The organism is Niallia laureatilytica (assembly GCF_046613985.1).
Taxonomy (GTDB): Bacteria; Bacillota; Bacilli; order Bacillales; family Cytobacillaceae; genus Niallia.
The window spans coordinates 1-115,343 of record NZ_JBKKHP010000006.1 but is presented as its reverse complement, the minus strand read 5'-3'; the positions used below and the strand labels follow the sequence as shown (position 1 = coordinate 115,343).

General features: G+C 37.9%; 113 protein-coding genes, 1 pseudogene and 1 other annotated feature (1 of these 115 running past the window's edge). Of the genes and pseudogenes, 31 read left to right on the top strand and 83 right to left on the bottom strand.

All coding sequences use genetic code 11. The features are described 5' to 3' along the window. The 8 genes from ACLIJJ_RS15910 to hutP form a co-directional block, all read right to left on the bottom strand. A protein-coding gene (locus tag ACLIJJ_RS15910) for a TerC family protein (protein WP_233315491.1) crosses the window boundary here: on the bottom strand, window positions 1-144 show its beginning. 627 nt of this gene lie to the left of the window's left edge; the window shows 144 of its 771 coding nt (coding positions 1-144); its start codon is at window positions 142-144; its stop codon lies off the left edge, out of view. 275 nt (window positions 145-419) lie between these two features. Further along, the gene (locus ACLIJJ_RS15905) at window positions 420-1,586 is read right to left on the bottom strand and encodes an FtsW/RodA/SpoVE family cell cycle protein (RefSeq protein WP_411411269.1); all 1,167 of its coding nucleotides are present in this window, start codon (window positions 1,584-1,586) and stop codon (window positions 420-422) included. A gap of 126 nt (window positions 1,587-1,712) precedes the next feature. Next, window positions 1,713-3,038 carry an amidohydrolase family protein gene (locus ACLIJJ_RS15900; protein ID WP_411411268.1) on the bottom strand — a complete coding sequence of 442 codons (1,326 nt, stop codon included), beginning with the start codon at window positions 3,036-3,038 and terminating at the stop codon, window positions 1,713-1,715. A 13-nt stretch (window positions 3,039-3,051) separates the two neighbouring features. Continuing rightward, window positions 3,052-4,314, bottom strand: a complete 1,263-nt coding sequence (locus ACLIJJ_RS15895; protein WP_411411267.1) for a Zn-dependent hydrolase — start codon at window positions 4,312-4,314, stop codon at window positions 3,052-3,054. Further along, complete coding sequence (gene hutI / locus ACLIJJ_RS15890; RefSeq protein ID WP_411411266.1) at window positions 4,308-5,582, bottom strand: imidazolonepropionase; 1,275 nt, start codon at window positions 5,580-5,582, stop codon at window positions 4,308-4,310. The genes ACLIJJ_RS15895 and hutI overlap by 7 nt, the downstream gene beginning before the upstream one ends. A 14-nt stretch (window positions 5,583-5,596) precedes the next feature. Continuing rightward, complete coding sequence (gene hutU, locus ACLIJJ_RS15885) at window positions 5,597-7,255, bottom strand: urocanate hydratase (protein ID WP_251647896.1); 1,659 nt, start codon at window positions 7,253-7,255, stop codon at window positions 5,597-5,599. A gap of 64 nt (window positions 7,256-7,319) precedes the next feature. After that, on the bottom strand, window positions 7,320-8,831 hold the full coding sequence (gene hutH / locus ACLIJJ_RS15880) for a histidine ammonia-lyase (RefSeq protein ID WP_233315497.1): 1,512 nt from the start codon (window positions 8,829-8,831) through the stop codon (window positions 7,320-7,322). A gap of 207 nt (window positions 8,832-9,038) precedes the next feature. After that, window positions 9,039-9,467, bottom strand: a complete 429-nt coding sequence (hutP, locus tag ACLIJJ_RS15875; protein ID WP_233315659.1) for a histidine utilization transcription antiterminator HutP — start codon at window positions 9,465-9,467, stop codon at window positions 9,039-9,041. 397 nt (window positions 9,468-9,864) lie between these two features. Between hutP and ACLIJJ_RS15870 the strand changes: the two genes are divergently transcribed. The 6 genes from ACLIJJ_RS15870 to ACLIJJ_RS15845 all read left to right on the top strand — a co-directional run bounded on the left by ACLIJJ_RS15870 (window position 9,865) and on the right by ACLIJJ_RS15845 (window position 14,379). Then, window positions 9,865-10,458 (top strand): GNAT family N-acetyltransferase, encoded by a 594-nt coding sequence (locus ACLIJJ_RS15870; RefSeq protein WP_411411265.1) that lies wholly within the window; start codon window positions 9,865-9,867, stop codon window positions 10,456-10,458. Between the two features lie 51 nt (window positions 10,459-10,509). Then, the gene (locus tag ACLIJJ_RS15865; protein WP_233315499.1) at window positions 10,510-11,307 is read left to right on the top strand and encodes a MerR family transcriptional regulator; all 798 of its coding nucleotides are present in this window, start codon (window positions 10,510-10,512) and stop codon (window positions 11,305-11,307) included. Window positions 11,308-11,499: 192 nt separating this feature from the next. Beyond that, a complete protein-coding gene (locus ACLIJJ_RS15860) occupies window positions 11,500-12,309 on the top strand; it encodes a TrmB family transcriptional regulator (protein WP_233315660.1) in 810 nt (269 codons plus the stop codon). Window positions 12,310-12,385: 76 nt separating this feature from the next. Beyond that, window positions 12,386-13,117, top strand: a complete 732-nt coding sequence (locus tag ACLIJJ_RS15855) for an AzlC family ABC transporter permease (RefSeq protein WP_411411264.1) — start codon at window positions 12,386-12,388, stop codon at window positions 13,115-13,117. Further along, the gene (locus tag ACLIJJ_RS15850) at window positions 13,108-13,446 is read left to right on the top strand and encodes an AzlD domain-containing protein (protein ID WP_411411263.1); all 339 of its coding nucleotides are present in this window, start codon (window positions 13,108-13,110) and stop codon (window positions 13,444-13,446) included. Before ACLIJJ_RS15855 ends, ACLIJJ_RS15850 begins: the two co-directional genes overlap by 10 nt. Before the next feature lie 294 nt (window positions 13,447-13,740). Beyond that, window positions 13,741-14,379: a nitroreductase family protein gene (locus ACLIJJ_RS15845; RefSeq protein ID WP_233315502.1), complete on the top strand. Its 639-nt coding sequence runs from the start codon at window positions 13,741-13,743 to the stop codon at window positions 14,377-14,379. 190 nt (window positions 14,380-14,569) lie between these two features. Here ACLIJJ_RS15845 and ACLIJJ_RS15840 read toward each other — a convergent pair whose 3' ends face one another. Further along, complete coding sequence (locus ACLIJJ_RS15840) at window positions 14,570-14,776, bottom strand: hypothetical protein (RefSeq protein WP_411411262.1); 207 nt, start codon at window positions 14,774-14,776, stop codon at window positions 14,570-14,572. 89 nt (window positions 14,777-14,865) lie between these two features. On the opposite strand from ACLIJJ_RS15840, the gene ACLIJJ_RS15835 reads away from it, so the two are divergent. Both ACLIJJ_RS15835 and ACLIJJ_RS15830 read left to right on the top strand, forming a co-directional pair. Continuing rightward, window positions 14,866-17,574 carry a beta-glucosidase gene (locus ACLIJJ_RS15835; RefSeq protein ID WP_233315503.1) on the top strand — a complete coding sequence of 903 codons (2,709 nt, stop codon included), beginning with the start codon at window positions 14,866-14,868 and terminating at the stop codon, window positions 17,572-17,574. Between the two features lie 93 nt (window positions 17,575-17,667). Then, window positions 17,668-19,149: a glycoside hydrolase family 30 protein gene (locus tag ACLIJJ_RS15830; protein WP_411411261.1), complete on the top strand. Its 1,482-nt coding sequence runs from the start codon at window positions 17,668-17,670 to the stop codon at window positions 19,147-19,149. Window positions 19,150-19,292: 143 nt separating this feature from the next. Here the strand turns inward: ACLIJJ_RS15830 and ACLIJJ_RS15825 are convergent, their stop codons facing one another. The 3 genes from ACLIJJ_RS15825 to argS form a co-directional block, all read right to left on the bottom strand. Then, entirely contained in the window at window positions 19,293-19,619 is a 327-nt protein-coding gene (locus ACLIJJ_RS15825) for a hypothetical protein (RefSeq protein ID WP_233315505.1), read from the bottom strand. A 338-nt stretch (window positions 19,620-19,957) separates the two neighbouring features. After that, window positions 19,958-20,257 (bottom strand): hypothetical protein, encoded by a 300-nt coding sequence (locus tag ACLIJJ_RS15820; RefSeq protein WP_411411260.1) that lies wholly within the window; start codon window positions 20,255-20,257, stop codon window positions 19,958-19,960. A gap of 109 nt (window positions 20,258-20,366) precedes the next feature. Continuing rightward, complete coding sequence (gene argS / locus ACLIJJ_RS15815; protein ID WP_411411259.1) at window positions 20,367-22,049, bottom strand: arginine--tRNA ligase; 1,683 nt, start codon at window positions 22,047-22,049, stop codon at window positions 20,367-20,369. Window positions 22,050-22,089: 40 nt separating this feature from the next. Beyond that, window positions 22,090-22,314: a binding site (T-box leader), on the bottom strand. 175 nt (window positions 22,315-22,489) lie between these two features. Between argS and ACLIJJ_RS15810 the strand changes: the two genes are divergently transcribed. Both ACLIJJ_RS15810 and ACLIJJ_RS15805 read left to right on the top strand, forming a co-directional pair. Then, window positions 22,490-22,657 (top strand): hypothetical protein, encoded by a 168-nt coding sequence (locus ACLIJJ_RS15810; protein ID WP_237942420.1) that lies wholly within the window; start codon window positions 22,490-22,492, stop codon window positions 22,655-22,657. Window positions 22,658-22,819: 162 nt separating this feature from the next. Continuing rightward, window positions 22,820-23,926 carry a GGDEF domain-containing protein gene (locus ACLIJJ_RS15805; protein ID WP_233315508.1) on the top strand — a complete coding sequence of 369 codons (1,107 nt, stop codon included), beginning with the start codon at window positions 22,820-22,822 and terminating at the stop codon, window positions 23,924-23,926. A gap of 45 nt (window positions 23,927-23,971) precedes the next feature. On the opposite strand, the gene bglH is transcribed toward ACLIJJ_RS15805, so the two are convergent. Continuing rightward, the gene (gene bglH, locus ACLIJJ_RS15800; RefSeq protein WP_411411258.1) at window positions 23,972-25,381 is read right to left on the bottom strand and encodes an aryl-phospho-beta-d-glucosidase; all 1,410 of its coding nucleotides are present in this window, start codon (window positions 25,379-25,381) and stop codon (window positions 23,972-23,974) included. A 22-nt stretch (window positions 25,382-25,403) separates the two neighbouring features. Next, window positions 25,404-27,329, bottom strand: a complete 1,926-nt coding sequence (locus ACLIJJ_RS15795; protein WP_411411257.1) for a beta-glucoside-specific PTS transporter subunit IIABC — start codon at window positions 27,327-27,329, stop codon at window positions 25,404-25,406. Between the two features lie 189 nt (window positions 27,330-27,518). Here ACLIJJ_RS15795 and ACLIJJ_RS15790 point away from each other — a divergent pair, with 189 nt between their 5' ends. Continuing rightward, window positions 27,519-28,340, top strand: coding sequence for an STAS domain-containing protein (locus tag ACLIJJ_RS15790; RefSeq protein ID WP_233315511.1), 822 nt, complete (start codon window positions 27,519-27,521; stop codon window positions 28,338-28,340). A 146-nt stretch (window positions 28,341-28,486) separates the two neighbouring features. Beyond that, a complete protein-coding gene (locus ACLIJJ_RS15785; RefSeq protein ID WP_233315512.1) occupies window positions 28,487-29,323 on the top strand; it encodes an STAS domain-containing protein in 837 nt (278 codons plus the stop codon). Window positions 29,324-29,362: 39 nt separating this feature from the next. Here ACLIJJ_RS15785 and ACLIJJ_RS15780 read toward each other — a convergent pair whose 3' ends face one another. Together ACLIJJ_RS15780 and ACLIJJ_RS15775 are read right to left on the bottom strand one after the other, a co-directional pair. Beyond that, a complete protein-coding gene (locus tag ACLIJJ_RS15780) occupies window positions 29,363-29,494 on the bottom strand; it encodes a YuzL family protein (protein WP_233315513.1) in 132 nt (43 codons plus the stop codon). A 72-nt stretch (window positions 29,495-29,566) separates the two neighbouring features. Beyond that, complete coding sequence (locus ACLIJJ_RS15775) at window positions 29,567-30,058, bottom strand: HIT family protein (RefSeq protein WP_233315514.1); 492 nt, start codon at window positions 30,056-30,058, stop codon at window positions 29,567-29,569. A gap of 274 nt (window positions 30,059-30,332) precedes the next feature. Here ACLIJJ_RS15775 and ACLIJJ_RS15770 point away from each other — a divergent pair, with 274 nt between their 5' ends. From ACLIJJ_RS15770 to ACLIJJ_RS15760, 3 genes are read left to right on the top strand one after another with little or no spacing between them, the layout of a single operon-like run. After that, window positions 30,333-30,707: a DUF2089 domain-containing protein gene (locus ACLIJJ_RS15770; protein WP_233315515.1), complete on the top strand. Its 375-nt coding sequence runs from the start codon at window positions 30,333-30,335 to the stop codon at window positions 30,705-30,707. Next, window positions 30,708-31,097 carry an SHOCT-like domain-containing protein gene (locus ACLIJJ_RS15765; protein WP_233315516.1) on the top strand — a complete coding sequence of 130 codons (390 nt, stop codon included), beginning with the start codon at window positions 30,708-30,710 and terminating at the stop codon, window positions 31,095-31,097. A 1-nt stretch (window position 31,098) separates the two neighbouring features. Beyond that, complete coding sequence (locus ACLIJJ_RS15760; protein WP_411411256.1) at window positions 31,099-31,371, top strand: hypothetical protein; 273 nt, start codon at window positions 31,099-31,101, stop codon at window positions 31,369-31,371. A gap of 43 nt (window positions 31,372-31,414) precedes the next feature. On the opposite strand, the gene ACLIJJ_RS15755 is transcribed toward ACLIJJ_RS15760, so the two are convergent. Both ACLIJJ_RS15755 and ACLIJJ_RS15750 read right to left on the bottom strand, forming a co-directional pair. After that, window positions 31,415-32,593 carry a glycoside hydrolase family 88 protein gene (locus ACLIJJ_RS15755; RefSeq protein ID WP_411411255.1) on the bottom strand — a complete coding sequence of 393 codons (1,179 nt, stop codon included), beginning with the start codon at window positions 32,591-32,593 and terminating at the stop codon, window positions 31,415-31,417. A 48-nt stretch (window positions 32,594-32,641) separates the two neighbouring features. After that, entirely contained in the window at window positions 32,642-33,793 is a 1,152-nt protein-coding gene (locus ACLIJJ_RS15750; RefSeq protein ID WP_411411254.1) for a DUF2264 domain-containing protein, read from the bottom strand. Window positions 33,794-33,960: 167 nt separating this feature from the next. Between ACLIJJ_RS15750 and ACLIJJ_RS15745 the strand changes: the two genes are divergently transcribed. Next, on the top strand, window positions 33,961-34,833 hold the full coding sequence (locus ACLIJJ_RS15745; RefSeq protein WP_411411253.1) for a helix-turn-helix domain-containing protein: 873 nt from the start codon (window positions 33,961-33,963) through the stop codon (window positions 34,831-34,833). A gap of 25 nt (window positions 34,834-34,858) precedes the next feature. On the opposite strand, the gene ACLIJJ_RS15740 is transcribed toward ACLIJJ_RS15745, so the two are convergent. The 5 genes from ACLIJJ_RS15740 to ACLIJJ_RS15720 all read right to left on the bottom strand — a co-directional run bounded on the left by ACLIJJ_RS15740 (window position 34,859) and on the right by ACLIJJ_RS15720 (window position 37,623). After that, window positions 34,859-35,284, bottom strand: a complete 426-nt coding sequence (locus tag ACLIJJ_RS15740; RefSeq protein ID WP_237942405.1) for a stage III sporulation protein AH — start codon at window positions 35,282-35,284, stop codon at window positions 34,859-34,861. Between the two features lie 51 nt (window positions 35,285-35,335). Further along, on the bottom strand, window positions 35,336-35,836 hold the full coding sequence (locus tag ACLIJJ_RS15735) for an NUDIX hydrolase (RefSeq protein WP_237942403.1): 501 nt from the start codon (window positions 35,834-35,836) through the stop codon (window positions 35,336-35,338). A 55-nt stretch (window positions 35,837-35,891) separates the two neighbouring features. Beyond that, a complete protein-coding gene (locus ACLIJJ_RS15730; RefSeq protein WP_282581454.1) occupies window positions 35,892-36,026 on the bottom strand; it encodes a hypothetical protein in 135 nt (44 codons plus the stop codon). 59 nt (window positions 36,027-36,085) lie between these two features. Beyond that, window positions 36,086-36,679, bottom strand: a complete 594-nt coding sequence (locus ACLIJJ_RS15725) for a hypothetical protein (protein ID WP_237942402.1) — start codon at window positions 36,677-36,679, stop codon at window positions 36,086-36,088. A 107-nt stretch (window positions 36,680-36,786) separates the two neighbouring features. Continuing rightward, entirely contained in the window at window positions 36,787-37,623 is an 837-nt protein-coding gene (locus ACLIJJ_RS15720; RefSeq protein WP_233315662.1) for an AraC family transcriptional regulator, read from the bottom strand. A 157-nt stretch (window positions 37,624-37,780) separates the two neighbouring features. Here ACLIJJ_RS15720 and ACLIJJ_RS15715 point away from each other — a divergent pair, with 157 nt between their 5' ends. Further along, the gene (locus ACLIJJ_RS15715; RefSeq protein WP_237942400.1) at window positions 37,781-39,499 is read left to right on the top strand and encodes a glycoside hydrolase family 2 protein; all 1,719 of its coding nucleotides are present in this window, start codon (window positions 37,781-37,783) and stop codon (window positions 39,497-39,499) included. 75 nt (window positions 39,500-39,574) lie between these two features. Here the strand turns inward: ACLIJJ_RS15715 and ACLIJJ_RS15710 are convergent, their stop codons facing one another. Next, complete coding sequence (locus ACLIJJ_RS15710) at window positions 39,575-40,033, bottom strand: DUF2691 family protein (RefSeq protein WP_237944089.1); 459 nt, start codon at window positions 40,031-40,033, stop codon at window positions 39,575-39,577. Window positions 40,034-40,069: 36 nt separating this feature from the next. Further along, entirely contained in the window at window positions 40,070-40,483 is a 414-nt protein-coding gene (locus ACLIJJ_RS15705; RefSeq protein ID WP_233315525.1) for an Lrp/AsnC family transcriptional regulator, read from the bottom strand. A 127-nt stretch (window positions 40,484-40,610) separates the two neighbouring features. Here ACLIJJ_RS15705 and ACLIJJ_RS15700 point away from each other — a divergent pair, with 127 nt between their 5' ends. Together ACLIJJ_RS15700 and ACLIJJ_RS15695 are read left to right on the top strand one after the other, a co-directional pair. Further along, window positions 40,611-41,372 (top strand): MBL fold metallo-hydrolase, encoded by a 762-nt coding sequence (locus ACLIJJ_RS15700; RefSeq protein WP_237944087.1) that lies wholly within the window; start codon window positions 40,611-40,613, stop codon window positions 41,370-41,372. 132 nt (window positions 41,373-41,504) lie between these two features. Beyond that, the gene (locus ACLIJJ_RS15695) at window positions 41,505-41,873 is read left to right on the top strand and encodes an MmcQ/YjbR family DNA-binding protein (RefSeq protein WP_237944085.1); all 369 of its coding nucleotides are present in this window, start codon (window positions 41,505-41,507) and stop codon (window positions 41,871-41,873) included. Window positions 41,874-42,159: 286 nt separating this feature from the next. Here the strand turns inward: ACLIJJ_RS15695 and ACLIJJ_RS15690 are convergent, their stop codons facing one another. From ACLIJJ_RS15690 to ACLIJJ_RS15670, 5 genes are all read right to left on the bottom strand, one after another. Continuing rightward, window positions 42,160-42,618, bottom strand: coding sequence for a hypothetical protein (locus ACLIJJ_RS15690; protein ID WP_237944083.1), 459 nt, complete (start codon window positions 42,616-42,618; stop codon window positions 42,160-42,162). A gap of 250 nt (window positions 42,619-42,868) precedes the next feature. Further along, window positions 42,869-43,120 carry a hypothetical protein gene (locus tag ACLIJJ_RS15685; protein WP_237944081.1) on the bottom strand — a complete coding sequence of 84 codons (252 nt, stop codon included), beginning with the start codon at window positions 43,118-43,120 and terminating at the stop codon, window positions 42,869-42,871. An 84-nt stretch (window positions 43,121-43,204) separates the two neighbouring features. Then, window positions 43,205-43,663 carry a YrvL family regulatory protein gene (locus ACLIJJ_RS15680; protein WP_237944079.1) on the bottom strand — a complete coding sequence of 153 codons (459 nt, stop codon included), beginning with the start codon at window positions 43,661-43,663 and terminating at the stop codon, window positions 43,205-43,207. Between the two features lie 120 nt (window positions 43,664-43,783). Continuing rightward, window positions 43,784-44,743 (bottom strand): LacI family DNA-binding transcriptional regulator, encoded by a 960-nt coding sequence (locus ACLIJJ_RS15675; protein ID WP_411411252.1) that lies wholly within the window; start codon window positions 44,741-44,743, stop codon window positions 43,784-43,786. 122 nt (window positions 44,744-44,865) lie between these two features. Continuing rightward, on the bottom strand, window positions 44,866-45,012 hold the full coding sequence (locus ACLIJJ_RS15670; RefSeq protein ID WP_233315532.1) for a hypothetical protein: 147 nt from the start codon (window positions 45,010-45,012) through the stop codon (window positions 44,866-44,868). A 170-nt stretch (window positions 45,013-45,182) separates the two neighbouring features. On the opposite strand from ACLIJJ_RS15670, the gene ACLIJJ_RS15665 reads away from it, so the two are divergent. Continuing rightward, complete coding sequence (locus tag ACLIJJ_RS15665; RefSeq protein ID WP_237944073.1) at window positions 45,183-45,533, top strand: avidin-fold protein; 351 nt, start codon at window positions 45,183-45,185, stop codon at window positions 45,531-45,533. A 210-nt stretch (window positions 45,534-45,743) separates the two neighbouring features. Then, on the top strand, window positions 45,744-47,378 hold the full coding sequence (locus ACLIJJ_RS15660; RefSeq protein WP_411411251.1) for an alkaline phosphatase: 1,635 nt from the start codon (window positions 45,744-45,746) through the stop codon (window positions 47,376-47,378). A gap of 68 nt (window positions 47,379-47,446) precedes the next feature. Here the strand turns inward: ACLIJJ_RS15660 and ACLIJJ_RS15655 are convergent, their stop codons facing one another. The 13 genes from ACLIJJ_RS15655 to ACLIJJ_RS15595 form a co-directional block, all read right to left on the bottom strand. Next, entirely contained in the window at window positions 47,447-48,049 is a 603-nt protein-coding gene (locus ACLIJJ_RS15655; protein WP_233315535.1) for a hypothetical protein, read from the bottom strand. Between the two features lie 42 nt (window positions 48,050-48,091). After that, window positions 48,092-48,604: a GrpB family protein gene (locus ACLIJJ_RS15650; protein ID WP_411411250.1), complete on the bottom strand. Its 513-nt coding sequence runs from the start codon at window positions 48,602-48,604 to the stop codon at window positions 48,092-48,094. A gap of 13 nt (window positions 48,605-48,617) precedes the next feature. Further along, window positions 48,618-49,202: an AAA family ATPase gene (locus ACLIJJ_RS15645; RefSeq protein WP_411411249.1), complete on the bottom strand. Its 585-nt coding sequence runs from the start codon at window positions 49,200-49,202 to the stop codon at window positions 48,618-48,620. Between the two features lie 174 nt (window positions 49,203-49,376). Beyond that, window positions 49,377-50,618, bottom strand: coding sequence for an MFS transporter (locus ACLIJJ_RS15640; protein WP_233315538.1), 1,242 nt, complete (start codon window positions 50,616-50,618; stop codon window positions 49,377-49,379). A 377-nt stretch (window positions 50,619-50,995) separates the two neighbouring features. Then, window positions 50,996-53,278: a glycoside hydrolase family 3 N-terminal domain-containing protein gene (locus ACLIJJ_RS15635; protein WP_411411248.1), complete on the bottom strand. Its 2,283-nt coding sequence runs from the start codon at window positions 53,276-53,278 to the stop codon at window positions 50,996-50,998. A 14-nt stretch (window positions 53,279-53,292) separates the two neighbouring features. Then, window positions 53,293-56,418, bottom strand: coding sequence for an alpha-mannosidase (locus ACLIJJ_RS15630; RefSeq protein WP_411411247.1), 3,126 nt, complete (start codon window positions 56,416-56,418; stop codon window positions 53,293-53,295). Between the two features lie 26 nt (window positions 56,419-56,444). Further along, a complete protein-coding gene (locus tag ACLIJJ_RS15625; RefSeq protein ID WP_411411246.1) occupies window positions 56,445-59,549 on the bottom strand; it encodes an endo-beta-N-acetylglucosaminidase in 3,105 nt (1,034 codons plus the stop codon). Window positions 59,550-59,976: 427 nt separating this feature from the next. After that, window positions 59,977-60,690: a hypothetical protein gene (locus ACLIJJ_RS15620; RefSeq protein WP_411411245.1), complete on the bottom strand. Its 714-nt coding sequence runs from the start codon at window positions 60,688-60,690 to the stop codon at window positions 59,977-59,979. Beyond that, window positions 60,687-61,424: an ABC transporter ATP-binding protein gene (locus tag ACLIJJ_RS15615; protein WP_411229167.1), complete on the bottom strand. Its 738-nt coding sequence runs from the start codon at window positions 61,422-61,424 to the stop codon at window positions 60,687-60,689. Before ACLIJJ_RS15615 ends, ACLIJJ_RS15620 begins: the two co-directional genes overlap by 4 nt. Window positions 61,425-61,427: 3 nt before the next feature. Further along, entirely contained in the window at window positions 61,428-62,180 is a 753-nt protein-coding gene (locus tag ACLIJJ_RS15610; RefSeq protein ID WP_341080471.1) for an ABC transporter permease, read from the bottom strand. Continuing rightward, window positions 62,177-63,100 (bottom strand): ABC transporter ATP-binding protein, encoded by a 924-nt coding sequence (locus ACLIJJ_RS15605; RefSeq protein ID WP_341080469.1) that lies wholly within the window; start codon window positions 63,098-63,100, stop codon window positions 62,177-62,179. The genes ACLIJJ_RS15610 and ACLIJJ_RS15605 overlap by 4 nt, the downstream gene beginning before the upstream one ends. 49 nt (window positions 63,101-63,149) lie before the next feature. Next, a complete protein-coding gene (locus tag ACLIJJ_RS15600) occupies window positions 63,150-64,058 on the bottom strand; it encodes a hypothetical protein (RefSeq protein ID WP_341080467.1) in 909 nt (302 codons plus the stop codon). Window positions 64,059-64,076: 18 nt separating this feature from the next. Then, the gene (locus ACLIJJ_RS15595; RefSeq protein WP_341080465.1) at window positions 64,077-65,213 is read right to left on the bottom strand and encodes a ThiF family adenylyltransferase; all 1,137 of its coding nucleotides are present in this window, start codon (window positions 65,211-65,213) and stop codon (window positions 64,077-64,079) included. 474 nt (window positions 65,214-65,687) lie between these two features. Here ACLIJJ_RS15595 and ACLIJJ_RS15590 point away from each other — a divergent pair, with 474 nt between their 5' ends. Both ACLIJJ_RS15590 and ACLIJJ_RS15585 read left to right on the top strand, forming a co-directional pair. Further along, window positions 65,688-66,398, top strand: a complete 711-nt coding sequence (locus ACLIJJ_RS15590; RefSeq protein ID WP_341080464.1) for a LytR/AlgR family response regulator transcription factor — start codon at window positions 65,688-65,690, stop codon at window positions 66,396-66,398. Between the two features lie 137 nt (window positions 66,399-66,535). Next, on the top strand, window positions 66,536-67,690 hold the full coding sequence (locus ACLIJJ_RS15585; protein WP_411411244.1) for a sensor histidine kinase: 1,155 nt from the start codon (window positions 66,536-66,538) through the stop codon (window positions 67,688-67,690). A gap of 156 nt (window positions 67,691-67,846) precedes the next feature. On the opposite strand, the gene ACLIJJ_RS15580 is transcribed toward ACLIJJ_RS15585, so the two are convergent. The 16 genes from ACLIJJ_RS15580 to ACLIJJ_RS15505 form a co-directional block, all read right to left on the bottom strand. Then, entirely contained in the window at window positions 67,847-68,761 is a 915-nt protein-coding gene (locus ACLIJJ_RS15580) for an ROK family protein (RefSeq protein ID WP_411411243.1), read from the bottom strand. 4 nt (window positions 68,762-68,765) lie between these two features. Next, the gene (locus ACLIJJ_RS15575; protein WP_411411242.1) at window positions 68,766-70,151 is read right to left on the bottom strand and encodes a glycoside hydrolase family 1 protein; all 1,386 of its coding nucleotides are present in this window, start codon (window positions 70,149-70,151) and stop codon (window positions 68,766-68,768) included. 20 nt (window positions 70,152-70,171) lie between these two features. Beyond that, window positions 70,172-71,677: a response regulator gene (locus ACLIJJ_RS15570; RefSeq protein WP_411411241.1), complete on the bottom strand. Its 1,506-nt coding sequence runs from the start codon at window positions 71,675-71,677 to the stop codon at window positions 70,172-70,174. Beyond that, complete coding sequence (locus ACLIJJ_RS15565) at window positions 71,670-73,454, bottom strand: sensor histidine kinase (RefSeq protein ID WP_233315545.1); 1,785 nt, start codon at window positions 73,452-73,454, stop codon at window positions 71,670-71,672. Before ACLIJJ_RS15565 ends, ACLIJJ_RS15570 begins: the two co-directional genes overlap by 8 nt. A gap of 96 nt (window positions 73,455-73,550) precedes the next feature. Continuing rightward, window positions 73,551-75,005, bottom strand: coding sequence for an ABC transporter substrate-binding protein (locus tag ACLIJJ_RS15560; protein ID WP_233315546.1), 1,455 nt, complete (start codon window positions 75,003-75,005; stop codon window positions 73,551-73,553). Between the two features lie 209 nt (window positions 75,006-75,214). Beyond that, window positions 75,215-76,669 carry an ABC transporter substrate-binding protein gene (locus ACLIJJ_RS15555; protein WP_341080450.1) on the bottom strand — a complete coding sequence of 485 codons (1,455 nt, stop codon included), beginning with the start codon at window positions 76,667-76,669 and terminating at the stop codon, window positions 75,215-75,217. A 23-nt stretch (window positions 76,670-76,692) separates the two neighbouring features. Next, on the bottom strand, window positions 76,693-77,682 hold the full coding sequence (locus ACLIJJ_RS15550) for a carbohydrate ABC transporter permease (RefSeq protein WP_411411240.1): 990 nt from the start codon (window positions 77,680-77,682) through the stop codon (window positions 76,693-76,695). A 48-nt stretch (window positions 77,683-77,730) separates the two neighbouring features. After that, window positions 77,731-78,660 carry an ABC transporter permease gene (locus tag ACLIJJ_RS15545; RefSeq protein ID WP_233315549.1) on the bottom strand — a complete coding sequence of 310 codons (930 nt, stop codon included), beginning with the start codon at window positions 78,658-78,660 and terminating at the stop codon, window positions 77,731-77,733. 183 nt (window positions 78,661-78,843) lie between these two features. After that, window positions 78,844-81,954, bottom strand: a complete 3,111-nt coding sequence (locus ACLIJJ_RS15540; RefSeq protein ID WP_411411239.1) for an alpha-mannosidase — start codon at window positions 81,952-81,954, stop codon at window positions 78,844-78,846. 17 nt (window positions 81,955-81,971) lie between these two features. Beyond that, window positions 81,972-83,852: a beta-N-acetylhexosaminidase gene (locus ACLIJJ_RS15535; protein WP_411411238.1), complete on the bottom strand. Its 1,881-nt coding sequence runs from the start codon at window positions 83,850-83,852 to the stop codon at window positions 81,972-81,974. A 19-nt stretch (window positions 83,853-83,871) separates the two neighbouring features. Beyond that, a complete protein-coding gene (locus tag ACLIJJ_RS15530; protein ID WP_411411237.1) occupies window positions 83,872-84,495 on the bottom strand; it encodes a YesL family protein in 624 nt (207 codons plus the stop codon). Between the two features lie 15 nt (window positions 84,496-84,510). Continuing rightward, window positions 84,511-85,836 carry a glycoside hydrolase family 125 protein gene (locus ACLIJJ_RS15525; RefSeq protein WP_233315553.1) on the bottom strand — a complete coding sequence of 442 codons (1,326 nt, stop codon included), beginning with the start codon at window positions 85,834-85,836 and terminating at the stop codon, window positions 84,511-84,513. After that, window positions 85,833-88,535, bottom strand: a complete 2,703-nt coding sequence (locus tag ACLIJJ_RS15520; RefSeq protein WP_411411236.1) for an alpha-mannosidase — start codon at window positions 88,533-88,535, stop codon at window positions 85,833-85,835. Before ACLIJJ_RS15520 ends, ACLIJJ_RS15525 begins: the two co-directional genes overlap by 4 nt. Before the next feature lie 259 nt (window positions 88,536-88,794). Beyond that, window positions 88,795-89,550 carry an SDR family oxidoreductase gene (locus ACLIJJ_RS15515; protein WP_233315555.1) on the bottom strand — a complete coding sequence of 252 codons (756 nt, stop codon included), beginning with the start codon at window positions 89,548-89,550 and terminating at the stop codon, window positions 88,795-88,797. Between the two features lie 306 nt (window positions 89,551-89,856). After that, window positions 89,857-91,056, bottom strand: a complete 1,200-nt coding sequence (locus ACLIJJ_RS15510) for an MFS transporter (protein ID WP_233315556.1) — start codon at window positions 91,054-91,056, stop codon at window positions 89,857-89,859. Window positions 91,057-91,253: 197 nt separating this feature from the next. Further along, entirely contained in the window at window positions 91,254-91,655 is a 402-nt protein-coding gene (locus tag ACLIJJ_RS15505; protein WP_411411235.1) for a MerR family transcriptional regulator, read from the bottom strand. A gap of 168 nt (window positions 91,656-91,823) precedes the next feature. On the opposite strand from ACLIJJ_RS15505, the gene ACLIJJ_RS15500 reads away from it, so the two are divergent. Then, the gene (locus ACLIJJ_RS15500) at window positions 91,824-92,156 is read left to right on the top strand and encodes a carboxymuconolactone decarboxylase family protein (protein ID WP_411411234.1); all 333 of its coding nucleotides are present in this window, start codon (window positions 91,824-91,826) and stop codon (window positions 92,154-92,156) included. 4 nt (window positions 92,157-92,160) lie between these two features. After that, a complete protein-coding gene (locus tag ACLIJJ_RS15495; RefSeq protein WP_341081615.1) occupies window positions 92,161-92,556 on the top strand; it encodes a cupin domain-containing protein in 396 nt (131 codons plus the stop codon). A gap of 43 nt (window positions 92,557-92,599) precedes the next feature. Here ACLIJJ_RS15495 and ACLIJJ_RS15490 read toward each other — a convergent pair whose 3' ends face one another. After that, a complete protein-coding gene (locus ACLIJJ_RS15490; protein ID WP_251646955.1) occupies window positions 92,600-93,514 on the bottom strand; it encodes an AraC family transcriptional regulator in 915 nt (304 codons plus the stop codon). A gap of 187 nt (window positions 93,515-93,701) precedes the next feature. Here ACLIJJ_RS15490 and ACLIJJ_RS15485 point away from each other — a divergent pair, with 187 nt between their 5' ends. From ACLIJJ_RS15485 to ACLIJJ_RS15475, 3 genes are all read left to right on the top strand, one after another. After that, window positions 93,702-93,989, top strand: a complete 288-nt coding sequence (locus ACLIJJ_RS15485; protein ID WP_411411233.1) for an HPr family phosphocarrier protein — start codon at window positions 93,702-93,704, stop codon at window positions 93,987-93,989. A 280-nt stretch (window positions 93,990-94,269) separates the two neighbouring features. Continuing rightward, window positions 94,270-96,003, top strand: a complete 1,734-nt coding sequence (locus tag ACLIJJ_RS15480) for an ABC transporter ATP-binding protein (RefSeq protein WP_237944040.1) — start codon at window positions 94,270-94,272, stop codon at window positions 96,001-96,003. 175 nt (window positions 96,004-96,178) lie between these two features. Further along, window positions 96,179-96,595 (top strand): DUF1284 domain-containing protein, encoded by a 417-nt coding sequence (locus ACLIJJ_RS15475; RefSeq protein WP_233315663.1) that lies wholly within the window; start codon window positions 96,179-96,181, stop codon window positions 96,593-96,595. Window positions 96,596-96,641: 46 nt separating this feature from the next. On the opposite strand, the gene ACLIJJ_RS15470 is transcribed toward ACLIJJ_RS15475, so the two are convergent. From ACLIJJ_RS15470 to ACLIJJ_RS15390, 17 genes and pseudogenes are all read right to left on the bottom strand, one after another. Continuing rightward, window positions 96,642-97,106, bottom strand: coding sequence for an NUDIX domain-containing protein (locus ACLIJJ_RS15470; RefSeq protein WP_411411232.1), 465 nt, complete (start codon window positions 97,104-97,106; stop codon window positions 96,642-96,644). 2 nt (window positions 97,107-97,108) lie between these two features. Beyond that, the gene (locus ACLIJJ_RS15465) at window positions 97,109-97,654 is read right to left on the bottom strand and encodes a nucleoside/nucleotide kinase family protein (protein WP_237944036.1); all 546 of its coding nucleotides are present in this window, start codon (window positions 97,652-97,654) and stop codon (window positions 97,109-97,111) included. 27 nt (window positions 97,655-97,681) lie between these two features. Beyond that, a complete protein-coding gene (locus ACLIJJ_RS15460) occupies window positions 97,682-98,290 on the bottom strand; it encodes a transglutaminase-like domain-containing protein (RefSeq protein WP_341080425.1) in 609 nt (202 codons plus the stop codon). A gap of 54 nt (window positions 98,291-98,344) precedes the next feature. Beyond that, window positions 98,345-98,542 (bottom strand): acetyltransferase, encoded by a 198-nt coding sequence (locus ACLIJJ_RS15455; protein WP_237944033.1) that lies wholly within the window; start codon window positions 98,540-98,542, stop codon window positions 98,345-98,347. Window positions 98,543-98,651: 109 nt separating this feature from the next. Then, complete coding sequence (locus ACLIJJ_RS15450; RefSeq protein WP_341080423.1) at window positions 98,652-99,287, bottom strand: GyrI-like domain-containing protein; 636 nt, start codon at window positions 99,285-99,287, stop codon at window positions 98,652-98,654. Next, window positions 99,284-99,493, bottom strand: a complete 210-nt coding sequence (locus ACLIJJ_RS15445) for a hypothetical protein (RefSeq protein ID WP_411411231.1) — start codon at window positions 99,491-99,493, stop codon at window positions 99,284-99,286. The genes ACLIJJ_RS15450 and ACLIJJ_RS15445 overlap by 4 nt, the downstream gene beginning before the upstream one ends. A gap of 8 nt (window positions 99,494-99,501) precedes the next feature. Beyond that, complete coding sequence (locus ACLIJJ_RS15440) at window positions 99,502-100,173, bottom strand: anti sigma factor C-terminal domain-containing protein (protein WP_411411230.1); 672 nt, start codon at window positions 100,171-100,173, stop codon at window positions 99,502-99,504. Between the two features lie 140 nt (window positions 100,174-100,313). Then, window positions 100,314-101,048, bottom strand: coding sequence for a polysaccharide deacetylase family protein (locus tag ACLIJJ_RS15435; RefSeq protein WP_411411331.1), 735 nt, complete (start codon window positions 101,046-101,048; stop codon window positions 100,314-100,316). A gap of 474 nt (window positions 101,049-101,522) precedes the next feature. Then, window positions 101,523-102,119 carry an NADPH-dependent FMN reductase gene (locus tag ACLIJJ_RS15430; protein ID WP_233315569.1) on the bottom strand — a complete coding sequence of 199 codons (597 nt, stop codon included), beginning with the start codon at window positions 102,117-102,119 and terminating at the stop codon, window positions 101,523-101,525. 16 nt (window positions 102,120-102,135) lie between these two features. After that, entirely contained in the window at window positions 102,136-103,119 is a 984-nt protein-coding gene (locus ACLIJJ_RS15425) for a ring-cleaving dioxygenase (RefSeq protein ID WP_411411229.1), read from the bottom strand. Between the two features lie 143 nt (window positions 103,120-103,262). After that, a pseudogene (locus ACLIJJ_RS15420) lies at window positions 103,263-103,651 on the bottom strand (DoxX family protein). 89 nt (window positions 103,652-103,740) lie between these two features. Next, window positions 103,741-104,679, bottom strand: a complete 939-nt coding sequence (locus tag ACLIJJ_RS15415; protein WP_411411228.1) for a ring-cleaving dioxygenase — start codon at window positions 104,677-104,679, stop codon at window positions 103,741-103,743. 230 nt (window positions 104,680-104,909) lie between these two features. Beyond that, complete coding sequence (locus ACLIJJ_RS15410) at window positions 104,910-105,527, bottom strand: NUDIX hydrolase (RefSeq protein ID WP_233315573.1); 618 nt, start codon at window positions 105,525-105,527, stop codon at window positions 104,910-104,912. Between the two features lie 13 nt (window positions 105,528-105,540). Further along, complete coding sequence (locus ACLIJJ_RS15405) at window positions 105,541-105,915, bottom strand: nuclear transport factor 2 family protein (protein WP_411411227.1); 375 nt, start codon at window positions 105,913-105,915, stop codon at window positions 105,541-105,543. A gap of 14 nt (window positions 105,916-105,929) precedes the next feature. Then, the gene (locus ACLIJJ_RS15400) at window positions 105,930-106,178 is read right to left on the bottom strand and encodes a hypothetical protein (RefSeq protein ID WP_233315575.1); all 249 of its coding nucleotides are present in this window, start codon (window positions 106,176-106,178) and stop codon (window positions 105,930-105,932) included. A gap of 241 nt (window positions 106,179-106,419) precedes the next feature. Further along, window positions 106,420-107,322 (bottom strand): DMT family transporter, encoded by a 903-nt coding sequence (locus ACLIJJ_RS15395; RefSeq protein ID WP_411229179.1) that lies wholly within the window; start codon window positions 107,320-107,322, stop codon window positions 106,420-106,422. Between the two features lie 99 nt (window positions 107,323-107,421). Continuing rightward, entirely contained in the window at window positions 107,422-108,330 is a 909-nt protein-coding gene (locus ACLIJJ_RS15390) for a DMT family transporter (protein ID WP_411229180.1), read from the bottom strand. A 124-nt stretch (window positions 108,331-108,454) separates the two neighbouring features. Here ACLIJJ_RS15390 and ACLIJJ_RS15385 point away from each other — a divergent pair, with 124 nt between their 5' ends. After that, window positions 108,455-109,336, top strand: a complete 882-nt coding sequence (locus ACLIJJ_RS15385) for a LysR family transcriptional regulator (RefSeq protein WP_233315578.1) — start codon at window positions 108,455-108,457, stop codon at window positions 109,334-109,336. Between the two features lie 59 nt (window positions 109,337-109,395). Here ACLIJJ_RS15385 and ACLIJJ_RS15380 read toward each other — a convergent pair whose 3' ends face one another. The 6 genes from ACLIJJ_RS15380 to ACLIJJ_RS15355 form a co-directional block, all read right to left on the bottom strand. Further along, the gene (locus tag ACLIJJ_RS15380) at window positions 109,396-110,397 is read right to left on the bottom strand and encodes a glycosyl hydrolase family 18 protein (RefSeq protein ID WP_411411330.1); all 1,002 of its coding nucleotides are present in this window, start codon (window positions 110,395-110,397) and stop codon (window positions 109,396-109,398) included. A 363-nt stretch (window positions 110,398-110,760) separates the two neighbouring features. Beyond that, window positions 110,761-111,207, bottom strand: coding sequence for a GNAT family N-acetyltransferase (locus ACLIJJ_RS15375; RefSeq protein ID WP_237944006.1), 447 nt, complete (start codon window positions 111,205-111,207; stop codon window positions 110,761-110,763). A 72-nt stretch (window positions 111,208-111,279) separates the two neighbouring features. Then, window positions 111,280-111,657: a VOC family protein gene (locus tag ACLIJJ_RS15370; protein ID WP_233315581.1), complete on the bottom strand. Its 378-nt coding sequence runs from the start codon at window positions 111,655-111,657 to the stop codon at window positions 111,280-111,282. Between the two features lie 155 nt (window positions 111,658-111,812). Then, window positions 111,813-112,778, bottom strand: coding sequence for a DUF4097 family beta strand repeat-containing protein (locus ACLIJJ_RS15365; protein WP_411411226.1), 966 nt, complete (start codon window positions 112,776-112,778; stop codon window positions 111,813-111,815). Beyond that, window positions 112,779-113,378, bottom strand: coding sequence for a DUF1700 domain-containing protein (locus ACLIJJ_RS15360; RefSeq protein WP_411411225.1), 600 nt, complete (start codon window positions 113,376-113,378; stop codon window positions 112,779-112,781). It lies immediately after the preceding gene. After that, window positions 113,371-113,691: a PadR family transcriptional regulator gene (locus ACLIJJ_RS15355; RefSeq protein WP_233315584.1), complete on the bottom strand. Its 321-nt coding sequence runs from the start codon at window positions 113,689-113,691 to the stop codon at window positions 113,371-113,373. Before ACLIJJ_RS15355 ends, ACLIJJ_RS15360 begins: the two co-directional genes overlap by 8 nt. Before the next feature lie 270 nt (window positions 113,692-113,961). Between ACLIJJ_RS15355 and ACLIJJ_RS15350 the strand changes: the two genes are divergently transcribed. Together ACLIJJ_RS15350 and ACLIJJ_RS15345 are read left to right on the top strand one after the other, a co-directional pair. Then, window positions 113,962-114,429, top strand: a complete 468-nt coding sequence (locus tag ACLIJJ_RS15350) for a flavodoxin domain-containing protein (RefSeq protein ID WP_233315585.1) — start codon at window positions 113,962-113,964, stop codon at window positions 114,427-114,429. Continuing rightward, window positions 114,419-115,303 (top strand): hypothetical protein, encoded by an 885-nt coding sequence (locus ACLIJJ_RS15345; RefSeq protein WP_411411224.1) that lies wholly within the window; start codon window positions 114,419-114,421, stop codon window positions 115,301-115,303. The genes ACLIJJ_RS15350 and ACLIJJ_RS15345 overlap by 11 nt, the downstream gene beginning before the upstream one ends. Window positions 115,304-115,343 lie beyond the last annotated feature (40 nt).

Below are 115,343 nucleotides of genomic sequence, written 5' to 3'. Positions count from 1 at the left end.
GTAATTTATTGCCCTTTTTTTCTCATCTTCAGGTAAATGCTTCGCAATTACTGCAAGAACCAATGCATTGTCAGCAGATAACAACCCTTCTAAGCCAATTAAAATCAACAATGCCCAAGCATATTCCAACCATATTGACTCCATTTTTTTCTCTCCTTTCTAATATGTATTATGTGAAAGGTTTAAGCTGACAATAAAGAAAATTAAATAAGTCTGCAAATTTCCAAATAACCCTGTAACTTTATTTATTCCTTAACAAGGGTATTTATTTATAAACTTATTTAAAATTTCTTTAACTTTCTCCAGCCACACCAAACTAAAATACATAAGAGAATAATCTTCTTTGGATAACTCAATAAAGTATACCCTTAATTCCGTATAGTTATGCTTTGTTAGTTTTTAGTCTGCCAATAACAATGCTAATCATACTTATTTCCTTCAAACATATAGTATTTCGTTTTAGCAGAGATATTTAATACTAATGTTAAGGACAGTATCGTTCCGAAAATGGAGCTACCGCCATAGCTTAATAAAGGCAGAGGAATACCGGTAATCGGCACAAGTCCTGTTACCATGCCAATATTCTCAAAAATATGGAAGGTTAACATTGATATAATTCCAGCCGAAATGATGCTTTCGTATTCTCCTTTGTTGTTTATTGAGATTCTAATAATTCGATAGATTAGCAGAAAATATAAAACTAATACAACACTTGCCCCAAAAAATCCATATTCTTCCCCAATAACGGAAAATATAAAGTCCGAGTGGGCTTCGGGGATAATGACTTCTCCATTGGAGTAACCTTTGCCTGATGTTGTCCCTGAGCCAATGGCCAAGATTGATTGTGTTAACTGATATCCTATTCCTCCTCTGTATTCAAACGGGTTTAACCATGAATCGATTCTCTCTATTTGATATTGATCTAGAAATAACAATAAAGTATCAGGTTGATATATATAGATATAAACGCAGGCACCAATGATGGAAATTACGCTCGAGAAGAATATGACAAGCAGCTTCCAATTTACACCTGACACAAAAATAATCCCAAACATAATGGTGGCAATAACCATTGCTGTTCCTGCATCTGGCTGCTTTAAGATAAACAGGATGGGAATCGCTGTAACTCCTAAAATCTTCCCAATTAATTTTATATCAGTCGCAATTGTTCGATGAATGGTGTTCTTGTTATGGTCGACGGTGACCTTTGCTAAGAAAACAATTAAAAATACCTTCATGAATTCGGCAGGCTGCAAGGAGCCAATCTTATCAATCACAAACCAGGCTTTCGTTCCCTTAATAACAGGCGCAATCGACGGAGGAGCAAAAAATAAGGCAACGAGCATTAATACTCCTAATAAATAAGCATAAAAAGACATTCTTTTTATTTGTTCAAAATCAAAATAATAAATGACAGCCGACATAACCAGTCCAACTATGTACCAAAATACTTGCTGGCCAGCAAAATTTGCTGTGTATGGCAGAAATTTTTGAGCACTTTGGATATTTATCGTGCTGATTATCATTAACAGCAGAATGATTAACAATAAATAATAATCAAACTGCGATTTGTTTTGGTTGTTCATACTTTCCATCTCCAACAAAACTTGAATAAGTCCTCTATTTTTATTACCAATACTTATAACGGAGTTAGGAATTATATTGTTTCAACAAAAAGATGCAACCAGCATTTTTTTGGTTGCATCTTTTTATTATTCTTGTATGCTTTGCCATTTTTCCATTAAGCTGTCTACTCTTTTCACAATTTCCTCTTCTGAAACTGTCTTAATTTGACCGTTTTCTACTATCAGCTTTCCATCGACGATAACATCTGAAATAGCATTTGGCTGCATGGAATAGACTATATTGGCAAATAGTTCAGATTTAGGAGAAAGAGATAAATCATTTAAATCTAATGTAACAAAGTCTGCTTTCATGCCTACTTTCAACTCTCCAGTTGGAAGCTGCAACATCTCAGCTCCTGCTTTTGTGCCCATGTCGAATACTTGTTTAGCATTAATGCATGTTCCATCAAGGCGTGTAACTTTTTGCAGCAGAGAACACATTCTCATTTCTTCAAAAATACTGATGCGGTTATTGCTGCAAGCTCCATCAGATCCGAGTGAAATGCGAACTCCCGCATCCAGTAAGTCAGGAATTCTTGTTACTCCATCTGATAAAAACATATTGCTGGATGGGCAATACGCAAGCCTTGCGTTTTTTTGGCCTAATATTTTTATTTCACTAACTTCTAACCACACTAAATGAATAGCAATCATGCTTTCATCTACCACACCAAGTGAATGGAGATAATGAACTGGACGCAAGCCGTATTTTCCAAGGATTTCATCGACTTCAAATGTTTCTTCTGCCACGTGAATATGAAAGGGTGTTCCTAGCTCCTTAGCGAGGCGATGTCCTGCTTGAATCATTGCAGGAGAAGCTGCATGAGGACTATGAGGTGCAGGATGAATGGAAACCATGGAATCACCTTGATACTTAATCGCTAATTTTCGTGTCCGGTCCACTGCCTCTCCCACTGTTTCTCGATAACTTATTGGGGCCCCTTCCCAATCGTACATTGTTCTTGCAAAAATGAGACGAATACCTAAATCTTTAGCAGCTTGAATGACAGCTTCATCTGTAGCAGTACCGCCATTATGAACATAGAAGAAATCACTTACTGCCGTAACTCCGTATTTCAGCATTTCTCCAAATGCAAATAAGGCACCTGTATAAATTGCCTCCTCATCTAGTAAGGGAGTATAACGGTAAAGTGCTTGATCTCTCCATTCTAGAAATGGGCGATCTACAGCAATTCCTCTTAATAAGCTTTGAAAAGAATGATTATGAGCATTCACAGTGCCAGGCACAATTGCTTTTCCTTCCCATTCAATTACAGTAACGCCTTTGTATTTTTCTAATAAGCGATTTTTAGGACCAATTTCTTTAATGACTCCGTCTAAAACATAGATTGCTTGATTTTTTTGAAATTGATTATTTATATAAATAGAATCGGCCATATATAAAACACTCAATCTATTATCCCCTTTATGTGTCTAATTTTTGATCTAGCATAAGAATTGTATGCAGCAAAGTATTTGCTGCTTTTTCAATGTCTTCCAAGCGGCTTTCCTCGTCTGGACAATGGCTCTTTCCGCCAAGACTTGGAACAAACAGCATCCCGCTTTTGGTGATATTCGCCATATGGGCAGCATCATGACCCGCCATACTGCCAAGGAGATAATAAGGATATTCCCAGTTACTCACAATTTCTTTCATCGTATCAATTATGAATGAATCCATACTTGCAGGCGATTGATTAAGCAAGACCTTCCTGTCTATATGAACAAACCGCTTTTCTGTCACTCGTAAGCACTCTGTCGTAAATGCCGCCAATATATCTTGTATTTCTACAGATGATTTCCCTCTAATCTCTAAAGTCATACACACTTTGTGAGGGATAATATTTGGCGCATTAGGGAGTATGTTCATCCTGCCGATTGTGCCAACCACTTCATTCGAAGGATGATTTAAGCAGGCACGCTCAAGGGATAAAATAAGCTCCGAAGCGGCAGTTAAAGCATCTTTTCTATCTTCCATAATTGTCGTTCCCGCGTGGTTCGCCTCGCCAATTACCGTAATGCTCTCACGATAAATTCCGGTAATGGCCGTTACTATCCCGATGGGAACGGACCTATTTAGCAATCTTTTGCCTTGTTCTATATGCACTTCTAAATAGGCACTTAACTCCTCAGGCTGAAGCACACAATTCTCAAAAGTATCCAGATCGCCGCCTGCTGCCTGTAAGGCATCAGTTAGTAAAGTTCCTGCTGGATCTGCTACATTTAAAATTTCCTCTGTTGTTAATTTACCAGTAACTGCTCTGCTTCCAAATGTTGATAATCCAAAAGGGTTCGGCTCTTCCGCACTAAAAGACACTAATTGTAACGGATGTCTTGTCATTATTTCGTTTTCTTCAAATACTCTCATGATTTCAAGCGCAATCAGCACACCCAACGCTCCATCATATTTCCCGCCATTTGGAACAGTATCAAGATGTGAGCCGAAAACAATGCTCGGAAGCTTTTCTTGTCCTGTACGCTTGCCCCAAATATTAGCTGCCTGATCCGTTTTAACAATCAAATTCACTTGATGAAGTTGATCTTTCAGCCAATTTCTTGCTGCCAATTCACTTTGAGTAAAGGTGGTCCTGTCAAGACCACCTAAAGCATTTATGCCAATCTGGCCGAGCTCATCAATATCTGTCATTAAGCGAGCTATATGAATGGAAAGTTCCTTTCCTTTCAACAAATCGCACCACCTTTGACTACAATTTCGCCGCTTTTAATAACTGTATCTACGAGATTAACTGCATAATTGTATTGAAGTGTTTGATAATTAACAGCATCAAATAAAACTAAATCTGCTTTTTTGCCTACTTCAATACTGCCGATCTCTTCAGCTCTGTTAATGGCATGGGCTGCATTAATAGTGCAGGCTGTCAGCACTTCTTCTGGTGTCATCTTCATTGTTAAACAAGCTAAATTCATAATAAAAGGCAATGATTCTGTTGGAGAGGAGCCTGGATTCCGATCTGTCGAAAGGGCAATTGGCACGCCTGCATCTATCATTTCTCGGGCATTGGCTGGTTCAGTCATTAAGAAAAAGGCAGTCCCAGGCAACAGCACAGCAATCACCCCTTTTTCTGCCATTGCCTTTATCCCCTGCTCTGAAGCACGTAACAAATGATCTGCTGACACAGCACCTAACTCTGCTGCAAGTTCCGCCCCTCCAAAAGAGACAATTTCATCTGCGTGAATCTTTGGTAATAACCCCAGCTTTTTTCCTTCCTCCAGAATACGTTTTGATTGCTCAATTGTGAAAACACCTTCCTCACAGAAAACATCACAAAACTCAGCCAGTTTATCTTGAGCAACGACAGGGAGCATCTCCTCTACAATCAGCTGAACAAAATCGTCAGGATTTTCTTTATATTCAGCAGGAACAGCATGTGCGCCCATAAAGGTTGAAACTAAATCAATGGGATGTATGTTATTTAGCTTTTGGGCTGCCCGTAATTGCTTTAATTCAGCTTCTAAGGTTAAGCCGTAGCCGCTTTTCGCCTCCAATGTTGTGACACCATGTAATAAAAACCGATTTAATCGCTTAGCGGTCTGTGCGATCAGTTCTTCTTCAGAAACTGCTCTTGTCGCTTTCGTCGTGCTTAAAATGCCTCCGCCAGCTTTTAAAATATCCATATACTTGGCGCCTTTTAAGCGCATTTCCAATTCTTGTTCCCGGCTCCCTGCAAACACAATATGTGTATGAGGGTCAATCAACCCTGGAGTTAACACTTTGCCTTCCCCACTTACAAGAGTTACAGTCTCAGGTTGCGTGTTAACAAATTCCTCTGCTGCTTGATCTGTACCGACATATACAATGCGGTCACCGCTTATTACGACACTGCCATTTTCAATGACGCCTATTTCAGCCATTGCTTTTCCAGATTTCGGCTTGTCACTGCTTCCGCTTACGGTAATTACTTGTGAAGCTTTTTTTATATAAAGAAGATCTGTCACTTGTATCTCAACCTTTACTTTAGATTTGGAATATGGATACCTTTTTGCTTTGCCGTTTCAATTGCAGCTTCATAGCCTGCATCCACATGCCGCACAACGCCCATTCCAGGATCTGTTGTCAGCACTCTTTCAAGGCGCTTGGCAGCATGCTCTGTGCCATCTGCAACAACAACCATTCCAGCATGAAGGGAATATCCCATTCCCACACCGCCTCCATGGTGAACAGAAACCCAGCTTGCACCTGCTGCCGTGTTGAGCAATGCATTCAATATCGGCCAGTCTGCCACTGCATCACTGCCATCCTTCATTGCTTCAGTTTCCCGGTTTGGTGAGGCAACAGAGCCAGCATCTAAATGATCTCTTCCTATTACGATTGGTGCAGACAATTCCCCGCGTGCCACCATTTCATTAATGATCTTTCCAAATCTGGCCCGCTCTCCATAACCTAACCAGCAGATTCGCGCTGGCAGGCCTTGAAATTCTATCTTTTCTCGGGCCATTCTGATCCAATTGCACAGATGCTCATTATCAGCAAACTCTCGTAAAATAACTTCATCTGTTTTATAAATATCTTCCGGATCGCCTGATAATGCTACCCAGCGAAATGGTCCCTTTCCTTCACAAAACTGGGGACGAATAAAGGCTGGAACGAATCCTGGAAAGTGAAAAGCATTTTCTACTCCTTCATCAAAGGCAACTTGACGAATGTTATTGCCATAGTCAAAGGCGACAGCTCCTTGCTCCTCCATTGCCAGCATAGCTTTTACATGTACAGCCATGCTTGCTTTTGATTTTTTTACATACTCTTTTGGATTTTCTGAACGAAGCCTCTCTCCATCTTCCAAAGAAAAATGAGCTGGCAGATAGCCATTAAGTGGATCATGGGCAGATGTTTGGTCTGTAACGATATCTGGAATAAATCCGCGCTTCACCATTTCTGGCAGCATTTCAGCTGCATTTCCAAGCAAGCCGATTGAAAGCGGTTTGCCCGCATGCTTTGCATCTTTTGCTAGTGCAATTGCTTCATCTAATGTTTCAGCAAGTACATCACAATAACGAGTCTCGATTCGCTTTTCAATCCGGCTTCGATCGACATCAATGCCAATTAACACACCGCCAGCCATTGTTACAGCCAGTGGCTGGGCCCCGCCCATTCCACCAAGTCCTGCTGTTACGGTAATTGTTCCTTTTAACGTTCCATTAAAATGCTGGTTCGCGCATTCAGCAAACGTTTCATACGTTCCTTGAACTATTCCCTGTGTGCCAATATAAATCCAGCTTCCTGCCGTCATTTGGCCATACATCATCAGTCCTTTTTTATCAAGCTCATGGAAGGTATCCCAATTTGCCCAAGCCGGCACAAGATTAGAATTAGCCAATAAAACACGGGGTGCTGCTTCATGTGTTTTAAAAACGGCCACTGGTTTGCCTGATTGAATAAGCAAGGTTTCATCGCTTTCTAACTCTTTTAATGACGCAACTATTCGTTCAAAGGATTCCCAGTTTCTAGCCGCCTTGCCAATCCCTCCATATACAACCAGTTTTTCTGGATGCTCCGCTACTTCTGCATCTAAATTATTCATTAACATTCGGAGAACAGCTTCCTGCTCCCAGCCTTTCGTATTCAAAGCAGTTCCCCGCGGCGCTTTAATTGCATTTTTTTCAAGTTTCATTTTCCATTCCTCCTGCTACTCATTTATATAATTAGATGGATAATCTTCTACTTTTATTCCTTAGCTAGAGTGATAGTTTCGCAGCAAAGGACCATTCTTGTGTTTTCATAGCTTGTGCTAAGTTTTCAATATCTGTGGAAAAGATACGATCGCTTGTGATTAATGGCACCTCTGCACGAATTTTTTCATGCAATATCTTCGATTGGGGAGAGAGTTTTTCAGCACCTCTAATATCTGCTGCCTGTGCACCGCATATAGCTTCAATTGCAAGCACTTTCCGTGTGTTTTGCACGATTTCATAGGCATGGCGTGCCGCAGTAGCTCCCATGCTGACATGATCTTCTTGATTTGCAGACGACGGGATGGAATCAACACTGGAGGGATGTGCCAATGTTTTATTTTCCGAAACAAGGGCCGCAGCAACATATTGGGTAATCATTAATCCTGACTCAAGTCCTGGATTAGCACTTAGAAAGGCTGGCAGATCATTTAACTGCGGATTTACGAGTCTTTCAATTCTTCTCTCTGAAATATTTGCCAGCTCTGCAGTTGCAATACTTAAGAAATCCATCGCAAATGCGATAGGCTGACCGTGAAAGTTCCCTCCTGATATGACTTTTCCGCTTTCAGCAAAAATCAATGGATTATCTGTTGCCGCATTTATTTCAATCATCAGCTTTTCTTGTACATAATTTAATGTTTGCCATATAGCACCATGTACCTGTGGTATGCAGCGTAAAGAGTAAGCATCTTGCACGCGGAGCTCTCCCTGCTTTGTAGTTAATTGACTGCCTTTTACATAGGAAAGAATACGTGCCGCTACTTCCTGCTGCTCTGGATAAGGTCTTACTTGATGGGATTCAGGAGAGAATGCATCGACTATTCCTCTAAGTCCTTCTAACGTCAAGGCAGCTACTCTGTCTGCTAAAACAGCGAGGGATTGTGCTTCTAAATAAGCTATCACGCCTACTGAAGTTAAGGCTTGCGTGCCATTTATTAAAGCAAGCCCTTCTTTCGCTTTAAGCTGTATCGGTTTTAAGCCAGCACGCTTTAATGCTTCCTTGCCATCCAGCTTTTCCCCTTGATAAACAGCCTCTCCCTCCCCAACTAAAACGAGGGCCAGATGAGCTAATGGTGCAAGATCACCGCTTGCTCCAAGTGAGCCTTGACTCGGAATGACAGGAGAGATTCCGAAATTTAAACAATCAACCAGCAGTTGGAGCGTTTCCGGGCGAATTCCTGAGAAGCCTTTCGCCAGAGCATTCGCTCTCAACAGCAGCATCAACCTGCATATATCTTCAGAGAAGGCCTTACCGACACCACAAGCATGACTTCTAATAAGGTTAATTTGTAAATGCTCTAAGTCTTCATTTGAAATAACCGTATCACTAAACTTGCCAAATCCAGTGTTAACACCATAAATAACCTTTTTCTCCTCAATAAGCTTCTCCACAACAGCTCTGCTATTTTTTACATTTTCCCAAGCTTTTTCATGGATGGTTACCGTCGCTTTGTTGGCTAATACTAATTGAATTTCCTTTAACGTCAAATGGTTCCCATCAAGTAGGATATTCATGATCCTTCAACCTCTCTTTATGCTTTTTTTAAATAAAAAAGGGGCTGCACAAAGAAAATGAATTCTTCATACAGCCCCCTAATAGACTATAAACTATGGGCATACAATTTATTTGGTTTTATAAACTAATTAAAAATCGGCTAAATGGCTAATAACTGAATACCATTATTATATATGTAGACAGAATATTTTGTAAATATTTATTTATTAAATATGATTAAATCCAAGCCCTAAAGCATCATGCTCAAAACCCTTTTTTGGTGCACCGATTGTCCCGAAAATACAGACACAGATCCATTCCCCATTATATCCGTACTTTTCAATTTCCCCTCGTACAATACCAAATGTCAAACCGACTGTCCGCAATATTTCTCCAAATTGAACATTGCCTCTCCCTACACCTTGCAGTGCTTCTAAAATAGTATGATATAGAGCATGAACCTCTCTGTAGGAGTCTCCGTCAATTATCTCATTTGACTTTGCAGTCGTTTCAATAGCGGCAATAACTTTAAATAAGTCCATTGCTCCTACTTTACCAACAGTATAGCGGTATCCTCTTCTGCTTAGTTCATCTTTTAGTGTTTGCTCGCTGCTGCTGTTATTTAAAAGTGTTAACAATGAAGTTAACTTACCCATTGAGTAGTTTTTCACGAAGACAATCCTCCTCCCTGTAGTTTATTTTAGGTATACAACAAAAAAACCTCGCATGAAAGAACAAAAAAATTCCTCTTGCCAAGTCTCCTTCTACTAACTAAACACTAAACTAAGACTCATATGTATGTACCTAATTCCACAACCTGCACTGTATTTCTTGCTCTTACTTACTTCTCTTACATCTGTTTATTGAACTAAATATCTATTTCTATTTTCTTACATCTCCAAATAGGTGTCAATATAGATTTCTTAATTTTCCGAATCATCCACTTTTTATATTTAGCTCTCACTTCACAAATTAGTGTTTGACCTTAGAATTACTAGAAGGTTTATACTTAAGGCAATAATAAATATATATAAATGGAAAGTTGGTTTAAAAATGATTAGAATAGCTTCACAGAAGGATGCGAAGGCGATAGCGTCCTTACTATGGGAAATATTCGAGGACATGGAATTATCATTGCTCAAGAAAATACCTAAAAACACATTATTAGAAATGGTAGCAGAAGCAGTTGCAGACCCTGTTTACCGATATGGCTTTAAGAGAGGTATTGTATACGAACTAGATGGAGAAATAGCTGGTGTATGCTTTGGATACAAGGCTGTTGATGAGCTGGTCATTGATGACCCGTTCATGGAAATATTAGTAAATAACGGGTATGATAATAACGAAAAATTATTTGTTGATAAAGAGGCATTACCGGACGAATGGTATTTAGACTCTATTGTTGTTAATCCAACATACAGAGGGTTAGGGATTGGTTCTGCGTTACTAAGAGAAATGGAGCAAATGGCGTTAAAGGCAGGCTCTAAGAGAATCGGGCTCAATGTAGATATTGCCAACCCTAAAGCAAAAAAGTTATATTCAAGTATAGGCTATACAAAGGTGGCAGAGCTTGTCTTAAGCGGCCATCGTTATGAACATCTATGTAAAGCATTATCTAATACTGCTGCAGCAGTAGTACAAAAATAATCTGCAGAATTGCCATTTCAATAGAGATGGGCGCAGTTATGGAGCGGAATTATGAATTGGAAAATAAACGAAATCGCTAATCTTTATGACATTAGTGCACATACTTTGCGCTACTATGAGGAAATTAATTTAGTAGTCCCTAGCAGAGGCGAAAATAACTATCGTATTTATACAGATGAACATTTACAACAGCTGAATATCATCCGTGATTTAAGGAAATTTAATATACCATTAGAAGAAATTAAAGACTATTTAGAGAAACGCACGGTTGAGAAGACCTTAAACTTATTGAAAAAACAGCAAAACTTTCTTGAACAAGAGTTAGCTGCACTGCAAGAAATGCAGCATATCGTCGAGGAAAGAATTGATTTATTTACACATACTGCCCAAATGTCTGAAGGTGAATGTCAGGTGATTGAGTACCCTGACAGATATGTGATTGCCAGTAATGATAAAGATACTGATGGTGAACATGTAGACTTATCATTGAAAGAGCTGTATAAAAAATACGAAAACAATCTTCCGTACTTAGAGCAACAGATGATTGGCAGCTTTCTGTACGTTAAAACTTCAACTAATTCGATTAATCACCGTGTATTTTATTATATCGAAAATGATTCAGACCCGAATACAATGATAATACCTAAAGGAAAATATGCATCTACTTGTTATAAAGGCAATTATAAAAAAACACAGCAGTATATTACGAAGCTGAAAGAGTATATCAAAACAAACAATTACACAGCCGATGGCCACCTTTTTGAAACGTATCTCATTGATTTTCATGAAACTCATATAACAGAAGAATATGTGACAAGAATGGAAGTAAGGATTAAAGACCCTATATAAAGTTTAGTGCATGAACAGATTTGTTCATGCTTTTTTGCGCTTCATTGACAATTCCCCTATTCTATTCACTCTTTTTATTATAAAAGTACAAAAATTCTTGAAATTATTATTAGTAAGTATTAAACTAACTACTATAAATATACGTAAGTATTACCCTAACTACTAAAGTAGTAAAAGAAAGGACGTGTTATGTTGGACGAAATCTTTAAAGAATTGCAGAAGCTCGGTTTTTCCCAATATGAATGTAAAGCATATGTCAGCCTTTTAAAGCATTCACCTATGACAGGCTATGAGATTAGCAAACGATCCAGTGTCCCTCGGTCTATGATTTATGAAGTGCTTGGAAAACTGCTTGATAAAGGTGCTGTGTACATTGTTCCTTCTGAACCTGTCCAATATGCGCCGCTGCCAGCAAAAGATTTAATTTCCCGACTGCGGCAGAACTTTGAACAGTCTTTTGATTATTTAGAGAAAAACTTAGCAGCACTTAAAAGTGAACAAGAGGTAGATACTATCCACCGGATTAGCGGTGATGAAAATGTACTAGCAGAAATGAATAATTTGATTTTACGAGCAAAAGAAGAAATTTGGCTATCTGTATGGGCTCCGCAAATACCGCCTATTGAGGATGCTGTATTACGGAAAGAAAAAGAAGGTGTTGCAGTCACCTCCATTTTATTTGGTGCGCCAAACACAACGCTTGGCTATACAACACATCATGATTATATGTCTCCTAAAGTCGCAGAGGAACGTACAAACGGCCGGCTGACCATTGTGGCTCGTGATAACGAAGAAGTGATTATTGCGAATTGTTCCCCAGCTTCCCAAGGCTGGGCTATAAAAACACAAGATCCTGCCCTTGTATTGGTAGCACTCGAATATATTGGCCATGATATTATTTTTGCAGCATTGACAAATGAAATTGGCGAACAAAGAGTAGAAGCTCTTTGGAGAGATAATAAAGATTTATTGCGGGTTGTTACAGGAAAACGGTTCAAATAATTGTTTGAACCGTTTTATTAGCAATTTTTATTAGTAGTTAGTTTTATAACCTCTACTGAAGAAAGGAGCTTTACCTATGCAGCTTGACAGTCCCAACTACAGCATAGTAATGAAAAAAGGATCAGAGGAAACATTCTTACAAGGAGTCAAAGCATGTATACCAACATTATTAGCTTACCTAAGCATTGGCTTTGCCTGTGGAATCGTGCAAAAAACAGCAGGACTCAGCATTGCTGAAATAATATTACTAACCTTATTTGTTTATTCAGGCTCCGCTCAGTTTATTGTGGCTAGTATGTATCTTATCAGTACTCCACTTGCTGTAATCACAACGATTTTCTTTGTTAATATACGTCACTTACTTCTAAGTGCTGCTCTATCACCTTATTTTCAGCATTTGTCCCCTTTTCGTAATATGTTAATTGGGGCAGTGTTAACAGATGAAACTTTCGGTGTGGCTATCCAAAAAAGTGCAGAAAAGAACAATATAAGTGAAAAATGGATGCACGGTCTTAATATAACAGCGTATGTAAATTGGCTAATTGCTAATTTGGCAGGTGCTTACTTTGCAAAGTGGATAACAAATCCTGATGCACTTGGTCTGGAATTTGCGTTGCCAGCTGTTTTTATTGGTTTATTAGCTGTATCCATTTCAGTCAGAAAAACTGTGCGTATTGACATACTTGTCAGCATAATAGCAACAATAATGATAATAGTGTGTTCACGGTGGCTCTCAGGCAGTTTAAGCATTATCATTGCCACTATTTTAGCAGCCACTATCGGGATGGTGATGACCAAATGGAAATAAACGCTGCTGTACTTTTAATTGTAATTGGAGGAGCTATCGTAACCTTTATACCAAGAGTTGTGCCTATAATGGTACTCAGCCGATTAAAGCTGTCAGATAACGTTCAAACCTGGCTGCATTTTGTGCCTATTGCCATACTCGCCGCTATAATTGGACAGGAATTATTTATGGAAGATAACAAAGTACAGATAATGCTAAACGAGGAGCTGCCAGCAGCCATTATAACAGCTCTTATTGCCATTAAGACTCGCAGTTTATTATGGACAGTTGTTGCTGGAGTTATTGCGTTTGTATTAATGAGATGGTTACTTGCTGGATTTTTAATATGAAAGAATATAATAATTGCACCTTTTTTAGGTGCAACTATTACCTTTAATCTATCTTAGAAAATTTGTACCGTTCTCATCGTTAAATGCCATCTTCCTTTTCTATGCATGAATGTTTAAAAATGTACTCCCCTATCCTCCAACTAAAATATAGACAAAATCTCTAAAAAAAGAAATCCCTAAACTTATGACTTGCATTTTCCGTAAAAATATATTATTATTTGACGTATCAATAGTTGATATGTCAAATATTGATACGTCAATAAATAACTTTAATTATAAAGGAGACTGTTTACTATGAGTAAATTTCAAAAAATAAATGATTTCAATGAGATTGTATACGGACGCCGTTCTATTAAGGTGTATGACCCTACTGTTAAAATCAGCCGTGAAGAGATGAGTGAAATCTTAACACAAGCTTCTAAAGCTCCATCTTCTATTAATATGCAGCCATGGCGCTTTGTAGTTATTGACAGTGAAGAAGGAAAAGCTAAACTAGCTCCTCTATCACGCTTTAACAAAGATAAAGTTTTGAGCTCTTCTGCTGTTATCGCTGTGTTCGGTGACAAGAAGAACTTTGATTATGCGGAGGAAATCTACAGCAAGGCTGTTGAGCTTGGCCTAATGCCTCAGGAAGTAAAAGACGCTCAATTGAATGCTTTTACACCATATTATGAAAATATGTCCGAGGAAGTCATGAAGGATACTATTATGCTAGATGCTGGTCTTGTTTCTATGCAATTAATGCTGGTGGCACGTGCTTACGGATATGATACAAATCCTATCGGCGGATATGAAAAAGATCAAATTGCTGAAAGCTTCGGCCTTGAGAAAGACCGCTATATTCCAATTATGCTTCTGACTATCGGTAAAGCAGCACATGAAGGTTTCGAATCATACCGCCTCCCTGTTGAAACAACAACAGAATGGAGATAATAACTAGTTTTTACATTTACTTTAAAGAATACTAGGAAGAAAAGAACCAGGGACAATCTTGACCTTGGTTCTCTTTTTTATATCTCTCCCATTTTTCCGTAATAATATTACAAATCTAAACACCAATATTTCTTAAAATGACGCTTATTTTTTATTGTTACATTCTGTTGTCTAAGCTATTGCTAATATTTCAGAATAGTTTGTCATAATTATGTAATTCACTTTTTTCAATAGATATTTGGTCATTTTCTCTGTAACCGTCACTCATTCCTTTATTTACAAATTTCGCAGGAGAATCAGATGATGTTCCTTCAACAATCTTCCTTTTCTTAGCCAAAATCTCACTTTTTCCTCTCTTAAAAATTACAACATTCTCTCTATGGTCTTTCTGACTCACTCCGCTATGATGTTAGGTGTTCAAGCGGTAGTCCAAACTAATTAGAGACAAATATTACAAGGCCTACTCAATATAAAAAAAGGAGTGAAATGATGGCTTTATTATCAGAGGGGAAACGCAAACTGACAAAAGCCAGCATCTTATTTACAATGGTGCTCGGTCTTGCAGCGCCTCCATTGGAAACATCTGCAGAAGAGTTTTCATGGATGGACAAGAGTCTTTCTGCTGAGGAAAGAACTCAAACTTTAGTAGAAGCTATGACATTGGAGGATAAAGTAGACTTTATTACTGGCAATGTTAACAACTATTACGGATTTTATAACGAAGGATTAGAGAAATACGGTATTCCTGCCTTACAAATGGCAGATGGGCCTCTAGGTGTCCGCATTGCCAATCCTGAAATTCAAAACAAACAATCAACTGCTTTGCCTTCCGCAATCGGCCTTGCAGCAACATGGAATACGGAGACAGCAGAAGAATATGGTGATTTGATTGGAAATGAAGCATTCAATACAACACATAATGTTATGCTTGGCCCTGGGCTAGATATTGCCCGCAATCCTTTCGGGGCAAGAAACTTTGAATCTTTAGGTGAGGATCCATACTTACAAGGACAAATGGCATCTAGTTATGTAAATGCCATTCAAAGCAATAATGTCTTGGTAACAGCCAAGCATTACTTATTGAACAATCAAGAAAAGGACCGCTTTACAAGCGACTCTCAAGCTAGTGAACGAGCAATCAATGAAATCTATGCAAGACCTTTTGCAAGCGTCATTGAAAATGCTGATTTAGGAAGTGTTATGTGCTCTTTCAATAAAGTAAATGGCGTTTATGCATGCGAAAATCCTGATTTACTGACTGATTTGTTAAGAGACAGCTTAAACTTTGAAGGTTTCGTGATGAGTGACTACGGAGCTAATGTCAGCACAGCTGAGTCAATTAATGCAGGACTCGACTTAGAAACACCAGGTGAGCCTTTTGGAGTATGGGGCGAAGAGCTCTTGCAGGCTGTGAAGGATGGAAAAGTAAGTGAAGAAACAGTTAATCAAAGTGCATACCGAATTCTTTACCAAATGTTTGATAAAGGATTATTCGATAACCCAACACAAAACAACCCAATCGATGTGGCCGCACATGGCGAAATCGCCCGACAAATAGCTGCAGAAACGATGGTGTTACTGCAAAATAAGAAGGACATTTTGCCATTAAATACAGATAAGCTGGATTCAATTGCTGTTATTGGACCTGATGCTGATACTGCATCAGCAGCTGGCGGAGGAAGCTCCCTAGTTAATCCAACATATACAGTAAGTCCGCTAGAAGGTATTAAGAATCGTGCAGGAGCAGATGTACAAGTTGAATATGCGCCTGGTACAGATTCCATCAGTGCTGGAGATATCTTACCAGGTCCTGATGCCGTTCCATCTTCTTTCTTAATGCCAGAGGCTGATTCTGATGAAAATGGATTAAAAGCTGAATACTGGTCTAATAAGAACATGGAAGGAAATCCAGAATATGAGCATACTGCTAAACAAGTAAACTTAAATCTTGGTTTCTATAACTATGAAGGTTTTAATGCACAATCTTCAAAATTGGACAGCCTGCCAACAAGCTTAAACGGCATGATGTCTGCAAGATACACTGGTGTAATCAATGTTCCAAAGTCTGGAGAGTATAACCTTTCTACGACAAGCTATGGTTCAAGCAAAGTGTATCTTGATGGAACTCTAGTGATTGATAACGCTGGAGAACAATTGAATACAATTGAAAAAACAGTTACTCTGGAAGCAAACAAAAATTATGATGTAAAAATCGAGTATAAAACAGACTACAAAGAAGCGTCTGGAAATGATAATGGCGGTCAATTACGCTTTGGCTGGGAAGCTGCAGACAATATTGTTGACGAAAATATTGCTGATGCTGTTGACTTAGCGAAAAAATCAGATGCAGCTGTTATTGTAACAAGAACATATGATAGTGAAGGTTATGTAGATCGTTCGGACATGGAACTGCCTAATAACCAAGAACAGTTAATTAAAGAAGTAGCGAAGGTAAATAAAAATGTCGTAGTTGTCAATGAAAGCGGCATTGCAGTTAAAATGGGAGACTGGAAAAACAAGGTCGAATCGATCGTGCAAGCATGGTATCCAGGTCAAGAACAAGGAAATGCGATTGCTGATGTATTATTCGGCGATGTAAACCCTTCTGGAAAACTGCCAGTCACATTCCCTGTCGATGAAGATTCCACACCAGTTTCTTCAGAGGAACAATATCCTGGCATTGACGAAGCTGTTAAGTATTCAGAGGATATTTTTGTTGGCTACCGCGGCTATGAGCAATCTGGCATTGAAGCAGCCTTCTCCTTTGGACATGGCTTGTCTTATACAGATTTCAAGTATAACAAGTTAAAAACAAAGGTGAAAGGTACAAAGAAATCTACTGAACCAACAGTTGAAGTTACATTAAACTTAAAAAATACAGGTGATGTTACAGGCTCTGAGGTTGTCCAAGTTTATACTGGAAAGCTTCCTACTAATGTAGAGACAGCTCCTAAACAATTGGCAGGCTTCAGTAAGGTTGAGCTTAAACCTGGAAAAGAGAAGAAAGTGACCATTAAACTGGATGCAAAAGCCTTCTCTTATTATGATGAAAAGAAAAACGAATGGGTTACTCCTTCAGGTAATGTGCCTGTTTATGTGGGCAGCTCTTCCAGTGACATTCGTCTAAAAGGCAGTGTTACTATTTCTAAATCAACAAGCAAGCAGTTAAACAAAGCTAACAATACTAAAAACTAATAACAAACAACAACAAAGATAAAAAAGATAATCGAAAAGAAAATCCCCACAAAAAAGCTTTGTGGGGATCTTTTTTCAGGAGGAACTAAATTTATGATTAAATACAAAATATGGACGTTCCTGTTGCTGCTTATGCTCCTGCTAGCACTGCTTATCTTTGCATATATGAACCCTGTTAACAAGACGAGTAACCAAAAGACAGTGGACGAAACAGAAGTATTGGTCTGGCAGACGACAGGTGATCAGGCAGATTTACTAGAGAAAAAGGATTCCCTGTATTTTTCAAATCAGCACTCCCCTTCTCTCCCTACTGTAGCAATTGAGCCGAATACTGCCTATCAACAAATGGACGGGTTTGGTGCTGCTGTAACTGGATCAACTGCCTATTTGCTACAGAATGAAGATGATTCTGAGCGAAACAGCATTTTAACGGACTTATTTACAAGCAAGGGAATTAATCTATCAATAGTCAGGCATACTATTGGCTCTTCCGATTTTTCTGTCGATGTCAATGGAAATCCAAGCAGTTATACGTATAATGACACAAACGGTGAACCAGATTATGATATGAACTATTTTTCTATCAAAAAAGACAAGGATGTTGTAGGGAGTCTGCAAGATATTCTCACATTAAATAAAGATATTCAAGTCTTGGGTACGCCTTGGAGTGCACCTGCCTGGATGAAATTCGGTGAAAAAACGTTGAATGGCTGGTATTTAGATTATACGAATGACAAAGTGTATAAAGCTTATGCTGATTACTTTGTTCGTTATGTTAAAGCATATAAAAGCAACGGAATAGATATTTCTGCCGTTACCATTCAAAATGAGCCAGAATTCACTTCAGCTAACTACCCTTCTATGAGTATGGGTGCCGAGGAGCAGGCTAAATTCATTGGACAGTATTTAGGTCCAGCTTTTCAGGCAAATAACTTGGAGACAAAAATCATAGGGTTTGATCATAATTGGGACAGTGCTGTCCAATACACAAGTGCATTATTTGAAGACAGTACAGCTGCAGAGTATATCGATGGAACTGCTTTCCACTGCTACGAAGGAACTCCTGCTGCTATGGCACAAATTCATGAAAATTTTCCTTCTAAACATATTTATCTTACTGAATGCAGTTCAGGGAAATGGAGTGAAAGCTTTGCTGATAATTTCAGCTGGCAGATGAGCAATCTTATGATTGGCGGCCCGCGCAATTGGGCAAAAGCTGTGCTAATGTGGAATATCGCACTAGATGAAAATAACGGTCCTGTAAACGGAGGCTGCAGTATATGTACAGGGTTGTTAACAATAGACAAAAAAACAGGGACTACAACGAAAAATGCAGAATACTATGCCCTTGGACATGCCAGCAAATTTGTCCAGCCTCATGCAGTAAGAATTTATTCATCCAATTTTCCAGGCACTATTGAAACGGTTGCTTACCAAAATCCAGACAAATCTATTATCCTCCTAGCACTGAATCCTATGGATAAGGAGAAAAGCTTTCAAATCGAGACTAACGGCACTTACTTTACTTACAGTCTTCCTCCCAAAAGCGCTGTCACATTCTCTTGGCAACCTTAATAGAAGATAGAAAAAGGTTCATTTCCATGAAATGCACCTTTTTAATAGAGGAATTTCATAAGATTTGAGGGTGTAAAGAAGAAAACATTAGGAAGGAAAGTTCTTAACATCATTTATTCAAATCACTTAATTTTTCTTAAATGTTACTCTTTTGGATATGAAGCACCTGGAGCTACAAATTTAGCTTCTTTAACAGGAATGCGGAATAGCACTCCGTTAGACAAGATTAACGCAAGGATATCTTTTTTGTCTTTCACAAGTCCTTGGAAATAACCATAGATGGAAGCATAGTAAGCATTGTCTGTATAAACAGTTACAGGTGTGCCAATAGCAATACCTGCAAAGCGGCCCATTTTTGCAATCGGAATATATGCAGCGAGTACCATCATTTCTTCTGCAGTTTCTTCCTCTTCTTCTGGCACTTCTGGCTCTTCAGGTTCAGGGAATACAGGTTTTTTAATTTTAGCCATAATATCTTCTCCTTTTATATAAAAAATGGTGGAAGGCTATAAACTAGTAAAATTGGCTTGTCCATTTTTTTGTAGTTAACAAAAATCCTTTTAAAATGTAGATGCAGCCTTCTTATATCAAACTGATTTTCACGGCGTTCTTTCCTATCACCAATGAATTCTTATTTACAATTACAGTATATTAACGCTCCCCCTTTGCAGAAACCGCATTTCCCCATAGACACATCCATTTTTTTGAAAATAGTAAAAGAACATAAAATTTAATTCATATAAAGAAACTGTCTAGCAGCATATATCCCTATCATTTTCCTTTTTTTGATAGGGTATAATTTATCTCTTTAGAAACTACGTTTCCTTCCCTTTGCTAATTGCTTATTCAGCAGTTTCAAAAACCTTTCTTGCGTTTTTGTGCTGTTCTCCAGTCTTTTCACGCGAAATGGACTGTCCAAATAGTGGCGTATCTTATAATTTGTTATAAATAATTTCCGATATTTTTCCTCTGCAAATAGTTGTTGAAACCAAACCAGTTGATTTAATTTCTCTATGTGAGAATCAACTCTTCTCGTATCGAGAGTTCTCTGATTAGACATAGAACCCATCATCGCAATTATTAGATCAATGATATAGGATAATCTCATGTTTTTTACCTCCTTAATGATAATTAGTATGGTCCTTAAATTAGGAAAAAAACAAAATAAAAGGCAGGAAAGCTGCACTGCCTCCTGCCTTAAGTACTCCAATATACACTTACATTTCCTCTGGTGCTTTTAACCCTAACAGCCGGAGCCCTTCTTTCAAAACCATTCTCACTGCATATACAAGTGTTAATCTTTGTTGCTTAAGGTTTTCATCATCTAAAATGCGTACAGTTCCGTAATACTTATTAAAAGCTCTCGCTAGTTCCACAACATATTTAGCAATTTGAGACGGATCATAATCTTCCAGTGATTTTTTGACTGTTTCCGGAAAAGCATTTAACGTCATAATAATGGACCATGCTTCTTCCTCTTGAGTCCCTAAAGCTGCTGCCTCTGCTTTAAAATTACCCTTTTTCAGCAACGAAGCAGCCCGGGCATGGCTGTATTGTACGTACGGCCCAGTTTCTCCCTCAAACTTCAACATATCTTCGAGAGAAAACTCAATGTCGTTTTGGTGGAAGTTCTTTAAATCATGAAAGATAACTGCACCTGTACCAACTTGTTTAGCGATTTCCTCTTTGTTGCTAAGATTAGGATTTTTCAGTTTAATATCTTCCAATGCAAGGGAGATGGCACATTTTAGCACTTCTTCTAATAGAACAACCTTCCCTTTTCGCGTTGACATTTTTTTGCCCTCTTTAAGCATCATGCCAAAAGAAACATGCTTCATTCCTTGCTGCCATTTGTTTCCCATCTTATCTAACAGAGCAAATAATTGCTTAAAATGCAATGTTTGTTCATTGCCGACAACATATAGTGCTTGATCAAAGTGATATGTTTCCTGCCGGTAAATCGCTGCTGCTAAATCACGGGTTGCATACAGTGTTGCTCCGTCCCTTTTTTTAATTAAGGATGGAGGCATGCCTTCAAGAGGAACTAATTGTGCTCCGTCTGATTCTTGAAGCAGATTCAGTTCTTCAAGTTTTCGGATAACCTTATCCATCTTGTCATTAAAAAACGCCTCCCCGTCAAAGGTATCAAAGTGAATACCCATTAATTCATAAATTTTTGTGAATTCCTGTAAGGATTCAGCCCGAAACCATTCCCACAAAGCCACTGCTTCTGGATCAGCCTGTTCTAATTTTTTAAACCAATGACGAGCATCACTCTCTAAGTCAGGGGATTGAAGCGCTTCTTCATGAAATTTCACATACAATTTCAACAGCTCTCTTATGGGCTGCTGCTTTACCTCTTCCTCATTGCCCCATAGTTTATATGCAAGTATTAATTTTCCAAATTGCGTTCCCCAGTCGCCTAAATGGTTAATTCTAATTGTGCGGTATCCACATTTTTCAGAAATTAATGCTAAAGCATTCCCAATTACTGTTGAACGTAAATGTCCCATTGAAAAAGGCTTCGCAATATTGGGAGAAGAAAAATCAATTGCCATTACCTTGTTTGTGCCAATACTTAAATCCCCGTATTGCGCTTTTTTGTTAAGCACCTGTTCCAAGACGGCCTGTGACACTTTGTTTTTATTCAAAAACACATTTAAGTAGCCGCCAACAGCTTCCACTTTTTCAAACTTTGATGCCTTCATTTTTGGAACTAATTCCTGAGCTATACTTTGGGGCGATTTTCGGAATACTTTTGCCAATTCAAAACAAGGAAAAGCCAAGTCTCCTAAATTTGCAAACTTCGGGTTTTCCATCATAAAAATTAGCTTGCCTTTATTAATTTCTCCACCTAAAGCCTCAAAAAGAATTTCAGCAAATTCACCTTTAATGTCCATTTCTTTCCCTCCAAATAAAAAGCTCCCGTCTCTTATATAAATAAGAGACGGGAGCTTTAATATTATCCCGTGGTACCACTCTAATTGTTTTCCAAAATGAAAAACCACTCCAGTTTTTAACGAGGCATTCCCCGGCATTCCCTATTTGATTTTTCAGGAATGCATCTCAAAAGTGCGGTTCATCAATTGCTTCATGCCAAGCTCCCACCATTCTTGACTCGCTTTACTCTCCACAACTGACTACTCTCTTCATCTTCGATTTTCTTAATATTATGGTTATTATATCCAATTATTAAGAAATAGCAACCATTTTTTTCATCTAATCGAAAAATTCTTTACATAATTTGTATCACTATCTCACTTCTTTTGTCGAAGCTCTTCCATCATTCTTACAGTTATTGCATAATAATTATTAGGTCTACAAATGAAAGGATAGTTGGATGATTCAAATTGAACTGATTTGCCATGAACTGAAACGATTAATGGACGATTACTATAAATGTGAAGATCCTGCAATCAAGCAACAAATACATCATGATATTAAGCTTTTAAGCGAAGGGCTGTTCCTAAGTGACCTCCCTGAAGTTTTATTAAAGACTATTAAATGAGTCAGCCCGATGGATAATTCCACCGGGATTTTTTCTTGCTCAGCATAAAGGTAAGCTTCCTCGTATTGATATGTAAGCACCATTAAAACTACCAAAAAGTTTGGTGAAAAGTACTAGTTACAAAACGGCTCTTGTTATGGTAAATTAGCTGTGGTGATAATTATGATATTAAAAGAACTGTTCGCAAATTTTGCCATTTTGACATCACTTATTTTTTTATATACACAACTTTTGAAAACACCATTAAATCGTAATTCTAATATGAACTATAAAATTTTTGCTGGGATAGTTGCCGGTATCTCGTCTGATATATTAATGTTTTACAGTATCCATATTGGCGATTCCATCTTTGATTTGAGACATATCCCTATTATTTTGGTGGGTTTCTATGGCGGTTTTATTCCCGTAACCATATCTTTGTTGTTCTTTATTGTCGGAAGGCTGTTAATAGGAATAAGTGTGACATCTTTAATAGCAATAGGGTATATCACGATTGTGTCATTATTTGCAGTCCTGTTTTCTCCTAAATCAAAAGGCAGCTTGCAGGTGAAAATTGCAATTCTTTTAACTACTAACAATATTATCTTGTCAGTTACGGCTGTTTTTCTAGTTGAAAGCACAGCAGCACTGTATGTCCTCCTTCCTATTTATTGGATCGCCTCTTATGCTGCCGGCATCCTTGCCTTTTATATGCTGGAGCTATTAAGAAAAAAGACAATACTATTTGAGAAGTATAAATTAGAGTCAACAACTGATGGACTGACTGGCTTAAATAACGTTAGGAAATTTGATGAGGTTTTTAATTCACTCGCTGAAAGTGTTGGGCAAAAAGGAGAAAAGCTTTCTTTTTTGTATATCGATATTGATTTCTTCAAGCATATTAACGACAATTACGGACATGGCGATGGAGATATCGTATTAAAAGCATTAGGAAATCTCCTCCATAATACAACCCGCTCTTTCGACATCGTGAGCAGAAATGGCGGAGAAGAATTTTCGGTTATTTTATTAGATTGTTCGCTCGAAAGGGCTTACGAAATTGGTGAACGCATCAGGAAAATCGTCGAAAATACACCATTTATTATTAGCTCGAATGAGACCATAAACATTACAGTGTCAATCGGTGCAGCAAGCTTCCCTGAAACAACGGATAATATTTGCTCCCTTATAGAAGAAGCGGATAAAGCCTTGTATCAAGCAAAAAGAACTGGAAGAAACAAGGTCTGCATCAATCAGGATGTTAATACTGTTCCTGTTTTAACAGTGTAAACAATCAGGACCCTATCTCTATTCTAGGGTCCTAATCTTTATGCGTTACAAAACTTCTCCATTCGATTCAAGCACTTGTTTATACCAATAAAAGCTCTTTTTTCTTAGTCGCTCATTCGAGCCTTTTCCTTCACTGTCTTTATCTACATAAATAAAGCCATATCGCTTCTTCAGCTCTGCTGTAGAGGCACTGACTAAATCAATTGGACCCCAGGAGGTATAACCCATTATTTCTACACCATCACCAATTGCATTTTTCATTTCATAAATATGCTTCCGTAGGTAGTCAATTCGATAATCATCTTGAATGGTACCGTCTTCCTCCAGCTTGTCCACTGCACCAAGTCCGTTCTCAACAATGAATAATGGCTTTTGATAGCGGTCATACAGCTGGTTGCAGACTGTTCTTAATCCGACCGGATCAATTTGCCAGCCCCATTCAGATGATTCTAAATAAGGGTTTTTTACGCCTTCAAATAAATTGCCAGATGCCCTGCCTGCTTGATGTTCGGGGTCTGTGCTAGCTACAAATGACATATAATAGCTGAATCCGATATAATCAACCGTATAATCTTGTAAAAGCTCCAAATCCCCTGTATCCATTTCAATGTTAATACCATTATCAGCAAAATAATTCGTCATATAAGTTGGATAGTATCCTCGAGACTGAACATCTGAAAAGAACAATGTCTTTCTGTCTTGAGTTAAAGCAGCAAACATATCTTCTGGTTTTGAACTGTATGGATAAGTTATCATTGAAGCAATCATACAGCCAATCTGCGATTCCGGAATTTCCTCATGACCTGCTTTCACAGCCAGGGCACTTGCTACAAACTGATGGTGTGCCGCTTGGTAAATGTCTTGTTCATTTTTAACGCCATCCTTAAACAATAGACCGCCTCCAGTAAATGGAGCATGCAGCAGTACATTGATTTCGTTAAAAGTCATCCAATATTTAACCTTATTGCGGTACCGCTTGAAAATAGTTTTCGCAAATTTTTCATAATAGCTTACAACTTGCCGGTTTTTCCAGCCGCCATATTTTTCAACAAGGTTAAGCGGCATCTCATAGTGGGAAATCGTTACAACTGGTTCTATATTATGTCTTCGCAATTCATCAATCATGTCATCATAGAATTGAAGTCCGTTTTCGTTAGGCTGCTGGTCATCTCCATTAGGAAAAATCCGCGACCATGCAATGGAAAAACGAAATGCTTTAAAGCCCATTTCCGCAAACAAAGCAATATCCTCTTTATACTTATGATAAAAATCAATACCTTCATGATATAAATTAAATTTTTCCATCGAGAAATCAGGTGGACTCATGATTCCATTAGGAGAAACATCTGCTGTCGATAAACCTTTGCCATCCTCCTGATAAGCACCCTCCAACTGATTTGCAGCAACAGCACCGCCCCACAAAAAACCGTCTGGAAATTGCACAGACCTGCTCATTTTCATCACCTCTGTTCATTATTTAAGCTTTTATTTTTGTTTCTATTAATTGTTCTCCAACTTTTGTTTGCTTTTGTTCGGTTGGTGTTATTTGTTCAAAATCTCCTTTGTTTGTCACAATCACAGGTGTAGAAACAACATAGCCTGCTTTTTTGATTTCCGTTAAGTCGAAATCAATTAACAGCTGACCTTTTTTTACTCTCGTTCCATGGCTGACATGTGCGGTAAAAAACTTGCCATTTAATTCAACCGTATCCATCCCAACATGGATTAAGATTTCTGAACCATTGTCAGAAGTGATTCCAATTGCATGGTTTGTAGGAAAAAGCGCTGTGACAGTACCATCTACTGGAGAATATACTTTACCTTCAGAAGGTTCAATTGCAACCCCTTGACCTAACGCTCCTGATGCAAATGCTTCATCTTTAAGCAAAGATAATGATAAGACTTCGCCGTTTATCGGACTATATATAACCTCATCAGCGAGCTTAACTGCTGGCGGTTCCTCTTTATTTGCCTGGTTGTTAGCCGTCGTATCTGCTGTTTCTGTTTTAGAATTGCCAAACAAATACGTTAAAATGAATGCTAAGATAAAGCCGACAATAATGGCAATAACAGCACCCCAGAAGGCAAAAGTTATGCCAGCTTTTGGATCAATATAAGTAGGAATTCCGAAGATTCCCAACCCTCCGACCATATATATTTGCGACTTGGCAAAGCCAAGAATTCCTCCGCCGACAGCCGCTGCAATACAGCTGATAATAAATGGTTTTTTTAATGGCAACGTTATTCCGTAAATGGCAGGCTCTGTAACCCCGAATATGCCGGAAATGAATGCAGGAATGCTTAATGTTTTATATTTTTGCTGTTTTGTTCTTAACCATACACCAAGCACAGCACCAATTTGTGCAAAAGATGCAGCAAACATCGTGCCGAGTATCGGATCTGCTCCGTGCACAGTCAGGTTGTTAATCGCAATCGGCACAAGCCCCCAATGCAGGCCGAAAATAACAAAAACCTGCCATAATCCGCCGACGAAAATACCGGCAATAATTGGACTGAGATTATATAGCCAAAGTGTAGCTTGTCCAATTAATACGCCTGCCCAAGTGGCAATCGGTCCAATCACTAAAAACGTTATCGGCACTGCGATTAGAAGTGTAAAGAATGGAACTAAGAAGGTTTTAACAACATCTGGAATAATTTTTTTAAAAAACTTCTCCAGCTTCACTCCAAAATAAGCAGCTAGGATGATCGGTATTACAGAAGAAGCATAGCTCATTAATATAACAGGCACCCCTAAAAACGTAATAAATACTGGTGACTGAAACACAGTGCCTGAAAATAATGTAGTAATCGGTGTACCTGTCGTTAAAGTTGTTAAGGTCGGATAAACAAGGGAAGCACCTATTACCATCCCAATAAAAGTTGTGCCACCAAACTTTTTGCTGGCTGTATATCCTAGGAATATCGGGAAGAAATAAAATAAGGAATCACCGAGTGCATTTAATATTTGATAAGTTCCAGATGTTGCCTCAAGCCAGCCTAATGCTAAAAATAACGCATTAAACCCCTTGATCATCCCGGTTGCTGCCAAAACACCTAATACAGGTGTAAAGATGCTGGAAATAATATCAATGAATTGATTAAATATCCCTTGCTTTTCTCCGCCTCCGTTATCTTCAGACGACGATTGTGTATTAAGCCCGCCAACCTCCACTACCGCCTTATATACGTCTGGAACGTGATTTCCGATGACCACCTGATACTGGCCACCGCTTTTCATAACAGTTACTACGCCTTCCATATTTTTAATTATATCGGTCTGAGCCTTGCTTTCATCTTTTAACTTGAAGCGCAAGCGAGTAATACAATGAACAACGCTGTTGACATTTTCTTTACCTCCAACATTTGCAATAATATCCTTTGCCAACTGTTCATATTTCATTAATTCCACCTACTTTCCTTTATTGGGTAACTCATATATTTATTGTGTTGCAAAGATAGGAAGCTTATCCTTCCCCTAAAATATTTTGGTAATGAAACAATAATTGCTCTCCAAGCAGTATTTTATATATAATGATTTATAGATAAAGGGGTACATATTAATTAACAAAGCCAAGAGGAGTAGTTAAAAATGAATCCAATTAATAATATTAAAGATGAAGTAAAGATATTTATTAATGAAAATGGGGATAAGTTTGAAAGCAAATTGCTTACGGAAGCAGTTAATGTCTCAACAAAAATTACTGATATCTTAAATAAGGGAAACATCGATTTATTAAAAAACGCCAAAAAAATGACATTTTTCGTTATGGACGAAAAAGAGGAAGAATTGGTTTCTTTTGCTAAAGTCGAAGGAATTGCTTGGGCAAAGCACTCATTAACTTTAGAGTTAAAACTGGAGTGGGTGCAGGCAATTAGAAGAACAATATGGCATTTTATCTATATTATTGATGAACAGCAGAATATAATATCAGACCGCAATAATTTTTATATCTTAGAAAAAAGCATAAATGAAAAAATGGATAAATTCTTAAACAGCTTCTTTCTTAATTACTCAAACTTTAAAGATGAAATGCTATATAGACAAAGAGAAATGGTAGAACATTTGTCTGTTCCAATCATTCCAGTTAAGCAATCTGTTTCAGTATTACCTCTTATTGGAGCAATTGATTCGTATCGAATTAGAGTGATTGAAGAAAAGGTATTAAATGATATTGCAGATTCAAGAATTCAAACACTCATCATTGACCTTTCCGGGATTGCGAGAATGGAAATGGATGTGATTGATTACTTTGAAAAGATTTTAGCTGGAATCTCCATGATGGGCTGTAAGGCAATCCTTACAGGACTTAGACCTGAACTTGTCAAAAAAATGGTTCATGCAGGCATCCGCTTCGAAAAAGATGCGGAAACACGAGGTACACTGCAAGATACATTAAAAACCTATTTGTAAAATTATTTTACCATCCCCCATTAAGGGGGATTTTGTTTTACAATGCAGTAAAAATACATGATCACCACCCAATACTTTAGACGGATGAACTCAGATAGTGTAAAATTCTATGGACAACCTATAATTGCACCAACAGGAGGATTGAAATGTATTCAAATAATGAACTTTATCATTTTTTTGTAAAAAAAACATGGCAAATAACAGAAGACTGGTATGAAAGTCTAGATAAATCCAATAGCAGCGGAGTTTATGCTTCTAATGATCCAGAAATCATTAAAGGCGTGAAGCAACAAAACTATGAGTTCCACGAGAACTTTGCAGAAGTATTTCGTAAGGAAGAAGGAAAATTTTCAGCTGATTTTGAACAGTGGATACTAAAGGTAGCGCAGGATCAGGAACATTCGCAAACCCCGATTCATTTTATCATCCGCGAATTTCACAGAACGCAAAAGCAGTACCTTGATTTAATGACAGAATTTATCGAGGAACATAAAGATAATCTTGCCGTAAGCGAAATACATACAATATATCAGGTTGTTACAGAAACAATGGCTAATGTGATTGAATGGTTTACAAAAGAGTATAATCGCAACTCCGAAAAAAGACTGCATGCTCAGCAGGAGTTAATTCTTGAACTCAGCACACCTGTTATTGCCTTAAATAACCAAACAGCATTATTGCCATTAGTTGGGGAGATTGACACAGCACGTGCGAAAATCCTACTTGAGAAAACGTTAGAGCAATGCAACCGTTTAGGAGTAAACAGATTGCTTCTTGACCTTTCCGGTGTAGTCATTATTGATACAATGGTTGCACATCAAATCTTTCAACTAATCGAAGCATTATCATTAATCGGCGTTAAAACCGACCTTTCTGGCATTCGTCCTGAAGTTGCTCAAACCGCTATTCAGCTCGGTTTAAAATTCGATAATATCTCAGTCAATTCCTCTCTCGCAAATGCCATCAAGTTGGCGAATATCTAAAAAACAGACGGAGTCCGTCTGTTTTTTCTTCATCCAATATTAAGATTGTTTTTGCTTCTTTCGCGAAGAATCAGACTTTCTGTTCCCCGTTTCTTTCATTGTAGTACCTTGTCCTTGAACATTTGTAGAACCTAAACCAATTGTTGATGGATCAGCTTTTCTGTTAGACACTGTATTCACCTCCAACTATATTGTTCCGCAAATCGTGTATGTTATGAGATTTGTTTCGTAATGTACTAATTCCTAAACATCATTATTTAGCTTTTTCCTGAGAGAATTAATTGCAGCCATTACCTCATCTATATTTTCTTTATTATTCATTTCGTTTCTAGCATAAAGTAAGATTGGTCTTACTGATTCAATGGAACGTCCAAAGCCCGCCATCCAATCATACCTTGGGACCATCCAAGTATGAAAATGATGTGCTGTGTCTTCATTATAAAAATAATAAACATACTCTATTCCCAAAACTTTCCTTTGAGCATGCCTAATCTTTGACAAGGTCTTTATATAATCTAACTGCTCTTGGTCCGTTAGTTCATCGAAGCATTTTATATGCCGCTTAGAAGCTAATATCATTAACCCTTTAATTGGATAAGCAACATCTTGATGTGCGTGAAAATGTTCAGTTTCATATACTGCACCACCATCTGGTTCAATTATTCCGCTTGTTAAGGCACAGCTTAAACATTCAACTTCAACAGTGGTTCCGTTAGATAAGGTTATATTCTTCATTAGAATCCCCCTATTATAATAACCTTCTATTTCACCGGATAAAGATAATTTCTAGATTCCTTCCTATAACCCCTTCTCCTTTCACTAAATTTACCAATTCAAATAAAACAACCCAAGTTAAAATTAAAATCCACACACTAAAATAAAATTATTTAATATTTAAATTGAATATATTAAACTAATTAAGTTATTTTTTTTGTTTATTTAATTTTATTGTTTATTTTATTTAATTATTAATGTATGATTGCATTATAAATAAAAAAAGGAGGGAATTATGGCTTATCCTCTTATTTCAGAGTGCCCTGTTTGTGCAAAGCAATTAAAAATTACCCGGCTACAGTGTACTCATTGTCATACCACTATCGAAAATGAATTCGAACTTTCTAATTTTGCAAATCTTAACAAAGAACAGCTCAGCTTTATCGAGACTTTCTTAAAATGCCGCGGAAATATAAAAGAGGTTGAAAAAGACCTTGGTATTTCTTATCCAACTGTCCGCGGGAAATTAGATGATATTATCTCTTCTCTTGGTTATTCTACCACTAAGAAAGCAGATAAAATTGATCGTAAAAAAGTAATCTTAATGCTGGAAAAAGGCGAAATAACTGCTGAAGAAGCAATTGAATTATTAAATGGGGAGGAATCCTAAATGAGCGAAGAAATTTCAAGAGTTTTAACAATGGTTGAAGAAGGTAAGCTGAGTAAAGACAAAGCTGCTGAATTAATTGATGCCCTGCAAGGAAAAGACAACAAGGTCAATCTACAAAAACATACCTCAGCCTCCTATTTAAACAAAATGCTAAAGATCCGTGTTACTTCGGAAAACGGGGATAATGTCAACGTTAATCTGCCAATTAAACTTATAAAAGCTGTCTTAAATGTAGGCTCTAGTATTGCGGAGAGAATTCCCCAATCCGAAAAATATGTGAAGGATATTGACATTGCACTGTTAATAGATGCAATTGATAATGAATTGGACGGACAAATTGTAGATGTTACAGCAGCAAATGGTGACAAAGTATTGGTTACAGTTGAGTAACATGATGAAGGTAAAAGTTAAAGTAAATGGGAAACGCTTTATTATTCCAGTTCCATATGCTATTTTACATCTTGTCATTAGAATTCTAACTTCAAAGAGAATTCTCGTGCTTGTGAATGGTGCAATCGAAAAATCCGGAAAAACAAAATTTCAAATCCCTTATATTAGCAGGTATGACTTAAAGCCTTTGCTAAGAGAGCTTTCCAACCAAAGCGGTTTACTGCTGGTTGAAACAAGCCTTAAAGATGGAACAGAAGTTTCTATAAGGTTATAAAGCACAATTCCTTTATCATGGGATTGTGCTTTTTTTCTTTTTTTTACCAGTACATCTTCCAGCTCATGACTGTGCGTATTAATGCTTCTAAATAATAGTAATCTCCCCAGATACAGCACTCGTCTACCCCATTATTGTCAGGCTTAGAGTAGACTGCATGCAACAAAATACCATTGGAGTGAGCTTTTTTAGTAGTATAGCTTTCAGCTAGTGACTTAATCATTTTTATGGCTGCATTTTCATAGACTTCCTTATATTGATGGGAAACTGGCAAGTGCTTGCTTAATTCGAGTAGTCCACAAGCCATGATGGCTGCAGCAGAACTGTCACGTTCCTCCTTTCCTTCTGTAAAGACTAAGTCCCAATAGCAAATATTATCATCAGGAAGACGATTTAAAAAATAGTTTGCCAGTTTTTCAGCAATATCAAGAAACTCTCTATCCCCTGTATGTACGTAGCTTAATGCAAAACCGTATACTCCCCATGCCTGGCCACGGGCCCAGCACGATTGATCGGTATATCCTTGCGCAGTCTTTCCATAAAGCGGTTCACCATTCTCTGTATCCATATAAAAGGTATGGTATGTTGATGCGTCTTCTCTCACAATATACTTGGCTGCTTGTTTAGCATGATTTACGGCAATATTATAATACTTCTGATTACCTGTTTCTCTGGAAGCAAAATATAATAACGGCAAATTCATGTTACAATCTATAATCATCCTTCCAAGCTGTTCTGGGTCAGATAAATCGCCCCATGCTTGAATAATGTTCGCCTTTTGATGATACCGAGTAATCAGCTTATCAGCTGCTTTTATCGCTATTTCTTTTGCGGTTTCATCTTTCAGCACTTGGTAGCCCGCCACACAGGATAAAGAGTATAAAAAACCAATATCATGTGTTTCTAACTGAATATTCTTCGTTAAGCGTTCACTAAAGCTTTCAAGCTGGGTTTTTATTACATCAAGATATTTATCATTCCCTGTATATTCGTAAGCTAAATAAAGCATTCCAATCCAAAAGCTAGCAGTCCAATCATTATTATCTTCAGGAATATACATTAAATTTGTTGATGCAGCCGGTGGTACCTTCTCCGTGAATGGGTCTAGATTTTCATCGATTTTTTGCAAAACATACTGAATTTCCTCTTCAAGCCATTTTGAATCTAAAACAGCTTTGGCTTTAAATTTATCATGCTTCATTTCTTCGTGAATCGTACTCATCTCTACTTTCCCCTTTCAGATATGGACTTCATCAGATTCGTTCTAGTATTATAAACAATGATCAATTGGAAAGTTATTCCCTGACCAAGCTCTTTTTGCCGTCCATTCCATTGAAGAATTACTCCAAAATGGATCTGATTCGGCCAAACCTAATGGCAAGAAAACGGCCGCACACAAATAAACACTGCCTGTAGAAATATATCCTTCCCCAATCCCTGGTTGATGGCCGCAAAAACCAATAGTCAGCCACCCTGACTCAGTAAATGTGCCCGGAGCTTCCAGTGTCCGTTTTATAACTTGAGTCAGTGCACTTCTAACTTGTTCTGGAGCAAGTGTCTTAGGTAAATCCTTGCGAAGTGCATGGTGAGCTAAAGTTTGAAAAACACCAAAACGGTAAGCAATAGATCTTCCCACTGGCGGAAATGTTCCCTCCGGCGAAATCATGCGCTCTTGAATAACTGCATATCTTTTTGATCTTTCCATAAAGGTTTCCTTTTTTTCCAGCCAATCTGTGTACTCTTTACCAACAGTTTCTAATAAATCTACAAGCATAGGATGGATAACAAAGCTATTATAATAATCATAATGAAACTCAGGCCCATCACTGTATACACCATCTCCCAAATACCATTGATCAAATTGCTTTACAGCAAAATCAATACGCATCGGATCCCAATCCTTTTCTCCCACTTTATATAAAAAGGCTTCAATTAATGCAGAAAATAAAAGCCAGTTAGAAAAGATTGGTTTTTTTGTTCGGGTAGCTTTCATTGCAAGTATCACATTGTTTTTAACCCTACCACTTAGTTTTTTCCATAGTTCATCAGGAGCTCTAAGAAAAGCATGCGCTAAAAAAGCAGTATCAACAATCGGCTGAAAATCTGTTGAAAAATTCATATAATCAGGAGAGTGCGGATCTGTGCCTGCATCAATAGCTATGCGTGCCAGCTCACCATATTCCATACGAAGTGCTTCTTCCTCCTTATTTTCACTTTTCCTTTCCAGCCATGGAGCCATCCCAACGAGCAGTCGGGACAGCGCTTCCAAATGAGTGAATTGTTGACGATTTGTGCCTTCCTTCATCTCGACTGGCATTACTTTTTTTAATGATTTATTTTTTAAGTTTTGAAGCACCGGACTTGCAATTTTCAGCATGGATTGCAGCCAATACTCTCGATCGTTATCATTTGAGACGCTCACATTTTCCTCCTCCGATTTCCTTTCTTTTTATCACCAAATTCTTTACTAAATTATAACTTACGTATTATTCTAAAAGTGTTTGTTAAATAACCAAAAATGTCGCTCTATTGTTCTTGAACCTTAAATAATAAGTTTTTCAATGTTTGAATACTATATGGAGGAATTATATGAAGAATTTATTTGAACAAATAGATCTTAAACCATTTAACTGGGTTTATCGCAGGGTTTCTGAGCAGAATTTCCAAGGATATTATCACAGGCATCAAGGTTGCGAACTTTTATTTGTATATCGTGGACAAGGGCGCGTAATAGTTAACCAACAGACTTATGAGTTAAAAAAAGGAATGCTTTTCTTTTTCCAGCCATTTCAATTACATAAGGTATATGTAGAAGTATCCCCCCAATCTCCTTATGAGAGAAGTATTCTTCACTTTGATACAATGTCATTCGGAGAGAAAAACCTAAATTTTTTCCCAGGACTGAGTGCCTTGTTAAAAAAATTACAGTTTGGAGTAAATGAACTTCAAGCTTTTGATTTAGAAAATGATTATAACTATATATATGAGCTGTATGAACAATTTAATAAATCACTGCAAACAAACAACTGGGAAGAAGACAGCCAGCTTTTTTTAATGCAATTGCTCTCATGTATCCGTATAAACAGCACCGATGCTAATCCTGATTCAACCTCAAACAATAAATTACGGCCATTATTCTACTCTGAAAAGATAATGAATTGGATAGAAGCACATTATAAGGAGCCCTTTGACTTAGAACATTTATCAAATGAGCTTCATTTATCAAAATCATATATATCAAGAAGTTTCAAGCGTGAAACGGGAAGTAGTTTAACAGAGTATCTTACCATTCGGAGAATAAAAGAAGCTTGTCAATTGCTAGAAATGACAAATAAATCTATTGAATTAATTGGTGAAAGCTTAGGCTTCAAAAGTGTATCTTATTTTATCCAGTTATTCAAAAAACTCGTTGGAACGACTCCTCACCAGTATAGACTCTCCCACAGAAGGTCGCATAACTAAAAAAATTAAATACAGAGCTGGCAAATCACCGCTCTGTATTTAATAGAAATTCTCCCCACAAGGTCTCTTCCACTATAAAGTAGCCCTCGTGTGAACATCCAGCTAATATACATTTATCATTCTGATAAAACATTAAGTCTTCCGGCAATTTTGGATGGAGCCAGCTAAAAAGGGAATTGCTGTTTTCCTTCAGGAAATCCCTTGTGGCATTATTTAATTGAAAATAAGAAACATATGCGGTGGCCTCAGGAAGTTTCGTTGTTTCCCATTCTCGTTGAATTTTCCTTTCCAGCAAGTGTTCCTTTATATAAACAATCCTGGCATCAATTGCAGCATGGCTCTCTTCCTCCATCTCATTCTCAACGAAGGCAAACTTATTACAATGTCTGGTAAGCAAATCCATTAAATGGTTATACCGTTTCCCTTTTACATTTTCTGTTATTATCAGCATGTTTATTTCTCCTCAGTTACACTGCTTTTTTACGTTAGAAATCGAACAATCCTACTCTGGAAGCTTCTCTAGCCAATGTTTATTCCACTGAAAATAAAGCTCATCCCTTTTTTGTAAAAATATGTCTTTTGGATAAGGTAATGCAAGTTCCGGCATCCTATCTGGTCTAAAGTATTGAAGCTCTGCCGTTTCTTGATCATGAGGATTCAGATTGCCGCTGGTAATTTCGCACTGAAACATAAAAACGTTATATTCGACTTGATGGCCATTTGGATATTGATAACGAAATTCTTTTCCGCCAAACACTCCTACTAACTTTCTCGGCAAAACAATTAATCCGGTCTCTTCCCATACTTCACGAACCATTGCTTCGGCAGGTGCTTCTCCTGGCTCTATTGCACCAGCAGGAAGACTCCACTTTTCCCCATTCCCCTTGTTTTGTAATAAGATTTCTCCAGAATCATTCCTGATAATGGCAGCAACACTTGGCATTAATATTAGCTCGTTACCAATTTTCGAACGTATATTTTTATAGTATTCTGACATCCCCATTCACAAGCCACCATCTCTCGTAAAGTTATCTTCTAAAGTCAGCTATTACAATAACTCAATATTTATCTTGTTGTTTGTATAGTTGATGATATGGTCCTTTAATTCTGTCAGCTTTACCCACTTGATTGATATCAGGACTCTCTGACAGCTCAAGCATGAATCCATCTATTATCTTACATGAGCATGCCATAACATGTCGCCACCTTAAGTTATTTATCCATACATAGTTTTTTTGAAATACAAGAAAATCTAATCTTCCCAATAAAAGATAGCGTCCATAATTACATAATCGTTAGAATTACTATATATAGTTGGGATTTTTGCTTGAAAGGATAAAGGCTGGTGTATTTTTTCTGTTTCTAACCGTTCATATTCAAATTCTTTTAGCGCATACTCCAATTTTCTCACAATAGTCTCGTATTTCTCACTAATATTTAACAGATGTGGACCACCAAATAAACAACCGTATGCACCGCCAATTATTTCGTTCGTATCTGTCCGCATTGTCTTATATCTAGTATCTTCCCCCATAATTGCTACAGGTGCTAAACGACAAATATCAATAATAATTCCTTCTGTCTGTAACTCTTTAATGTTGTTAATTTCCTTAACGACAGTAACATCCTCTTTTTGATAACAAAAAAATTCAATAAAGGAGGCATAGCCACTGCCAAAATGATTCCATTCTGCTTCACAAACGATATTAGGTATTCGATTTATTCGATGAAATAACCTTCGGATATGTGCCTCAATTTCTTCCTCATTTTTTGTACAATAAGGAAAGCTATCGCCAACAATCTTTCCTTGAATTAAATCTTGCAACTGTTTGTTAGAAAAATTCATAAAGAATCCCTCCCCCTTATTACCTTTTATATAAATCAAACTTCCACCTATTTAAACTAAATTATATACGTGCCATTTCTTAAAGAGGTTCCATGCCTTTTAAAAGCTCACTCTATCTTTTTATGAATCTTCCGATATGAACTTGGTGATAGGTCATTTAATTGTTTAAACATCTTACTAAAATGATATTCTTCAAAATAACCGCATAATCTTGCAATCTCTTTAATTTGATAGTCTGTATATATTAAATAACTGCACGCTCGCTCGTTACGGATATAACTAAGATACTCTTTTGGTCCCATTCCTGTGTACTTAAGGAAGAGCTTGCGAAGATAGGTTGCTGAAATGCTGTATTGCTTCGCTAACTGTTCGACTTTAATGTTATCCTGGTATCCGTTTTCCATATATTTTTTTATCTTATTAAAGGCGCTTAATGTACTTGATTCATTTATGCTCCAATCGGGCTGCTCCATGTTGTGGAGCTTATGAAGCATTACTTTTAGTTTACCTTGGGAAACTGCAGCACCATGTGCAACTCCAGGCACCCATTCTTGATGAATTTCCTCAAAGAGCATGCCTAATTCCTCTGCCTGTTTGCAATTGTACTGATTTAAAAAAGGCAGACTCAGTTTCGCAACTCTCTTAACGTCCTTCCAAACTACATCGTAGTTAAGCTCCGCACAATCAAACAGCACCATTGTCATGCGTAGCGGCGCATGTATTTCTGAACGCATCGACATCTGCAGACCAGGTCTTAAGTAAACCATCATTCCTTTCTTCACCTTATGTTCAGTATTAGTATAAAAACTCCCTTCTCCTTCATGAATCCAATATAAACTATGAACATTCACCAGATTGCGGACATCCTTCCAACCAGGATATGTAACTTTGTCGAGCGTAAAATGAATATGCAAGACGAACTGATTCAAATCATATTTTGGCATTTTCAAGTTTCTATCTCCCCTTATAATTAAGCTCGATTTTTACAAGTAGACGCCGTCTTTTTTCCATTCAGAACGAGAATTTATCATGATACTATTCATATTATCAATCCCTCACCAAGATGGCTATGCAAGTATTAAAAATTAAGGAGGAATAGCTTTGCTAAGAACCTTTCAAGAACATCATATCCGTAAGACAAGTCTTTTAGATGGACCATGGGACTTTGTGTTAGATCCTGAAAATGTCGGTCTTAAAGAAAAATGGTTTGATCGTTTTCCACAGCCTGTTAAGTCCATTTATGTTCCCTCTTGCTGGAATAACGGGTTGCATATGTACGACTATGAAGGTGTTGCATGGTTTAGAAGAACAATAAGAATAGAGGATACTAACCATGTCCGATTAGTTTTTCATGCTGTGCTCGGTGCTGCCGATGTCTATCTAGACGGCCAACATCTCGGTTATCACTTTGGTGGATATACACCGTTTGAATTCATTATCCCATCCCTTTCAGCAGGAGAGCATGAACTTATTGTTCGAACAGATAGTACTCTTGATGACCTTACCATTCCGACAAGACTTGTGGACTGGTTTCACTATGGTGGTATCATTCGATCTGTGGAGATGCAATTTTTACCAGACTTATACATTGAGAAACTTAAGATTGACTATGAATTAGAAGGAGCCGATGCCGCCGTCATTTTCCAAGTACGAATTAGCTCACTCGCTCAAACCGATATGATTACAGCATTATCACTTTATGAAGATGGCCAAAGCTTATATTCTGACCATGTAGCTGTTTGTGCAAATCAAACTGTAGACCATACAATAAAGCTGAATTGGAACGAAGTGCGGTTATGGAATGTTGGCAAGCCAGAGTTGTATACGATTCAAGCATGCCTTGAACAGGATGATAAAGTGGAACGCATTGGATTCCGAAAAATCGAAACGAAGGATCACCAGATTCTTATTAATGACTCGCCTATTTTTCTTAAAGGCGTCAATCGCCACGAAGAACATCCTGAATGGGGATTTGCTTTTCCTCCTAAGCTGATGTATAAAGATCTTCAAATCATTCAAGAAATGGGGTGCAATACTGTACGCGGATCTCATTATCCTCAAAGTTCGTATTGGCTTGATTTACTTGACGAAAACGGCATCCTGTTCTGGAGCGAAATTCCCATTTGGGGTGCTCTCTTGCCAGACGAAACCGTCAGTAATCCGTTGTTCCAGGAGCGTGCACAGACGATGATGGCTGAAATGATTACTATGCATTATCACCATCCTTCCATTATCTTTTGGTCGATTCATAATGAGATTGATACACGTACAAACAGTGCTTACAAAATGACAGAGCAACTGATACAAAAGACGAAACAACTCGACAACTCGAGACTGATTACATACGCTACCATGCATCCTCTAGAGGATATTCTTCTCCCGCTTTTTGATGTGATTGGCATTAATAAATACTTTGGCTGGTATGAAGGCAATGTAGGCGGCTTTAAAGAAATGCTGCAGCAGTTCCATAAGCGTGCAGAAGACATGGGAGCTGGTGATATACCGGTCATTATGACCGAGTTCGGAGGAGCAGGTATCTATGGTGATACTGGTTGGGAGCCGAGGCTGTTCAGTGAGGATTATCAAGCGAAAATCCTCACTGAAGCACTGACAATCTTTCGCAATGATCCTAAGATTAGCGGAACATATATATGGCAGTTTGCAGATACGCGAGCAGATTTGCAAAGCAATGGTGCCCATTTCCGAGATAGAGCTCGGAGCTTTAACAACAAAGGAATCGTTAATGAATATCGCAAGCCAAAATTATCGTTCCGAGAAGTGAAACGCATCTACCATTCTTGGTCATCTGGCAAACTTTGAATATATCAAAAAAACCACAAGTTACTATTGTGGTTTTTTCTTTCGTTATAGAAAATAGAAAGCTGAAAAGCTAGATCACCAAACAGATAACCTTATTCTTTCATCATTTTCCTCTGTAATATATTCAATTCCCCCATAGCCCTGTGATATTGCATGCTTATAAAGATGTTCAAGTGCGCGGCTATCCTTCACATAAATTGCAACAAAACTGCCATCCACTAATAACAGCACTACTTGACAATCACTCTTTAGAAAATCGTCATATGTATGAATCTCTTTTATTACCTTTCCTTTTGGAAAAGCTTTTAAATCAGCAAATATGCAATAATATAGATTGTCTTCTAACCTTTCAGAAAACCACAACCCGTCCATCACATTAGCTGGCAGCAGCGGCTCCTTTAGCTCTCCGTTTTCCACAAGATAGGCTTCTCCATCCATACGCCAATTATAGGAAGAAATATCAATTGTTCTTAATATTCCCCCTAGATAATTCCCATGTGAATTTGGAATTTCGAAACTGACTCCTCGCTTCATCCTTTTCTCCTGTCTAACTCGATTTATTTAAATAGTTCACGCCTTCTTAATGACAAGGGATAATTTATAATTAGCATGCTTGTTAAGGCTGACTAAAAACTCGTCTAACTGTTCGTTAGAGGAGAACTTACATTCAAGTATGTAACAGCTGTCTCCACTAATCTTATAATTATTTAATATAAATTTCTCTTGCGTCCTAACAAAGGATAAATATGGTTCGTGGTGGGTGCTTTTGGTGAAAATATTGAGAAAGGCGTGAATATAATAGCCTAATTTTACTTCATTGACTTTAATGGTATATCCTTCGATTATTCCATTATCCTCTAGCCTGCCAACCCTTGTCGAAGCTGCTTGCCCTGTTAAATGAACCTTTTGGCCAAGCTCCTTCATTGTAATACGGCTGTTCGCGGACAGCTCATTTAAAATAAGCAGATCTGTATTGTCTAACAAACAAATCCAACTCCTTTCATTAATCAAGCAAAACAGCTAAAAGACTTGATTTAAGCTGTGTAAGTGGTTGATGCTCATAGTATAAACTATATACATACTTTAAATAAACAATAAAGGAGTATCCACAATGAATATCCAACAAATTCGCAACGCTACAATTATCGTTCATTACGCAGGTAAAAAGTTTTTAATTGACCCATTCCTTGCTGAAAAGGGCATATATCCCCCTTTTCCAAATTCCTTACGACAAGATCAAAAAAATCCGTTAGTAAGCCTGCCAATCTCACTTGAAGACATTGTAAAAGATGTTGATGCTGTCATTGTGACACATTTACATTTGGACCATTGGGATGAGGCAGCCAAAAACGTCCTTCCGAAGGATTTAAAAATGTATGTCCAAAGTGCAGAGGATGCTGAAGAAGTTAAAAAAGCAGGTTTTCAAAATCTCGAAATATTAGCTGAAACCACTACATTTGAAGAGATTCAGCTAATTAAAACACAAGGCGAGCACGGCAGAGGCGACATACTTAAAATGGTTGGTTCTGTATGCGGTGTTGTCTTTAAGCACGAAAGCGAAAAAACACTATATATTGCAGGTGATACCGTCTGGTATGAAGGAGTCGAGTCAGAAATCAATACACATAAGCCTGAAGTTATTGTTGTTAATGCTGGCAATAATCAATTTTTGCAAGGCGGATCGCTAGTGATGGATGAAAAGGATGTTTATGAAGTTTACAAAACAGCCCCGCAAGCTACAATCATTGCCGTTCATATGGAAGCAGTTAATCACTGGACTTTATCGAGAGAGGAATTAAAATCCTTTGTAACAGAAAAAGGATTTTCAGCTAATGTATTAGTCCCTGATGATGGTGAGTCTTATACATTATAAATGTTATGAAGATCTCGGAGTCTATGAAGCAGCCCGGGATCTTTCTCGTTACTTGTCATTTATTGTCGATAAGGAAAGATTGTCCTTCCTCCACCTTTCTCTGATAATAGAGAAAAAGGGAGGCAGTTTTTTATGGAAGATACTTTGAAGCAATATTGTAAAAGTTTGTTAGGTGCAACAGATGATTTTCAAGGAGAATGGAATGCATATCGTTTCCATGTAGGCGGGAAAATATTTGCCATGCTAAGCACCAATGAAAAAGGACAAAAATACATAACTTTAAAATGTAATCCAGCCGAATCAGAAGAATTACAAGAAACATATAAAGATGTTATCATTCCAGGATATTATATGAACAAAACGCACTGGATTACTGTTTACTATGAGTCAGATTTATCGGTTGAATTTCTTCATTATCTAATAGGAAATTCTCATCAGTTAATTTTCAGGAATTTAACAAAGAAACTGCAGAATGAGCTACGAAATGATAGTATTATTTGAAATACATTAGTGCTTTAGCTTTCCTTTGGCCTAGGATTGCTACTTGTATGCAAAAATAGTCGTTAAGTTTTTAAATCAACGAAGAAATTGCACATCTTTTCGTCCTTGTTGTGTCCATTTTCTGCAACAGCTGCAGCTTATTTTTGCAGTAGCCTTTTCTAATCTGCCGATGTTTTGTTTATTTTCCTATGCCCAATTGTTAAGTTCCCATTATTCCATCAGACTTTTTGTCTAGCAGTCTATCTAATAAACGCATCACCTTTATCCTTTCCCCTAAAGCAATCCCTTAAATTCCGCTATGATATATGTAAACTTCGCCGTCTAACAATTTCTCAGCCATTGTAATCATTCTTTCAAGCTGCATGATTACTAGATTACGGTTGAGGATTAACCTTTCGTACTCCCCTTCTTCCTTGTCGCTCCAGACAAAGCTGCCTGTAAGCTTCATTACCTTAGGTGCATTTTCAAATAAATCTCTCCATGCAGAAAAAACATTTCTGAGTGTGATAGCTGATTGGTTATCAAAAAGCGTTAAGCCATGATAGTTGATACCATATCCCGCTGGCATATTCCGAATGCCTGGATTTTTTGTTGGTATCCACTTTAAAGAATCCATGATATATAAAATTAAATCATCATGAAGGACTACACAGTCAAGGTATGTCCTTTCTTCATGTGTATACTGCCAATATTCTTGGATATTCGCAGTTTTCGATATTAAATAAAATTCATGTTCTAATGCCATTTATTTCTCCAATCTTCCTTTCCTATCTTTCTGTAAATGTGCCATCTCTATAACCATAAATGATTTTTTAGAAATGCTTTTGCATCTGTTCCTGTTAATTTGTCTATTTTGAGTAATGTTTCTTCTAATTCATTTACGTTCATCTAAGGAAGGCATCCAAGAATTATCATTCCTATAGAACAAACCCCTCCTTCATTCTGAAGGGCGTTCCCTAATTCTTTATACTATTATGAAGAGACAGGAAGATTTTTTATTCTTCTTCCTCATAAGGTTTATGTTGAATATCAATCGTTTTCGTGCTGAAATCAATTTTGTGCTGGAGGTTGTAAACACTGTATTGAAAGGCTATTGATGATTGATCTAATGAGAAGATCGCAATTAAGTCATTCTCTCCGTCAATAATGCTGTATTTATTCTTAAAGTCGATTTCAGCGAATAATGAATATTTTTCATGAAAGATAAGGTTCCACTTATAGGCAAGCTTTACTTGTTTAATAGACATAGTAACCTCCAATATTTATATGCTTCCATTTAATTCTATTTATTATGAAGAAAAATGGCAAATAATAGCTAGCTATGTATTATATTATTTGTCTTCCTGTTTACTCTCTAGTTTTGCATCCATTATATAATCGACTAATGCTAAAACAATGGAAACTATTACTCTTGTGACGGCTTCCATTTCAATAGTGTGCATCATATTATCTAAAGTTGAAATAATAGTCAAACTTACAAGAAACGATAAGAATAGAAATCCAGCATTAATTTGCTTGTCAGACCATTTATTTGCCTTTCGCATAAAAATCCGCATGATATTTGTCAACAATTCACCTACTGCTCCGAATACTATATAGCCAGCAATAAACCAAGATAAGGCTGCAAAGGAGTCATAGTGTACACCTAGCAGCTTAAACAACCCGATAATTCCAAAGAAATATCCTGCCGTAATTACTCCAAATGAAGCCAAGAATAGTAACACTATTGCAGTGATGATGAATATTTTTGTACGAGGGCTTTCTTCTTTAAATGGTTTATCAGCACTCACTGTTACCACCTCCATTTTGCTTGAATGGTTAGTTTACGGTTACTTACACAGAAAGGTTTCATGGTTAAAACAAGCTTTACATTAATTTAAAAAACTTTAGGATGCAATCACCCTAAAGTTTTAAACGGTTCCTCTTTCTATTAATTTAACTGAAATTTCTTTACTAGATACATCTTCGCCCATTGCTTGGAGAAATAGATTGTTTCCTAACTCAACAAGCGGTATATCAATAGTGGTAATATTCATCATCTTTGCAATAGGCTCATTATTGAATCCGATAATCGCAAGCTGTTTCGGAATGGATAGTTGCTCCTTCTGACATGCTATCATTATACCTGCAGCCACTTGATCACTAGTGACTAACAGTGCAGTTGGTCGTGTATCAAGTCTCTTCATCTTTTCTATTACCTTTTCCCCATCTTCGAAATACAGGCAATCATCCATAATGTAGTCAGCATTAAACGGCAGCTCATATTTTTTTAAAAAGTCCATATAAGCCTGTTCTCGCAAGAAGCTGTTTGCACCAGTTTTCCTACCGACACAATAACCTATTTCTTTATGACCCTTTTGATACAAATACTCTAACGCTTGGAAGAAAACTTTATAATGATCAATAAAAGTTGAAGGGAGGCTTTCTTTCTTCATTTTTTCACAAAGGACAATTGTTCCATATTGGATATGCTCTTGAATCAGGGATAAATCGGATTTTCTTGAACAGATAATTAATGAATCAATCTGCTTTTGCTTAAGCATTTGTAACGCTTCCATTTCTTTTTCTTCCGCATAATCTGTTTGAAACAACACAAGCTTATAATCATATTCTAACGCCTTTTGAGCAATCCCCTTAAGCAGCAACGCAAAATATGGCGTATCGGTAAATGGCAGCACGACACCCATCAGCTGTGTTTTTCCCCTGCTCAAATGCACAGCATTAATATTTCTGTTGTAGTTCGTGGATTCAATTGAAGCTAAAACAGCTAGTTTTTTTTCTTCACTTACATATGGATGATTGTTCAAGACACGAGATACTGTCGAAACGGAAACTCCCGACATTTTTGCCAAATCTCTAATATTGGTCATATCCTCACCTTTTTCAGCCTGAATAGTCTGCACTTATTGAAAACATTTTAATGTATGAAACGGGTACCAGGTCAATCCACTAAAAAAAGGACCACTACTGGTCCTCTCTATAAAAAGTTCACTTATCTTTTTCTGGATTTTGGTTGTGAATCAATAAAATAGTCATCAAATGTTTCAATCGGTGTGATGTCTGTTGATTCTCCTGCTGTTTTTATACAAGCATATGTGCCGCAAAGTATTATAAAGCAAAGTAAGATGAGTGACAGCATAAGTTCTCCTCACTTTCTTCTTATTTGCTTTTATCGTAAATTATGAAACGCTTCCCAGGTCAAATAATTTTTTATATGCAAGACAGCCTTGACTTGAAATGCGTTCCATACTTTACCTTTATGAAAGAAGTTATTTTGCAATAAAAATCAAGAAAAGGAAGGGATTTCGTATGGAGAACTTAAACGGCAAAGTTTTTTTATTATCAGCTCAGGATAGCAGCCTGTATTATTTAAATGACTCTATTTTTCACTATACGCAAGATAAGGATATCGTGACAGCTACCTTTTACAGCAAAAGCATTTGTTACGGAGAGCTTGTAGGATTAGTAAACAAAACTGGCATTCTCCATGTAATATTCAACTTTTTCTGTAAAGATTCAACCTTTCACAGCGGTACTTGTGATTTTGTTGAAAGCAGGGTCGCTGATTGTTTTATTTTATGTGGCAAGCTTACTATTGCTTGTGAGAATCAAAACACTAAAGAAATTAAATTGCAGGAAATAAGAATTAACACAAAATGAAAACGCTTTTAAATCAAGTAAGTAAATATTCCTATTTTTCCTGTTATTATCAATAATTTACATTTCCTTTACAATCTATTAACTTAACTGCTTTATACTCATAAGCAATTGATTATATTCTTTTTAGGGGTGATTACATAGTTTAATAGATTAACCGTTCTATACCATCCAAAAAAACTTAGTTCATAGTATGAAAGGGGAAACTTTAACATGAAAATAAACAAAAAAGTCATGGGAATTACTCTAGCAAGCTCGTTAGCACTTGGGACGCTTGCCTACACATCAGCAAACGAAAAGGTAGAAGCAAAAAAAGAAGCAGAGCAAGCAAAAAATGTCATTGTGCTTGTAAAGGATGGAGTAAGCTCTACTACTACTACCCTATCTAGATGGTATAAGGGTGAACCTCTTGCAATGGACGAAATTCTGTCTGGAGGTGTCCGCACGTATTCTGCTGAATCGGCTGTCACAGACTCTGCACCAGCTGGAACGGCCATGGCAACTGGCAATAAGTCCAATGACAAGTTTGTTGGGGTTCTGCCTGAAAAGGTTGCGTCACCTGGTGTAGATTCTTCCCTTGCCGATAATCCGTATAAACCGGTGGCGAACGTATTGGAAGGAGCTAAGCTTGAAGGGAAATCTACTGGAATTATCTCGACATCCGAAATCCAGCATGCCACACCAGCTGCATTCTCATCACATGCAACACACCGGACTGATTATGACAGTATTGCTGAACAGCAGGTTTACCAAAACATGGATGTAGTTTTAGGTGGCGGTAAAACGTCTCTTGAAGCAAAAAACCGCAAGGACGGCGAAAATTTAGTTGATGTCATTGAGGACAATGGCTACGATATAGTCGAGACACGTGACGAGCTCTTAAATTCTAAATCAAAAAAATTGTGGGGAACATTCGCGCCAGCAGCTTTAGCTTATGATATGGACCGCCCGCAAACAAATCCTGAAGAGCCAACTCTTGCTGAAATGACGAAAAAAGGTATTTCCGCGCTTTCTAAAGACAAAGATGGATTCTTCCTGTTTGTGGAAGGAAGCAAGCCGGACTGGGCAGCTCATGCTAATGATCCAATTGGGATGATCAGTGATACACTTGCTTTTGACGAAGCGGTAAAAGAAGCAGTGGCTTTTGCGAAGAGAGATAAAAACACGTTAGTTATTGCCGTATCTGATCATGGCAACAGCGGTATTTCTATCGGAAACCAAAACACAAACTCTACTTACCCTTCTACTCCAGTCTCAAGCTATATTGACCCATTAAAAAAGGCTGAAATGACTTTAGAAGGTGCATTAAAGCAGCTTAATAAAGATAAATCAAATGTGCTGGAAGTTGCGGCATTGTACGGGATTGACAATCCAACTGCAGAAGAAACAAAAGCATTAAATTCATCTGCAGACTTAAGCAAAACGCTTGTTCAGCTGCTTGCAAACAGAGCTAATCTTGGCTTTACAACAGGCGGCCATACAGGTGAGGATCTATTCATGTATTCTTACGGCCCAGGCAAACCGACTGGTTTAATTGAAAACACAGATGTCGCTAAGTCTGCCGCAAAAGCTTTAGGATTCAATTTAGGTGAGCTGGACAAAGAAGTTTTCGTTGAAGCAGAAGCTGCTTTCAAAAAAATTGGCGCAAAAGTCAGCATCGACTCATCTGACAAAAACAACCCTGTTCTTATTGTCACAAAAGGCAAAACAACTGCAGAAATTCCAGTAAATAAGAATATTGTCACAATCAAAGGCAAAGATAAAGAACTTAAAACAGTTACAGTTCAAACTAATGGCAAATTCTATGTTTCAAAAGAAGCGGTGAATATCGTTAAAAAAGGTAAATAAGCTTATATGTTAAAAGGCTCTCATATTTCGAGAGCCTTTTAACTTGTCGTCCGAGTCAACGTTTTTTCTTATAATCTATTAAAGTAAACGATGGATTTAAGTGCGTCCATTGCATCTAGGAATTCATCTGTAAACAAATCTTCATGTATATTAAAAGTCTTTAGGGATATCGCTTTTCCTTGATCTACTTTCAACAAATGGTACTTATCCAAGCCTTCCGTTACAGCTATCGCTAATGGTTTTTCCCATTCATTATTTCCATACAGCACTATATAATCGTCCCCGGCAAGTTTCTGTATTTCATAGACAGAGTCCCATGCTTTGAAATACAGACCATCTGTTTTAAATAATTTTGCGTCATAAACATAATAATCCTGTCTTATATGAAATGTATCATGAAGAATGATATTTTCATCTTTTTTCAAGATTTTCTCAACCAGCTCTTTTTGATCCATTATATAATGAAACTGTTCTGTTTTGGTGTTGTTCATTTGAACTAAATCAACATATGCCTCAACAAAACTGCCACAAGTCATGGGAGTTGTGTTACTATCACTAATATTTGCGTATATAGGATACTTTCCTGCTACGATTTGCACTTTCGCTTTTTTCCTATTGTTTGTAAGAAAAGTTCCTTCTTCTATTATAAGGATACCTAATTCCATCTTCATTGTGATTATTCCTTTACATTTTATAGACTGCTATTGTACTACTTAATCTTTCGTTGCTGCCAATTCAATTATTTTCCTAATAAACGGTCCTTTTCGGTCTGTATAAGCATGGCGGTCAAATTTATGTATATGTGCCAGTTCTTCTTTGAGGGAAGCATACTCCCTAAGTGCTTGCGAATGTTGGCGGAGATAATTACGAAAAAGTAATTTATCTCGCCATTCTGTACTGCCATATTCACAAATATGAAGATGGCAAATCCCTTGTCCCCACGGTCCTTTTCTAAAGAATTTTCTATCTGTAAACTCTGGTTTAGGCACATATTCATATTCTATTTCCATTAAGGTTGGTACCCATTTATCCACTTGCTCTAAATTAGGTACCCCTGCCATGATATCAATGATGGGCTTGGCTGTTAATCCTTTTATAGAGGTGCTGCCAATATGTTCAACTTCTATTACACCATCTATCGCGTAACGGATTCTTTTTTTCTCCCATTCAAATTGTTGTTCCCAATCAGGATTGTAAGGTTGAAGCTCGACGACTGATACTGTCATATTTTTATCCCGCCTATCTATCTCGTAATCTCAACTTAAAATGATCCCATTTTTTTCTTAAGAAGCTGCGATTATCAGGCAGCAGTTGAACATCTGACAATGCCGCAATTGTTTTAGCTGCTACAGCTACTGTGATATTATCTGTATTAATCCGATTTTCAAATACACTATTAGAAAGGCCTTCCATACAGCGGTCAATTTGATTTATTGCCCAGGAAGCTTTTCTTTCGCCCCTCCCCTTTAGCCGACTAACTAAGGTGGGCTTGGAAGCCCACAATACATAGTGATGAATGGTGACACCTTCTTTTCTTAATTCACCAATAATTTCAGAAAAGTAGACAGAATTTACTATCGTCATCGGCACGATGATGACTCCCTTATATTCCTTATTAATATAAGATAATAGAGAATGATTAATCGTACGCCACATTGGCATGTCTTGAAAATCCGCTTTAAAAGTAGATGCAGGCAAATTTTCCCGCAAAAAATAACCGGCATTTTCTGGGTCATAGATACATGAGTTTGGTATTCTTCTATGTAACTCGTGTGCAGTTTGTGTTTTCCCAGCTCCAAATGCTCCGTTTATCCAAATTATCATCCTGCCACCCTGTCCTATATTTTACTAGAAAAATTTTTATGAAAACCTGCTGATGTTTGACTGCAAATTTAGAATTCTGATTAGATTATATCTAAAAATAACATTAGTGTTAAATATATACTTCCTTACTGTTATAACATGAAAAGGGCGAAGATTCATTCTTCGCCCTTCTAATTAAGATTCTGTTACAGCAGGCTGCCCTGCTTCAATCAATGCCTTGTTGCGGCTTAAGAATATTGTGAGAATCAAGATGAATAAACCAGTGCCTACCAACAGCCATTCGATATCAACAACATCTGCGAGTGGTCCGAAAATAAGCATGCCGATTGGCATCATAGAAGTAGAAATCATTCCCATTACACCAAAGACCCTGCCTAAATACTCTTCAGAAATTTTTTCTTGTAATAGTACTGTTGTAGGAGTATTAAAGATTGGCATTGCTGCCCCAAACACTCCCATGAAGATTAAATACAGCCAAAATGCCGGAGCAATGCCAAGTGCCAATGTACATGCTCCCATAATAACGCTTGCGAGTGTCATTGTACTGATTTTGTTGGAAAAACCGCCCCATGCAGCAATGATTCCTCCGCCGGCAATCATGCCGATTGAAAAAGCAAGTTCAATCGCAGTCAGCTGCCAAACATCACCGCCAAAGCTTCGCGTTACCTGAAGCGGTGTTAAGAATGCGGCTGGTGCCATTAACACGAAGAAGATGGCAAAGAATAAAAAGAAGGATTTAAGAAAACTGTTGTTGTTTATATATTGCAAGCCTTCTTTAAAATCAGCAAAATAACTTGTCGTCTGCTTTACAGCAGCTTTTTCATGAACAGCAATTTTCACAAATGTCAGCATCGTAAAAATTGCAATAGCGGCAGTAATAACATCGATAAAAAAGATTATCTCAATAGTCGTATTAGCTAACAGTGCAGCACTGACCATCGGTGAAATGAACATAATAACAGCTTGAATGCTGCCATTTGCTCCATTTACTTTTGTAAGCTTTTCCTTTGGAACCACTTGAGGCAAAATCGCTGCAACAGAAGGCGTTTGAATTCCTGTTCCAAATGCACGAATCGCCGCCATCACAAAGAGGAGCCAAATCGAATCAAATCCCATCATAAAGAGAATCGCCAGTATTAAAGTCGAAAAGGCGATTAATCCGTCTGACACGATAATCAGCATTTTTCGATTATACCTGTCTGCCCACACTCCTGCGATTGGCGACAGAATAAAGGTCGGAATGAAGCCGCAAATAATATAAAGTGTCATCATAAGACCTGATTCTGTCGTTAAGGTGATATGCCACATAATCGCATATTGCACAAGTGACGAACCAAATAGAGAAATCGTCTGACTGCTTAAGAAAAGAATAATATTTCTTAACCACGACTTCTGTTGATCATTAACATTGTTCATTTATTTCACTCATTTCTTCCCTTTATTATGCTTCACCTACATTTACTAAAATTCGTTTTTTTCTATATATATTGGTTCGAAGACAAATGAAAAAGAGGACAGACATATCCCCTTTTTCAAACAACCGTTAAATAAGGTTTTCTTAAAAATAGACAGACCAATCCTTTAGCTATAAACATAGGTTTTAGCATTCAAACGTATTCCATTAACGAATGAACTTCCCTTATCTTAATCTCATGGATGCTGTCAAAAGAAAAACCTCCATTTCCTATGTAGTTATTCAATCATACCAAATACAGCCACCCCTTTCAAGCGCTTCCATTACTGAAATAAGAGGACTAACCAGTTAATGTCAGTCCTCTTTTATATCTGTTCAATCAGCAGATACTCAAGTCTAAACTTAAGCAAGTAACAGGATTGCCAACCTCAATTTCACATGATCCTTGTTCCACTTTATAGATGTTCTGACTGCTGAAAACTTGTAATTCTTCCTTCCCAAGTTCAAACGTAACTTCTTTTGTTTCCCCAGCGTCAACCCAGACCTTCTTAAAGCCTTTTAATTCCTTTACCCTTCGCGTAATACTAGAGCCCTTTCCCTTTATATAAAGCTGTATTACGTCATATCCGGCTCGTTCTCCTTTATTAGTGACGTCTACAGTTAGGGAGAATTTCTCCCCTGCTGATAATTGACTGACTGACAGCATTTGTCTTTCTGCTTGCAGATTTTTGTAGTCGAATTGTGTGTAAGATAAGCCAAAGCCAAAGGGATACAAGGCACTGCCAGACATATCAAAATAGTCTTTCTTGTATCCTCCTTCTTTGTAGTTATAAAAAACTGGCAGCTGTTTAGACGACCTTGGGATAGAAACAGGTAAACGACCGCTCGGATTGACATCCCCAAATAAAATCTCCGCAATCGCCTGACCACCCATTTGTCCAGGGTACCAAGCACTTATGACTGCCTTAGCGTGTTCTGCTATCCAGGAAATAGCATGAGGCCTGCCTTGAACGAGCACCACCGCAATCGGTGTGCCTGTTTCCATCACTTTTTTGAGGAGCTGCATCTGCTGCCCTCCCAGCTCTAAATCAGCTGTATCCACATTTTCTCCGCAATCCATTTCTTCCTCGCCAGTTGTATCGATAACCGCTCCGTTTACGTCAAATTGGGCATCAAAATTTCTTGCACTTGATCCGCCTACAACAACTATTGCTACATCTGAAGCTTTCGCTAAATCAACTGCTCTTTCTATTCCTTCCTCATCATGAGAACGAATACCGCAGCCTTGTTCATAAACAACCTCTGCCTCTTTCATTAGCGCAGTTATTCCTTTCAGGACTGTTATCACACTGCCTTCTCGTTGAAACGGTGTGTAATCGCCAAGCTGATTATAGACAGAATCTGCGTTAGGGCCGATTACAGCAATTTTACTAATAGTCTTTTTAAAAGGCAGAATTCCCTCATTTTTTAACAGCACAATCGACTGCCGAGCAGATTCCAGGTTAATTCTCTCATTATTCTCCTTCGTCTTGCTTTGTGCACGATTCATATAAGGTTTATCAAATAACCCCATTTTAAATTTGAGAGTTAAAACCCTTCTTACCGCATCATTCAGCTTTTCTTCACTGACTAGCCCCCTTTGAACGGCAGCTTCTAAAGCGGGATACACATCATCCCAAAGACTTATATCCACTCCATTTTCAAGTGCTAAAGCAGCTGCTTTTTCTTTGCTTTCCGTTAATGAGACTAAATTGTCAAGAGCACAGCCATCCGCCATTACCGCTCCTTTAAATCCAAATTCCTTGCGCAGAATCTGATTGAGGAGATAGCCATTGGCATGACAGGGAATTCCATCAATTTCATTGTAAGCTGCCATACAGGCTAGAGCTCCATACTTTATGGCAGCTATCATTGGCGGCAGATGAATTTCTCGTAATTCTCTTTCACCGATTGATGCCGGAGCAGCGTTCTTTCCACCTAGTCCGTTACCTTGTGCGGCAAAATGCTTTAAAACAACAGCCATTTTTTCAGCGGGAATAAATTCACTTTTCTCTCCTTGCATCCCTGATACAACCGCCTCTGTTAACCGGGATGCAAGATAAGGATCTTCACTGAAGCACTCTTCAGATCTGCCCCATCGTGGGTCACGAATAATATCTAATGTGGAAACTAAAGCTAAATGGGCGCCTTTTGCCCGAACTTCCTCTGCCACTGCTGCCATTAATTTTTCATGCAGCTCTGGGTTCCATGTCGCACCTATTCCTAAATTAACAGGCGTAATCAGACTGTCTAAGCCTTGATGGCCGTGGGAGCATTCCTCCGAAAGCAGGACAGGAATGCCCAGCCTTGTATGCTCCTTTACATATTTCTGAATCATATTGGCTACATCAGCACTTGCATCCTTTGTAATGCCATTGTCAAAATGGACAGCTGACCAAGGGTCGGATCGGAATAACCCATAAAGCACTCCGACTCCATCCCATATGCGAACATGCTCTTTAAACTTCTCTGTGAGGATATAACCTGTGTCAGTTTTCTCGTATACTTCCCAGCCATACAGCTTCTGATTAACCTGACCGACCTTCTCCTTTAAACTCATGTTTGCTAACAATGCTTCTATTTCATGATTGATTGTCTCATTCTCCATATTAGAATGACTCATCCCCCTCAATACCGTTATAAATTAACGACGATCGTTTTTACTTCAAATGGCTTTAAGTTTAAGGACAGCCTGTTCTCTTGTACAAAGATTTCTGTCTGTTTCTCTTCCAGCAGATTTGTTTCATATGCCGAGAGAATATTCCGAGCAAATGATACATGAATCTCCCCTCTGCCGCCGCTTGACTCATACATTCTTAAAGTGAGACTCTTGCCGTCCTCTGACTGTTTAACTGTATCAAGGATGACGTGGCTGGATTCTGTTTTTATAAAAGAAGAGCAACTAGGCAAAGTTCCTGGATGGGCAGAAGCACGGTAAATAACAGCAGGGTGATTCAGCTCATATCCTTCCTTAACAACGGCCCCTTCTCTCCAGTCGCCTTTATGTGGGAAAAACGAATAAGTGAATTCATGATAACCAATGTCTGCCCCTTTATCTGGCCATTTAGGTGCCCGCAGCAAGGACAGACGCAACACATTTTGCTTTACATCATAGCCGTACTTGCAGTCATTCAGCAAACTGACACCATAACCAGATTCGGAGAGATCGGCAAAGCGATGGCCGCACACCTCAAACTGGGCTTTCTCCCAGCTTGTATTAGTATGTGTGGCTCTTTCTACTGAGCCGAACGGAATTTCAAACGTAGCTTTGTTACTCATTACATCAACAGGGAATGCAACCTTTAATAATTTGTGCTGCTCCTGCCAATCGACCCTAGTTTGAAAATCGATTCGTTGATTGTGGTGATATAAAATCAGCTCTTGTTCAATAGTTGACTGTGAAAGCTGCCATTTAAAGTGAATGATATCCTTTGTTGCTCCTTTTCGGATGCTTTGTTCTAACAGAGTAACCGTTTCTGCCGACTGATTTGCAAATTCAGGGTCGATATCCCAAGCATCCCAAAGCATCGGGCGGTCATGGAACAGCTGCAATTGATTGGCGAAAGCACCATTAGGCAAGATTTCACGCTTGACCTTTTTATCGTATAAACGGGAAATTTCTCCTTGCTCATTCCACTCTATATGATAATATTCCGTCTTCCATTGGCGAACGTTCGCCTCTTCTACTTTACTTCCCTGTTTCTCCAAATCTTTTAACCAAATCACTTGATAACCCATTTCTGGGATTTCTGGAACGTAAACAGATAACTCTATGCGACCATCTTCTAATAGAATAATGTCTGTGGGCAGCTCTTCACCATCCCGAGTTACTGCTCCCTTTCCTGCCAATTCTAGTCCACCTGATATTTTCACTGTCTCCGACCTTTTCCAGGACAAGCTGTTAAAGAGAATAACTGGTATTCCATCACCTTCTGTGTCTATTTGCTGTTCCAGCACATGGATAGCTTCTTGTTGCACCTTTTCACCACAGGCAAAGATTTCCTTATAGTCAGCCTCAGAATCAACGTACACCTCAGGAATGGAAGATCCAGGGATAATGTCATGAAATTGATTGAAAAGAAGATGCTTCCAGCCTTGTTCCAATGACGAAGCTAGCTTCACTCCAGCGAAGTTTATAGCTGCGCTTCCCCAAATTTCCGCATCCCGGTATAGCACCTCTGCCTTTCGGTTCCATTTCTTATTTCTGGCATGGGTCGTGTATGTTCCGCGATGGAGCTCCAAATACATATCCCCAACCCATGTCGGCAAGGACGGATTGGACTTCGTTATTTCATCGAAAAATTCATGGGCTGTGCTGTTTACGACGGCTGGCAAGCCAGGCAAAGACGAAGACCGATCAATATAATCAATCATTTCTTGGGTAACACCGCCGCCCCCATCTCCATGGCCGTATAGCAGCATCTGCTTTGAATGGAGATTTTTTTGCTTATAACTATCCCAATGTGTCTTGATTTCTTCAGGATGGGTATATTCATTTAAGCCATGATTTAAGAAGGAAAGGATGCGCGTCCCATCAATTCCTTCCCAGTAAAATAAATCGAAAGGAAATGGATTGGTATCATTCCAATTCATCTTGGATGTCATGAAATAGTCAATGCCAGCACTTTTTAACAATTGCGGCAGTGATGCACAATAGCCAAATGTATCTGGGAGCCACTCAATTCTTGGCTGTTTGCTGAATTCTTCCTTGTAAAACTTCATTCCATAGAGAAGCTGACGAACTAATGATTCACCAGACGGCATATTTAAATCAGGCTCTACCCACATCCCGCCGACGACTTCCCAGCGCCCATCAGCAATTTGCTTTTTAACCCTTTCATAGATTTCAGGGTAATGCTCCTTTACGAAAGCATAGGCTTGAGGCTGGCTTTGAGCATAAGTAAAGCTCGGATTCTCATCAAGCAAGGTGCTCATTGTTGAAAATGTTCTGCTGCATTTACGAATCGCTTCCTTCACAGGCCATAGCCATGCCAAATCAATATGAGACTGACCTACCATCAGCATTTGACCTGCCGTACTGCTCGTCAACATATTTAACTTTTTCTGTAAGTCAGCCTCCATGTCAGCAATTAATAACTGATTCGTAAATGCTTCCGGCTTTTCTGACAGAATTCTTTTTTCAGCTTCCTGCAATGCCTCGATGATTTTAACTCGATCACTATCATCTTCCGGCAGTAATTTTGCAGTTTCATAGTAGCATTTCACAGTAGCCAGTAAACTTTGAACACCTGTATTTATTAAATCAAGGCTGGCTTTTAAAAGATTCAAGGGCGGCGGGTCGAATTCTGCTGGTTCATTTTGATAATTTAACTCATCGAGTGTTTGGCCAGCGTAATTATATAGTTCAATTTTTATGTTAACCTTTTCTTCCCCGCGAACCTCCTCTGGAAACGGAACATAGCATCGGTTGCGGTCAATACCGTGATGCGGCATGCCGTTTAATGAAACTAACCCTTCATGAAGAGTCCGGCGGTCCTTTGCACCAGAAAGGAATGTAAGTCCAAACGGCCGATTCTGCCAATCAGCTGGAATGGTTATCTCCTTTTCCAAAAGCATTGTGGCGCCTGCATTAATCAACCAGTCACCTTCATTTATAAGAACAGTATCGTCTGATTCAAATTCATACTCTCCCGGCTTAACATAGATGCCGCGCTTTGCTTGCCAATCATTGATCGAAATAGATTCCAAAAGCACATAATTCGATAAATGTTGAATAAAACGCTGAACCCTTTGTAATGTCAAAATCTTTCCCTCCTAATCTATCACTCTTACTTCTTCCAATTTCTTAGGAAATAATCAGCATTAGCTTTTAACCTATTCTTCGTGTCTTCTGAAACATTTTTCATTTCTTTATCGTTTAATTCATCCTTAAACTTATTAAGGCTGGTTGCTGCCTGCTTTAAACGGCCGCCGTCATAATGTTTCTTTGCAGCAGTTAAGGTTTTTGTCAGCTGCTCACCTGACTTATTATTCAATTCTCCACTTTCAACAAGATCATTAATCATACTGTAAAGATTATCTAATGTGGTTCTAATAACAGTACTGGCTTTGTTGCCAGAATAATCTTCCAGCACAAATTCTAAACTGCTGTCTGTTGCTTCCGTTTCAAAGGTGAGCTCTTTCGTATGTGTGCGGCCGCGGACAATATAAGGTTTGTGTCCTTGACTGTAGGTAGTATCAAATGTTTTCGCTTCACCGTTTTCATAGACATACAGATAGTGCCAATCCCTTGATTCAGGTAGTCCCCATGTAACAGAATTCCCTTCTATCGTCACTTTTTCTGCTGAATAAGCTTCAATGGATTTATCAAAGAACGTGCCTCTGTAGCTAATCCAGTCATTGCTGCCGACTTTTATTTTAATAAGATATTTATCACCGTTAATTGGCATGTCAGGCAGTTTCACTTCTGTTTTGCCGTTTTTCACAGTGACTGTTTCGTTTACTTTCTTCGCATAGTCGTACTCTGTAGCAATATTGATAGAAATCTTACCGTCTATGTCCATTGGATTTTTCCAGGACACTACCATATCGCCGTTATCTGATTGCACGGTTTTAATATTACTTACACCTTTTGTTAAGTCGTAATGCACTGCTGCAGGGTCGCTTTCTTGACCGTCCTGACTCACAGCCGTCAACGTAATTTCACCAGATAGACTTTGCAAATTCTTCAGGTAAAAGACTTCATCGTATATGCCGCCGACATAAACTCCATTATTATAGACATTGTATTGCTTCACATTATCGTAAGCTTCCATATCCCATGAAATATTCATTTCATTGGAGTCCCGTAAAGCTTTTGTAATTTTCAGCCCTGTTGGTGCCTGCGGTTTCTTAATAGAACCGTCACTTATTTTCACTTGCCCAATATTCATTTGATAATCATCGATTTTTTTATCGCCGTTAGCAAAATGGATGCCAAAGGATGCAATTTCTTTGCCAGCAAAATCAGCTAAATCAAGCTTAGCGGTTACCCATCCTGCTGTTTTCTTGCCGGAATCAGGAACTTTTACTTTCACAACCTTGTCTGGATTGTCCTTGAAAATGAAGCCGACACTCATTTCAGACGAATCGTCTGGCGATGTTTTATTATAAGTAAGGGAAAATTCTGAGCCCTGTTTAACTTGCAAATCAGTCTTATAAAGGTGTAAGAAGTTATCCGCATCTAGTGCGCCATTTACGACTAGCGAGCTGCCGCCATTAAAGGCACCGACTTTTTCATAGCTGTATCTTGAACCTGCATTATACTCAGGACCAAAATCAAAATCAGCCTGAAGCGGCGTACCTGTTGTTTCCAGCCACCACTGCCATGTCACTGGAATATCTTGAATATTAATATTGGACCATTCTTCTGCATTGCTTACCTTGCCATTGACATAATAAGCCTGACCGCGGCCCATATTAAAATCAGACACAAAATTGGCACCTTGAATCACGCTGCGCTCAGCGATATATGCCGCAACACCATCCCAGTTATCGCCTTTGGCTGCTACATCTGAAAGCTGTGCATTTGCGTTTCTTCCCGTTTTCGTCGGGTCCAAATTTGGTCCTGACCACCAAGCACGATCACGGATAAATGACATCCATTGATAATCACTGTCATTGCGTCGATTTGTATCTTCCCCGCCAAGATCTTCATCCAAGCCGTGATGCGTAAAATCAGACCCCAGCATAGCAATACTATTTAACGGCTTTCCGTTGCTGTCCAAATTATTTCGCAAATCATTACGCTGCTTATTAAACCTGTCGCCGCCCGCTTCAATTCCAGCAAACACTGTCTTCAATGAATCTAACCCTAGACTTTCGGCGTGTGCTTTAGAATTCACCATTTTTTGTTTGTTCCATAAGTAATTTAAGAAAATCGAGTTAGCCAAATCACCATACTGCTCATCCTTTACAAACGGACTATTAACTGCCGTAAATTCATTTTCATACCTCGTTTTGCCAGTAGTATTATGAACAGAATCGTACCATTGCACATACAATCCTTTGTCTCTTAACACCTTTAAAAACTCTTTATAAACAGGTATATCCTTCACAGCTACCCCTGAGCTAGCTTCTTCCTGGTTAAAGAAATAACCGTCATAACCATAATATTGAGCCATCTCTATCAGCTTTTCAGCAACAGGAAAGTTACCTTTCTTATCCTTTACCAGCATTTGTGTATACGTTTGCGGTCCCCTGTCATTGCTCGAGAAAAAAATAACCGCCAGAGATTTAACCCCGTTTTTATGTGCGGCATTTGTATAAGCAGGATTCGGAATATTAAGTACTCCAAATTCAAACCATCTTTCATACCATGGCAGGCTCGGATTATATAAGTAATTCGGCACATCAGCTGACGCTGTACCATGCCAATAAGAATAATAGTCAATATACTGCCAGTACGGGAATGTATATTGACCGAATTTATTCGTATACGCTGTGCTGTCCATAAAAGCATTGCCATAATCACCAGCAAGATTTAACATTTGTGTCTCAGAGCTTACATTTGGGTTAGCCTGTGTAGCAGAAAATGCCTGATTACGTTCTTGTAAAGGAACTCGTGACCGCAGCATTTCCGCATTTTTATCCGCTTCAGGTGTCCATTCTAAAATGTCATTCGCTGTATAACCGTGTTGAGTTGGCTGATTTAATCCAGTTGCACTGTCACCTGTGTATGGCAAAGTATCTCCCGCCAAAGCTGTAGACAAGCCTGTTTGCAAAGTAAAAAGCAACGAAACTGTGACGATTAGTGTTTTTTTAGTTTTTCCGAATCGCGAAAACATCCATTGTCCTCCTTTATTTTTACTACTGTATGTGATAACAAAAGAAGTTAAGTGAACGCTTTTTTGTTTAACCATTTCTGCAAAGTACTCACCACGTATTTCGTCCATGTTTGGAATAAGTGCTACTCTCCCCCCTTTTGAGACGTTATTTTCAATAGATGCCTAAATAAAATGTAAACCCTTACATAATTTTACCAGGACTATACTTCTCATCCTATTGGTAAAAGCATAGATTCATTGGTTAAAATAAAGAACTGTTTTTGCTGGGAGCAGACTTATGAAGGGGCTTCAATAGCGGAGAAACGCGTACACCCTTTTGATGGCTCCAAAAATGTCGGGAAAACCAGTACGAAGGGAAACCTATTATAAGGTTGATCAAATGACAGGCAGAAGTTTGACTTAAATTTGCTTTAAATTAATAAGAATAGAAATTGACGGAAGCTTATCGGAAAGAACCTTTAACAGCAGAAGTCATTATTTGAGGTGAATGCTTCTGAAAAGGTTCTTCCCATACTTATATCATTCTAATTAGCAACTATACAACATCCTCATTTTCAATCCGAACTCCCGCATATACAATGATGAAATAGATTAGAACTGTTAAAGCTATCGCAACTAGCAGACAGAGAAATACGTTAGCTGCAAAGGACATTGCAATTAAATTTCCTAAAATAACAACCAGTACTATACTAGAAACAATCGTTGCTGGCAGTGATGAAAAACGAATACCAATAACCCCAGAAAATAGAATAACAACCAAAGTTATCAACGAACTAGCTATAGAGCTGTTTATTGCCATTAATAAATTTGAAAATATTCCTTCTCCAGAATTCACAATAGGAAAAACAAACTCTACTAATAAAAAAATGACATTCGAAAGAACAAGTCCTAGGAACTGAAATTTTAAAAATACCAATACGAAGCATTTTACTTTTAATAAAAACAATTTCTTTCTGCCATATGGATATAAATAAACACGAATACGATTCTCTCCAATATAATTTTCAATAATAATTGTATTAAGCAGTACAGCACCGTATATAGCTAGAATACACATTGTTATTGTACTAGCTAAGCCCCCAATACCCGATATATTTTTTAATATATCACTTGAGGAGTCGCCAGACTCAAAGTGACCAACAATCGCAAAGAAGAATAGAAATACTAATTGTGATAGGAAAGCTATTAAAAAAATAGTATACCTAATAGGTGTTAGCTTTCTCTTCTCATAATTATAGTGTCTCTTCATCTCCGTTCTCCCTCCACATGTGCAACAGTTTTTGATTTCTCATAATATTGGAGCAATCCACCTTCAAAATCTCGAACAATATCTCCCATCTTTTGATTCGAAGTTGTTGTGCCATTCTTCATAAAGACTACATTAGTTGCTAAATCTTGCAGTTCACTTAATGAATGACTCGTTATAAGAACACTATTCCCCATTGCAGCAAACGCTTTTAAAATATCTTTTATTAGCTTAATTCCATCCACATCTAACCCATTAAAAGGTTCATCAAGTATTAATATTTTCGGTTGATGAGCCAAGGCTAAACTCAATAATAAACGTTGTTTCATGCCTAAGGATAGGTTTTTAGCTAAGCTGTTCATGGAAACTGGCAACTCAACTTTTTTTAATAAATCTTGGATAGCTCCAGTTGTATTTACTTCATAATAGTGAAAGTGCTCATTAAATACTTGTTCAACGGTTAATTTTCCGATGATTAACGGGAACTGTAAAACTGTGCCTATCTCTCTTAAAAGGTCATTGCGTGTAATAGTAGACATTTGTTGTCCATTAATTAGAATGTCGCCAACATCTTGCTTCAAAAGACCTAAAATGCATTTAATTAAGGATGTTTTTCCTGCTCCGTTAGGACCGATTACTGCGCAAATCTCGCCATTATCAACCCTTAAATTTGCATTATTTAATAATCCTTGATTCTCAATTGTTTTATATAAATTTGTTACATTGATTCTTTCCATTAATTACTCTCTCCTCGACAATGCAATTAATGATAACAGCATAGTAACTATTCCCCAGATTGATACCACCACTACATCCCGAATAGAAACTGTTCCATTGTTAAATAAAGTCGATCTAATAAGCTTACTTGCTGGCACAAATGGCAGATTTTCGTAAATCACTTTTGTCCATATCGGCAATCTATTTGTTGGATACAAAATAGGCGAAAAGAGTAAGCCACCAATCATAATTATTTGCGTGACTAAGGCAACAATGTTTGCCGAAAACCAATAGGCTATGGCAAATCCAATACAAATCATACTAATTTGTATAATAGCGATAGCTAATAAACATTGTATAGAAACTTCAATAGTTAAATGAAATCGAAAAATCGCCGCTAAACAACTCATAAAAATTCCCGGTAACGAAGCAAGACCCCATATAATAATGTCAGCAAAAATAATATTTAAACGATAGACTGGTAAAGTTTTTTGATAATAGATAATTCCTTCTTGCTTAGCTGTGTTTATAATTTGGCCTGATAGTACACAACCAACAGCAATTATTCCCAATGTGATTGATCCAGAAGATAGATAAATAGCTGTTTCTTCATCTATATCTGGAAGCATTAGTGCTAATCCATATACTATTGCTAACGAAAGAACTATCTGTGCAAATGAAAAAACAACTAATAGATGCTTATGACGCAATATACTCCACCTAATCAAACTTATTAATTGATTAGAAATCGGATTCTCAATCAGATTATCCCTCATGTCTTTAGACCTCCGTAAGAATATTCCAGAGAAATCGGAGAAAGTTTATAGTTAGAAATCCTCCCCAACTTAAGCAATTGCAGTGCCCAATCCAATGTATTTAAAATTTGCTCTGGATTTAAAATTAAATCTGCTCTAAGCTCTTTTTCTGTATATTTAATCTCTATATCTACAGGTATTTCACTTAAAATATCAGTATCTAGAATAAAGATACTTAAAAGACTTACGGATTTTGCTGGATATGATCGGAGGTCTGATTCTTTAATAACTTGCCCCTCTTCTAGCATGATGTATCTATCTGCATACTGTTCTATTTCAAGTAAATTATGAGATACAACAAGAACAATATGCCCGTTATTAGCGAGTTTTTTCATATATTGCCAGATTAACTTCCGACGTATTGGATCAACATCATTTGTCGGTTCATCAAATAACAAAATTGGTGATGGAGAAACTACAGTCATCGCAAAGGAAGTTAGTCTCTGTAAACCTCCAGAAAGTTTATCACCCGAATGTAATGCATAATTCTCAATTTGTAAATCTTTCAAGAGACTATTCACTATCGTTTGCATTTCTTTACTTCTTCCACCACGAATTAAAAAAATCGATTCAACCGCTTGTTTCATCGTAACACCATTTAATGGTGCTTGAAATTGAGGCATTAAAGAAACAAAAGCTCTTGCTTTTTGTGGATTATCAATAATATTTACTTTATTAAATTGGATTACTCCAGAAGTTGGTTTTACCAATCCTAAAATTTGGTTTAACAGCGTTGATTTCCCAGCACCATTATGCCCTATTAACGCAACAACCTCTCCAGCCTTAAACGACAAGGTAATGTCGAAATTAGCCACAATTCTATTTTTTTTATAAACCTTTTTCAATGATATTATCTGTAAATTATTTTCTTGTTGTGCCATAGCCACCTCGATAAATATCTGACTTATTTAATTGCTTATTCTTAGAGACTTAATTAGCAAAGTATCTATAAATACTCAAAAAAAAGGGTAAACACCAGAATATTAAAAGGAGAATATTGATGGTATAACCTATAAACTTAAGAATCCTCATTAATCTTTTTTCTTTCCTTTGCTCTAAAGAATTATCAGTAAGTGCAGTCATATCACCAAATAATGGGTTGTCCAACAATGTTTGAAAGATTAATTGACCATCACATTTTTTGTGAAAACGAAATTGCCACAAAATCCGAACCCACAAAACAGCCGATGTCACTATTAAAATCCAATTTGCAATAAAAACTTGTGTTACTGTAACTATTGCTAATAGGAATAAATCCGAAATTAAACCAGCTGATAAAGCAATAAATCTGGGGAAAAGTGACCAAACCCATATATGTGACATTGAAACGGTTGCTGTCGATTTTATAAATCGTATCTTAATTATATCTTTGGATCTCTTAGCAGAATTCGAGAAAAAAATATGCATATACTCATGTAAAAGACTTGATAATACAGAGACAAAAATAACAAACAGAAAAGTATAAAAAAAGTGCACATTTTGTGCTAATATTTTATTGCCAGTTGGAATTCCACCAGTAAAAGGAAGAGCAAATATAATAATAATAAGCGAAAGTATACCAACTAATAATGAAAGCTTCCGATAAAAGTTCCACCTGGTTGTAGTTTGTTCAATTGGGAGTATGTTCGCTTCCTCATCAAATTTCCGAAAATACCCACTTTCTTCAAATAATGATCGTACATCTGGATTACAGTTATTTAAAAACATGGGATTTTTTATTAATGAGTCAGCAATTTCTCTATCAACAACTAGTGGAATGGAATCGGAAGCTATAATAACAGCTTTTCCATTTTTTAAATTTCTACTTGCTATGTGTTTTACAATCATTTTACTTGGCATACTTTCACCGCACTTTAATTATTTCTTGTTCTCATAATATTGAAATATTTCCCAGTCGTAAATATTCCCATTTCCACAGGTTGGACATTGTTCTTCATATCTATTCCAAGTGGGATGAGTAAATGAAGAACCATCTTCAAAATTTATTTCATATTGCGTTCCCAAACTTCTAGGTTGAGCATAACCAGTTATTACTCTTACTGCTTCATCGACTATAGCTGCAGTCAACTGGTAAATCCCAGGTGCATATGCAACAGTTGGTGGAGAAAAGTTAATATTTCTAAAACCTATAAATTGTTCAACAAATTGTGGATCATTTATGCTGTATTGCAAGTTTAGACAATCGAAACAACCAGTTACCTTAGGTAGAACTGTAAAAATTCTTCCGCGACTTACTTGAGAAGCCCCAAAAACACAAGGTAAATTAGTACGAACAATTGCTTGATTTACAATTCTTTGTGCTATGAATGGTGGTTCATCAATAGCACAGATTACTAAATCTATTCCTTCAGCCAAAGTTATCAAATCTTCTGGTGTTGTAATTTTAAGATTATGTGCTTCTATTTCTATTGTTGAGTTCATTTCTTTGAAAGCTTGTTGTGCTACTTCCGTTTTAAGTTTACCAATGTCTTTTTCCCGATATATCAGCTGCCTACCTAAGTTTCCTTCTTCAACGATATCATAATCTACAATGATAACTTTCTTTGGACCTAATCCAGCAAGAAGAGTTAGAATATTTGAACCTCCACCTCCAAGACCTAATAACAAAATTGATGTTTCATTTATTTTTTGTTGAATGTCAAAACGTTTTCTTCTAGTTCCAATAAATCGACTAAAATAATTTACATTCGGTTTGTAACGTTCAGGAACTGTTTTTTCAACATCTAGATGTGTTTCTTCAATAAAACCTTCTTCATCCAATAACTGGATTCCCTCTAAAATATCTGTTACGGTTAGTTCTGGAAACAATTCTCTAACTTCATTAAAGATTTCTTTAATATCGCGTCCATCCAACCTTTTTGCTAACTCCCACATCTGCTGATCTGGATCATTAAACTCTGCTGTAATGCCAAGCTGCGCTCCAATTCTAAATTCGTCTTGATTTAATCTATACAATGGATAAATTGGTTTAATCCGAGGGTTTTTATATTTCATAGTTCCTCTCCAAAAATGTTATCAGTTAAATAGATAGCACTAAGTTAATGATATTTTCACATAGATTATGGTCTGATATACCAACTTAGTGCCAATTTTTGCGTTGTGCCATTATCTACATTAGAAAATAATCCACCATGCTGTAGCTTCTACTTTGGACGCACGCCGTACTGTTACTTTTTTCATATTTATCACCCCCTCATCCTCTACAGAAGGATTCGTAAATTTGCAACAAAGTTATTCTATTATTTGAGTATCTTTCTTCTACGAAAAACACTTTAACGAACATACTTTGTCCACATACGCGAAGAATATCACAAATACTCTTCTCTCTATAAAGCGAGTAATAATTGTCCATTTATATGTAATAACCTAAATACAATAAAAAATATGTGCAATAAATCACAAAGGATGATTGCTAAAATGAAACGGCTGGGGGTAAAATGGAGTTGCATATTACAGGAGGTGTTAAGATTGTTAAATATAGCAATATGCGATGATGTCTTTGAGGTCACTAGCCAAACAGAAGTCCTTATAAAAAGATATAATCCGAATTTTTCTGTTGATGTTTTCTATAATGCAACCAAACTTATAGAAATACTTCCAAAATCAAACTACCATTTATTCATTTTAGATATTGAATTTCCTGAGAGTTCTGGTTTGGAAATAGCAAGCAGAATCCGTGAATTTGATGTTAATGTTCCTATCGTTTTTGTAACAAGCTACGATAATTATGCTATGGAAGTTTTTAAGCTACATACATTTGATTTTATCTTAAAACCTTTGACAGAACAGGAGCTATTCCCCGTTTTAGATAAGGTTATAAAATACCTTAACTTTGAAGAGAAACACTTCGTATTTCAATATAATAAAGTGGACTATTCTCTTCCACTACAAGAAATAGTCTATTTCGAAAAAAGAATGCGAAAAGTATTAATCCACACAATAGATGAAGAACACTCCGTTATGATGACAACCAGAGAACTAATATCTAATTTAGATGATACCTTTGTAAGAGTTCATAATTCCTACATTATTAATATTCGTTTTGTTAGGGAAATTCGAAACGATTACCTTACACTTAATATGGAAAAAGGTTCAGACATTTGGGTTCCGATCAGTAAAAACTATAAGACGACAGCAAGAAAATCAATATTGCTTAAATTGAGAGAAAAAATACGATGATTCTATTAATAATATTAAATTTATGTGCTCATATCCTTCTAGCAAATTATTTTTTCTCCAATTATAATAAAATAAAAAGAAGTTACCTCTCTAAAATAAATATATAATTACTGGCTCTTCTTCTTATTTTTTGTGTAATGCGCTTTATTGTTTCTATTCAAATTGTCCCTTTTCTAAATATTGCTATAACCATATTCATTTTAATAACAGTAGGTGTCAGAAATTATGTCCCTTTAAAAAAAGCAACTTTTTGGGCAACTGTTCTCCTAGTTATATCAATAGGATGTGAATATGCAGGTTATTTAATTCTCTCTTATTTCTTTCCATTTGAGCAAATTTCACCATTTGATTTATTATTTGTTTCTGCAAGTACAAGTGTTTCTACTATAATAGAACTAATTTGCATTGTACTTATAAAACTAAAAGTTTATGAAAGAAATAGGTCCAATCACAATTTAGATCTATTTAAAGTCACAGCTCTAACCTCTATCCCCTCCGTATCCATACTTACGTTATGTGTAATATTTATTAATGAAATAAGCACAAAAAATCTTCCACATACATTAATTCCACTTATGTTTATTGGGATAGTATATATGAACTTATGTATCTTATATCTTTACGTGAGCTTATCAAATCATTATGAGAAGTTTGTTCAAACTACTATACAAAATAGGACACTAGCGAATGAAATGAAATTTTATGATCAAGTAAAAAAGTCACAAACTAAAATCCAGGCCATTAACCATGATTTAAAAAATCAATATTTGGTGCTTTTAAGCAAATTACAAAAAGGAAAAGTTGAAGAAGCAATTAATTCTATCAGCCAATCGCTTTCTGCTTTGACAAATGATTGCACTAACATTTTTACTGAAAATCATACTTTAAACTTTTTGTTAAATGAAAAATATACATATGCAAATTCAGAAGGAATAGAATTAAATATTAAAGCCTTTTTGCCGAGAAAAGTCAATTTACATGACGATGTGCTAGTGGCCATATTTGGAAATCTATTAGATAATTCTATTCATGCATGCAAACGATTATCAGTAACTGAACATAAGGAAGTAACTTTAGAAATAGATTACTTCAAAAATAACTTAACAATTGAAATATCCAATAATTTTGATACAACAGAAATTTATACACGTAAAAATCGATTGGTTGAGGGAATAGGGATACGAAATGTCATTAAGGCTGTTGAGGAAAATGGGGGGATATATGAGCAATGGACAACAGGAGAACTCTATATTGTGAGTATAGCATTACTTAATATTACTTATGAGGAATAATTGGGACAGGCTGCCTGCAAAGGCGATATCTTTCCCTTTCGTTTCTTCTAGTGTTAAGTATTAAATGGATATATTTATATCTTTTTTCGCATCCATAAAAAATAAAACCCACCTATATTCAAGTGCATTTCAGCACTTAATATAGGTGGGCAATTATCAATACTTGGTATTAAGAAAATGAAACAACGCTCCGACTAAATTTGCATCATTTCCAAACTGACAAGCTTCCACTTCTATTTGTAATGTAGAAACATCATTTCGCAGCTGCTGTAATTCACGGTTAATTCCTTCTATTACTTCTGGACGGCTGCTGACTCCGCCGCCAATTAGGATTTTTTCAGGGTCGAGGGCATATTTCAAATTATATATACCGATGGCAAGCCTTTTATAAAATTCAGCAATGCATTCTTTGGCAATCGAATCGCCTTCTTTTGCTAAGCGGAATACAGCTTCTCCATCGAATGTTCCTTCTTCTAGCTGTTTTCTCTTTTTTACTTCCTCTACTAGAGCATTCGTGGAAGCTGCAAGGCTCCATGTGCCTTGTAGTGGCTCTTGTGCTGGTGCTCCCATTATCATGCAGCCGAACTCTCCGCCGTGAAGATTGGCGCCGCGTAAAATGGTTTGATTGAGGACGATACTGCCGCCTATTCCTGTTCCTATTACAATACAAATATAGTAATCTGTTGCTTTGGCTGCTCCTAACCAGCCTTCTGCCAAGGCTGCACAATTCGCGTCATTTTCTATTACTGTCCGAAGTCCGGTCTTTTCTCTGATGAGTGCTGTCATGTTTACCCCATGTATATAGGGGATAGCGCTCGCTCCGCCAATATAACCTGTTTTTATATCGACCGCCCCTGGTGAGCTTACTGCTATTCCTTGCAACTCAAAGTCAGCAGCATTTTCCTCTGCTACTCTTTGTATGGTCTGCAAGAAACTGTCCAGTCCATCCTTAGGTGTTGCCAGCTTGCCACTTCTTAGTTTTCTGGCAGACTCATCCATTACTGCGTATTTGATAAAGGTGCCGCCAATATCGAATACCATATAGGCTTCCATCAGAATTTCACTCTCCATTCTGTTAAAATCCGTTATTTTCTGCCAGCTGCTTGTACCATCGCCCTGATTTTTTCACAGTACGTTTCAGGCTATTCTTTAAATCTACCTCTACAAATCCGTAGCGGTTCTTATAAGCGTTTGTCCATGACCAGTTATCCATAAATGTCCACATATGGTATCCAAGACAATTGGCTCCTTCCTGTATACCTTTATGCACCCATTGCAAATGCTCTCTCACAAACTCAATTCGGTAATCGTCCTCAATATATCCTGCGTCATTGCGGAACTTTTCCTCCCCTTCAACCCCCATACCATTTTCTGAGATGAAAAAAGGTATGTTATCATAATTATCACGAATATCAATCATAATATCGTAAATTACTTCCTCTGCAATCTCCCAGCCGCGGTGGGGATTGATTTTTCGGCCTGGCATAATATAAGGATCAAATAGATGTTCAGGCATAAACGGAGCATTTTCTGATTCTTGGGTTTCTTTCGCTTTTACGCGGCGAGGCTGATAGTAGTTCACTCCTAAAATATCAATCGGATTATTGCGGATTACCTCCAAATCATCGGCCTCAACAGGCGGAAGCAACTCTCTTGCTTGTAAAATTTCAACCAATTCACGAGGATATACCCCCTTTGTGACTGGGTCGAGAAAACTGCGGTTAAAGAATACATCTGCAATATGAGCTGCTGCCCTATCTTCTTTGTCCTCGCTTCTTGGATAAGAGGGTGTTAAGTTAAGAATAATGCCGATTTTCCCAGCTAACTCTAATTTTCTAAATGCCTCGACGGCTTTTGCATGAGCGACAATGGTATGATGGGCAACGATGGCCGCCCGCTTAAAATCAGTTACATTAGGATAATGCAAATCATATAAATAACTAGCCTCGACAGGCACAATTGGTTCATTGAAGGTAAACCAATACTTCACACGATCGCCAAATAACCGAAAGCAGGTAGTAGCATAGTTCACATAGGCATCAATCACGTTTCGGTTCTCCCAGCCGCCTATTTCCTGCATGCACATTGGCATATCAAAGTGGTATAAATTTATAAATGGTTCGATATCATTGGCCAGCAGCTCATCAATGACCTGATTGTAGAAATCAACAGCCTTCTCGTTTACTTCCCCGGTTCCATTCGGGATTAACCGTGACCATTGGATAGATGTGCGAAAAGAGTTATGACCCGTTTCTTTCATTAACTGAATATCTTCTTTAAATCGATGATAGAAATCTGATGTATGGGTCGGTCCGACGCCATGATGAAAGCATTCAGGATTTTGGCTATACCAAAAATCCCACATACTTTCCTTTCTGCCATCAATCATAGCTGCTCCTTCTGTTTGCGGACCAGATGCCGCACTTCCCCACCAAAATTTTTCAGGAAAAAGATATTTCAAATTTATCACCGCTTCCTTTTTTAAATTTTCCGCCACTCACTCGGAGTTGTGCCAACCATTTTCTTAAATTGCTTATAAAAATAAGTCGTATCAGAATAACCTACTTTTTTCCCAATATCGCCTGCCCTGTAATGAGTGGCTTTCAATAATTCCTTCGCTTTTTCCAAGCGATAACGATTAAGGTATTCTGAAAAGACGACTCCTACTTCCTTTTGGAATAACTGACCTAAGTAAATAGCATTAACATGAAATTGTTGCCCTAGTGTTTTTAAGGACAAGCCTTGGTCAAAGTGAGCATGAATAAAGGTAAGAACATTTTGGACAATTGGACTTCGCAAATGAACATGATTATGAACAGTCAGAATCAGTTCATAGCAATATTCAGTCAAAATATCCCTCATCTGCTCAATATCCGAACTATAGACAATCCGTTCCACAACAGCTGTATAAAGACAAAGATCATCTGGACGCACTGAATAATGAATATAAGAGATTAAATCAAATGTATATTTTTTCGCTACTTGCGGCGAGATAAGATTGTCTTTTTCTGTTAAATTCTTAAAAAATAAATCAACTAGAGCTAACGATTCTTCCTCCGCATTCATAAGCATTTTCACAAGGCAATCTTTGAATTCCTGCTGCTGTTTCTGTTCATCATGCCGATCTAATGCCTGTTTATCTGTAATCAGCACATTAGGTTCTAAATATAACTGCATGGCGCTGCAGTCTCTTGCCATCGCAAAGCTTTCATTTAATTCATCCAGCATTTGAACTGGTTTGCCCATTGCCAAATAAAATAAGCCTATTCTTTTTTGTTCATTGCAGAGGTCAGTCACTAGACGCTGGTTTTGCTTTATTAGTTCCTCTTCACTTGAACCGTCAAATATAATGATGATCTCTTGATTCGGATTATGGAGACATACGGCAGCGTACTGTGTTTCAATATAATGACGGATGTGATTTACAACTTCAGACTGCTGATAATGTTCAATATTTAAGATAGAAACATTATAAAACGGCTTATTAAATTCAATGTTATACAATGCTAATCTTTCCAAGCAATCATGCTGGCTAACTTCCCCTGTCAGAAAGCCCCATAATGTATTATCCAGCATGGTAGTTGAGTCTTTTGTCTGGCTGCCAGCAGTTGCAACCTTTAATTTCTGTCCGACAGATTGCAGTGTTTTTAATAATTCCTCTTCATCAACAGGCTTAACTAAATAATTTTCAATCCCTAATAACAACCCTCGTTTTATATAGTCAAACTCCTGATAACCTGTTAAAACAATACTCTTTGTGTCAGACCGAATGCTTTTAACCTCTTGGATTAAATCAAGACCGGACATTTCTCCCATTAAAATATCCGAAATGAGAATATCAATCGGATTCTCTTTTATATAAGAGAGTGCCTCCTCGCCACTTTCTGCTGTATGTACTATCTCAAATCCGTAATCTTCCCAATCCAAAATCGCTGAAAGTCCTTTTGTAATAATCGGTTCGTCATCTGCCAACAGTACTTTAAACATGGTAAATCCCCTGAACTGGAATGGTTAAAATAACGGTTGTTCCTACTGCTGGACTGCTTTTTACCGAGAGCCCGTATTGGTCTCCATATTTTAGCTTTAAACGCTGATGAATATTTCTTAATCCAATTGATTTCATTTCATCGCCCTCTTCACAATTAATATGATGAACAATTTGGGACAGTTTTTCTTCTGACATGCCCTTCCCATTATCGTCAATCCTGATTTCAATTTTTTCGCCAAGTTTAACGCCGCTAATTGTTAAGAGATTGTCAGTTCGATCCTTTTTAAAGCCATGTACAAAGTAATTTTCAATAATCGGCTGAAGGATTAATTTTTGCACAGGTGTTTGCTCTACTTCCTCTGCTAAATGAAACTGAACCTCCAGCTTATCGGGATGTTTAAACTGCATTAATGTTAAATATTGTTTAACATATTCAATCTCGGTATATAATGGGACAATATCTTTCGATTCCAGTGAATAGCGGAACAGTTTTGATAAATGAAAGGTCATCTTACTGGAAGTTTTAGAACCCTCCAACATTGCCACCATTCTGATGGCTTCAAGCGTATTAAATAAAAAATGCGGATTAATCTGTGCTTGAAGCGCCTTCAATTCTGCCTGCTGCTGCTTTAAGTTAAGTAAATAAAATTGGGCAATATAATTATTTAATTCATCGAGCATGGAATTTATATTAAAGGCAATCTTCGCTAATTCATCCTCTTCATCAGATGCAGGAATCCGTGCAGCCAGGTTTCCCTTTTCCACTTGACGAATGGTCGATACTATTTTGTTAATGCGGCGTGAGTAATTTTGCATAAATGTATAAGACATCAAAATGGCTGCGACTATAAGGAGAATTATGACGACCCACATCGTTCCCCTGACAATCGATAGCTTCTGCCAGCCTTCATTCGTTATGACACTGACAAATGTATAATCACCCTTATTGGCAACTGTATTAATGTAAAATTTTTTTGATTTATAACTTAGCTTCGTTTCATTCGTTTCTTGTTTAAATTGCTGGATTATTGCTGATGGCACACCTTCATTATGAGAATAAATGGTTTTGCCTTCAGCATCCAATAAAAAGAAAGAGGCTGGTGCGCCTTCATCCTTTTGGACCATCTTATCTAAATGTTCAGTCGAGTAAAAGATGGAAATTTCACCTATTTTCTCCAGTGTGACAGGATTATTTATGACCACCTTTTTGGTGATGGTATCCTTTAATCTCCGCCCTTTCGGCAGGCCGGCACTCCTTAAATTTGCTTCAGGTTTGTTCTCCGTTACTTCTGCGTTCTTCATGCTTTCATTCCAGCGAAGATAATTATTGATAAGCAAATATTCTACACTGTGACTATCCAATGAGCGGAGACTGATTGCATTAATATCACTATCTTGACTAAAAAAACCATTAAAATAAGTATCTAGATTGCTAGGAAAATAAGAATGGTCCTCTGTAAAGCGATTAAGGCGATACTCCAAATATTTTCCATATCCGTTATGAAGGGCAAAGGAGATATCATCAATGAGATCTCCTTGAACATAAATATCTCTAATTGCTTTATTTACATCTGAATCCTTGGCAGAAAAATAATCCTCTACCCGTTCTATCGTCCTTGTATTCACATTCACTTCCTTCTGAATGATGATTTCAGAATAATAGTTTGTAATAGTTACAATCAAAATGATAACGGTTACAATTATCGTAATAGAGGACGTTAAAAAAAGCTTATTAAACATCTTTTGCTGAAAGCGGCCTGTTTGTTTTAATTTCATTTTCAATCCCTCAAATATGATAGTTTACCTTTTTTAGTTTAACACAATGGAAAGGATCGAAGATGAGCTAATATACCTTGTAAGTTACTAGTACTCTTATTTTTGAGCGCTTTTCCACTCGTCAAATTGACTTTGAATCTCCTTTAATACCTTATCAACTCCCGCCTCTTTCAATTTCTGATTAAACTTCGGCAAATATTCTTCTGGGTCAACAGAGCCTGTTGCAAGAGCAGGGTAGAATTCTTTCGTAATGTTAGTGATGGCTGCGAGTTCTGAACGAACTGGGTCACTGCTAAATTTAAAGCCTAGTGAAGGTCCCCTTACTGCAGATTCATTAAATTCCTCGAACTTTTCCCATTTATCTTCTGGGTCACCTTTGTATAAATCGAGGATATAGTTGTTGCCTAATGTGTAGGATGGGATATTATAGCCGTCAATACGCGCAGGCAAATCCTCAATCATACCATCATCATTCTTTTTGTAGTGAGTTCCTTCAATCCCTTTATCGATAAGATTGCGAAGATATGGATCTGTGTTAAGGAGTGTCAGAAATTCCATGGCTTTTTGTGGATTTTTTGAGGTAGCGGAAATTGCTTGAATCGATCCAGATATAGAATCATTGACAATCGCAGCCGGTTCGGCAGGAATGGATACTACCTCATATTTAGCTGAACGAGACCATAATAAATCTGCATACGGCTGGTAATAGTTCATGCGCACAAACCAGTTTTCTACTTCCAATGGCCAGTTTTCGCTGCTTGTGGCCGCATCTTCTTTAAGAAACCCTGATTTATAGTACTTATGCATCGTTTTGAATTGTTGCATCGCAGTATCTGTTTCAAAATGGTTAATCACCTTGTCTGTTTCCCCTTCAAATGGAAATGCAAAGGGCATTTCACCATTAAAGACAATGTCAAAGCGTAAAGGTGCCTTAAATGAAGCAATCGGTGTTATTGAAGGCTCATTTTCTTTAATTGTTTTCAGCATTGGCTCGAGATCCTGCAATGTTTTTACCTTTGAAAGATCAAAGTTATATTTGTCCACAAGGCGTTTGTTAAATGTATAAACATTTTGTTTGGCAATCTCTTTATTTGCAGGAATACCATAAAGTTTTCCATCGACCTTATTTCCTTCCAGCAGAACAGGGTTAATCAGCTCTTTAAGTGCTTTCCCTTCCTTTTCTAACAGATCATCTACCGCGATAAATGCACCCTTTTGGGCATTTTGGACATATGGGTTCCCAAAGGTGAAGATAATATCAAATTCTTCGCCTGAATTGATCATCACTTGAGACTTTTGGTCCCAATCTCCCCAGTCAATTTGTGTCATTGTCACGGTCGCGTTAATTTTTTCCTTTGTATATTTGTTCACTTCTGCAAAGACTTTATCCGTATCCTTTTGTGGTGTTCCAAGTGTGTACCATTTGATTTCATAAGGCTTTTCATCCTTACCATCGTTACTTTGTGTGGCACTGTTTTTGCTGCAAGCAGACAATATCGTTCCAAGGACGAGAATAGTTACGAGAATAAGACTTAACTTCGCTTTCTTCATTTTTTTCTCCTCTTCTATATTGATTACTTTAAACGATCAACAATTGTCAGACCGACATATAAGTTTGGAAAACTTATATAAGACTGTATTACCAATTTCAATCCCTTCGGTATGCAATGTTTACCGTTTTAAGTCTATTCAATGGAAGAGATCGAAAAAAATATAGTTAATGTCAAGCTGGAAGAGAAAATCCAGCTTGACTTGGTTGCTTATTGCTGGGCGCTTTTCCAGTCATCAAATTGTTTTTGAATTTCGGTTAATACCTTATCCACACCAGCCTCTTTCAGCTTTTCATTGAATTTTGGCAAATATTCTTCTGGATCAACAGAACCTGTTGCCAAAGCTGGGTAGAATTCCTGAGAAATATTCGTAATGGCCGCAAGCTCAGAGCGGACAGGATCACTGTTAAACTTAAAGCCAAGTGATGGTGCTTTTACTGCTGAAGCATTAAACTCTTTGAATTTTTCCCATTTATCCTTTGGATCATCTTTATACAAATCTAAAATAAAGTGGTTTCCTAAAGAGTAGGATGGCATATTGTATCCGTCAATACGAGCTGGAAGGTCCTCGATAGTGCCATCATCATTTTTCTTATAATGCGTTCCTTCAATCCCTTTATCGACAAGATTGCGAAGATATGGATCTGTATTAAGCAGTGTTAAAAATTCCATGGCTTTTTCCGGATTTTGTGATGTGGCAGAAATCGCCTGAATGGAACCAGATACAGAATCATTAATAATGGTCGGCTGCTCAGCAGGAACTGACACTACTTCGTACTTAGCAGAGCGAGACCATAATAAATCTGCATACGGCTGGGAACCGCCCATGCGGACAAACCAGTTTTCCACATCCATCGGCCAGCTGTCTTTGCTTGTTGCGGCATCTTCCTTCAGATAGCCTGCTTTATAGTATTCTCGCATCGTTGTGTATTGTTTCATAGCATCCTCTGTGTCAAATGGATTAATGACTTTGTCTGTATCTCCTTCAAACGGGAAGGCAAACGGCATTTCATTATTGAACACATAGTCGTAGCGTAAAGGTGCTTTAAATGTTGCCATTGGAGTAATTCCAGATTCATTTTCTTTAATTGTTTTTAGCATAGGTTCAAGGTCCTGCAATGTTTTCACTTTTGAAAGGTCAAATTTATATTTATCTGCAAGGCGTTTGTTAAACGTATAAACATCCTGTCTGGCAACCTCTTTGTTTGAAGGGATACCATAAAGTTTTCCGTCCACCTTATTTCCTTCCAGCAGGTCAGGGTTAATAACCTCTTTAAGTGCTTTACCTTCCTTATCTAACAAATCATCTATAGCCAGGAATGCACCTTTTTGGGCATTTTGAACATATGACGTGCCATTTGTAAAGATAATATCAATTGCTTCCCCTGAATTGATCATCACTTGAGATTTTTGGTCCCAATCGCCCCAGTCAATCTGTGTCATCTTTACAGTGGCGTTGATTTTTTCCTTTGTATACTTATTAACCTCTTCAAAAACCTTATCTGTATCTTTTTGCGGCGTTCCAATCGTGTACCATTTAATTTCATATGGTTGACCATCTTTGCCGCCGTTTTCTGATGTGGAGCTGTCTTTGCTGCAGGCAGACAGAAGAGTACCTGCTGCCAAAGCAGCTGCGAGAATAACACTTAGCTTCTTTTTCTTCATACCTTTTCTCCTCTTTCTATTAGTTATTCTTTAACGCCGCCAATTGTCAGTCCGCTAATAAAGTACTTTTGGAAAAACGGATAAGAAACTGCAATCGGCAATGTGGCGATTACTACCATGGCCATTTTGGCTGATTCTTGCGGAATCGTATCGAATAAGCTCTTCTGCAAGATAGCAACATCCATATTCTTTCTCATAAATTCAAGATTTGCTTCTATTTTCATCAGCAATGCTTGAAGCGGCACGAGATTGGGATTATCGATATACAGCAATGCTGCAAACCAGTCGTTCCAATAACCGAGTGTGCTAAACAAGGCAATTGTGGCAATTCCCGGTAAGGAAAGTGGAAAGATAATCTGAAAAAAGATTCGCCATTCACTGGCTCCATCCATTCTTGCTGATTCTAAAATAGATTCAGAAACAGACTTCAGAAAGAAGGTTCTCATTATGATGATGTAAAATGCATTCATCGCTAGAGGCAGGATTAAAGCCCAAATCGAATTCTTCAAATGTAAAAATTGAGTAACAACGATATAAGTCGGCACCAGACCTCCGCTAAACAGCATTGTGAAAAATGCTAAAAAGGTGAAAAATCGACGATATTTAAATTGCGGTCTTGAAATTGCATATGCGTAAAAGGTAATCATAAACACACTGATAACAGTCCCCAAAATGGTGATTAAAATGGTGACACCATAGGAGCGGAATAAAGTCTCCTTCATACTCCATAAATACTTATAAGCATCAATGCTCCATTCCTTTGGGATTAGTTCAAAACCATTCCTGACAATACTTTCTTCATTTGTAAAGGAGATGATAATGACATAGATAAAAGGAAAGATACACGTAAACGCAAGGACCCCAAGCAGTATGCTAATAACAGCATTTGCGGCTGGATGCAAATGTTGGGGATCCCGATACTTTTTTCTGAAGGTTTTCGTCTTCCCCTCTTTAACTTTATCGATTGGGTTTGGAACAGCAGGTGTTGGCTGCGGTTGTTCTAAATTTGGCATACACTTAGCCGCACGGGCGACTTTTCCTCCCTTCGTATTGGAATGGCATTAAAACAATGCACTTTCCTCATCTACTTTTCTCACAACATAGTTTGTGATGATAACTAGGATAAAGCCAACAGCTGATTGATACAGCCCTGCTGCAGTGCTCATGCCGATGTCTCCTAAATTCATTAGTCCGCGGTAAACAAATGTATCAATAACATTTGTTACGCCATACAAAGCACCTGAATCTCTAGGCACTTGATAGAATAAGCCGAAATCGGAGTTAAATATGCGCCCGATATTCATGATGGTTAAGATAATCATCAGTGGCTTAAGCATTGGCAGCGTAACATGCTTAATCTGCTTCCATTTCGAAGCTCCGTCAATCATGGCAGCTTCATAATATGTTCGGTCGATTCCGACAATAGATGCTAAATAAACGATGCTGCCATATCCTACACCCTTCCAAATACTCATAAGGACGAGAATAAACGGCCAATATTTTGATTCGTTATACCAGGAAATAGAGTCAACATGAAACCAGCCAAGAATTAGATTTAACAAACCATGTTCTGTACTTAAAAACGTAAACACAAAATAGCTGCCAATTACCCATGAAATAAAGTGAGGAAACAAGATAGATGTCTGATAAACCTTTGACAGCTTCTTATTGATTAACTCATTAAGCAAAACAGCTGTTGCGACTGCTGTAACAAGACCTAGTACGATAAAAATTAGATTATAAAGAATCGTGTTTCTTGTGATGACCCACGCGTCATTCGTACTAAACAAATATTTAAAGTTATCAAAGCCAACCCATTCACTGTTTATTACGCTGGCAAAAAAACCATCAGGATCAATCCGGAATTTCTTAAAGGCCAGCACTTGTCCGAACATCGGCAGATAGGAAAATAACAGCAACCAGATTGTTCCAGGTAAAACCATCAGCAGCCAAATTCGATTTTTATAAAGATCCTTTACTACCCTTTTCATTATTCTCCTCCTCTCATTAATGTTAGCGCTTCCATACATCTATCTTATAGTAAAACGCCCCCTATTTATAGTTGACTAATTTAGGATTAAGTGCAAAAATCTTAGAATTTAAAAAAATTAGCGGAAATTAGTCAACAAAGCGCAAAAAAGACCGGAAAGTGTTGCTCTCCGGTCATCTTTATTCTACAAAACTCTAAAGGTTTTTATCTCATATGGTTTTATTTCAAACTGAATCGGTGAGGCAGACTCTTCTCCAAGCGGTTCCTCCATCAAATTGGTTTCCACCCATGATGTGCTATCCTTTAAGACAGAAAGATTCACCTTTCCTCTTCGGCCTTCATATTCATGCAAGCGGATAATAATTCCGTTGCCGTCGAAGCTTGGTTTAATCGCGTCTACCCAAACATGGTCTGAGTCAATTTCTAGGAAGGACGCTGCCTTTGTCCATCCTCCTTTAAAAACGGCAACAGGGTCGTTCAAATCCCATGCTTTCTCCACTGTACCAGCTTGGCGCCAATCACCCATATGCGGATAAAGAGAATAAGTAAACGAATGTCTTCCTTGATCTGCTTGCGGGTCAGGATGTGTCGCTGCTTTTAATAAGGAGATTCGCATTGTTTTATCTTTAATATCATAGCCGTATTTGGAATCATTCAGCAAGCTCACCCCGTAATCTGGTTCTGACAAGTCAGCCCACTGGTGGGCAACACCTTCAAACTTAGCCATATCCCAGCTAGTATTCCAATGAGTCGGACGCTTCACATTTCCATATTGAATATCATATGTTGCCTCCGTTGCACGGATTTCGACAGGAAAGGCGCTTTTAAGCAGCTTATGCTTTTCATGCCAATCGACCGTTGTATCGAAATCTATTCTGCGATCATTATGATAAAAGATGATGCGCTGGGAAATTTCCGAATGATGATAGGTCCACTTCGCCAGAATCGTAAATACCAATTCGCCATTTTCCACGACTTCAAATGAGCATAAATTCCGGATTTCTTCCATTTTTTCTTGATAGAAGATATCGATATCCCACGCATCATGAGCAAGCGGCTTATCCTCAAAAATTTGCAGTACGTTCCCGTTTTGCCTGTTGCTGAGCACTTGACGACCTGCTTCCTTGTCAAATATGGACGTCATTTGGCCATATTCGTTCCATTCAACTGTATAATATTTTGTTTCAAGTTTCCGATTTTGATAGAGAAAATTAGATTCTGCCTTTGGAACGGCTGCTGAATGGTCAAAATATAATGATGCTGCACCAAAAGCTGGGAGGGTATCCGCCTCAACAAGCCAGCTATTATTCCGCTTTTGCTGTGGCAAGATATCTCCTTTACTGTTCTTCCAGACACCTTCAGTCATATCATCAAATGAAGGCACAGCAACATTCCTCTTCCCTTTGTAGCCTGTTGCGTTCACTAACACAACAGACTGGTCATCCTTGTTCATATTCTGCTGAAGAATACGAGATTCCAAGCTTTCCACTAACTGAAGTGCTTCCTTATATTCTTCTCTAGCATCCTCATAGACTTCATGAATGGAGGAGCCAGGAATAATATCATGAAATTGATTCCGTAAAATAATCTTCCAGCCTTTTTTCAGCTCCTCGTTTGCAAGCTGCTGTCCAAATTCGGAAAGCCAAGCTGTTAGAAACTCAGCCCGTCTGTATAATAGCTCCAATTTACGATTAGTCTGCTTCATAAACGCTTGGCTTGTATAAGTGCCGCGATGATACTCCAAGTACAGCTCTCCATCCCATTTATGGATATAGCCATCAGCCTCTGAAACATTTTGATGGAGCTTATTAAAGAATTCCCCTGCTGTAGATGTTTTGACGTTCGGCATGCCTGGCAGCGAATCAAAGCGTCGGCGCATTTCAAGCATATGCCGGTTCACACCACCGCCGCCATCTCCATAGCCATAGGAAAGAAGCAAATCTTTAGATAAATCTTTATCACGATAGCCTTTCCATGATCCATTGACTGTTTTAGCCGTAATAAAGCCATTATACGTATAGAACCAAGAGTCAGGAGAATTCCATGGTTCAGGTGTTGTTATAAAATGCGTTAAAATTTCTGATCCATCGATTCCTTTCCAGTAAAATGTATCGTGTGGCATCCGGTTATACTGATTCCAGCTAATCTTTGTTGTCATCATCGTTTTAATACCAGATTTTTTTAAGATTTGCGGCAACGCCCAGCTGTAACCGAACACATCAGGCAGCCATAAATAGTCACAGTCCACTCCAAATTCCTCTTTAAAAAAATGTTTACCATGCAGAATTTGGCGGACAAGTGATTCTCCGCTTGGTATATTACAGTCAGACTCGAGCCACATTGCCCCGCCGGCTTCCCATTTGCCTTCTGCAGCTCTTTCCTTAATTTGGGCGTAAATATCAGGATAATCTGTTTTAAGATAATCATAGAGCTGCGGCTGTGTTTGCAGAAATACATAGTCAGGATATTGCTTCATTAAATGTAAGACGGTTGAAAAGGAACGAGCTGCTTTCTCTCTTGTATTTTTTAAACGCCAAAGCCAAGCTACATCAATATGGGTATGCCCGACTGTATGAATTGTAATATCAGATGATTTAGTAACAGCTTGAATGGATTCTGTAAGGTTTACTTCCGCTGCATAACAAGATTCGTAAAATACAGGGCTGCCAGGCTCGGTCCAATTAATCCGCTTTAGAGCGTCCGAAATCAGTCTTTTTAAAATACTGTAGGCAGAATCAGACTCACTGATTTCTGACAATACCTCAAAAGCCGCTAAAAGCGTGTAATACAGATTATCTACCTGCTTATCAAGCCAACCGATTGCCGCCATTTCAAGCTTCAGCTCATTCTGAACAGGAATGCCTCCCCCTTCGAATCCTGACCAAAGTCTGAAATCCAAATGAATCGGCCCTTTGGCTGTTGCTGTATCAAAAAGAACTTCCTCATGGTTAGAATCGACACCTTGATAAGGGTTTCCATTCACAAAAAGTAAGGATTCAAAGCCGGAGTTATTACCTCCTCCTGTCTTGCCGAATGAAAAGAGACCGACAATTTGCTGATTGGTATGATGCAAATGCGTATCAACCTCTGTATGAAGCCAAATATAACGGTCTCTCCCTTTCCAGTAATCACCTATTCTCATTTTATGCTGTTCATCATAGACAGATGGAGGATATGTTCCAATTTCCCCATCATCTTCTTGTATATTAAACTGTGTGATTTCCACAAGATCCCGGTACCGGTAACCTGCCAATTCCTTAATACGCTCTTCAAATTTTCTATCTGTTAAAAACATTATTTTCACCTCGTAGATTATAATGAAAAGCTGCCGGCAGTGACGATACGATGATAGACATTGCCGCCTACCAGCCCATCAGCCATTTCCCAAGGTCCATCATGGTACAGCCGGTTTTCTGCTAACTCCTCTATTTCGGATATTCTTCCTTCCATCCACTCCTGAATCCGGTACTTGACCGAATCAATCCTTGTGATAACACCACCGTAACGTATATCCATTACTTCCCAGCCAAAGGGCTTGTATGCTGCAAACCAGAGACTGCGGTGTTTTTGTCTTAAAAGATCTACATTTGCTTTGATGCTATCCAAAACGGTTAGAAGTGCTTTCAGTTGTTCAAAGTCCTTATTTTCGTATGCGCTTTTTAGCTTTATCCCGATTTCCGCTTTGTCTGCTAAAACTGTTGCGAGCTGTTCATATAAACCAAACAAAGCTTCCCAGGCTGGATTGTTCTTTTTACTGATTGCAAGAACGGCTGCCAAGCGCTGATAATGCTCTCCTAGCGATAGACCGCGGACATTCTCATCATATAAACCTATTAAAATATCTTGGTAAAGCAGGACTTTAGACGTCATCGAGCTGTTCATGTTATCCTTCATAACACTGGGAGTTTCATCCAATAAACGCAAATTCATAAAATCGGCAAAAGTGCCGTCACTGCAAAATGCAAACCGCTCAGATACCTTCTCTAACGTAACTTCCTGCTGGTAGGAGTGCTCGGCAAATAATTGCAATATTGGGTAAGCAGCAACAAACGGCGTTTCTGCTCCGTTATCTCCCCATAGTGTTACAAAGATTTGCTCTACCCCTGTTTTTTTACAGGCAGAAAGAGCTGCTCTTGTGGTACTAATTGCCTTGCCGTAGTTCGGCGCCAGTCCATTCCAAGTCCAAGCACCACCAGCAAAAATTGGCTTCCCGCCAAGCAACTTATGCTTTTGGATATCTTGTTCATACACTTCTTGTTCGTTGCGGTAATAATTCCAGTACACATACTCAATAGGAGGAATTCCATTCATAATATCTGCTCGGATGTTTCCCGTTTCATCCTTATACGGGCTGTTTTCGGCAAACAATGGATAATACATATCACTCCAAATCATTGGTTGTAATCCAAGCTTATCGGTTATAGAGACAAGCTTTTGAAGATGACGATTCATAATGTCAATATGATGCTCATACCCGTGCTCTTCCAAATATTTTCCTAAGCCAAGCTGGAATGTCTCATCCATGCCAATATGAATCCTGTTTGTACGAAACGGCTCAGAAGCTGCCTTTAAGCAACTTTCTAAAAACTCATATGTCTCTGTTTTGTCGACTAGTAAAATATCATCTGTATCTTTAAAACTAGAAGCATAATTCCACTTAAGAGCTTCTCGTAAATGCCCCAAGGTTTGGATGCATGGGATTATGTCTATCCCAAGTGTCTCCGCATATTCATCGCAGGTCTTGAGCTCCTCGCTAGTATATTTCCCACGCATATATCCGAAATAAGGGTAATCCTTCACCTCATACGTATCCTCTGTATATAGCATCAAAGTATCTAATCCTAGCAGCGCCATATGCTCGAGCAGCTTTTTCACTTCATGAACAGTTGGTACAGCATTTCGCGATGCATCCAGCATGACACCGCTCATCGTAAATTGTGGTGTCTCTGTTATATCGAATTCATGATTCTTCCGATAATTTTCCAGCCATAATCCAAGTGCTCGGAAGAAATGAATTGGCTTTGCAAACGATATTTCTCCTTTGCCGCTGCTACTAGTAATGCGCAACGGCCCCTGAACTTGTTTAACTTGAATAGGGTAACCATCACTTGTCAGCTTTATCTTTAATTTCTGTGTAATAAATTCAAGACCCGCTGCCACATTCGCTGTGTCTCCCTTTAAAAACAGTTCCATTTGTTTCCCCCTATGTTAGTTAATATTGCTGCTGTACTCTACTCTCTAATAATGCAAATCTGCTCAGACAAACCTTCATCATCCAAAAAGCAGGAGCCACCGCAGAAATGAAGGGGATGAGACCGGGCATCTGATTAATCAGGCTCCCAATCACAAAAAAGCCGGCACCAATTCCTATCGTTGATGGTAAGCTCGTTAAAGTGATCAGAAATGATTGTTTAATATATTCCTTATTCGACAACTCGTAATGAACATAAACAGCAAAGAAATAGCTTACTACTAATAACAGAATCAGCAGCATAATGGAAAAAATGATAGACAGGAAGCTGGCCAAAACACCTGACATAAAGGTTTCTGTCAATCGGATATCAAGATAAAGAAACAGGCCTATGCTGTAAAAAACAAGGCCTATTTGATTGCTTCTCTTCCATTCTTTTAAATACACTTGCTTAAAGGTTTTCCATATTGGGAAATCTGTATCCTTCCGCAGCCATTTACGCACAATTGTAAACAGGGCGACAGTCGCTGGAAAAAAACCAAAAATCCCTAGTCCTAAGACGATAAAGGTAATCCAGCATAAGTTTACGAAGATTCCTCGCCATATCCATTCACACACAACAATAATCGATGAACCTTTCTTCAATTTTGGCCACCCTTTCTATTTGGTAATGTGTTTCTGCAATTGATGATACAGAGGACTCCCTTTAACTGCTTTACCTGTTAAACTGAGTACAAATTCGCTGAACATTGTATTAGCCCACGCAAACCAATCTCTTGTAAATTCCTCAGGACAATCTGCGTTAAATCCTTCGTGCATAAAATTTGTGCCGCCATCTGTGTTTTTGAATGAAGCTAAAATCTGTTGTTTTTCCTCTGCACTTGCTGCTGTCATCCCTTGAATAGCTAAGGCAATATGCCAAATATAGTGGTCTGGAGTATGCGGGCTGCCAATCCCATTTGCGAATTTGCCTTCGTAATAATAAGGATTATCCCTGCTTAAAAGAAAATTCCGTGTGTTGAGATAGGTTGTATCATCAAAATGTTGGTACCCTAAATACGGAGCTGCCAGCAAGCTTGGAACATTGGCATCATCCATTAAATGCACACGACCTTCTCCGTCCGTTTCATAAACGTACATCTCGCCGTAAATCGGATGCTCTAATTTCGCATACTGCTCTATGCCTTGCTTGATTTCCTTCTGAAGCCTTAAGCATTCTTCCTTTAAGGAAGCATCATTTAATACCTCACCACTTATTTCTGCAGCATATCCTAACACGACTACCGCAAACATATTAGCCGGAACAAGATATCCGTAGGTGCAGGCATCATCGCTTGGGCGGAAGGCGCTCCAGGTCATGCCAGTAGGGATCACCCGGCCTCCTTTTCCTTGGCGGATTAATGTATCTGATTGGCGCACATCTGCCCGCTCAAACCGGTATGATGACTTGTTTTCGTGATCTTGCTCTGTTCTCCAAACTTCAATAACCGTCTCACACACCTCTTTGAATGTTTCCTGTATATACTTAGTCCGTCCAGTTGACTTCCAAAATAAATAAGCAAGCTGAATGGGATAGCATAACGAATCAATTTCGTATTTCCGTTCCCAAATATGCGGAGTCATATCGGTACAATCGGTTTGGTGCCCTCTGCCGTTTTCTGTTTCGTTAAATGCGTTTGCATATGGATCATGCATAATGAAAGCAAATTGCTGACGAATGACTCCTTCAAGTAAATCAGCAAGCTCTTCATCCTCCTCTGCAGCAAGTAAATACGGGCGCACTTGGGCAGCTGAATCTCTTAACCACATCGCCGGAATATCTCCAGTTACAACAAAGGTTTTTCCGTCTGCCAGCTTTTTCATTGTTGTTGTATACGTATTAACGAAGCATTGTTCAAACATTTGCTGCAGCTTTTCATCCTCAGGAAAAAAATCCTTTACATGTTGAATTAATTTTTGCAATGATTTTGGAATTGCTGTTGTCATAGTCTCTCTCCTTTTTGAAAACCGATAGTTATAATTTCATGACCTGCTGCATTGTAGTGATTACTAGATTCATTGCTTCTTTCTTCAAGTATCGTACTCTTATAGGCTGCAAAATCTGTCCCTATAGAAGCCTTTAGATTGCCGCTTTCTGGGCTAGGGTTAAACCAACGAATCATTATGTCATCACAATCCTCTGCCAGTTTCATAGATGTCCACGCTAGCCCTTCTGACTCCCACTTCACAAATCTGTGTTCAGCAGGCAATTCCCCCTTATGTGCACTGGTTTGTATAACCTGAAGAGGAACTTTATATTGATAAGCGTCCACATATGAATTTGATGCAATAACATCTTTCTCATGGATAAAAACTTGCCACTCAGCTGTTTGAGTCCCTAAGCATTGTGCTTCAGGTGTCGGGAAATATCCCCAGTCACCAAGCTCAGCTACAGAACGAAGTACGGTGATGGCAATCGTTCCGTCTTCTGGCAGAATTTCATATTCTTGAAGGCCATCCGTCACTACAGTGAAGCCCTTTTTTTCATCAGCAATGCTGGCAAAACGCTGCAGATGATGACAAAAGCTAGGGTTTTCCCACTCTTGTTCCGGAATATTGGGACGAGTCACAATCTCAAAAATACTGTCCGCACGATGTGTATCCGTTTCCATTTTTGTTGGAAACAGGACGCGCAGGCGATGATCTGTTGCTTGATTATCCATTGTCAGCTTGAAGGCTGGTCCCTTCATCCCCTTTTCGAGAATGGCTGTTGTGCGCAATATAATCTTTTTCGTATCGCATGATCTGCCTGCTTGCCTGTCTTTATGCCAAATTAAGCTGTTTCGTTCCATGGCAAGCTGATTGTCTGCTGAAGCAGGAATAGTTAAAGTGTGTGTGAATTCAAGCTCTGTTCGAAGGGATGTTCTTTTTACTAGACGAAATACAGCTGGAACATTCATTGTAGTTATACGCTGCCCCTTTGCTTCCTTGAACATATATTCATTTCCAACATCCCCTGTGTCCTCGTAAATACCGAGGTGATTCAAGGTCTTGCCTGTTGCTTTATCTGTTAAATTATATGTACCATCATCATGAAAGAGGACGTGAACATATTCATTTTCCATTTCCATGGCTTTGTCAGCTGTGTGTTCCTGAATCTCTTCAGCAAACTGCTCCTGTGGGATAAGATAGAAGCTTTTATAGCCGAATGCTGGGATTCCTTCAGCAAAAAAAGACAGCTTAGCCCGCTTCGCAAAAAACGGCTGGCGAAATTTATCACTAGGCAAATCATAGTCAAACTCAATCACTGGCTCTTCCACAAAACAGTTGATGCTCTTTCCGTCTTGATCAACTAATCTGTATGCAGGCATGGCTTTTTCCTGTAAATAAGCTGGTATTTGTTCAAAATGCATCTCTGAGAAATACACTTTTTCTAAATCGACTGTTTTTTCAACAACTTCATTTTTATCCCATCCTGTTGTATTTAAGACTACTAGCGGAACTGCCCCCTTTGGTGTGTTAGAAGTATCAATTTTACCTGCAAGCTCCGCACCGTGCTCACGAACGAATACTTTACCCATTTGCAAAACTGTTTCAAAACGGGTCACCATTTCGCGATGAACTTCATCAACACTGCAGCCGCAAATACTGTCATGAGGATGATTTTTCATTAATGATTTCCACATGAAGCGCAAATATTCTCTTGGATACTTTCCTCCTGCTAAATAGCCAAAAGTTGCGAGCGGTTCTGCAATCTTTTCCATAAGAGTTTGACAATGATTGTTCCACTGCTTTAAGTAAATGCGGCTGGATGCTGTATTTACAAGCGTCGACCAGCCATCTGTTCGTTGATTGCGCAATTCTCCTTCAATAACTTGGAGTTCGTCAGGCAGATTTGCTTTTAACGCTTCTGTATAATCAGCGAAGCTGGAATGCTTAAAAGAATAGCCAGGGTAGAGGCGCGTTGCGGTTTCAATGGCCTTTGGAATTGTTTTTTGGAGCGGCTGATGATCACATCCGTTCATAAACAATAACTGATTTGTGGACGCATATTTTTCCGCATCCTGCAGTTTGCGGTCCCAAAATATTTTCGCTTCCGCTTCATCAACTGGTATTTCATTACCGTTTGAATACCAATTAGCAAAAAGAATTCCTAGTACTTCAGAGCCGTCTGGCGCCTTCCAAATCATCTCAGAAAAAGGTGATTCGAAATTAGGAGAATCTGACACCATATTATTAAAGCCAGTAGGTTTTACGCCTCTTCCAAAAGCAGCTGTATCAATGCCAGCTTGCTTTAACAGCTGTGGTGCCTGCCCGTAAATGCCAAAAGTATCAGGAAAATACCCAAGCTTTGATACATGCCCATAGTCTTTTGCATCATGCAAACCTATTTGCAAGTTCCGTACATTGGCTTCCGAACTTGTTAAAAAAGCATCCTGCAGCACATACCATGGTCCAATATGAAGCTTTTTGTTTTCTATTAATTGCTTGACTGCCTCCCGTTTCTCCGGATGAACAGCAAAGTAGTCCTCTAACAGTACAGTTTGACCATCCAGATGGAAGGATTGAAAAGCATTTCCTTCTGCTTGAAACTGGTCTAACAATTCATTCATCAGTTTTAGAAAATAGTAACGGTGCTGTTCAAAGGACAGATACCATTCCCTGTCCCAATGAGTGTGGGAGATAATATGTGCCGTTTTTTTCATTGATTTTACCCGCCTTTCTTTATGCCAGCTTTAAGAAAACGCTATCATTTTAGAATTATTGCTTTTCTTTCATTTTAATCATCCTGCATGACAGAGCAATAGATTGGGGGGAAGTTCTATAGATTTTACAGTGTATCTAATATTAGTCCATGAAAATGATTCATGCCATCAGGTTTGTCCCCTTTTTTGCCTTTTCCAATAAATAAAAATCAAAAAAGCTGTGCCAATGAATCATGGCACAGCTTTGTTAATCACTTTTTTAACCTCTAATAAATCCACCTTCTGAATGGATGATCTGTCCAGTTATCCACTTTGCTTCCTCACTTGCAAGAAAAGCAATGGTGGATGCAACATCTTCTGGCAGCCCAATGCGCCCCATCGGAAATTTAGGCAGCAGATGCTCTCTTATTTCATCGTTCATCCACGTGGAATCAGTAGGTCCTGGGTTTACGGCATTAACTGTAATTCCTAATGATGCAACCTCTTGTGACAGTGACTTTGTGAATGCGGAAATAGCACCTTTCGTTGCAGCATATGCAAGCTCTCCCGGCATTGGTCCGATATCTTGTCCTGATGTCATATTAATAATTCTGCCTGCTGTGAAACCAGACTTTGGAAAACGGCGGACAAACTCGACACAAAGCAGAAGAGTGGTTCTCATATTAACTGCATAATGTTCATCAAGCGTTTTAGCATCAAGTAATTTGTATCCATCATTCTTTGAATGAGCTGCGTTGTTTACTAGAATAGAAGGAAAACCAAGTTTGGTTTCCGCTGTATCAAATAAGACATATGCAGCATTTGCATTAGCTAAATCAATTTCTAAGCTTTCACAACGGACTCCTACATTAACCATTTCTTGCTGAAACTCCTCTACCCAATCATTTTCAGCTTTCCAATACGTAAAGAAGATATTTATCCCTTGTGATGCTAATTTTCTGCAAATGGCTGTTCCAATGTCTCGTGGGCTGCTTGCACCTGTTATAATTGCTGTTTTATTTTTTAATTGAGTCATTAATATCTCCCCTATTCAAGGGACACACCGATATAGAAAACAGATCCAATTGGACTCTGCTTAGCAGCGGAAATAAATAATTCCATACCCCGCATCCCTTTAATGATATTTAAATACCGCAACATACAACTTCCCTATCAGGATTTGTTTCGATTCGATAGTCATTAAAGAGTTAGCCACATATGAAATATTAATTCCCCTTTCTTCCATCTCTGCTTTTATTATATTTTCTTAGAACATTGGAGACAATTATTTTTAGAACATTTCCACAAAAAAGAACCTCCACCGTAAGTGAAGGCCTTTTGTTTAGTATGATACTTCATTTAACGCTTTTTCTTTCCACACGACAGTAAGGCATAAGCCTACTATCATAACAACGCCTGCAAAAAGGAATGGGAAATTAATATTTAGATCAAATAAAATTCCGCCTAGGGCAGGACCAAAAATATTTCCTAAGCTTGTGTAGGTTGAGTTCATTCCAGCAACAAAACCTTGCTGTTTGCCAGCCGCTTTGGACAAAAAAGTTGTCAATGCCGGGCGCAGCAGATCGAATGCTAAGAAAATAAAGCATGTAACAAGCAAGACAACGATAAATCCTGACATAAATGTCGAAACGAAGGCTAATACTGCACCAACAATTAAACAAAGCTGGATAACCCTTTTTTCACCAAGCTTATTTACTAATTTACCGAACCATGCAATTTGAACAATAACAGCGAAAATGGAACTAATCGTAATAATTGTGGCAATATCCTTCGGTGTGAAGCCAAACTTATGATCAGAGAACAGGCTGAACACCGTTTCATAAGCAGATAAACCAAAGGCAAGAACAAACACAATGATAAAGGCAATCAGATAAATCGGATGTAGTGATTGTTTCAAGTCTTTCAAGAAGTTAGTTTTCTGACTATTTTCAGCAAGCTCAGCAAGCTCACTTTTAGACAACGGCTCTTTCAAAATAAAGACAGATGTGAATGCTGCCAGGAATGCAATCGCAGCAGCAAAGAAAAACGGCATTCGAATGCCAAAGTCAGCGATAAAGCCCCCTGCTCCCGGGCCAATAATAAAGCCCGTGCTGATTGCAGCAGAAACATAGCCCATCGCTTTTGATCTTTCCTGAATGGTTGTAATATCTGCAACATATGCCGTTACAGCTGGCATAATAAACGCAGCGCTGACACCACCCAATATTCTCGATATATATAATACAGCAACATTGGTTCCCAATCCGAAAATCAATTCAGACACTCCAAATATTACAAGACCGATAACAATCATCTTTTTTCTGCCAAACCGGTCTACCCATCTTCCTGCAAAGGGTGACACAACAAGCTGCGAGAAAGCAAACACAGCAACAAGATAGCCCATTGTGCTTCCTGTTATATGCATCATGTTCATGAAAGAAGGCATGACAGGAATAATCAAGCCTATTCCTAAAAATACGATAAAAAGATTGCTTAATAAAATAACTAAAACCATTTTTTGTTCTTTGATTGGTTTTTGCATATGCACTCACTTCCCTAGTAAGATGTAATCTTTTATTTGCGAAACCATTTTAACGAACGGTCGTTAGTTATCATACCAAATAAAAGCACTTTCAGCAATTACTCTTATTTTTTTACAACAATTTTTTTTAAAACAGCCTCTTTAGGATGCTACATATAGAAGAAATTATAAGGCTAATGGGTTTATGCCCATTAGCCTTATTTTGACTTTTCATGATGATAAAGAACAAAATCGTATTTGTTACCGTCTAGCTGATCTTGATAAAATTCAATTTTACTGGTTAAGATATTCATACTTTCCTGCAGCTCTTGTATTTGCTTTGCTAGAAGACTTTTCCGTTTTTCGAGAAGATCTTTTCTTTCTAAAATTGTCGATTCGCCTATTGCACGCCAATTTGTATATTGTTTCAGCTCTGTAATCGACATGCCGGAACTCTTTAAATGCAGCAAGAATTGAACCCAGCCAATTTCCTGTTCTGTATATTCCCGCAGATTATTTTCATCTCGTCCGGGAGTTAATAGCCCTTCTTTTTCGTAGTATCTGAGCATGCTTGATGTTACACCGATAATCTTAGCAAACTCTCCAATAGAATAAGTCAAATGGTCCACCTCTATTTGTATATTGCTTTTAACAGCATTCACTTATGTAAATGCTTAAGAAAATAAACGATTTTCTTGAAAACTATCATCCATTCCCTTGCCTTAAAGTACACTTTAAGGTCTATACTTCATCTTGTAAAGCGATAGTTTAAGAAAGGAATGAGCTAAATGGCGGAAAAACAAACAGCTGGACGAGATTTATTAGGAGATTTTGCTCCAAAATTTGCTGAGTTAAATGATGTTGTGCTATTCGGAGAGGTTTGGTCAAGAGAAAAAGAGCTCTCACCCCGGGACCGCAGCATGATAACAGTTTCCGCATTATTAGCAGGCGGCAACTTTGAACAGTTAACACCCCATTTGCATAAGGCAAAGGCTAATGGAATAACAAAGGAAGAAATCGCCGAAATAATTACACATCTTGCATTTTATGCTGGTTGGCCAAAAGCCTGGTCAGCATTCAACATCGCGAAATCAATCTATGAATCAGAAGAAGGCAGGTAATAATATGGCAAACGAACAGTTGAATAACAGCATCATTTTTCCACGTGGAGAAAAAGTGACAGCAAATTTTAGCGGGGATGCCTATTTACAGATGGTTTTCACAGACCCTAGTCCCCTTAATACTTCCATCGGTAATGTGACATTTGCTCCAGGTGCGCGCAATAACTGGCATTCACATAAAGTCGGCCAAGTATTGTTAGTTACTGGCGGCGAAGGCTGGTACCAAGAAGAAGGGAAAACGGCTCAGCTTCTTAAAGCTGGAGACGTAGTCAATATACCAGCTAATACAAAACATTGGCATGGGGCAACTAAGGACAGCTGGTTTGTCCATCTTGCTTTGACACCGGGAGAAACGGAGTGGCTGGAGCCTGTAAGTGATAGCACGTATAATTCTTTATAAGAAAAAGCGGACCGAACTCATGAATTCGGTCCGCTTTTTACTATTAGGCATTTTTGCTGTGTACTTGGTTTTCCCTAAGCTGTTTAATGTCTTCTTTAGGCGGTAGCCCAAACATTCGGGAATACTCTCGGCTGAACTGGGACGGACTTTCATAGCCGACCTGGAAGGCAACTTCTGCTGCGTCTGTTGCTTCTGCCAATAAACGCCTCCTTGCTTCCTGCAGCCTTAAGTTCTTTTGGAATTGTATCGGGCTCATTGCTGTAACTTGTTTGAAGTACCGATGCAGTGTCGCCACACTCATATTTACCTTTTCCGCAAGCTCTTCTATCCGAAAAGCTTCGACGTAGTGACGTTTAATATACTCAATTACTTCCCTAATTCGATAGACTTGGCTTCCTTCTAACGCCATTTGCTCTAATATGTTTCCATGTGGCCCTTGCAAAACTAAATACAAAATTTCTTTCTTATAAAGTGGAGCCAGTACAGGTATATCCTGTGGTCTATCTAATAAACGGGCAAGGCGAGTTACTGCATCCAACAAAACTGGTTCTGCCTTGTCTATGAACATTGCTCTGTTCATCTTCTGGTTTGCTCTTTCATTTCTAGCTTCATCTAAAAGCGATAAAATTTCACTCGGTGTAAATTCAAGCTTAAATGCCAAGTAAGGTATATCTTTAGAAGCTTTAATTACCTGTCCGGTTACCGGCAAGTGAACAGATGAAACAATATAGTCTTGAGGACCGTACCGGAAGCGGTCACTAGCAAGTAGCACTTCTTTTTCTCCTTGAAGAATGATGCAAAACGACGGTTTAAATACGGCATGAATTGGTTCAGTAATATCAGATTCTCGGATAAAAAATAATGACGGAATAGCTGTTTTATTAGAACCTTCACTATTTGTAAAACGGTTTATAAGCTTGCTCAGCTCATTCAATTGATTTGTTGATAGTTCTGTCATAACTGCCTCCTTAAAACCTCACTCACTATTAGTGATTATAAACCAATTCCTGTAATTTTAGTAAGTGCTGTGAGAGTATTAGGCAATCTTTTGCGATGATTAGGTTACCGGTACACTGTTTTTCTATACCATAATAAAGATACAGACATCCATATTTTACCTTGGATGAAAGGAGTAGTTTCAAAAAATGACAGAAATGTATTTTAACATTATTGCCATAACAGGATTTGCCCGCCCGGCATGTTTGTTAGTAAGCAGTGCCTCTATGTTTCAATCGCGAATTTTCCTCGAATATAATAACCGTTCAGTAAATCTACAAAACTCTCCCTGTGCCATAATGGAGGTTATGTCATTGGAAATAAAACCGGGAGCATATTTCAAGGTGTGGGCAGATGGTGCAGACGAACAGAAGGCACTGCAAGCAATCGCCAAAGCCTTAACAGAAGCATGGGGGCTTCTCCCTAATGAAGTCTAATTTTATACATAAAAAAGCAAGCGCTCTTAAGTTTGGTGCTTGCTTCCATCTATAGAGCGCAAAATGTAATTATTTAGGCAAAATTAACTTACATACCTGTATTCTAAACATTCTGACTGCAGTATATAATGAATCTATCTAAGCTAAGGAGGAATTCAGATGAAAAACAAAAACATGATTTTATGCGCAGAAAACTATAAGGGGCGCACTGATTCATAATTTTTCAGATGTGTATCCCCTTATATGAATTATTTAAATAATACATTTAAGGGGTTAAAACATGGATTTTCCTATAAAGAAATTTCTTTCCTATTATCAGCCATATTTAAAGCAGTTTTTTTCCATTCTAGCTTGTGCTTTGCTCGCATCAACTCTAGCATTGGCTTTTCCATTGCTTGTGCGCTATATTACAAAGGATTTTCTAGCTGGAAGTTATTCGGCCGGATTGGATCAGATATATTGGGTCGGCGGGTTAATGCTTGCATTGGTTATCGTGCAAAATCTTATCTATTTTTATGTTGATTATAAAGGGCATGAGCTTGGTGCTCGCATGGAAACAGACATGCGAAGTGAGCTGTTTGCGCATATGCAAAGTCTGCCTTTCAGCTTTTTTGATAAAGAAAAAACGGGTCAGCTAATGTCCAGAATTACCAATGATTTGCTGCTCCTCTCAGAGCTGTACCATCATGGACCGGAAGATTATCTGAAATACAGCGTCCGCTTTTTCGGCGCTTTCGTTATTCTGTTTCATATCAATGCAGCTTTAACTATTGTTGTATTTTGTTTTACCCCAGTTTTGGCTATATGTGCCTTCTTGTTTAATAAGGTGGTTAATAAAGCGTTACGTAACAACAAAGAACGGATTGCCGAGGTTAATGCTCAGGTTGAGGACAGTTTAGCCGGTATAAGAACAGTGAAATCCTTTGTTAACGAACAAGAAGAAATACTAAAATTCAACCAAAAGAACAGCTCTTTTTTTGAAAGCCGTAAAAACACATATAAAGCAGAAGCAACTTTCTATAATATTTTTCAAGTATTGCTCCAACTAATCACTGTAACAGTAGTCGTCATCGGCAGTGCCAAAATTACCAACGAAACATTAGACTTAGCTGATTTGCTGACTTTTTTGCTGTATATCAACTTTATGATTGAACCTGTTTCTCATCTTGCACATATGAGCACACAGCTACAAGAAGGGATTACAGGCTTTCAGCGATTTATGGAAATTATGAAAACCAAACCTGAAGCAGAAACACAAAGCTTACCCAGAGCTGTCATAGCTGGAAAAGTGGAGTTTCGCCATATTTCCTTCCGCTATGAAGACCGTTTGCATAATGTTTTCGAGAATTTGTCTTTGTGTATACAGCCAGGTGAGTATGTCGCTTTAGTTGGGATGTCAGGAATCGGAAAGACATCATTATGTTCCCTCATCCCCCGCTTTTATGATGTGTCAGAAGGCAAAGTGCTCGTAGATAATATGGATGTCCGAGATTATAAACTCGATTATTTAAGAAGATCAATTGGCATTGTCCAGCAAGATGTTTATCTATTTACAGGCACCATTCTAGATAATATTCGCTATGGCAAGCCTGCTGCAACGATAGATGAAATAATCACAGCCGCAAAGCATGCTGATGCCCATGATTTTATTATGAACTTACCGAACGGCTACCACTCTGAAATAGGTCAACGAGGCATTAAGCTGTCTGGTGGCCAAAAGCAGCGCCTCAGCATTGCCCGAGTTTTTCTGAAAAACCCGTCCATTCTTATTTTTGACGAAGCGACAAGTGCCTTGGATAACGCAAGCGAAGCAGTTGTCAAGAAATCATTGGAAGCGTTAACAAAGAATAGGACTACGATTGTAATCGCACACCGCCTGTCAAGCATTCGCAATGCAGACCGAATCATCATTTTAAATAAAGATGGTATTTTAGAGGAAGGCTCACATGATAAGTTAATTCGAAACAATGGAACATATGCCCAGCTTTACTCGCGACAATTCGATTTGAATTAGCTGCAAAAAAAATCAGCTTCCATAATATTGGCAGCTGATTTCTCATTAAATTGATTTTATTTAAACATGTAAAAACCATCTATATTTACGATAACATCATTAAATGTTATATTAATAATAAGTTAACCATATATTCTTTATGGTTAACTTATTATTTTTACGGAGGATTAGAATGATGTATAAATTGCGAGGTCATCATCTTTTTTGTCTATTAGGATACAGAGGCATGGGATATTCAGAGGAATATGTAAAAAACATGACAAAACTGCATCAAACATTGAGAAATAATCCTCATACATATATTCAAATCGTAAATGAACCTGATCATTTATGCGAAAAATACCCAAACTCAGGGAAGTATCACTGTCAGGATCCACATATATATGAAAGAGATGCTGCCATTCTCAAAAAGTTAGGCCTTCAAATTGGCGAGATACTGCAGTGGCGGAATATTGAAGCAGCTGTTCGAAATCGAACTGTGCCTGCCGATATTCAAGTAGTATGTGAAACATGCTCTTGGCGTTCATACGGGGTCTGTGAGGAAGGCATTCAAGAGATGCATGATGGGAAGAGACTGCGGGAAATAAACTAATCAATGCTGCAGTATCTTTCCTCCTTTTTGGTTTCAAAAGCGTATATTAATTAATGTCTCCTAAATATACAGGTGTGGTGATATTTTGTGTATAGTTAATAATTTGTTGAAGCAGTTCTTTCGGATATATCCTGTAGTCAAGTAACTTATCGATAGGCAGCCATTCAAGACCGACTTGATTAGTGTCAGGATTTGCAAGTTTTGTTTTTTCACTTTGACCATTTTCTATATTACAAATAAAATAATGCTCAACTTGATGGAAGTCATAATCAAACGAAGCATGCTCATGGTTTTTGCCGATATATTCGCGAATAAAAACCAATGAACCGACTTCCACTTGTTCCCCGACTTCTTCCAGGCACTCTCTTCTAACGGCCTGTTCCAATGTTTCACCGTGCTCCTGCCCGCCGCCTGGGAATAAATAAAAATACCCTTCGTCGTCTTGATTCTTCGTTAACAATAACTTGTCATTATCTATGATTATTGCTTTAGCTGAAATCCTTATATTCATTACTACTTCCGCTCCTGTTTTATGTTAGTAAATATCCTAGCTGTTATTTCTTCCAGCTGTAAAGTACCATCGATTACTATATCAGCGCTTGGCTTTACTTTTTCAACCATGACTTGATATGCGCGTCTGCCTTCATTCAAGTAACTTTGACAATTTGTTCGTATTTCAGTAATAGAGCTAAACTCATCACGAACTATCCTTCGGGCCATCGCAATATCTAACGGAGTGTCTATGTAAATAGATAAATCTATCAAATGCTGCAACTGGGTATTAAGAGTGGAGAACGGATAATCTAAAATAATAATTTCCACCGCTGGATTTTCAAGTGATGAGCAAATATCGACAACAATAGGTAGAACATCCCAATCATTATAATCTCCACTGTTCTTGGCCCATTCCCCAAAGTGATGCGGTCCTTTTAACTCATAGTCATCAAAATGAATAAGTTGCACTCCTTTATTCCACTTAGCTGCTAAGTGCTTTGCTACTGCCGTTTTGCCGCCGCCAGACACAGCAGCAATAGAAATAACGTAAGGTTTATGTTTCATAGGTTTTCCTCCACCGCTCTATTAAACTCAAAGCGCTTCTGGCAAACGCTCTTTATACATGGTAATCGCATCCTTATTTTCCTTAAGGACAGCAAGTACCTTCGGATGTGGATGAACGTATATGACAGGATAGTCCACTTCACCAAGCTCCTCGTTGATAGTAAAAGCTAGTTTTTCCTTTTCAATGGAAAACTGAGCATTAATTCCTTTTTTATTGCCTCTGGCATCCAATCTAATCCATTTTGAAAGGGATTTTATATACACAGCGTTTAATGCGTGCACACAGTATCCTTCTTCAGGAGTTTGAAACAGCAGCAGCCTCTGGTAACAAAAGCCTGTTGGAATTCCTTGTGACCGCAGAATTGCTGCTAGCAAATGCGACTTAGCATAACATATGCCTTGTTTATTTGCCAACACATCTGAAGCAGCACAAGTTACGAGCTTTCCCTGTATATCCCACGAATGATAAATTTCATCACGAACAAACTCAAAAGCCTTTTTAACCTTCTCCAAGTCTGAATATGTATTAACAAACAGCTCCTCTGAGGCAGCTTGAATGAGAGGATGAGAAAAATCAACTTCAACTTGTTCTTTTAAATAATCTTGAAGATTACTAGTTTCCAGAATGAGATTCATAACTATCCTCCATATCTATTTAGGAACAATTACATTAACTTACTATAAAAATATTCATTCTTTTATTTTGCTGGGATTTTCCACAAACGAACCAATAATATACCCGCAATCTGCACAATAGTATGACAGGATTGGCGAAGGCTCGCTTCTTCTATTTTCGTAAGCGTACATATGCAAAGCATTAACACCTGATGCGATAATCCCCTTCTTGATGTCACTTCCGCTGCAATTCGGACAGCTTGATTGATTCATATTCCCCACTCCAATCGAGGTTACTTGCTTCCTTGCAATAATCATACAAATATTGGTAGGTGCTAGTCAACCATATAAAAAGGGAACTGACTAAGTTCCCTTTTCCCCCTTATATTTCTGTTTGCATATGACTAATCTTATATCTTAATACTGTTTTTAAATTTGCTGAAGCTGCCTTTCTCGCATCAGATAAATATATTTCCCGGTGTTCAAGGGATATTCTCTCTAAGTTATTATTCTTAGTAAACTCATGCATTATCGCGAAGGTTTCGGGTTCATTATCATATGGACCTACATGGAGCATCTGCACACATTCTTCTTGTTCTGCTGTTTGGAAATATGCATCCTCCAGATAAGGATGAGGCTTCTTTTTCTTTACTTGTTCCATTACTAATTGGGCTAATTCTTCTGATACAAAGTCCGGCTGCCTGATCATAATCGTGTATAAAAATTCATCTTTATTTAATTCCTGCAGCTGCCTGCCTTTTTCTGTTAAGCTCCATATCCCTTCTAAAGGATAAACAGTATATTCGAAATACCCTTGAGGTGTATAGCCGCCTTTTGGCATCATCCGAATTGCATATGCAAGGGAATATAAGACCTTAATCTTTTCTGCAAATTCTTCTCCATTCGGATTTCCTTGTCCATCTATCATAAAAAACTTTTGCTCTGGAACAGTCACAAGCTCTGGTTTTGCTTTTGGCAAGTACAACCCCTTTTCATGTTTTCGCCATTCATGCTTCAAAGTGCCTGATCCTCCTTTTGTTGAGTAATTTTAGCGCCAATTGTAGATGCTCTGATTATCTTTAATTTCGCTAGAGTCTGCAGCTGTTCCGGTGTTCCAGAAACAACGGTGCCTCTTGCCTTAATATCCGTAACAGATGGGGCAGAGGTTTTGTTAAGCGCTGTTAAAATAAGCTGAGCTTCCTTGCGATATGTCTCTTCCTGCATTTGTTTTGCTAGCTTATTAAGAAAAAGCTGCCCTTTATTTCGAATCCGGAACCATTTACTGGAAAACCGATAGCCGAATGCCCTTCCACATATGTGGTGTAATCTTCTGATTGTCCTTCCTCTTCTTTTAATTTTTTATCAACCGCTGAATCCAATTCGACCCATAGCCAATTAACATGCTTGGTGCCTAAAATATCTTCCAGCTCTGTTAATGAATAAGGCTTATCAAAGGAAATTGCGGCCTCCATCAATGTGTTTGTATCTTCTGTAACTGCTTTGTTCAGTTCTTGAGGAAGTGTAGCATACTCTACTTTCGGATCAAAAAAAAGCAGTTCATTGCTTTCTTCGCCTTCAACCATCATCTCTGCGGAACTTATCAATTCCTCACTCCCAAGAACGTTTACCTTTTGCTCCATTGAACCAGACAAAATAATCTGATTTCCAACCTTTTTTTCCATTTGAAAATACGCAACTGCACTTAATAAATGATACTCCTTTCCATTACTCTTCCATTCTGTATTTGCACCCTTCACTTCATTTAAGACCATATTTTCCTGTTCCACTTGCCTTTTTAGATGAAGTATTGCTGCTGTGTAAATACAACCTATGATAATACATAATGCGATACCACCTATTAATAGCTGTCTATTTTTACTAATAGAAAGTTTCGTTAAAGTCATTCCTTTACATCCCCCCCTTTAATTAAGCTGCTTTTTTCTATCATATCTTATCTGATGGTAAGCGTCTTCACTTTAGCAAAAAATGCCATATAATATTCATATTTTTCGCCAGCTTGGCATAGAGTACACACCATTCCACCCTAATTTCCTTCCACTATTTTTGTAAATTCATCCAATGAGGTTGTGTACTTAATATAAATACGAGGCAGCAGATACTCCCCATCTTTCAAGCCTTCGTTAGCGTAATAGGCAGGAGTTGTAGTAAGTCCAAATTTATAGTACCTCTTTGCTTGCTCTATAACGCTACTGTTAAAGCTCCCATACGGATAGGCAACTGCTATCACTGGTTTGCCAGTAATCGTTTGAATAGTGTCTCGCGATCCTTTTAGTTCTGCTCGATAGTTTGTTATTTTTGTTAAATCAGGGTGTGTTGCTGTATGAGACTGGATGGAGATAATCCCAGAATCAGCAAGTTCTTTTAGTTCTGCCTTCGATAACCGATTAGAGCGACCAATAAAATCTGCAATAACAAAAAATGTTGCAGTCGGTTGGAATTGCTCTGTTTTCAATTTCCGAAAAATCTTATATACTTCCCAGTTATTTTTGTATCCATCATCAAATGTAAGAAAAATCGGCTTGTTAACCTTTGAAATGTCCTCCCAGCGCTCAAATGTTAATAAAGTGAAGCCAGCTTTTCGTAAATATTCAATTTGCTTTTCAAAGTTTTCAGGAGTAACATACAACTCTTTGGAGCCTTGTCCGGAAAATTCGTCAATTGAATGATAAATTAAGATTGGCACTTTTTGTTGAGCGGAAACAGAAGGTGGTATAACAAGGATGGTAAAAAGGAAAAGAAATATTCTAAGCATTTTCATCAATACAACCTCACCTTATTTTCTTTTTCTGTAGTTTCTCGCTATTAGTGGCTAATTATGTTTAGCCTTACTAGATAAGGTAATGGTCAAAGAGAAAATTTCAGCAGGTTAAATCTGTTATTAATGTTAATATTTTGTATAAGGAAGGAGCGTTTCCTATTTGTACAAACACAAACTTAATACAATAATAATTACAAGCATTTTTATTCTCATCATTGGTGTATTAGCTATTAACTTGATTGTTAAAAATCATCAGGAAAATAACCTTATTATTGAGAAATGTTTTGATCATTTCGAGAAGGTTGAGTCGGTAGTAATTAAGAAGGATAGTTTCTGGTCTCCAGTTACTTGTGAAAAAAAATAGATATATTACCTCAATAATCAGTGGGTAAGAAACTATAGAAAAGGAATCAATCAGCATTCTTCCAAAAAAAAGCCTGTGCACTGAAGCACAAGCTTTTTTTACTAACTAATTTATTTACGGATTGTTTTTAGAGCAGTAGACCATGGAATTACTTGGTCTAGCATTTGGTTAACAGAATCTGCTTGCACTTCTTTCGGTTTAAATTCTGTGCCGTTTTCAAAATCAGTGAACAAGGACAATGCTGGATGAACACGAACATCTGCAACTAGCAGCTCACCTAAAATGCCGCGTAAATGTTCTGCAGCGCGTGCTCCTCCGACTGAGCCGTACGATACAATTCCTGCTGCTTTGTTATTCCATTCATCACGCAGGAAGTCTAAAGCATTTTTTAAAGCACCTGTAATGGAGTGGTTGTATTCCTGCACAATAAACACGAATCCATCTTGTTTAGCAATAATTTCTGACCATGCTGCTGCACCTGATGCGTCTGCTCCTGGCTCACCAAGGAATGGCAATTTATAATCTGCAATATCAATGATTGTGTAGTTTGCGTCACCGCGTTTGTCTGCTAGTTCTTTTACCCATGCTCCTACTTGTGGACTTACACGTCCCTCACGAGTTGATCCTAATACGATTCCAATATTTAATTTTTCCATTTTTACTACCTCCTCTTGTTTTGTTCCAAATAATTTATTGAAAAAACCCATGTTCATTCCCCTTTTATTACAAGTATTCTTTGTCTATTTCTAAATTGCTGCGAACAGTGTTAATCGGGCGGACAAGGTTCTCAATCTCTTCCCGTTTTGATTCAAAAAATGGTGGCAGTGATAATTTTTCGCCTAGTGTTTCATATGGCTCATCCCCCATAAACCCAGGCCCATCTGTTGCTAGTTCGAATAATATTTGTGGTGCAACATTAGAGTACAGTGATCCGAAGTAGTAGCGCTCTACAAACCCGGAGTTTGGCAACTTAAAGCTTGCTAAACGGCTTTGCCACTGATCTAATTCTTTGCGATCGGCAACGCGGAAGGCAGCATGGTGAACAGTACCGAAGCCTTGTCTTGCTTGTGGAAGGGTATTATTGAATTCCACAATAACTTGTGCTCCGTTGCCGCCTTCTCCCATTTCAAACAGATGGAAGGAGCCTTCCTGAGCTGCTTCTCTCATTAAAAATACTTTTTCTAACACTTCTTTAAAATAATCAAAGTAAGAGGTGCGAACAAAGATTGGGCCAAGTCCAGTAATAGCATTTTCCAATGGAACTGGACCATTTTGCCAAGGTGTACCTGCTGCAACCCCTTCATTCTGTTCATCTGAAATCAACTGATATTGCTGGTCATCAAAATCGGCAAATGAAAGTATCTTTTTCCCAAATTGTTCTTGAATACCTTTATGCTTCACATCGTATTTGTCAAAACGTTTCACCCAATACTCAAGAGCTGCATCTGTCGGCACGCGGAAGGAGGTTTTGGAAATCTCGTTTGTGCCATGCACTCCCTTTGGAATACCAGGGAAATCAAAGAATGTCATATCTGTCCCAGGACTTCCAACATCATCAGTAAAGTATAAATGATATGTTTGAATGTCATCTTGATTGACTGTTTTTTTCACGAGACGCAATCCTAAAACGTATGTGAAAAATTCATAAATTTTTTCAGCGCTGCTAGTTATAGCGGTAATGTGATGAAGTCCTTTTAACTCATTCATGTAAGTTATCCTCCTATTTTTATCTCGATTTCGAGATATGAGCGAAAAAAATATAAATACCTTTAATTAAAATATCTCTAATTCGTGATAATTATAACATTAACTTTTATTACGGTCAATACTAGTGTACCTCTAAATTTTCATTATAAACTTATTGCAAATGCTCCTGGACCAATTAATGCAAGTCCTATTGCCACAACTATTAGCATTAGGTTATATTCAAACCCGCCACCACCAGCAGCGAAGCCTTTAGAACCATGCACCTTTACAATTGCTCCTGCCATAATAATGGTTATAATAACTGCTGCTACAGGTAAAAACAAACCGAGAATCATTAAATCCCACTTACAAATTCGCCCAGACCGCTTAAAAACGCTGCCGGAATACCTGGCTTTACACCGATTGACTCAAACCATCCGCCTGTTCCTTTAATACCATGTCCTCCAAATAAGCCAAACAGCTTCTGAGATCCATAATATAAAAACACAATTCCAACCATTATTCTAATTATAAGCAAACCTACATCTTCCATTACTATCTTCTCCTTTATTATTCCATTTATTTTACGAATGCTATCTAAAAACCTTGCGGGTGAAGCCATTGAAAATGGCTTCTGCCCTGTTAATCAAGTGGTTTTACTTCTATCGGAATAAGCACTTTTTCAAGCTGTGCTCTATGCTGCTCGTATTGAGCTGGCAGCTTTAAACTCTCTCCCATTGTTTGTTGAGATTCATCATGCGCAAATCCTGGAGGATCTGTTGCAATCTCGAATAAAATTTCTCCGTGTTCTTTAAAGTAAATGGCATTAAAGTAGTTTCTGTCACGAACAGCTGTTACTCCATAACCATTGTCTGCAATATATTCCTGCCAATCTAAGTGGTCTGCGTCATCAATAGCACGCCATGCAATATGGTGGACTGTTCCGACTCCCATCTGACCGCGGCCAATAGATGTTAATTTCAGATCGATGATATTACCAATATCAGCTGTTGCACGGTAACGGGCAAAATCTCCTTCTTTGCCGACTAATTCAAGACCCATCACATTTTCCAGCAAGTCAGCCGTTTTTTCTGGCTGTGCGGATAATAAAGTAGCTCCAGCAAAACCTTTTATTGCGACTTCTGGAGTCACGCCACCAAAAGTCCATGTGTTTGTTTCTCCGTCTGCTCTTTCGACTATTTCTAGATGAAGACCATGTGGGTCATCGAATTCAAGATACTGTTCTCCAAATCTCTCCATTTTAGTAAATGGTATTTGGAAACTTTCCAGCCTTTTTTCCCAGAATGCCATTGCTCCTGCTGGCACTGCATACGCAGTAACACCAACTTGCCCATCTCCGATTACTCCTTGTTTTGCTCCGGCCCATGGAAAGAAGGTGATGATGGTACCAGGTTTTCCTCCTTCATTACCAAAGTATAGATGATATGTTCCTGGATCATCGAAGTTGACTGTTTGCTTTACTAATCTTAAGCCTAGAACCCCTGCATAAAAGTCTACATTTTCTTGTGGATGGCCGACAATTGCTGTAATGTGGTGAATTCCCATTGTTTTTTTGCTCATTATTTCTTCCTCCGCTTCATTAATTCATAATCTTTAGCATTTTCCATTTCATTGTTTACTTACACTTGTAATTGCATCCACTGTTAAGTGAATTTATTTCGAATTCGAGATATTTAACAAAAATAAAAGCAAAAACTTTTTTGTTTATCTCGATTTAAGATATCTTGAATATGAGATAATAATAAAACAAATATTAGTAAGTGTCAATACAAAAAAAACTTTTTTAAAGATTAATCAAAATAAACTGGCTCATTAGCGTTATAATGATGTTTAAAAGCTATCTGGATTTGTGCTTCTGTATTTCTTGGCAGAGATAAAGGCGGCAACGCATCCTCCGCAAAAAATTGAACTTCACTTGTTTCTATTCCAACCTCAGCATTTCCGCCAATAATTTTACAGTGTATTAGTATCTTATATACATGTGAAGGAGACGGTGGATGGCCATGAAATTTCTTATCAAACACAGCCATTAATTTTGTTGCTTTCACATCAAACCCCGATTCCTCTTTCACTTCTTTAACAGCCACTTCACTTGGTGACAGTCCAATATCTCCCCAGCCGCCAGGTAGCGCCCATTTACCGTCAGTCTTTTCTTTCACCAATAAGATTCTGTTATTTTTAAACACAGCTGCTCTAATATCTACCTTTGGGGTGGCATACCCTGTTTCATTGGCAAACAAGTCTTTAATAATAGTGGAATCCACCTCTGTATGCATAGCCATTATCTCTACACTTATTTTACGGATTGCTTCGAACCTTTCTATATCATATACATCCTTTGAATACGATAAGCCTGCTTGGGAAATCGCTTGTAGTTGCTTCGACCATTCCAGCCATTTAGGTTCCATTTACTTACCCCCCTTATACTCTTATTAAATATGTAGTCATTTCCTTAATGATATTTTTACCAGCACTAACGAAGCTGTAAACATGACAGAAGGAAATTTGGCTGTTATTAACTGTTTTATAGCTGCCGTTAGCGGCGGCCGTACTGCCATGTGTAATAATATGATGGATTCCGACTTCCACTATGTTATCAGTGCAATTTTTATTGAAGCTATCTAATACTTCTTTTTTTCCACAAATTCTGTCACTCCCTGCTATTGTCCAAATAATATCAGCAGCGAAAGTTGCTTCCAGCTCAAAAATGTCTTTTTTTGCGGAAGCTATAAGATGATTTTGGATAAAAAGCTTCTTAGGGGAGTTCCCACAATCTTTTGCACTCACTACTTTCATGCTACCCCCCCTTATTAATTAAATGCCCCAGAACTATACTTATCCACCAACAATGACTGAATATATTCTCTGCATTCAGCTGACAAAAATGATCTTTTGGCATGTATAAGATCTCCGTACGGCATAGCTCCGACAAATTTCACCTCGCCGGCAAAGTTTTTCTCTAAGTTAGCATCAAAACCTGCTAACTTTACAAATATAGTTTGCTGACCTGTCTTTTCAAAGTCTATTATGGTCAGCTCATGATGACGTGCTTGTGACATTTGTTACCCCCTGATTGAAATTACTCCTATATGTTCATTTTATAAAAAGGCTATATCCACATTATTATGTTCAGGCGCGGGATGCAAGCAAAAATAACAAATTTCTTGGTTTTAATCCTTCGCTGCTTATGTAATATTCCACATTTTGTATTTTTTGATAGATTTTAATAAAATTTATAGTTTGCCGGCAAAAAATCAAAGAGCCTTTTACACACAAAAGGCTCTTTTCATGGAGATAAATTTATCCTTCTATTTGAGTTTTCACTCGTCTTGGTTTCAGCTTAATATTCACAAAACAGATACTGATGATGATACAGATAAGTCCAAGCACAAGCTTGAAAGTAATCGATTCATTTAAAACGATAGAGCTGCAAAAAATCGCAATCAGCGGAATGAGAAAGGTGTAGGAACCTACTTTGCTTGCTTCTCCAGAGCCTACTAGGGTGAAGTAAGCAAGCCACCCAAAGGCGATGACAAAGATGGAAATGAACAGCAAATTAGCAATAAACGGCATTTGCCACTCAATACTTGACCAGCTTTCTATGCTTGAACCTACACCTAACAGGAAAAGCCCTCCAATGAGGAGCTGCATTGTGACCATCCAAATAGAATCAACAGAACTACCTGTCTTCTTAACAAATACAGTTCCTAAGCCCCAGCCAATTGCTGAACCAAGCGCAAGTAGAATACCAAGCATAGAGATATCACCTGTTAACCCGCCAGTACTGATAATGGCAACACCAGCAAAGCCAAGTATCAAGCCGATGATTTTCCACCCGTACATAGACTCTCCAAGCCAAATCCATGAGAATATTCCCAGCAGAACTGGTTCAATAAAGACGATGCTTGAAAATAATCCAGCTGGCATATAGCCTAAGCCTACTGTTTGAAATCCGTAAAATATGATGATGTTTAATATTGCAGAAATTACGTATAAGTGCCATGTTTCTTTAAATCTTAATTGCTTTATTCTTGGCAATGCAAACACAAGCAATATCAATCCTCCAAGTACTGTTCTAATTCCTGCAAACAGCAATGGAGGTGTGTAGCTAAGCGCCATTTTAGATAACGGCCAGTTGACTCCCCAGACAATAACGAGAAAAGTCAGAAGCAATACTGTTCTTGTTCGAGATATTTTATTCATCGGTTTAACCTCTCCCCTATGTTTAAAAGCAGTATTTCTCCCATGAAAAGAGTATCTCAAACGTGTTCAGACTACAAATAATACGCTCTATTGTGATTTTTACACAGGCTGTTTTGTCTTTAGTTCAACTTGCTGCTTCCTTTTTGCTTTTCCTATCTTATCTGTGTTCATACTTGCGGTCAACACGCCACAAAGCACAAGTAATGCCCCTACATATCCTTGCAGGCCGATATTTTCCTGGAGAAAAACAAAGGCAAACACGGCTGCAAAAATCGGCTCCAGCGCAAATAAAAAACCTGTCATTTCAGGTGTAGTATGCTTTTGCGCAATCGGCTGCATTACAAATCCATATGCAGAACAAATCAGCGCTAAACCGAGAATTGCCAACCAATCCATCCCCGCTTGAGGCAGCGTGAGATTATCAAATAGGAATATCCCGCTAATCGCAGCATAAATGGCCGCAAAACCAAGCTGATACACACCGAGCTTTAATGGATCTGCTACCTTTATAAAGCGGTTTGTCACGATAATATGCACTGCATAAAAAAGTGCTCCAGCTAAACAGTAGAGAGCTCCAGCTGACAAGGCAAAATCATCGCCTAATGACAGAAGCGAAAGTCCGATAGACACAATGATAACTCCTAAAGTAATCTTTGTACTTGGCCATTTCCGATTAATAATTGCTTGCAAAACAGGAACTAAAATCACTGTTGTGCTAGTCAGGAAACCTGCAGTGGATGCGGTGGTGCTTTTCATTCCAATTGAGAGAAACATAAAAATTCCTAATAAAAGCAATCCTGTAATCATACTATATTTCAATGTCTTCCTATCTATTGGAAAAATCCGTTTTGAAAACAATAAAGCCATTACGATAAATGCAATCCCAAATCGCAGGGACACCATTGTCATAGGTGATACGGTATCAGCCAAAAGCTTCATAAAAATATATGAAGTTCCCCATCCCATCGAGACAGTAGCTAAAATCAAATTTGCCTTTTTTTGTGTCATAGTGCCTAAGCCCTTCCCTCTACTTATATTCTTCTGGATTTATATTAGCAACTGTATTTACATTAGTAAAACGAATATTTATAATTTAACCATTAGAAACCCTAATGCTTTAGGAGGGATGGAAATGAATCCATATTACGCCTTTATCAAAGCGATTGAAACAGGCAGTTTTACGAAAGCTGCCGAACAGCTTGGCTATACGCAATCAGCCGTCAGTCAAATGATACATACACTTGAAAAAGAGCTTTCATCTACGTTAATCATACGATCTCGAACAGGGATAACACTGACCCCTGACGGAGAAGAACTTCTCCCATTCATCAGGAAAATATATAATTCTCATCGAGAGCTGATTGAGAGACGAAAAGAAATGGAAGGTCTTGAAAGCGGGCTTATACGTATTGGCACCTTTTCGAGTGTCTCCAGCCAGTGGCTACCTAGACTAATGAAGGATTTTAAAGAGAAGTATCCAGCTGTTCATTTTGAACTGCATCAAGGAGATTATACGGACATCGCCAATTGGATTAAAGAAGGAAGTGTCGATTTTGGCTTTGTAAATCCATATGGAATAACAAATCTGACAATAATCAGATTACAAGCTGATGATATGCTTGCTGTCTTGCCAGTAGATCATCCATTGGCAAGCCTTGATCGTATTCCCCTCCACAGCTTGACCGAAGATCCCTTCATTCTGTTAGAGGAAGGTGAAGTCAGTGAAGCTTTGACTACTTTTGAGCAACACCGTTTTGAACCAAATATTCACTACCACGTACATGATGACTATACGATTATGTCCATGATAGAACAGGGACTTGGCATTTCTATTTTGCCTGGTCTTGTGCTCCAAAGATGCCCTTACCGCATCAGCACAAAACCACTCATCCCTTCTGTTGTACGCACCATCAGCCTTGCATACAAAGATAAACGAGTACTGCCGATTGCCTGCAGGCATTTTATTGATTTTGTATTAGAGAGATATCGGGAGCCTAAAGTCATTAAAAAATAGAATTAAAAACAGAGACAATTTGAAGAATTGTCTCTGTTTTAGTTCATAGAATAGTAAACTTATTTAATCCCTTGCTGAATCGCTTTCCAAAAGCTTGTTGATTCATGGCCAAGTGCATAGACTGATACACCGCCAAGTTTATATTTTTTTACGAGTTTTGTTTTCTTCTCAATGGTTGATACATTTTCATACCAGACAACATGCTTTTGCTTCTGATTATCATTATAAGTAAAAAATACAGACGCTGTCACTTTATCATATGTAGGTTTTACTTTATGTTTTTTCAAAAGCTCCTGAATATAATCCCACTGCACTAGTTTATTTTGTGCAGAGTCATCCAGATTCCAATCATATCCATACGCTGGAATCCCCATAAGTATTTTCTTTGATTTTATATTTTTTATTGAATAGTCCAATGTATCCTGTAACCAATCTCTACTTGCTATAGAGCCAGAATCTCCCCAAGAACCATGTTCATCATACGTCATCACTTGAACATAATCGGCATATTTGCCAATTTGTTTGTAATCATACGGCCAAGTCCAATCATTCTTCTTATCATCGGATGATTTTGCCGGCACAGATACCATTGTTTTCACTTTTTCTTTATGCAGAGCGGAGGAGGCTGCTTTAATAAGATTAGAATAGTTTGAACGATCAATTGGGTTAATTGCTTCAAAATCGATATTAACTCCGCTATAGCCATTTTCCTTCGATAAGCTTATCAGTTGTTTTATAAATCTATTCTTTGCTTCCTTATCCGTCATAACTATATGTGCTAACTCTGCATCAAAATCAGTTTCCCCAAAGTTAGAAATAACTGCATATGTTTTTATCTGCTTCTTTTTTGCATACCCCAGTTCATTTTCTGGTGTCGCTCCTACTATATAGCCATTTTCATTAAATGAAAAAGTATCTGTCGCTATCGTGTTTATATATTTATGAAAGGATGTCAGTGATTTATAAGAATCATTATCTCCAGTTGTATAGCCAAGGATCATTTCCTTATCTCCGTTAGCTTTAGCATTATTATAAATATAGGCACTAGCCACCATTGCCATTGCTGAAACAGCGAAAATAATTATAAATATCCACGTTTTTTTCAAGTTTTTTCCTCCATTACTGCTTACATTATCCGAATAGTAATATTTTACCGTAAGATGTTAGGTTGGGGCTTATATGAAAGTAAAAAAAGAGGTTTTATCCATTTACATATCCTAATAGTTAAAGGTCATCAGGGAATTCTGATGACCTTTAACTATTAAAATATCCAATTATAGCACGGTTTTTCTGTTTTATTATTATCTCCTAGTAAAGGAAGACTTGTTAGCATTTTCGCTAGAGCGACAGCGCGAATGGAAATTATCGGAAATACAGAGACCAATCATTTCAGCTAGTCGGATTACTATAGAAAATATTAGCTGTTAAACTGTCCATTCATATTGAATATCAGGTAGATTCTCTTCATTTTCATGTCCTCTGCCAATGATCCTAAAACCATTCTTCTCATAAAAACGTTGTGCGTTTACATTAACTTCAAATGTATATAATGATAATTTCCCACTGGATTGTTCTTTTGCCTTGTCTAATAATGTTTGACCTATCCCGATTCCTTGATAGTCCAGATGGATATAAAGCTGGCTTATTTCCCTATCATTATAGGCAATCATTCCAACGATTTTGTTATCGGCTATCGCCAATTCTATTTTATATTTGTCAGGCAATATATCATTTAAAAAGGTAATCTGGTTTTCCATACTATGAACTTCTTTTTGACCAATAGCTTTTTCCTTGCTGTCTCTCCACATCTTGACCGTCTGGTCAGCATACATAGGATGGTAAGGGCTTATGATGTAGTTGTGTCGGGCCATACTACGATACCTCTCTCCGTTTCTATTTCCTCTTCCCATATTGTTTTTTGAGGAGATACTTATTTTAACGAGTTATTTTTCCATTACTGCAAAATAGTTTTCTTCATTATCTGCAAAGTTAAATACTCGGCCAGATGGCATATTTACAATCTCGCCAACTGTTATTTTTTTGTTTACTAACTCACTGTATAATTGATCAAGATTGTCTGTGAAAAACATTAAAGATGGTGTAGCAAGATTTAATCCTGGCGACATTTTAGCAACGAATTCTTTATTATGCAAAATGATGCTCGTTTCCGCTCCTTCTTTTGGAGCAATTTCAATCCATCTCATTCCTTGATTGTTGTTTTCTTCAGAGATTACAGCAAACCCTAATTTTTCTGTCCAGAAGTTCACTGCCTCATCTTGGTTATGAACATATAACATAATTTGACCGACTCTACTAAACATTTACCTTTCACTCCTTTTAAAAGACTGTGTTTATAAACTAATATTCTTTTTTATAGAGTAAAAATCCTTCATTAACCTTTCCTGATAAAAAGGCTTCCCAACTCTGGAAAGCCCCAATACGTTACCGTATAAATTTATTTGATGTTACCCTTTCTTTATTCCAAAGTAATCTCAACATCACCATCATTTGATTGAACGGTTAGCGTATCCTCTCCATTTACGGATTTAGACGCTTTGGAGACTATTTCTGTTCCATTAATAGTAATATCACCAAAATCATTGTCGATATCATAACTCAATTCTGATTCCTTGTTTGCTAATGCCAAGTTAATATCGCCAAATTTAGAATCTATGATTGATTGACCTAATAATTTACCTTTTAAGTTGATATCGCCGTCTTTACTTTCGAGCTTAATGTCATGACTTGTAAAATCGCTTAAGTTAGTATCGCCAAACTGGTTAATCACACTTGCATTTTCTGTAATATCAATTTTACTCAACTCGGCATCTCCATCATTTATTTGGATAGCTAATTGGGCTGCTTCAACATTCGAAGCGGTAATATCGCCAAATTTGTTTTCAATCGCTAATTTATTTGATTTAACATTCTTTATTACGACATCACTATCATTAGATGCAATCTTAAAATTATTTGTAGTCACTCCATTAATGTTTGTATCTCCAAATTTACTAATAATATAAACGTCGTCAAACTCTGTACTTTCAGGAATATAAACTTTGATCTTCGTTTGTTGGATGGCCCCAGAGAAATTCATACTAAATGTAATTGCTGGAAAAGCTGTTTTATCGTTAATAATTAGTGTGTTATTTTTAATTTGATGGGTTATTTCACTGCCTTCCATTCTGTCTATTTCCAGTTTGTACTCATTAGAAGGAATTATCTCAATATCAGCATCAGCCAGATCAACTTCAAGATTTTTAAATTCATTTAATACCCATTCCTCATGCTTTCTATCTTCTGGTCCAACTGCTTTTAAGCCAGTTTCTGTTTTTATAATCGATAATTTTGCACCAGAGAAAAAGCCAATAGCAGCAAGAAGGATGCCGAGCACAATTAATCCGCTGGCAATTATCGTAATCCGTCTTACAGGTTGTTTCATTTATATTTCCTCCTTGCGTTTCATGCTAAATGTATCGAGCAGTTTTTTTAGTAATTTAACAATACTCGCGCTTACCTTTTTGGAGAATTGGACAAATGGTGAAAATAAGAGTAAGCCTATTCCCAATGCAATAATGCCTATTCCTATAAAGAAAATAGCTGTTTGCCAATCTTGCAGAATAACTGCAGCGCCAGAAACAATGCTGAATAGGCCACAAATAGGTAAGCCTATGATAAAAATGAAAAAAGTAAGAATGGTAACACCGCATACTAAAATTAATGTTACTGCTAAGCAAATGATGAATAGTGCCAATGGCAAAGCTATGGGAGAAGCTACAGTAGCCAGGATGATAAACCAAATGGCGGAGAAATTCTTCTTGGTAGTGTTTTTATGAGTATCCAAGTCCTTAGTGGCATAATCTGCAAGAATTTGGGATGCAACAAATGCTGGAGAACCTAAGCTAGCAATCACTGCTTGGGAATTTTCTGCGCCAGCCTCCTCAAAATATTGATGATAATATTCTATTGCCTCATATACCTCCTCATCTGGCAATTTCTTAATCTTCGATTGGAGCTTTTTTAAATACTCTTCTTTAGTCATCTTTTATACCTCCTAATAGGACAGAATCAATTTTTTGCTTATGCTCCAACCATTCTTGAATAAGTTCTTGGTACTTTTCAATCCCACTATCTGTAATTCGGTAATATCGCCGATTTCTGCCTTGATATGGTTGATCATATGTTGTTAAGTAATCTTTCTTTTGAAGCCTGCGCAGTACAGGATAAAGTGTTGATTCGGAAATATCCATAATCTCACGCACTTGCTGTGTAAGGGAATAACCATATGCATCACTCTTAGCCAAGACTGCAAGAACACAGGCATCAAGTAACGAGGAACCAAGCTGAAAAGACATTTAAATGGAACACCTCCCATGTTCGTTTATAATATTATACGACGTATAGTATTAGGTAATCATATTATACGGCGTATAGTATAAGAACGTCAAGAACCATTTCTGGATTTTTCTGGATAAATAGTAATCAATCGTTTCCTTTCTGGCACAATTGTAAAATTCATTCCCCTCTTGTCATAAAATGAATTATTTATTATGTTGACAATGATAATCATTATCACTTATAGTTAATAACAAATGAAAATTATTCTCATTTAAGAGGTGGACAGAATGAAAGTATTAATTGGATATGTAAGTTTGACGAGCAATACAGAGGATATAACTACTGTTATTAAAAATAAATTAGAATCTTTAAATTGTGACATAGACGTAGAGGAATTAGATTTAATTCCTCTTGAAAATTTATCATCATATGATCTCGTTCTTTTCGGAAGCTATACTTGGGGAGATGGGGATTTACCATACGAACTGGAGGATATGTATGATGAGCTATGTGAAATGGATTTACATGGAATGTCCTTCGGTATTTTTGGCTCTGGAGATACTTTTTATCCTGCCTTCTGTCAAGCTGTAGATACTTTGGCAGACAAAGTTAAAGAAAGAGGCGGAGAAGTATTTACCACTAGATTAAAAATCGAATTTAGTCCTGATAGTGAGGAGGAAATACAGGAATGTGAGCAATTTGCTCTTGGTGCATATGAATGGGTAAAGGAAAAGGACACTAGTCATGCACGCTAATGGAGCGACCGCTGTTGTCTCCCCTGCCCCACATGAATTTTTAGTCTCCATTAAGGGGCATGGAGTCTTCTCGTATAAACATAATAAATCGAAGCTAATGATTCCATTACAAGAATCCATTTACCAGCTGAAAAGAATTGGTGAGTATATTATGGGAGTTGGTGACAAAGGCAGATATATTAAGCTTCATTTGAAAACCGGAAGATGGCGCACCTCTTCCTTCCCAACTAGTCAACGCCTGTGGAATATCGTCGGCAATGACAGCGGCTTAGTTATTACACATGCTGGCACACAATTACTAGTATCCTATGATTTCGGACAAAAATGGAATGTGATTTCGCTTTTTAAAGAACTATCCGTTAGACCAGTTATTCGCTCCTTAACATTATTTGCTGATGAAATATACATTGGAACACAAATACATAAACAAAATGGCGGTCTGTGGAAATATTCGTTATCTACCAAGGTGCTAGAAGCTTTACTTTATGAACAAGAAAAAATGGTGTCATCCATTCACGTAGATTCCACTTACCTATGGATGACAACTGGCGCATGCCAGACAAATAAAGGTACCATCTCTTTTCGAAAACATGGGGAAACCATCTGGCATTCTCTTACTTCTCAAATAGAAGAGCGTGCTTTTTTACATATGGTTCATGCTGATGATAATATGTATGTTTGTTCCAGCAAGGACGAATATGGCTATTCCCGAATCTATCAATACGATTTTTCGCACATGAGTTTAGTGCCAGTTGAAACGATAAAAGGTCATTGTTTTTCGGCAGCTGTAAGTGCAGGAGACTTATTTTTAGCTGGTGGAGAGGAGTGCAAGTGGATACAAGAAAGCTTCAAGGCAAAGAAGGTACTTCATTAATTTGGAGTTAAAGACAAAAAAGTCTATAGAATATATAAAG

What these genes read in the sequence shown, in the direction of transcription:
- ACLIJJ_RS15905 (WP_411411269.1), bottom strand. Translation starts at nt 1,586, where the DNA reads ATGAACAACCAAAACAAATCGCAGTTTGATTATTATTTATTGTTAATC.
- hutU (WP_251647896.1), bottom strand. Translation starts at nt 7,255, where the DNA reads ATGAAACTTGAAAAAAATGCAATTAAAGCGCCGCGGGGAACTGCTTTG.
- hutH (WP_233315497.1), bottom strand. Translation starts at nt 8,831, where the DNA reads ATGAATATCCTACTTGATGGGAACCATTTGACGTTAAAGGAAATTCAA.
- hutP (WP_233315659.1), bottom strand. Translation starts at nt 9,467, where the DNA reads ATGGGTAAGTTAACTTCATTGTTAACACTTTTAAATAACAGCAGCAGC.
- ACLIJJ_RS15870 (WP_411411265.1), top strand. Translation starts at nt 9,865, where the DNA reads ATGATTAGAATAGCTTCACAGAAGGATGCGAAGGCGATAGCGTCCTTA.
- ACLIJJ_RS15865 (WP_233315499.1), top strand. Translation starts at nt 10,510, where the DNA reads ATGAATTGGAAAATAAACGAAATCGCTAATCTTTATGACATTAGTGCA.
- ACLIJJ_RS15855 (WP_411411264.1), top strand. Translation starts at nt 12,386, where the DNA reads ATGCAGCTTGACAGTCCCAACTACAGCATAGTAATGAAAAAAGGATCA.
- ACLIJJ_RS15850 (WP_411411263.1), top strand. Translation starts at nt 13,108, where the DNA reads ATGGAAATAAACGCTGCTGTACTTTTAATTGTAATTGGAGGAGCTATC.
- ACLIJJ_RS15845 (WP_233315502.1), top strand. Translation starts at nt 13,741, where the DNA reads ATGAGTAAATTTCAAAAAATAAATGATTTCAATGAGATTGTATACGGA.
- ACLIJJ_RS15835 (WP_233315503.1), top strand. Translation starts at nt 14,866, where the DNA reads ATGATGGCTTTATTATCAGAGGGGAAACGCAAACTGACAAAAGCCAGC.
- ACLIJJ_RS15830 (WP_411411261.1), top strand. Translation starts at nt 17,668, where the DNA reads ATGATTAAATACAAAATATGGACGTTCCTGTTGCTGCTTATGCTCCTG.
- ACLIJJ_RS15825 (WP_233315505.1), bottom strand. Translation starts at nt 19,619, where the DNA reads ATGGCTAAAATTAAAAAACCTGTATTCCCTGAACCTGAAGAGCCAGAA.
- ACLIJJ_RS15820 (WP_411411260.1), bottom strand. Translation starts at nt 20,257, where the DNA reads ATGAGATTATCCTATATCATTGATCTAATAATTGCGATGATGGGTTCT.
- argS (WP_411411259.1), bottom strand. Translation starts at nt 22,049, where the DNA reads ATGGACATTAAAGGTGAATTTGCTGAAATTCTTTTTGAGGCTTTAGGT.
- ACLIJJ_RS15810 (WP_237942420.1), top strand. Translation starts at nt 22,490, where the DNA reads ATGATTCAAATTGAACTGATTTGCCATGAACTGAAACGATTAATGGAC.
- ACLIJJ_RS15805 (WP_233315508.1), top strand. Translation starts at nt 22,820, where the DNA reads ATGATATTAAAAGAACTGTTCGCAAATTTTGCCATTTTGACATCACTT.
- bglH (WP_411411258.1), bottom strand. Translation starts at nt 25,381, where the DNA reads ATGAGCAGGTCTGTGCAATTTCCAGACGGTTTTTTGTGGGGCGGTGCT.
- ACLIJJ_RS15795 (WP_411411257.1), bottom strand. Translation starts at nt 27,329, where the DNA reads ATGAAATATGAACAGTTGGCAAAGGATATTATTGCAAATGTTGGAGGT.
- ACLIJJ_RS15790 (WP_233315511.1), top strand. Translation starts at nt 27,519, where the DNA reads ATGAATCCAATTAATAATATTAAAGATGAAGTAAAGATATTTATTAAT.
- ACLIJJ_RS15785 (WP_233315512.1), top strand. Translation starts at nt 28,487, where the DNA reads ATGTATTCAAATAATGAACTTTATCATTTTTTTGTAAAAAAAACATGG.
- ACLIJJ_RS15775 (WP_233315514.1), bottom strand. Translation starts at nt 30,058, where the DNA reads ATGAAGAATATAACCTTATCTAACGGAACCACTGTTGAAGTTGAATGT.
- ACLIJJ_RS15770 (WP_233315515.1), top strand. Translation starts at nt 30,333, where the DNA reads ATGGCTTATCCTCTTATTTCAGAGTGCCCTGTTTGTGCAAAGCAATTA.
- ACLIJJ_RS15765 (WP_233315516.1), top strand. Translation starts at nt 30,708, where the DNA reads ATGAGCGAAGAAATTTCAAGAGTTTTAACAATGGTTGAAGAAGGTAAG.
- ACLIJJ_RS15760 (WP_411411256.1), top strand. Translation starts at nt 31,099, where the DNA reads ATGATGAAGGTAAAAGTTAAAGTAAATGGGAAACGCTTTATTATTCCA.
- ACLIJJ_RS15755 (WP_411411255.1), bottom strand. Translation starts at nt 32,593, where the DNA reads ATGAGTACGATTCACGAAGAAATGAAGCATGATAAATTTAAAGCCAAA.
- ACLIJJ_RS15745 (WP_411411253.1), top strand. Translation starts at nt 33,961, where the DNA reads ATGAAGAATTTATTTGAACAAATAGATCTTAAACCATTTAACTGGGTT.
- ACLIJJ_RS15740 (WP_237942405.1), bottom strand. Translation starts at nt 35,284, where the DNA reads ATGCTGATAATAACAGAAAATGTAAAAGGGAAACGGTATAACCATTTA.
- ACLIJJ_RS15735 (WP_237942403.1), bottom strand. Translation starts at nt 35,836, where the DNA reads ATGGGGATGTCAGAATACTATAAAAATATACGTTCGAAAATTGGTAAC.
- ACLIJJ_RS15730 (WP_282581454.1), bottom strand. Translation starts at nt 36,026, where the DNA reads ATGGCATGCTCATGTAAGATAATAGATGGATTCATGCTTGAGCTGTCA.
- ACLIJJ_RS15725 (WP_237942402.1), bottom strand. Translation starts at nt 36,679, where the DNA reads ATGAATTTTTCTAACAAACAGTTGCAAGATTTAATTCAAGGAAAGATT.
- ACLIJJ_RS15720 (WP_233315662.1), bottom strand. Translation starts at nt 37,623, where the DNA reads ATGCCAAAATATGATTTGAATCAGTTCGTCTTGCATATTCATTTTACG.
- ACLIJJ_RS15710 (WP_237944089.1), bottom strand. Translation starts at nt 40,033, where the DNA reads ATGAAGCGAGGAGTCAGTTTCGAAATTCCAAATTCACATGGGAATTAT.
- ACLIJJ_RS15700 (WP_237944087.1), top strand. Translation starts at nt 40,611, where the DNA reads ATGAATATCCAACAAATTCGCAACGCTACAATTATCGTTCATTACGCA.
- ACLIJJ_RS15695 (WP_237944085.1), top strand. Translation starts at nt 41,505, where the DNA reads ATGGAAGATACTTTGAAGCAATATTGTAAAAGTTTGTTAGGTGCAACA.
- ACLIJJ_RS15690 (WP_237944083.1), bottom strand. Translation starts at nt 42,618, where the DNA reads ATGGCATTAGAACATGAATTTTATTTAATATCGAAAACTGCGAATATC.
- ACLIJJ_RS15685 (WP_237944081.1), bottom strand. Translation starts at nt 43,120, where the DNA reads ATGTCTATTAAACAAGTAAAGCTTGCCTATAAGTGGAACCTTATCTTT.
- ACLIJJ_RS15675 (WP_411411252.1), bottom strand. Translation starts at nt 44,743, where the DNA reads ATGACCAATATTAGAGATTTGGCAAAAATGTCGGGAGTTTCCGTTTCG.
- ACLIJJ_RS15670 (WP_233315532.1), bottom strand. Translation starts at nt 45,012, where the DNA reads ATGCTGTCACTCATCTTACTTTGCTTTATAATACTTTGCGGCACATAT.
- ACLIJJ_RS15665 (WP_237944073.1), top strand. Translation starts at nt 45,183, where the DNA reads ATGGAGAACTTAAACGGCAAAGTTTTTTTATTATCAGCTCAGGATAGC.
- ACLIJJ_RS15660 (WP_411411251.1), top strand. Translation starts at nt 45,744, where the DNA reads ATGAAAATAAACAAAAAAGTCATGGGAATTACTCTAGCAAGCTCGTTA.
- ACLIJJ_RS15655 (WP_233315535.1), bottom strand. Translation starts at nt 48,049, where the DNA reads ATGAAGATGGAATTAGGTATCCTTATAATAGAAGAAGGAACTTTTCTT.
- ACLIJJ_RS15650 (WP_411411250.1), bottom strand. Translation starts at nt 48,604, where the DNA reads ATGACAGTATCAGTCGTCGAGCTTCAACCTTACAATCCTGATTGGGAA.
- ACLIJJ_RS15645 (WP_411411249.1), bottom strand. Translation starts at nt 49,202, where the DNA reads ATGATAATTTGGATAAACGGAGCATTTGGAGCTGGGAAAACACAAACT.
- ACLIJJ_RS15640 (WP_233315538.1), bottom strand. Translation starts at nt 50,618, where the DNA reads ATGAACAATGTTAATGATCAACAGAAGTCGTGGTTAAGAAATATTATT.
- ACLIJJ_RS15635 (WP_411411248.1), bottom strand. Translation starts at nt 53,278, where the DNA reads ATGAGTCATTCTAATATGGAGAATGAGACAATCAATCATGAAATAGAA.
- ACLIJJ_RS15625 (WP_411411246.1), bottom strand. Translation starts at nt 59,549, where the DNA reads ATGGACGAAATACGTGGTGAGTACTTTGCAGAAATGGTTAAACAAAAA.
- ACLIJJ_RS15620 (WP_411411245.1), bottom strand. Translation starts at nt 60,690, where the DNA reads ATGAAGAGACACTATAATTATGAGAAGAGAAAGCTAACACCTATTAGG.
- ACLIJJ_RS15615 (WP_411229167.1), bottom strand. Translation starts at nt 61,424, where the DNA reads ATGGAAAGAATCAATGTAACAAATTTATATAAAACAATTGAGAATCAA.
- ACLIJJ_RS15610 (WP_341080471.1), bottom strand. Translation starts at nt 62,180, where the DNA reads ATGAGGGATAATCTGATTGAGAATCCGATTTCTAATCAATTAATAAGT.
- ACLIJJ_RS15605 (WP_341080469.1), bottom strand. Translation starts at nt 63,100, where the DNA reads ATGGCACAACAAGAAAATAATTTACAGATAATATCATTGAAAAAGGTT.
- ACLIJJ_RS15600 (WP_341080467.1), bottom strand. Translation starts at nt 64,058, where the DNA reads ATGCCAAGTAAAATGATTGTAAAACACATAGCAAGTAGAAATTTAAAA.
- ACLIJJ_RS15595 (WP_341080465.1), bottom strand. Translation starts at nt 65,213, where the DNA reads ATGAAATATAAAAACCCTCGGATTAAACCAATTTATCCATTGTATAGA.
- ACLIJJ_RS15585 (WP_411411244.1), top strand. Translation starts at nt 66,536, where the DNA reads ATGCGCTTTATTGTTTCTATTCAAATTGTCCCTTTTCTAAATATTGCT.
- ACLIJJ_RS15580 (WP_411411243.1), bottom strand. Translation starts at nt 68,761, where the DNA reads ATGGAGAGTGAAATTCTGATGGAAGCCTATATGGTATTCGATATTGGC.
- ACLIJJ_RS15570 (WP_411411241.1), bottom strand. Translation starts at nt 71,677, where the DNA reads ATGTTTAAAGTACTGTTGGCAGATGACGAACCGATTATTACAAAAGGA.
- ACLIJJ_RS15565 (WP_233315545.1), bottom strand. Translation starts at nt 73,454, where the DNA reads ATGAAATTAAAACAAACAGGCCGCTTTCAGCAAAAGATGTTTAATAAG.
- ACLIJJ_RS15560 (WP_233315546.1), bottom strand. Translation starts at nt 75,005, where the DNA reads ATGAAGAAAGCGAAGTTAAGTCTTATTCTCGTAACTATTCTCGTCCTT.
- ACLIJJ_RS15555 (WP_341080450.1), bottom strand. Translation starts at nt 76,669, where the DNA reads ATGAAGAAAAAGAAGCTAAGTGTTATTCTCGCAGCTGCTTTGGCAGCA.
- ACLIJJ_RS15550 (WP_411411240.1), bottom strand. Translation starts at nt 77,682, where the DNA reads ATGCCAAATTTAGAACAACCGCAGCCAACACCTGCTGTTCCAAACCCA.
- ACLIJJ_RS15545 (WP_233315549.1), bottom strand. Translation starts at nt 78,660, where the DNA reads ATGAAAAGGGTAGTAAAGGATCTTTATAAAAATCGAATTTGGCTGCTG.
- ACLIJJ_RS15540 (WP_411411239.1), bottom strand. Translation starts at nt 81,954, where the DNA reads ATGTTTTTAACAGATAGAAAATTTGAAGAGCGTATTAAGGAATTGGCA.
- ACLIJJ_RS15535 (WP_411411238.1), bottom strand. Translation starts at nt 83,852, where the DNA reads ATGGAACTGTTTTTAAAGGGAGACACAGCGAATGTGGCAGCGGGTCTT.
- ACLIJJ_RS15525 (WP_233315553.1), bottom strand. Translation starts at nt 85,836, where the DNA reads ATGACAACAGCAATTCCAAAATCATTGCAAAAATTAATTCAACATGTA.
- ACLIJJ_RS15520 (WP_411411236.1), bottom strand. Translation starts at nt 88,535, where the DNA reads ATGAAAAAAACGGCACATATTATCTCCCACACTCATTGGGACAGGGAA.
- ACLIJJ_RS15515 (WP_233315555.1), bottom strand. Translation starts at nt 89,550, where the DNA reads ATGACTCAATTAAAAAATAAAACAGCAATTATAACAGGTGCAAGCAGC.
- ACLIJJ_RS15510 (WP_233315556.1), bottom strand. Translation starts at nt 91,056, where the DNA reads ATGCAAAAACCAATCAAAGAACAAAAAATGGTTTTAGTTATTTTATTA.
- ACLIJJ_RS15500 (WP_411411234.1), top strand. Translation starts at nt 91,824, where the DNA reads ATGGCGGAAAAACAAACAGCTGGACGAGATTTATTAGGAGATTTTGCT.
- ACLIJJ_RS15495 (WP_341081615.1), top strand. Translation starts at nt 92,161, where the DNA reads ATGGCAAACGAACAGTTGAATAACAGCATCATTTTTCCACGTGGAGAA.
- ACLIJJ_RS15490 (WP_251646955.1), bottom strand. Translation starts at nt 93,514, where the DNA reads ATGACAGAACTATCAACAAATCAATTGAATGAGCTGAGCAAGCTTATA.
- ACLIJJ_RS15485 (WP_411411233.1), top strand. Translation starts at nt 93,702, where the DNA reads ATGACAGAAATGTATTTTAACATTATTGCCATAACAGGATTTGCCCGC.
- ACLIJJ_RS15480 (WP_237944040.1), top strand. Translation starts at nt 94,270, where the DNA reads ATGGATTTTCCTATAAAGAAATTTCTTTCCTATTATCAGCCATATTTA.
- ACLIJJ_RS15475 (WP_233315663.1), top strand. Translation starts at nt 96,179, where the DNA reads ATGTATAAATTGCGAGGTCATCATCTTTTTTGTCTATTAGGATACAGA.
- ACLIJJ_RS15470 (WP_411411232.1), bottom strand. Translation starts at nt 97,106, where the DNA reads ATGAATATAAGGATTTCAGCTAAAGCAATAATCATAGATAATGACAAG.
- ACLIJJ_RS15465 (WP_237944036.1), bottom strand. Translation starts at nt 97,654, where the DNA reads ATGAAACATAAACCTTACGTTATTTCTATTGCTGCTGTGTCTGGCGGC.
- ACLIJJ_RS15460 (WP_341080425.1), bottom strand. Translation starts at nt 98,290, where the DNA reads ATGAATCTCATTCTGGAAACTAGTAATCTTCAAGATTATTTAAAAGAA.
- ACLIJJ_RS15455 (WP_237944033.1), bottom strand. Translation starts at nt 98,542, where the DNA reads ATGAATCAATCAAGCTGTCCGAATTGCAGCGGAAGTGACATCAAGAAG.
- ACLIJJ_RS15445 (WP_411411231.1), bottom strand. Translation starts at nt 99,493, where the DNA reads ATGCAGGAAGAGACATATCGCAAGGAAGCTCAGCTTATTTTAACAGCG.
- ACLIJJ_RS15440 (WP_411411230.1), bottom strand. Translation starts at nt 100,173, where the DNA reads ATGACTTTAACGAAACTTTCTATTAGTAAAAATAGACAGCTATTAATA.
- ACLIJJ_RS15435 (WP_411411331.1), bottom strand. Translation starts at nt 101,048, where the DNA reads ATGAAAATGCTTAGAATATTTCTTTTCCTTTTTACCATCCTTGTTATA.
- ACLIJJ_RS15430 (WP_233315569.1), bottom strand. Translation starts at nt 102,119, where the DNA reads ATGGGTTTTTTCAATAAATTATTTGGAACAAAACAAGAGGAGGTAGTA.
- ACLIJJ_RS15425 (WP_411411229.1), bottom strand. Translation starts at nt 103,119, where the DNA reads ATGAATGAGTTAAAAGGACTTCATCACATTACCGCTATAACTAGCAGC.
- ACLIJJ_RS15415 (WP_411411228.1), bottom strand. Translation starts at nt 104,679, where the DNA reads ATGAGCAAAAAAACAATGGGAATTCACCACATTACAGCAATTGTCGGC.
- ACLIJJ_RS15410 (WP_233315573.1), bottom strand. Translation starts at nt 105,527, where the DNA reads ATGGAACCTAAATGGCTGGAATGGTCGAAGCAACTACAAGCGATTTCC.
- ACLIJJ_RS15405 (WP_411411227.1), bottom strand. Translation starts at nt 105,915, where the DNA reads ATGAAAGTAGTGAGTGCAAAAGATTGTGGGAACTCCCCTAAGAAGCTT.
- ACLIJJ_RS15400 (WP_233315575.1), bottom strand. Translation starts at nt 106,178, where the DNA reads ATGTCACAAGCACGTCATCATGAGCTGACCATAATAGACTTTGAAAAG.
- ACLIJJ_RS15395 (WP_411229179.1), bottom strand. Translation starts at nt 107,322, where the DNA reads ATGAATAAAATATCTCGAACAAGAACAGTATTGCTTCTGACTTTTCTC.
- ACLIJJ_RS15390 (WP_411229180.1), bottom strand. Translation starts at nt 108,330, where the DNA reads ATGACACAAAAAAAGGCAAATTTGATTTTAGCTACTGTCTCGATGGGA.
- ACLIJJ_RS15385 (WP_233315578.1), top strand. Translation starts at nt 108,455, where the DNA reads ATGAATCCATATTACGCCTTTATCAAAGCGATTGAAACAGGCAGTTTT.
- ACLIJJ_RS15380 (WP_411411330.1), bottom strand. Translation starts at nt 110,397, where the DNA reads ATGGCAATGGTGGCTAGTGCCTATATTTATAATAATGCTAAAGCTAAC.
- ACLIJJ_RS15375 (WP_237944006.1), bottom strand. Translation starts at nt 111,207, where the DNA reads ATGGCCCGACACAACTACATCATAAGCCCTTACCATCCTATGTATGCT.
- ACLIJJ_RS15370 (WP_233315581.1), bottom strand. Translation starts at nt 111,657, where the DNA reads ATGTTTAGTAGAGTCGGTCAAATTATGTTATATGTTCATAACCAAGAT.
- ACLIJJ_RS15365 (WP_411411226.1), bottom strand. Translation starts at nt 112,778, where the DNA reads ATGAAACAACCTGTAAGACGGATTACGATAATTGCCAGCGGATTAATT.
- ACLIJJ_RS15360 (WP_411411225.1), bottom strand. Translation starts at nt 113,378, where the DNA reads ATGACTAAAGAAGAGTATTTAAAAAAGCTCCAATCGAAGATTAAGAAA.
- ACLIJJ_RS15355 (WP_233315584.1), bottom strand. Translation starts at nt 113,691, where the DNA reads ATGTCTTTTCAGCTTGGTTCCTCGTTACTTGATGCCTGTGTTCTTGCA.
- ACLIJJ_RS15350 (WP_233315585.1), top strand. Translation starts at nt 113,962, where the DNA reads ATGAAAGTATTAATTGGATATGTAAGTTTGACGAGCAATACAGAGGAT.
- ACLIJJ_RS15345 (WP_411411224.1), top strand. Translation starts at nt 114,419, where the DNA reads ATGCACGCTAATGGAGCGACCGCTGTTGTCTCCCCTGCCCCACATGAA.